We start from the raw sequence: 115,343 nt of genomic DNA, 5'->3' as shown, positions 1-115,343 counted from the left end.
AGGACCAGCACTTCACCGACTATCACGATGCCGTCGCTGCGGGCGTGGGCATTGTGTTTCAGGAATTCAGCCTGATTCCCTATCTGAACGCCGCGGAGAACATCTTCCTTGGTCGGGAGTGGCGTAACGGGCTGGGCATGCTCAAGCGCACGCAAATGCGGCACGCAGCGGCGGAGATCTTTGCACGTCTTGGCGTGTCGATCGATCTGTCGGTGCAGATCCGTGAACTGTCGGTAGCGCAGCAACAGTTTGTGGAAATCGGCAAGGCGCTGTCGCTCAACGCGCGAATCCTGATCCTCGATGAGCCGACCGCAACGCTCACGCCTGCCGAAGCGGAGCATCTGTTCAACGTGATGCGGGACCTCAAGCGTCAGGGCGTGACGATGATCTTTATCTCGCACCACCTTGAAGAGATCTTTGAAGTCTGTGACCGCATCACGGTGCTGCGCGATGGTCAGCATGTTGGCGTGACGAATGTGGCCGACACGGATGTGGGGCAGCTTGTCGAAATGATGGTCGGCCGCCGCATCGAAAGCAGTTTTCCGCCGAAGCCAACGCTGCCCGCCGACGCCAAAACGGTGCTCGACGTGGATGCGCTGCAGCTGAAAAAGGACGGCCCGGTGAACCGCTTCTCGTTGCGCGAAGGCGAGATTCTCGGTTTTGCCGGTCTGGTCGGATCAGGTCGGACGGAAACGGCGTTGGCGGTGATTGGCGCCGATCCGGCTCACGTCAAGGACATTCGCATTCACGGCGCGGGCGCGAAGTTGTCCGATCCGGCAGATGCCTTGAAAGCAGGGATCGGCATTCTTCCCGAGAGTCGCAAGACCGAAGGCCTGATCACCGATTTCTCGATCAAGCAGAACATTTCGATCAACAACCTCGGCAAATACCGCTCGTGGCGCGTGTTGATCGATCAACGCCACGAAGCGCGCACGACCGCGGAAATCATGAAGCGTGTCGGTGTGAAGGCGCCGAGCATGCACACCGAGGTCGCGACGCTGTCTGGCGGCAATCAGCAAAAGGTCGTGATTGCGCGCTGGCTCAATCATCACACACGAATCTTGATCTTCGACGAGCCGACACGCGGTATCGATGTCGGTGCGAAAGCGGAAATCTATCTGTTAATGCGTGAACTCACTACACGTGGCTATTCAATCATCATGATTTCATCGGAACTGCCGGAGATTGTCGGCATGTGTGACCGCGTGGCCGTGTTTCGTCAGGGACGCATTGAAGCGATTCTTGAAGGCGATGCTATCGACGCGAATGCAGTGATGACGTATGCCACCGCAGGGTCGGCGCATGGAGTCGCTCATGAACATGCCTAATCCTTCTTCACCCCGGACGTCGACGGCGGATGCAGCCGGCACCGATGCGCAGTTCCGTCTGTCGTGGGCCAGTATCAAGCGCTCGACGGTGTTCTATCCGTTGATCGGCTTGCTCGCGGTGTGCATCGTGATGGTGTTTGCGAGCAATAGCTTCCTCTCGGCGAATAACATCGAGAACGTGCTGCGCCAGGTGTCGATCAACGCGATCATTGCCGTGGGCATGACGTGTGTGATCCTGACTGGCGGCATCGATCTGTCGGTGGGTTCCGTGATGGCGCTGTCGGGAACGATTGCAGCGGGCCTGATGGTCGCCGGACTGAACGCCGTGGCGGCGCTGGTGGTCGGCATTGCGATCGGACTCGGTTTCGGTGCGGCCAACGGCTTCTTTGTCGCTTATGCGCAGATGCCGCCGATTATCGTCACGCTGGCGACGATGGGCATCGCACGCGGGCTGGCTTTGATTTATACGGGTGGCTATCCGATCGACGGCCTGCCGGATTGGGTCGGCTTCTTCGGGCGGGGCAAAGTGCTGGGCATTCAAGCCCCAGTGCTCATCATGCTGGTTATTTACGCCATCGCGTGGGTGATGCTCGAGCGCATGCCGTTTGGACGTTACGTCTACGCGATCGGTGGCAATGAACAGGCCACGCGGCTATCCGGTGTGCGGGTTGCGCGAATTAAGCTCATTGTCTATGTGGTCAGCGGCCTGACCTCAGCCTTTGCGTCCATCGTGCTGACCGCGCGCCTGATGAGCGGGCAGCCGAATGTGGGCATTGGTTTCGAGCTCGATGCGATTGCGGCGGTGGTGATGGGTGGTACCTCCATTTCCGGCGGACGCGGATCGGTCATTGGCACGCTCATTGGTGCTTTGCTGCTCGGTGTACTGAACAATGGGCTGAATATGGTCGGGGTGAACCCTTACGTCCAGAACGTGATCAAGGGCGGAATCATCCTGCTCGCGATCTATATCAGCCGCGATCGCAAGAGGTGATGTGCCAATTCGGTCAAGCGCTTCTATCTCTCCTTTCTCCTCTTTCTCTCTTATTTGCAGGACGATGCAATGACGACTCAAGATAAAGCCCAGCAGATGACGGCCATCGTTTGCCACGCGCCCGAAGACTATCGCGTCGAGCAAGTTGCCAGGCCGCAAGCGCGCGCGAATGAACTGGTGATCAGCATCTCCGCGTGCGGCATTTGTGCGAGCGACTGCAAGTGCTACTCGGGCGCGAAGATGTTCTGGGGCGGTCCGAGTCCCTGGGTCAAGGCGCCGGTTATTCCGGGGCACGAGTTTTTTGGCGTCGTCGAAGAGCTGGGTGCGGGTGCGGCCGAGCACTTCGAGGTGAAGGTCGGCGACCGTGTCATTGCGGAGCAGATCGTGCCTTGCGGTAAATGCCGGTATTGCAAATCAGGTCAGTATTGGATGTGCGAAGTCCATAACATCTTCGGGTTCCAGCGCGAAGTGGCCGACGGCGGCATGGCCGAGTACATGCGTATTCCGCCGACGGCGATCGTCCACAAGATTCCGGAAGGTATTTCGCTTGAGGATGCGGCGATCATCGAACCGATGGCATGCGCGATCCACACCGTGAATCGTGGCGATATCCAGCTCGACGATGTCGTGGTCATTGCAGGAGCAGGGCCGCTCGGCCTGATGATGACTCAGGTCGCGCACCTCAAAACGCCGAAGAAGCTCGTGGTGATCGATCTCGTCGAGGAGCGGCTGGCGCTCGCGCGCGAATACGGCGCCGACGTCACGATCAATCCGAAGCAGGACGATGCGCTTGCGATCATTCAGTCGTTGACCGGCGGCTACGGTTGCGATGTCTACATTGAAACCACGGGTGTGCCGGCTGGCGTAACGCAGGGCATGGATCTGATCCGCAAGCTCGGGCGTTTTGTCGAGTTCTCGGTGTTTGGCGCCGAGACGTCGGTGGACTGGTCGATCATCGGCGACCGCAAGGAACTCGATGTGCGTGGCGCGCATCTTGGACCGTACTGCTACCCGATCGCCATCGATCTGCTCGCGCGCGGTCTGGTGACGTCCAAGGGCATCGTGACGCACGGCTTTTCGCTTGAAGAATGGGACGACGCGATCCAGATTGCAAAGTCGCTCGATTCGATTAAGGTGCTGTTGAAGCCGCGCGCATCGGCTTGAGTGGCTTGCGTGGCTTGAGTGATCACCCAACGTCTTTGATCTCAACCAGGTGCCGGCACCACGCCGGCAGCGACAGGCATGACGACAAACTTTGATTTTTCCGGGCGCTCGGTGCTTGTCACCGGCGCGTCGAGCGGGATTGGCCGCTCGACGGTGGAGCTGTTGCGCGCGAGCGGTGCGCGCGTGGTGGCGGCAGCGCGACGGGTGGACGAACTGGCACGTCTCGCTGAAGAGACGGGTTGCGAGCCACTTGAACTCGATGTTGGCGATCCGGCGGCGATTGCGGCCGCATTGGACCCATGTGAAGTGTTCGACGGGCTGGTCAATTGTGCCGGGACCACGGTGCTCGAGCGTGCAGTCGATACGAAGGCAGAGAGCTTTGACTACGTGATGGCGGTCAATGCGCGGGGTGCCGCGCTGGTCACGCGCTATGTCGCACGCGCGATGATTGAGGCGAAGCGGGCCGGCAGCATCGTCAACGTGTCCAGCCAGGCGGGACTCGTGGCGCTTGAGGACCACTTGAGCTATTCCGCATCGAAAGCGGCGATGGACTCGATTACACGGACCTTGTGCATCGAGCTGGGCGGCTACGGCATACGCGTCAATAGCGTGAACCCCACGGTCACCCTGACTCCGATGGCGGTCAAAGCGTGGAGCGATCCCGCGAAAAGCGGCCCGGCGCTGCAGGCGATTCCTCTCAAGCGCTTTGCGCAGCCTCGCGAGGTGGCTGAGCCGATCCTGTTTCTTCTGAGTGACGCTTCGTCAATGATCAGTGGTGTGATGTTGCCGATCGACGGGGGGTATACGGCGCGCTAAACCGCTCAAGCTGGCGCAAGACCTGCCGATAACCATAGACGGTGTATCAACATCGGGGATGCCGTTTGCTACCCGGTTGAGTACCGTAAAACGGTGTCGGAAGGTGAGGCTATGTCCGGTTTGCCCAATAGAGCCCAGGAATACACAGATGGCTCGACGATCAGCGTGGCGGTCGTCGGGCGCGATGCGCATGGCGAACTCGTCATCAGTGCCGGCAACGATCAGTTCTTCCGGATAACGGGTGGGGCGCGTCAGGATTTACACGCTTTTCCCGTTTCGTTCGATGTGCTCGGTTCGAATCAGGCGCGGCTCGAGTTGCGTGAAAGACTCGAAGCCTGCTTCGAGTCCGGCGAAGCGCAGGACTTCGTTCAGGATTTCTGGTTCGACGAGCGCATGCAGCGCTGGCGCCTGTCGCTCAAGCCGCTTCTCCATGCGAGCAGCGGCGCGGCAGTCCATGAAATTCTCGTGACGGGATTCGATATCGCGCCGAACATGCAGCTCACGCATGAGCTGGAAGTGAGCGCGTCGCGTTTTCGTGCGGTGGTCGACTCGGCGTATGACGCCATCGTGACGATCGATGCGCAACACCGTATCGTGTTCTTCAATCGTGCCGCCGAAAATATGTTCGGCTACAAAGCGGCCGAGGTACTCGGGCAACGGATCGAGATCTTATTGCCGGAGCAATTCCGCGCGAATCATTCGAGAAACGTTCAGCAGTTTGCGGCGTCGGTCAAGACCAGCCTGAGGTCGATGACGCCGCCGCGTATGGATGAGACGAACAGCGTGTACGGTCGTCACCGGGATGGCACGATCATTCCGGTCGAAATCTCGATTTCCAAAATGGTCGTGGACGGCGTGATCGAGTTCACCGCCGTCATTCGCGACATCACCGAACGTGCCGAGCTGATCAGTCTGCTGAAGAAGCAGGCTGTGACCGACGCGCTGACGGGGCTGCCGAATCGCCGGGAATTTCTCGAGTTCGTCGAGAGGGTGCTCGACACCGACGACGTGCTGTCTGTATTCATCCTCGATATCGATCACTTCAAGAGAATCAACGACAGCTACGGCCACGACATCGGCGATGAAGTGCTGCGTGTATTGGCAAGCGTCGGCATGTCGATTCCACACGAAGCGAAGCTGTTTGCGCGTTGGGGCGGTGAGGAATTCGTCGCCGCACTGCCGGGCGCAGATACGCGTGTTGCGCAATGTATTGCTGACACCCTACGGCAACGCTTCGAGGATCAGGATTTCGAACACACGTGGCGCGTGAAGCCGATTCCCTTCACGGTCAGCATCGGCGTCGTGACGCGCGAGTCTGACGAGCGCGATGTCGACGCATTGATGAAACGCGCGGACCGTGCGCTTTATCAAGCGAAAGAATCGGGCCGTAACCGCGTCGAATACGGCTAGCCGCGCGCGAATCGCCAATCGAAGCCTGACCGTGCGATAAGATCGCTGCTTCGCTTCGCCTCGTTAAAGAAGGGCTTCCATGCAAGTGTGGGTTGATGCCGACGCGTGTCCGGCTGTCGTCAAGGAGATGTTGTTTCGCGCTGCGCGCCGTGTCGAAGTTTGCGTGACGCTTGTCGCCAATCAGTATCTGCGCACGCCACCGTCACCGTTTATCAAATCCATTCAGGTGCCAAGCGGCTTTGACGTCGCGGATGCGCGCATTGTCGAGCTGACCGAAGCGGGTGACCTTGTGATCACCGCGGACATTCCGCTCGCTGCCGCCGTGCTCGACAAAGGCGCGCATGCGCTGGATCCGCGTGGAAACTGGTTCAGCCGCGAGAATATTGCGGAGCGCCTGACCATGCGCGACGTCATGGACCAACTGCGTAGCACGGGCATTGAAACAGGCGGCCCTTCGCCGTATAGCTCACGCGACAGTAATACTTTTGCAGGGCAACTGGATCGCTTCCTTGCGCGTCACCGCAAGGCGTAAGCCGCCTTAGCGTTTGATTCAATCCGAAATCACCGCCGCAATTTCCAGTTCGATCAGAAACTCCGGGTTCGCCAGAGCCGTGACGCCGATCAAGGTGCTTGGCGACGGGTGATTCGCGTCCCAGGGCAACGGAAAGGTCTTGTCGCGCACGCAATGCTCGACAAAGGCGGGTACGTCGACGGCATAGGCGCGCCGGAACACGACATCGTCCCAGGTGGCGCCGGCGGCCTTGAGCTGCACGGTCAACGCGTGCAGCACCGCGATGAATTGCGAGCGGATATCGCCCGCGTGAACGGGCTTGCCGTTGTCGTCGCTGGGCACCTGGCCCGCGATATAGATCAGCGTGGACGGCTCGGTCACGCTTAGCACGCGTGTGTAATACGGGTGCTTGGGGAGCCCCGGCGGGTTGATGTACTGCTTGGGCATATTCGATCTCTCTTACGGAAGTGGCGTGAATCTGGTGCTTCGGTGACGGCCATGGCACCGTCCCGGACAAGCCGCCTCAGGCTTCAGGACCGGGCCGTCTCAATTCTTTGTCCGAGGCGTCTGGCGCTTCGTGCGTCTGTCTTATGCGCCTGCCGCGACGTCGATCACCACTTTCACGTTGGCACCGGCTTCGACGGCATCGTGCGCCTCGAGGGCTGTTTCGAGCGTGAAGTGCCGTGGGTCGAGCACGGGGCGGACCTTGCCGGCTTCGGCCAGCCGGGTGACTTCGCGCAGGATGTCGCCGTGATGCGCGTGACGTTCACCGCCAAGCATCGGATACAGGACGAACACGCCCATGACATCGGCGCATCGCAGCGACGAAAGCGCCAGGTTATGCGTCCCGTAGGCCGCGCAGCTCGCAATCCGTCCGTAGTGACGCACGGCGCCGAGCGAGGCTTCGAGCGTGGGGCCGCCGACGGTGTCGTAAATCACGTCGAAGCCTTTGCCGGCGGTGTACTGCTTCACGTACTCATCGACGCTCGTCGTGGTGTAGTCGATCGGCGTCGCACCCAACTCGCGGACGAGATCGAGTTTTTGCGTGGAGGCCGTCGCGTAGACATCCGCGCCGAGCGCCCTGGCAATCTGCACAACGACGTGGCCCACGCCGCCGGCGCCACCCTGCACCAGCACCTTCTGCCCCGCCTGGACGTTGGCGCGGTCGACCAGACCCTCCCACGCCGTCAGTGCGACCAAAGGCAGCGCTGCGGCTTCGCGCATGCTCAGATTGACCGGCTTCCGTGCCATGAACGCCGCGTCGACGGTCATGTATTCGGCGAGCGAGCCCGGCAGGCCACGCACGCCACCGGCCAGGCCGTAGACCTCGTCGCCCACAGAAAACCCGTGCACGCCGGTGCCCACCTCTGTGACGACCCCGGCGACGTCCGTGCCAATCACCGCGGGCAGCGTCGGCATGGCAAAGGCCGCCTGACCCTTGCGGATCTTGTAGTCGATCGGATTCACGCCGCTCGCGTGAACGCGCAGCCGCAATTGGCCGGCCGCAGGAAGGGGAGATTCGGTCTCGGCGACGCGAAAGGTGCCGTGGTCGTAGCTGTCGAGAAGAAGTGCGCGCATGGCGAAGTCCAGATGATTCGTTGACGGATGTTCACTGCGCGCTGTGCGAAACCGGCATGACGCAGTGCTTGAAGTCATTCTGAAAGTGCGCGAGCGTTTCGATAAGATGCTTAATCGTGCACTCGATGCTGAGCCAGAATCATCAATGATCGAAAACAGTGAGCTTTCGGAGCTGGCCGCATTCGCCGCCGTCGCCACCCATCGCAGCTTTCGCAAAGCCGCGCTCGAACGGGGGATCTCGGCGTCGGCGGTCAGTCATGCGATCAGCAACCTCGAGAGCCGGGTGGGTGTCCGGCTCTTTCATCGGACCACGCGCAGCGTGTCACTGACCGATGCCGGGCAGATGCTCTTCGCGCGACTGGGCCCCGCGCTCGTGGATATGCGCGACGCCGTCGACTCGCTGAATTCGTGGCGCGACACGCCATTCGGCACGGTGCGCCTCAACGTGCCCAATACGATTGCGCCCTTTGTGCTCGGCCCCATGATCGAGACCGTGCTCAAGGCCAACCCCGGTCTGAAGCTCGAAATCGTGGCGACGGATCGTCGCGTCGATATCGTCGACGAAGGCTTCGATGCCGGGATCCGTTTCGGCGAGCGCCTGTCGCAAGACGTGATTGCCGTGCGTATTCGATCGGATCTCCGTTTTGCCGTTGTCGGTTCGCCTGCCTATTTCGAATCGCGCGACATACCGCGCACGCCTCACGATCTGCATGCGCATGTCTGCATTCGCTATGCGTTTCCAAGCGGCACGATCCTGCACTGGGAATTCGCGCGGGACGGAGAGTCCGTGCATGTCGAAGTCGACGGGCCACTGATGCTCGACAGTCAGGAGCTGATGGTGGATGCCGCAGTGCGCGGCGTTGGCCTTGCCTACGTATGGGAGCAGCGTGCCGCGCCAGCGGTCAAGGAAGGGCGCTTGCTGCGATGTCTTGAAGAATGGTGTCCACTCGAGGAGGGGCTGTTCCTCTATTTCCCGAGCCGCAAGCATCAGAGTGCTGGTCTGCGCGCAGTCATCGATGCGTTGAAGGCATAAGCCACGCTCGTTATTCGTGGGTTAGTTGGCCGTTGTTCGGCCTCAATTTATTTTCGACTTTTAAGCGCCTTAGGGAAAACGACTACGCTCGGCGTATGGCTCGCGCATTACGTATACTGGCGAGCCGCATCGTCGGCCATGCAACGACACGAATGCAACGGCGCGCTGACTTGCGATCGCGACATCACCCCTTCCTTGACGATGAAAATCTTCGATCAGACTCACCGGCTGGTACGTGGTGGCGAACTCGCGCTGTATCGCAGCTCGAGCGACGCCGACGCACACGTGCTGACCGTGACGACGATCAACGACACGCCGTCCGAAGGGCAGCTCGCGCTGCTGCGTAACGAATGGGCCCTGCGTGATCGCATCGAGCCAGAATGGGGATGTGTGCCGCTCGAGATGACACGCCTCGATCAGCGCGTCGCCCTGGTCCTCTCGGATCCTGGCACCGAGCTGCTGCGCGTCCATACGGGTTCGCCGATGCCGCTTGCGCGCTTCCTGCCGATGGCCATAGCTCTGGCGAACATGCTTCGCCAGGCGCACGCCAAGGGCCTCGTGCATTGTTCCGTGACCCCGGACAATATCTGGGTCGCGCCGGACGCCGCATGTGCATGGCTGACCAGCTTTGGCCGCGCGCATGTCATTGAAGACGGCCCGTCATTTGCCGCGCACCGGCTCGTGCCGTCGCAGCTCGACGTGGCGTATCTGCCGTATATGGCGCCCGAGTTCAGCGGCCGGATGAATCGAAGCGTCGATGCACGTTCGGATCTGTATTCGCTGGGCCTGGTGTTCTACGAGTTGCTCACGGGCACAAGGGCCTTCGGCGGTCATGACGTGGCCGACTGGGTCAACGCCCATGTGACGCAGCGCGCGTCCTTTCCGCAGGATCGAACGCCGGGTCTGCCTGCGCAGGTCGAGCGTATCGTTCTGAAGCTGATCGCGAAGGCGCCCGAAGACCGCTATCAAAGCGCGAGCAGCCTGGCTTCGGATCTTGCGAGATGCAGCGCGTCGTTCGAAGCCTTTGGCCGCGTGGAGCCGTTTCCGCTCGACAGCGCAGACGTCATTGTCGGCCAGGCCACGAGTCGCCGGCTTTATGGTCGCGATGTAGAGATCGAAGCCATCGTGGCGGCGGTGGATCGCGTCGCCGCGAGCGGCCGTTCCGAGTTTCTGTTGATTTCCGGCGAATCGGGCTCTGGCAAATCGTCGCTCGTACGCGCTGCCAACGATCGCCTCGGTCAGCGACGCCGTATGTTTGCGTCGGGCAAGTTCGACGACAGCGTGGCGATTCCGTTCGGTGGCCTGTTGCAGGCTTTGCACGGCCTCACGCATCAGGTGCTGGGCTGCGAGACAGCGGAGTTCGAGCAGTGGAAGATCGTGCTGTCCAAGGCGCTCGGCGCGCATGGCCAGTCCATTGTCGATCTCGTGCCGGATCTCAAACGCATCGTCGGCGAACAGCCGCCGATTCCACACTTGCCGCCCCTGGCCGAACGCAACCGCTTCCTCTTGCTGGCGGCGCGGCTTATCAGCGCGTTCAGCAGTGACGGTGCGCCGTTGATCCTGTTTATGGACGACCTCCAGTGGTGCGATATGGGCACGCTGGAAGTGATCCGGTTCCTTGTCACCGATCCCACCTGCAGAAACCTGCTGCTGATCGGGGCCTATCGCACGAACGAGGTCGCACCGGATCATCCGTTGCGCACCGGCTTCGAAGGCATCGCGATCGAGCATCGATCCATCACGCTGGGTCCGCTCGAATCGGCCGATCTGGTCAGTCTCGTGTCGGATGTCCTGCATTGCTCCTTGCAGGATGCCGAGCCGCTCGCCGAACTCGTCCGCGATAAAACGCGCGGCGATCCGTTCTTTACGATTCAGTTTCTCGAAGCGCTGCTTGCCGAGGGGCTGGTTTCGTTCGATCACTCGGTACAGACGTGGAAGTGGGACATTTCTGGAATTCGCAGCAAGGGCTATTCGAGCAACGTCGTCGACCTGCTGCTCGGACGATTGCATTCACTGTCGGGCGAGACGCGTTCGCTGCTGCAGTGCCTGACGTGCCTCGGGAGTGGTGCAGCGACCCGCACGCTCAGTGTGGCTGCCGCAGTTCCCGCGGACTATCTGCATGCTGCGCTGGCAGAGGCCTGCGCGGCCAATCTCGTTTACCGCGATGGTGACGGATATGCGTTCTGGCACGACCGGATTCGCGAGGCCGCCTACCAGATCGTGCCGCCTGACGAACGTCAGAGCCTGCATTTGAACATCGGGCGACGGCTGCTCGCGATCGCCGAGGAAGCGTCCAACGATGTTGTGTTCGAGACGGTCAATCAAATCAATCTGGGCGTCAATCTTGTCGATACGGCGAGCGAGCGGCGGCGCTTTGCGACACTCAATCTGACGGCGGGCCGTCGAGCCAAAGCCGCAACCGCCTATGTTTCCGCGCTGTCCTATCTGACTGCTGCGGCACAGTTGCTCGCCGCCACCGACGAGCAGGACGAAACGCGTGACGAGATCGAGTTGCATCGCGCCGAATGCGAGTACCTCACGAACGCACTGGAACTTGCCGAAGCACGATTCAAGCGACTGTCGGAGCGTCCGATTTCGTTGACGTTGCGTGCCGACCTGACCCGCCTGCAGGCCGCGTTGTACACGACCATTGGCAAGACCGGGCAAGCATTGAATGTCGGCCTCGATTTTCTGGGGCGTGTCGGCTTCCATATGACGGCGCGCCCCTCGGATGAGGATGTCGATCGAGAGTACCGGTATGCGATGGCGTTGCTTGGCGGGCGCCCCGTCGAAGCCATGCGCGATCTGCCGATCATGCAGGACACGACGATGCGCGGCACGATGTCGGTTCTGGCCGACATGGTGCCGGCGGCATTGTTCACCGATGCGAATCTGCACGACCTGTTGCGGCTTCGCATGCTGAGCCTGAGTCTCGAGTACGGACATTGCGACGCGTCGGCCTATGGTTATGTCTGCCCGATCATCGGCTTCCGCTATGGCGACTACGATTCCGCGAGCAAGCTCGGCGAGCTGTCGCGCTATTTGATTCGCGAGAAGGGCTTGTCGCGCTATCAGATTCGCTCGGAAATGTCGTACGCGACGCTGGTCTTGCCTTGGGCGCGCTCGGTGCGCGAAGGCCAGATCATCATGCGTCACGCCATGCTGGGCGCAGCGGAAAGCGGCGACATCACGTTCGAGATTTATTCGCGCCGCAACTTGCTAAGCAACCTGATCTTCGCGGGTTCCACGCTCGACGAGATGGAGCGCGAGGCCGAGATCGGCATGGCATTTTCGGCCGAGAAGAAATTCGCGCTCGTTGTCGATGCCCATCTTGCGCAGATCGTGATGTTCAGAAAGCTGCGCGGCAAGCCGAACGACGAGCAGACACTGTTGAGCGAGGGCTTCGACAAGGACTGGGTGTTGCGCTATGCGCAGCGCGGCGAGTCGTCGCGAGCCATTGCGGCCTTCTCTCAATTGGCCCACGAACAGTGCGCGTGCATGGTGTTTGCCGATGTCCGTGGCGCCATTGAAGCGGAAGAGCGTGCGAAGGCGTTCTATTGGGGATCGCGCGGCTTCCTTGAAACCGCTGAGCACCATTTTTACGGAGCATTGGCACGAGCGGGCATCTTGCGCACGTGCGAGCCCGATGAGCGCGAAGCACATCGCGCGGCACTGACCGCGCATATGGCTCTGCTTCGGACCTGGGACAGTCACTGCCCCGACAATTTCGGCTGCCGCCTTGCACTCGCAGAGGCCGAGGTCGCGCATACGGAAGGCCGGATGCTCGATGCCGAACGCGACTATGAGGTCGCGATCCGGCGCGCGAGAAGCCATGGCTTCCTGCAGGTCGAAGCCATTGCGAACGACCTGGCTGCGGCGTTTTATTTAAGCCGCGGCCTCGAGACGATCGCCTTCGTTTATCTGCGCAGCGCCCGCAATGCCTATCGATATTGGGGCGCCGATGCCAAGGTAGCCGAGATCGATGCCCGATATGCGCAGGACATGACAGCGCAGATCATCTACGCGGGCATTGACGCGGACGGTCCGACAATCGAGACGATTCTCGATGTGCGGGCGGTTGTCGAAGCGTCGCATGCATTGTCGAGCGAGATCATTCAGGACCGGCTGCTGCGCAGCTTGCTGAGCATTGCGCTCGAGCATGCGGGCGCGCGCCGGTGCCTGCTTGCGCTGATACGCGATGGCGAGCTGAGGATCGAAGCCCGCGCCGAGGTCGATGAAACGGAAATTCGTTTCAATCTGACAGCGGTGCCGCTTGCCGAAGCGGACTGTGCGAGATCGTTGTTGCTGACTTGCGCACGCCTGCAGTCGGCGATCGTGCTCGACGATGCCGATGTGTCCGCGGCGTATCAGCATGACACCTATATCCGCGCCGTTCGGCCGCGTTCGGTGCTCTGCGTGCCGCTCGTCAAGCAGGGTGAGCTGGTCGGCGTGCTGTATATGGAAAACAATCTTGCGCCGGGGGTGTTCACGCCCGAGCGGACGGCCGTGCTCGATGTGATCGCGTCGCAAGCCGCAATTTCGCTCGAGAACGCGCGGCTCTACGACAATCTGCTGGCGGAGAATCGTCAGCGCGCCGAAGTCGAACAAGAGCTTCGCATCTTCCGGCACGAGATGGCACGGGTCGCAAGACTGACGACCATGGGCCAGCTCGTGGCGTCGATCGTGCATGAAGTCAGTCAGCCCATGACGGCTATCGGAACCGCAGCCAATGTGGCGCTTCGCTGGCTAGGACGTGCGACGCCAGACATCGGTGAAGCGCAGACCATGCTCGAACGCATCGTGATGGACAGCGCGCGCGCCAGCGATGTGATTCGCGGCTTGCGGTCGCTTGCCAAAAAAGCCGACCCTGAGCGTGTTGAGTTCGACATCAACAAGAGTATTTCGGAAGTGCTCGCGCTGGTGCGCTCCGAGCTCGATCACGGTCGTGTAAATCTGAACACGGTCGGCCTGCGCGAGATCGTGTTGATCAACGGCGATCGTGTGCAGATCCAGCAGGTCGTACTCAATCTCGTGATGAATGCGATCGAGGCCATGTCGATGAGCGAGCGTACGCCGCGCGTCTTGTCCATCTCATCGACGACGGATAGTGAAGGGCGCATCAGGGTGTCGGTCGAAGACTCCGGCGACGGCATCGACGAGTCGATCGCCGAACACGTGTTTGATCCGTTCGTGACATCCAAGCCCACTGGCATGGGCATGGGTCTGTCGATCTGCCGCTCCATTGTCGATGCGCATGGCGGCGCGCTGACGATCGGTCAAAGTGACCTGGGCGGCGCACAATTTACCTTCGCGCTGGCCATATCTGAGTCGGCCCGGTAAAACACCTTTCCTCCAATACGCTTTCGCTGTTTAGCGAGAGCACATGTTGCGTCGGTGCGTGCGGCGCAAAGCCTATCCTCGAATTAGTTAATTATCCTGATCGTGTTTAGCTTTAAGAAGTGAAGCGCGCAAGCCGTTAAAGGAAGAGTCTGAATTCCCTTTAACACGCTCGTGTGACATGCCGACAGAAAAGTATTCCAGGTCCACGGCGACTCGCAGCAATTTGATTTTGGTGGTTGGCTTCGCGGTTTTCGCATTGATAGCGGCTAAGGCGAATGCGGCGAGCGATGAGACAAATTCGTCTGCCGATCTTGCGACGCTGCCGCTTGAATCGCTGATGACGATGACGGTGAGCAGCGCATCGCGCGTCTCCCAGTCGATCAGCAGCGCACCGGCGACAGTCGTGGTGTTGACGGCACAGGACATTCGCGACTTCGGCTGGCGCACGCTCTCCGATGCGCTTGCCACCATTCCCGGTCTCTACACATCGACGGATCGCACCTACGACTATCTCGGTGCGCGCGGGTTTCAGCGACCCGGGGACTACAACAGTCGCTTCCTGTTGTTGATCGACGGTATGCGCGTCAACGACTCGGTCTACGATCAGGCTCCTATCGGCGCGGACTTTCCGCTCGATATGGATCTCGTCAAGCGCATTGAATTTGTGGCCGGTCCAGGGTCGGCCGTGTACGGTTCGAACGCGCTGTTCGGGGTCATCAACGTCATTACCAAAGACGGTAAGGATATCGACGGCGCCCAGGCCGCAGTGGCGGCGGGTAGCTATGGAGAGAAGCGAGGCCGGGGCACATACGGCTGGCATGGCAGCAACGGCGCGGACCTCGTCGTGTCTGCCAGTGCATACGAGCGCAACGGCCAGAACCTCTACTACCCGGAGTTCGACACGCCGGACCAAAACAACGGCGTCGCGGTGGGGCTCGACTATGAACGCTCGCAGCAACTGTTTGCGAAGTTCGCGTTCGACGATTTCCGCTTGTCGATCGGTTATGGCAATCGGTCCAAGGGCGTGCCGGATGCACCTTACGGCGCTGTGTTCAATGCGCCGTTCAATCTGAACGACACGCATGCGTTCGTCGATGCGACGTATCACCAGGCGATTCGCGATACCGTGTCGCTCGACTACGAGGTGTACTGGGGCCGCTATGACTACCTGGCCCGGCAACAGCAAATGCCGTTGCCGCCCGTGACGAATGACGACGCAGATCGCGCGATCTGGTACGGCGCGGATATCCACGTGACGAGCACGGCGTGGTCGCATCAACGCATCGTGGCTGGCATCGATTTCACGCGTGACGCCGACAGCGATCAGGTCAACTACAACGTTAACCCCTATCAGTCGATTCTCGACGACCATCGTGAGAGTTCAAAGGCCGGCGCTTACGTCGACGACGAGATCGATGTGACGCACGGCCTGACGCTCGACGTCGGTGCGCGCTACGACGTCGAAACCCGTCAGGAAGGGGCGTTCAACCCGCGTGTGGCGCTGATCTACAAACCGACTGAAGCGAATGTGTTCAAGGCGATTTACGGCATGGCCTATCGCACCCCGAACGCGTACGAGATGTACTACGCGTACCCGGGCCAAGGTGGTCAGGAGGGCAACGCGTCGCTGGGTGCAGAACACATCACCACGGAAGAGTTCGTCTACGAACACACGTTCACCGATACCGGACGCCTGACTGTCAGCGTGTTCCGCTATGCGATGAGCGATCTGATCAGCGAAACGACTGATCCGTCGACAGGCTTGTTCGTATTTGAAAACGCCGAGCACACGCAAGCCAAGGGGGCGGAGATCGCGTATGAGCAACGTTGGAGCAGCGGGGCCAGCGTACGCGCGAGCTACTCGTACCAGCACAGCACGGCGGACGATGCCGACACGGCCGGAGAAGTCTTGCCGCACCATATGGGCAAACTCAATGCCGTCGTGCCGGTGTTTCATGGGGTGGCGCGTGCCGCGGCCGAACTCCGCTGCAATTCGGCGCGTGCGGCCGACGCCGCGTATTCGGGCGGATATTGCGTCGCCAACCTGTCGCTCGGCACCAGCAAGCTGATCCCGCACACGGATCTGATTGGCTACGTCTACAACGTCGCGAATCATCGCTATGCCGAGCCTTCCGGGCCCGGCTTCGTGCAGGAGACCATCGATCAGCAGAGCCGTACGTTCATGATCAAGGCGGTGGTGGGGTTCTGACCAATGCCAGCGATTGAACGTATCCGCCCCTGGTCTTTCATGCTGATCGGCACGCTGATCGTGTCGACGCACGCGTGCGCGCAGCCCGATCTTTACGCGCTCGAGGCGGCCTATGTCTTCAATTTTGCAGAGTTCACGCAGTGGCCGGCCGACGGCGCGCGCAGTGGCGGGCTCCGGGTCTGCGCTCGCGCGCAGAGCCCTCTACGCGATGCATTGGCTGCGCTTGACGGGCGATCGATCGGTACGTCGACGTGGCGCTTCAAGCCTGTCGTCGACAAGTTCGACGCCTCGGAGTGCGACGTATTGATTCTCGACGCACAAACGGGCTCGCGCTTCGGGCTCGACCCGGTTATCAATACCGACAGGGCCATCCTGATCGTGGGCGCCGACGATGCCGTAGCGTCCGACGGCAGTGGTGCCGTCATTCAGATCGTTCATGCGGATGAGCACTTGCAGTTCGAAATCAATAATACGGAGGCGGCGCGCCGCCATCTGGTGCTGAGCTCGAAACTGCTTCGACTTGCGCGGAAGGTGCGATGAATATCCCCTATTTCAACCGTGAATCGCGTGCCTCCAGCCGACGGAAGAGCTGGGTACCGAAGGGCAATGCCACCAGTGCGACGTCGCTGACGCTGCGCGCGAACCTCGTCAGCGTCGCCGCTGCGCTGTTCATGATGGCGACGGGGCTGCTTCTTTATCAGGCCATGACGTTGCGTGCGACATTGACCGACAACGCCACGCTGCAGGCGTCAATCATTGCGGAGAATGTGTCGGCTGCGGTGATGTTCGCCGACGAACGCGGTACCGACGACGTGCTGCGCCCGCTCGCGCGCGTTCCCTATGTTGAAAGCGTCAGCGTCTATTTGCCTGACGGTGCGCTCTTTGCTCGTTACAGCCGGCCCGGTCTCAGCCAATCCGAGCGTGAGGAGGGCACCTTGCGCTCGGTGCTCGGACACAAGCGGCTCTCGCTCAACGACGTGTTTGTCGGTGCGACGATCCGGCACGACGGCAAGGAGCTCGGACATATCGTGCTCGTCGCCACGACCGGACAGATGAGTGGCGAGCTGGTGCGCTATGCCTGCTTCATCACGCTGGCGTGCCTCTGTGCGATCTGGACCTCGACGGTGATCATGAGCCGGCTTCGGCGGCGCGTCATGCGAGCCGAGCGCGAACTCGAGTATCTCGCATGGACGGACCCGCTGACCGAGCTTTGCAACCGGCGCGCCTTCCACGATACGTTGCACCGTCTGTTGCAGACGGCGAAAGATTTCAATCGGCGCGTCGGGCTTGTCCTTGTCGATCTCGACGACTTCAAGTCGATCAACGATACCCTGGGGCATGCGACCGGGGATGCACTGCTACAACAGGTCGCGGAGTTGCTGACACGCGCAACGCGGCATCGCGGGACGGTGAGCCGCTTGGGTGGCGATGAGTTCGCGGTGACTGTCGATGGCGATCCGGACGCGGCGGTGATTCAGGATCTCGCGGACGAAATCTCGGAGGCGTTGAACACGCCGATCGAGTGTGGCGGACGCATCGTGTTTCCGGCGGCGAGTATCGGTTTCAGTACCTACCCCGAAGGCGGAAAGGACGCGGTCGAGCTGGTCAGCAGCGCCGATGTGGCGCTTTACGAAGCCAAGGCACGCGGTAAGAACTGCGTGGTCGGCTTCTCCAACGACATGACCGACGCGGTCAAGCGACGTGCCACGCTCGAATTCGATCTGCGCAACGCGATCAACAACAACGCGCTGGACCTCGTCTATCAGCCTCAGTTCGACTGCCATACCGGGGTGCTCGTCGGTGCCGAGGCATTGTCACGCTGGACTCACTCTGCACAAGGGCCGATCTCACCGTCGGAATTCATTCCGATCGCCGAAGGCAGCGATCTGATCGTTGTGCTCGGACGATGGGTGCTCAATCAGGCGTGCAAGGCGGCGGCCATGCTCAATGCCAACGGCGCACGCGAGCTTCGAGTGGCGGTGAACATTTCTGCGCGGCAGCTCAGGCACCCGCATTTCCTCAGCGATGTGCGGCACGCGCTCGAGGTTGCCCAATTGCGCCCGGGCCTGCTCGAGATCGAATTGACCGAGAGCCACCTGATTTCAAATGTGACGGCGGCGATGGAGATCATGACCGCGTTACGCGCGCTGGGCGTGAGCCTTTCGCTCGACGACTTTGGGACCGGCTACTCGTCGCTGTCGTACCTTCACGATTTTCCAATCGATACGCTGAAGATCGATCGCACTTTTATCAAAGGGCTTCCCGATGAGGGTGAATCGATCGTAACCGCGATCCTGTCGATGGCGCACAGCTTCGGCATTGATGTGGTCGCCGAAGGCGTAGAGGACAAGGCGCAACTCGAGTGGCTTGCGCATGCCGGTTGCGATACGGTGCAGGGATTTCTCACCGGACGTCCCATGCCGCTGGAGTCGTTGCGCGCACTGGTCTGCGGAGAAGGGGCACAGATGGGTGGCGTGACGCACGGACCGCAACGCATGGGACCACGCCTGGTGCACCCGAGGTCGCGTCCGCATCCGCACAGTCCCTCACCGACTTAAGCAGCAGCGCGCGGCTGCATGGCGCTTTGCAACGCCACGTACTGAAGCAGCATGATGGTCTTGCCGTCGACGATGTCGCCGCTCTCGATGCGTTCAAGAGCGGTTTGCAAGGGGATCTCGATGACTTCGAGATCTTCGCCTTCGTCTTCGACACCGCCTCCATCGGAGACGCGTAACGAGGTGTCGTAGTCGCCGAGATAGAAATGCAGTTTCTCGGTGACCGAACCCGGGCTCATATACGCCTCGAAGATCTTGCGCACGTTGCGCACGCGATAGCCGGTTTCTTCTTCGACCTCGACGCGGATACGCTCGTCGGGCGTTGCGTTATCGAGCAGGCCCGCTGCGGCCTCGACGAGCATGCCGTCATGACCATTGACGAACACAGGCATGCGAAATTGCCGTGTGAGCACGACATTGCCGGTGTCGGGATTGCAGAGCAGCATGGCGGCGCCGTTGCCGCGATCGTATGTCTCGCGGCTCTGACGCTGCCATGTTCCGTCGCGACGCAAAAAGTCGAACGTCACTTTCTTGAGCACGAACCAGTTATCGGACAGCACTTCGGTTTGGACGATGCGCACGCGATCTTTCGTTGCAGTCATGGCGACCACCGTTCGACAAAGAATGAGCGGCCATGATATCGTGCAAATTCGTGCAGTATCAAGAATATTCGTGCATTGGCTTTCGCGCCGTGCCCGTTTTACCCACACGACCCGCCGCGCTCCATGCTGACCAGCCAACGCAAGAAAGCCATCCTCGATGCCCTCAAACGCAACGGACAAGTGCTCGCCAATGAGCTCAGCGTCGCGTTCAACGTGTCTGAAGACACCGTCCGTCGCGACTTAAGGGAGCTTGCCGCAGAGGGGCTCCTGCAGCGCGTGCACGGCGGTGCGTTGCCCGCGTCGCCTGCGGTCGCGCCGTTTGCGCAGCGGCAGAACATGGAGTCGGAGGCCAAGCGCCGGATCGCGCAGCGCGCGGTGCAGATGATTGCGCCGGGGCAGGTTGTTATCGTCGACGGTGGCACGACGTCCGCATTGCTCGTTCAGAACCTTCCCGACGATCTGTCGGCAACGATCGTCACGCATAGCCCCAGCGTAGCGGTGGCACTGGCCGAGCATCCATCGATCGAGGTGATTCTGATTGGCGGGCGGCTCTACAAACACTCGATCGTGTCCGTGGGCGCGGCGGCCGTCGAAGCCATTTCTCACATCCAGGCGGACCTTTATTTCATGGGCGTCACGGGCGTGCACGCAACGGTCGGGCTGAGCACGGGCGACTTTGAAGAGGCGTTTATCAAGCGCGCATTGGCCGCGCGTGCCGCGGAGACGGTCGTGCTGGCCTCGTCGGCCAAACTCAATGCGGCATCGCCGTACCGGATCGGCGACATCACGCTCGCGCAATCGATCATCGTCGAGCAGGCGACCGAGCCGGATCGCATCGCGCCCATCGAAGCTGCGGGCGTCAACGTCGTGCGCGCGTGAGCGTCGTCCTGAGTACGGTCGTAAGGCTTTCTGCGTATAAACGAAAGATAAAAGAAAGAAATGTCATTCGAATGTAATGGTTCGACCTTAGCCTCCACGGGACTCAGGGGAAGTCCACTTTGGAGCGACAACGATGAAAAAGATGTCCGGCTGGACAATGATGCTGGTGGGCAGCATCGCTTTGTTCGGTTGCGGTAGCGACGATCACGGTACGGCTTCGACGCCGACGCCCGCGTCGCAGGCAACGCGTACGATCATCATGGTGTGGGACGGCCTGCGTCCCGATTCGGTCAACGCGACCGACACGCCGAATCTCTATGCACTGCGTCAGGCGGGTGTGAATTTCGCCGACAACCACTCGACCTATCCGACGTTCACGATGATGAACGGCTCGTCGTTTGCGACGGGGTCGTTCCCGAAGACGAGCGGCTTCTACGGCAATACGTTCTGGACGCCGCCGCAAGGCGCGAGCAATACGATTCCGTCGGGCAACGGCGCATCGGGTAGTTCGCAGGACTATATCGATCCGGTCTTCACGGAGGACTATCAGGTCCTCACGACGCTCAACAACTACTACGGCGGCCAGCTGCTGCTCGTCAAAACGCTGTTCGCGACTGCGCAGGCATCGGGCATGACGACGGCGACGATCGGCAAGTCGGGCGCTGCCTATATCCAGGATCTGGGGCGAGGCGGCTACTTCCTCGACGAAAACACGGTGATGCCGCGCAGCCTCGTGTCGGAACTTCAGGCGGCCAATATCGCGTTGCCGAAGAACACGACGTTCGGGTATTCGGGCACCGACGCGGTGACGCTCGCCACGAGCAACGGCGATCCGACGGCGCGTGCCGGCTACATCACGTTCAATACGACGGCTTACGACAACGCGGGCGCGACGCTGACGGTGGCGGCGCGCGACAGCGGCGATACGACGCAAAACGCGCCGGAAGATGCGGCGAACAAGTACATGCTGTCGGTCTACACGCAGTACATCCTGCCGAAGAAGCTGCCGATGTTGTCGCTGATCTGGTTCCGCACGCCGGATAACGTCGAGCACGGCTATGGCCCGGGCTCGCACAATGCGCTGGCGGGCCTGCATTCGCAAGATCAGCGTCTGGGCGAGCTGATCGACGCGCTTAAGGCACAGAACCTCTACTCGACGACCAATATCGTGGTGGTCTCGGATCACGGGCACTCGAGCGTGTCGGGGCCGCTCGCGATGTATCCGTTGCGCGCGATCACGGCTTCGTCGACGGCACCGACCGGTACGCCAGTCAACGGTGCGACGTCGGGTACTGATGCCGCGTCGATTGGCGCTGTGAATGCTGCTGGCTATTCGTTCTCGGGAGATGTGCGTTCGGCTGACCTGCTGACCTATCGCGGTTTCAACGCTTATGACGGCGCCGGATGCTCGACGTCGGCGATGTATGGTCTCGATGCATCCGGCACGCCGACGATTCCGGTCAAGCAAGCTGCGGCGGGCACGCTGTGTGGCGCATCGGCGGCGAACTATCAGGCCATCAGCGCAACACTGACTGCGCCGTCGACGCCCGTTGCCAGCTTCAAGGTGCCCAACCCGGGCAGCCTGCCGACAAACAGCATCGTGATCGCGGCCAACGGCGGCTCGGATTATTTCTACGTGCCGGGGCATGACACGACGACGATCCAGAATCTCGTCAAGTTCCTGCAGCAGCGCGAGGAATATGGTGCGATCTTTGTCGACAGCCGTTACGGCAGTGTGCCGGGCACGCTTCCGATGTCGATGGTCAATCTCGAGAATGCGACGCGTCAGAACAACGGCCAGCCGGATGTCGTGGCGAGCTTCACGTGGGACGATCAGGTTTCGATTCAGGGCATGCCCGGTATCGAATTCGAAAGCGTCGGTGGACAGCGCGGCATGCATGGCAGCTTCGGCATTAACGACGTGCACAACACGCTGATCGCAGGCGGCCCGTCGTTCCGTACGACCACGGTGGTCAGCAATCCGACCGGCAATGTCGACGTCGCACCGACGGTCGCTTATCTGCTTGGCCTGTCGATGCCGCAAGCCGATGGCCGCGTGATCAACGAAGCACTGCTCAAGCCGGCGAGTTCGTCTTCGCCGAGCGTGACGGCTTCGGTGGTCAATCCGACCGCGAGCGCGACCGGCCTCCAGTTCGAGTTGCCGACCGATCCGACGGGCGTCATCAAGGACACGTCGCTGACGCAGGGCAGCTACACGATCAATCTGGCCGTGAAGGACCTCAAGGTCGACAACAAGACTTATCGCTACTTCGACTATGCCAAAGCTGTTCGTCAGTAAGCCGGCTGCGCATGCCGTATATGCCGTGCGTGCCGTTCATCGGGCGGTGATCAACAAGCAGGTCGACGCGCACGCACGCTTGCCCATGGGGATGGGTCGCGTTGCGTGTGCGGTGCTCGCGACGTCGGCGCTGTGGCTCGGCGTCGCGCAGGCGGCGACTTCGAGCGTCGACAGAAGCGATGCGTCTGCGGGGGCTGGCGGGACTATCCAGTCCGCTGCGCACGGTGCCGGTCCGGTTAAGGTTGCGGGCAAAGTCGCGACCCAAGCCTCGGGCAAGTCGCCCTTTGATCGGGCGTTCCCGTTCGAAGGCGAACCGCCCGCGCTTCACTATCGCGTGTCGTACGTCGGCGCCGATGGTCCGCATACGCTCGAAGTCTGGCGCGACGGGCAATCGCGCTTGCGTCGCCGCACCGACGATGCGCTCGACTCCTACGTGGTACGCGACGATCAGGATCCGGGCGAGTATCAGATGGTCGTCGTCGACTACCGCAAGCGCATCACGACGCGTATCGACCGCAATAACCTGATCCGGCTCGGGCACTTCAGTGGTTGGTTCGATCTTGCGCATGGCTTGCGTCATCCGGTCGGGGACTACCGGTTGAACGCGAGCCATGCGCCCGAGGGGGCGCCGGCGCCGATCGGTGCGTGCCATTGGTACGCACTCGCGCAAAGTGCCGACACCCATCGCATCTGCTGGAGCGACCACGATCGTTTGCCGTTGATGATCTGGTCGGAACACACGGGGCTGGTGTGGCGCGTCACGGCCGTCGATCGCGGCCCGATCCCGCACGATACGTTCGAGATGCACGATGCGGGGTTTGTGCGCAACGATGCCAACTCGGATATGGAAGGCGATTGAGCGCGAAGCAACGTCGCAGCGGGGTTGCGTCGAGGAGACCAGGCGAGGGCGAAGAGGCTGCGGCGATGTTGCCACGATGATGAGTCGGAGCCGACCGTGCGAACGCGACGAGGCCGAGACGACTAAGCCAAGGCGACCGGGCCGCGGCGACGAGGCCTGACCGAGTTTGAAGAAGGGAGGAGGGCAATGCCGGGGGAGCGTCCCCCGGGCCCTTTCCTGCTGCTACGTTCTCGCGGCGCGCGCGCGCTTTGGCGCGCTTGTCTTGTCTTCGATTGCATCCCGCGTTGAGGTGACATGGGGCCCATCGGACGCGCGAATGATCAGTTCCGGTGCCCATACTTCCTGCAACGCTTTTCCCGGCCGGCCGTTGATCCGCTCGAGCAGCATCTCCGACATGCGCTTGCCCGCGCGATGCGTTTCGGCGCTGAACGTCGTGAGCGCAGGTTGCACGTAGCGTCCGATCGGATGGTTGTCGCCGCCGATCACGCCGATATCGCGGCCGGGCACACGGCCTGTCTCTGCGATGCCGCGAAGTACCCCCATTGCAAGCAGATCGTGTCCGCAGACGATCGCGGTCGGCGGTTCGGGCAGCTCGAGCAACCGTCGGGCCGCTTCGGCTCCGCCCTCTTCGGAAATCGCGGTCTCGACACACAAGGTCTTGTCGAAGGGAATGCCCGCGGCGCGCAATGCCTCTTTGTAGCCCTGGCGTTCGAGATGACTGAACATCAGGAACTCGGGCGCGTGTACGAGCGCGATGCGCCGATGCCCCAATGAACTAAAGCGTGCGCACCCCGCACGTCCGACGATCTGGTGGTCGATATCGACGTACGCGAATTCGCTCGAGGTCTCGCTTCGGCCGAAGGCGACGAAGGGAATGTCACGTTCAAGCAAGTATTCGATCCGTTCATCCTGCCGGCGAGTCCTGCCGAACAGCAGTGCATCGACGCGCTGTCGCTCGATTAATCGCTTGAACACGTCGATTTCCGATTCGACGCTTCGCGCGGAAGCCACGATGACAGACAGCCCGCTGTTGTCCATCGCTTCGTTGATCCCCATCAGCATGTCGAGGAAAAACGGGTGGGCGAATGAGGTCTGCGGCGCCGATACGACGAACGCAACCGTATCGGCGGACTGGCGGCGCAAGCGACGCGCGGCCGGGTCGGGCGAAAAACTGAGGCGTTCAGCAGCCTCGACCACACGCTGGCGTGTTTCAGCGCTGACGTCTTCCCTGCCGTTCAGCGCTTTCGAAACCGTGCTCACGGAAAGCTTGAGCGTGGCGGCGAGTTCTTGAATGTTCATGGTGGCATGTCTCCTGAGAGCGAATGCGTTCGAGGAGAGATCGAAAACGATTTTTTCGCATTCTACGACGCTCCGACTGACGCGAGACTACTCCGGTTCAATGATTTGAAAAACGTTTTCGGAGTAGGGTCTTTGAGCCCGGGAGTCATGTTTTTCTTGGGTGTTTACCCTGAGGCACGACACACCCGACATGCGTATCCAATACGTTTCGTGTGTCCGACAAGACGCCGCCAGCAATCGCTTCGGGGTGGGTGCGGTGTGTTCTCATTCGGTCGTAAAACGATTTCGATACCGCGTCTGCGTCGCTTGTCATCCGTGATTTCGGCTGCTATCTTGCATTCGAAATCGATTTCGAACGAGGGAATTCTCGTTCAACCACGTCAATCCATGGTGAACACCTTGATAGACCACATCGAAACGTCGAAGGCTCCACTGCCAAGGGGCCACTACAGTCAGGCGACCAAGGCCAACGGCTTTGTTTTCGTATCCGGGCAACTGCCGTTGACGACCGAGGGCGGTACCGCGATTCCGGAAGGGATCGACGCACAGGTCAACCAGGCGCTTTCCAACGTGCGCGAAATTCTGCTCGCCGCGGGCAGCGACGTCGACAAGCTGGTGAGCGTGCAGGTCTATGTATCGGACATCGGTCTGTGGCCGCGGGTCAACGAGCTCTACCAGGCTTTTGTCGGAAGCCCGGCCCCTGCGCGAACCGTCGTGCCCTGTGCGCAGCTTCACTACGGTGCGCTGGTCGAGATCAGCGCGATTGCGCTTTGCAACGATTCGACACCCGGGCGAAGCACCGCCGTTTAGCGTGTTGTTGGGTTCGGTCGACGAGTTCAGGCATCGGAGGAACGCATATGACATGCGCGTATGAAGAAAACGACATCAAGGAACGACGCGCGGGCACCGGATCGGACGTCGATACGCGCGGCGTCGATGGATCGGTCACGTTTTACGATCCGGCCGTGGGGCACGGTTTGCCGCACGATCCATTCAAGGCGATCGTCGCGCCGCGCCTGATCGGCTGGATTTCGACGCGCGCGCCGAGCGGTGCCTTGAACCTCGCGCCGTATAGCTTTTTCGGCGCATTTGCGTCGATGCCTCCGGTGATCGGCTTTTGTAGCGAGGGACGCAAGGACAGCCTCAGCAATATTGAGCAAACGGGGGAGTTCGTCTGGAACCTGGCGTCACGCTCGCTGGCCGAGCCCATGAACCTGACTTCCGCGCGCGTTGCGCCCGAGGTCGACGAGTTCGCGCTGGCGGGGCTGACACCCGTGGCGGGGAGAAAAGTGTCGGTGCCTCGAGTCGGCGAATCGCCGGCAGCCTTTGAATGCAAGCTATTGCAGGTCACCCAGCTGACGAATCTCGATGGCGCGTTGACTGACAACTGGCTCGTGCTCGGGCAGGTCGTCGGCGTGCACATCCGGAACGTCTTCCTCAAGGACGGCCTGTTCGACACACGCGCGGCACAGCCGATCCTGCGAGCGGGCTACCGCGGCGACTACGTCGAAGTCGGCGAGATGTTCGAGATGTTGCGTCCCACGGTCTGAGTGCGGGCCACGCGAGATTTCAGGTCCGGCCTGCGACTTTTTACGAAAACGATTTAGACCATTTCACAAACAAGGTTGACAGCCTTGTTCAGCGGTGCAATTATTTATTCACGAAATCGATTTCGAACACGGTGAGAGCAATGACCCAAATCGATAACGAAGTGTCCATGATTCGCGAAACGGCGCGCCGGTTCGTGCGTACGCGGCTTGTGCCGCTCGAGCAGCAGATCGAAACCGACGACGATGTCAGTCTCGATCTCCTCGCGCAATTGCGCGCCGAGGTCGCGGCGCTCGGCCTGTATGGGTTCAATCTGCCTGAAAGCGTTGGCGGACCGGGCCTTTCGGCGGCGGCGAAGCTGGCCATACTCGAAGAGCTCACCTACACGTCGGTGCCGCTCAGCGAAGTGTTTGGTCATCTGCCGCTGCAGTTGACGCAGATGGACGAGCGCCAGCGCGCCGACTTGCTGCCGGGCATTCTGGCCGGGCAGCAGACGGTGACGTATGCATTGACGGAGCCGAATGCAGGCTCGGACCTCAGTGGTCTGCGCACGCGTGCCGAGAAAGTCGAAGGCGGCTGGCTGCTGAACGGCAGCAAGCACTTCATCTCCCATGCTGAAACAGCGGACTACATCATCGTGCTGGCGGTGACCGATCCGACGGCGTCGCTCAAGAGCAAGCTCACGACGTTTATCGTTCATCGCAACAGCCCGGGCCTTGTCGGCATGACGCGCTATCGCAAGATGGGTTGGCGCGGTTACCACCTGAACGGCTTTACGCTCGAGAACTGCTTCGTGCCGGATGAAGATGTGCTCGGTGCGCCGCACGCGGGCTTCCTCGGCATGATGCGCTCGATCAATCACGATCGTCTGCTCTCTGCGAGCCGCTCGCTCGGGTTGTCTTCGCGAGCGCAAACCATGGCCTGCGAGTACGCGCTCGAACGCAAGGCCTTTGGTGCGAACCTCGCTCAGCATCAGGCCGTGCAGTTCATGGTGGCTGACAACGATGTCGAAATCGAAGCGGCGCGCGAGCTGATTCGCGTGGCAGCGGAAATGATCGAGCGAGACGATTCGCAGGCCCACGTCGCGGCCTGCCGGGCCAAGCTTTACGCGAGCGAGATGGGATGCCGTGTCACCGATCGCGTGCTGCAGATATTTGGCGGCATGGGGTATATGACCGAGCTTCCGGTCGAGCGCTTTTACCGCGACGCCCGTGCGTTTCGTATCGGCGAAGGCACCTCGGAAATGCAGCGCATCCAGATTGCACGCGCCGCGCTCGCTCAGGCGGGAGGCCGTCATGGCGTTTGACCTGCTCGAATCAGGCGACGCCGGGTCGGTCGCGCTCTACCACGGCGAGCGCGACTTCACGCGCGGGGAACTCGCGCTCGCGGGCCGGCGCGCGGCGACCTTCCTGCGCAGCCTCGGTATTCGGCGTGGCGACGCATTCGCCGTGTGGCTGCCGGACGGCCCGGTATGGATGCAGCTGTTCTTTGCAGCGTCGCAACTGGGCGCGCTGATGATTCCCGTCAGTACGCGTTTCAGGCTTCAGGAGGCACTGCACGTCGTCAAGACCGCCAGGACAAGCGTCTTGATTACGCCGCACAGCTTCCTCGACTTCGACTATGCGGCGGCAGCGCATGAGATCAAGGCCAGCGTCGACGTATTGCAGCATGTGGTCGAAGTGCCGGACTTCGATCGTTTCGAGTGGTCGTCACTTGAACCGTATCCGGTTTGGGACGGACGCGAGACCGACCTGCTCTGCACGTTCATGACGTCGGGCACGACAGGCCAGCCGAAGCTTGCTGCTCACACCGCTGGCGGTATCGCGCGTCATGCACGCAATGTCGCACGCATCAATGACATGCAAGCCGGAAACATCGTGCTGTGCGCATTGCCGCTCTATGGCGTGCTGGGGTTTGTGCAGGCGATCGCAGGGCTCGCTGCGAATGCATCGTGCGTGCTGATGCCGGTGTTCAAGGCGGATGCCGCGGCGGCCGCGATCGAGCGGCATGGCGTCACGCATTTCTTTGGACCGGACGCGATGATGGACAGGGTGCTTAACGCCAGTTCTCACTCGTTGGCCACGTGGCGCCGCGGCGCATTTCCCGAATATGCGGGATTGGGCCAGCGAGTGATCGACAAGGCTTGGACCGCATGGGGCGTGCGCCTCGCCGCCTTGTACGGCATGTCGGAATGCTTTGCGATGGCGGCGATGCGTGACGCCAACGACAGCGTTGACCAGCGCGGCATCCCCGGCGGAACGCCGATCTCGAGCGAGATGGCATTCCGGATCGTGGATCCACAAACCGACGTCGTATTGCCTGATCGGCAACAGGGTGAATTGCAGTTGCGCGGCTATAACGTCATGGCCGGCTACCTCAACAACCCCGAGGCGACGGCCAAGGCATTTACTTCGGATGGATGGTTCAAGACGGGCGATCTGGCGTACGCCGATGGCGGCGCGTTCTGCTATGTCGGTCGCATTCGCGACAGCCTGCGGTTACGCGGCTATCTCGTCGATCCTGCCGAAATTGAAACGTTTTTAGCGCGGCATTCGGGCGTGCTTGGCGCACAAGTCGTCGGCGTTCATGTCGAGGGCGAGGGCGATGTCGCCGTGGCCTTTATTCGCCATTCGACGACCCCGGCAACGGAAAGCGAACTTCTCGCCTACTGCAAAGAAGGCATCGCGGGCTTCAAGGTGCCGCGGCGCATCGTGCCAATCGATGCGTTTCCGGAGCGTGACGGTCCGAACGGCGTCAAGGTTCTGCGGAATGTCTTGCGTGAGATGGCTTCGCAGTATCTGGGTCTTGTTCCGACTGCATCTGAAACCGCATCTGCATCTGCAACACGGGAAATCAATCATGAAGCACGTTGAAATTCGCTCGGATATCGCATGGGCAACGCCGACACAGGTTGTCGTGCATGGCCTGGACTTGTGCGAAGAAATCGTCGGCAAGATTGACTTTGGCCAGATGGCGTTTCTGCAATGGTTCGGCCGTCTGCCGGAAGAACGCGAGCTGCGCATGTTCAACGCGATGATGGTGATTCTCGTCGAGCATGGCATCACACCCTCATCGCTGGCGACGCGCATGACCTACGCGGGCGCGCCTGAAGCCGTGCAGGCGGGTGTCGCCGCGGGACTGCTTGGGCTGGGTTCCGTATTTGTAGGCTCGCTCGACAACGCGGCACGGCTGCTGCAGGCATCGTTGCCTGACCCGAAAAACGTGCCGGATATCGACACACTTGCGACAGAGATCGTCGCCGACTACCGGGCACGCAAGGAGATCCTGCCGGGCATTGGCCATCCGTTTCACAAGCCGATCGATCCACGCGCCCCGGCCTTGTTCAAGGTCGCGCAAGAGACGGGTTACGACGGCCCCTATATCCGGCTCATGACGGCGATCGGGCGTGAAGCCGAGGCCACGCTTAAACGCGCGTTGCCTGTGAATGTCACGGGTGCGATGGCCGCTGTGGCCTCCGAGATGGGCATCCCATGGCAGATCTGCCGCGGGCTGGCGGTGGCTGCGCGTTCCGTGGGCCTGGTTGGTCACATTCTCGAAGAGATGCGGCAGCCCATCGCGACCGCGCTTTATCTGCGAACTGAGCACGAGGCCACCGCGCATCTGATACCCGATGCACAGCGGCAGGACGTGTGAGCGTACGCATGACACGTTGACGCCAAGGAGATGTTGGGATGAATGCGAACGCAGTGCTGTATGAGCGGCGTGGGCACGTTGCGCTCCTCACGCTTAATGAACCGGATCGTCGCAATGCGCTCTCGCGAGCGATCGTGCGCGGGCTGTCGAATGGGCTGGACAAGGCATTGAGCGACGGCACGCGGGCGGTGGTCATCGCGGCGGCAGGTTCTGCCTTTTGCGCGGGCGCCAATATCGACGACCTTCGCGACGGATGGATGGACGGCCCGGATGCGCAAGATGATCCCGCGGTCCTGTTCAGGCGTATCGCCGAGTTTGGGCGACCGGTGATCGCGGCCGTGCAGGGCGTGGCGGTCGGAGGCGGCATGGAACTGTCGCTCGCTTGCGATCTCGTGATCGCCGCGGAGACGGCGTGGTTCGCCCTTCCGGAACTTGGGCACGGTGTCATTCCGAACACGGGCATCGCGTTGCTGTCTCGTGTCATCGGCATCCGGCGAGCCTATGAGCTCGTCCTTACCCGTCGACGCGTGCCGGCGCAGGAGGCCTTGCCGCTTGGACTGGTGAATCGCGTGGTGCCTGTGGAAGCGGTCGTGAACGAAGCTCTGGCGCTTGCCGGAGAAATCGTCCAGGCGGTGCCTCCGGGCGCGTTACGCGCCGCCAAGCGTCATCTTCATGCGCATGCGTCGATTGACTGGGAGCGTGTGATGCGCTCGCCGCTCGATGTGCCGAAAGCCGAGTGGCAAGAGGGCCTCGCTGCATTTACCGAAAAGCGCGCTGCGGACTACACACGTTTCTGGAGTGCGGCGGACGAGACCGTTGGCGAGCGGCCTCTTCAGCCAACGCTTGAAGCGTGGCGTTGAGCCGGTGCTGCGAAATAGCGAGGAACGCATCGTGAACTCAGTCGACATTTTTCGCTTGCAGGGCCGGGCCATCGCCAACACGGAAGACGCGACCTTGTGGCGATGGTTCTCGATGTTGTTGCAGGACTCGCGCATCCGCTGGCGGCTCGCGCACGACACGTGGCTGGTGTCGATCGATCACCGGCACGTCGCCACCGAAGCGACGTTTGACGATGCGATGCGCGCGGCCAAAGCCGCGTTTGAGGGTCCCAATGGGAGGCAGCACTGAATCGCACCGGATAACGAATCAAAGCGCCAAAGGAAAGGGCGCAGTGGGTCACTCGGGAACAGAGTGGACTCAATCGGGCCTGAAGCTTCGGCCCGATGGCACCAGGGGAAGGATTTGAAGGAGTGAATGAATTCACGCGAGCTTCATGACTCGGGGAATTCAAGGGTTTCAAAGCATGTGAAAGAAGTTGAGTCACGAGGTAATCGACGCTCGACGGAGCCGTTGCCTTGTTCTTGAAAGGTCAAACTTAAGGAGTCGACCATGAGTTTTCGTACCGTCAACCCGGCGACCGGGGAACTCGTCAAGGAATTCCCGTTGCAATCGGATGAAGAGATTTTTGCCGCACTGGCGGCAGCAGATCAACGCTATCGTGAAGACTGGCGGCGCCGGCCCGTGGCCGAGCGCGCAGAAATTCTGGCCCGGGCGGCAAGCATTCTGCGCGCGAAGCGCGATGAGTATGCGACCTACCCGACACTGGAAATGGGCAAGGTCGTCTGGCAAAGCTATGCCGAGGTCGATCTTGTCGCGGATATTCTCGATTACTACGCAAAGAACGGAGAAGCGTTTCTCAAAGATCAGGCGCTGCCGGGCGAACCGGGGGCGAAGATCGTCGCCGAACCGATTGGCGTCATTCTGGCGATCGAGCCCTGGAATTTCCCGTACTACCAGCTCGCCCGCGTCGCGGCGACACAGCTGATTTCCGGCAACGTCGTCATGATCAAGCACGCGGAGAATGTGCCGCAGTGTGCCTTGGCGTTTGCTCGATTGCTTGAGGAAGCCGGTGTGCCGAAGGGCGCCTACACGAATCTGTTTTGCAGCGTCGAGCAGATTGCCAAGCTGATTGACGATTTCCGTGTACGCGGCGTGGCAGTGACCGGCAGCGAGCGTGCCGGCATGGCCGTCGCGGAACGTGCGGGCCGCAATCTGAAGAAGGTCATTCTCGAACTCGGCGGCAGCGATCCTGCAATCGTTCTTGAAGGTGCGCCGCTTGAACATGCGATCGAACAGATCGTGATGGGCCGCACGTTCAACTCGGGGCAAGGCTGCGTCAACATCAAGCGCGTTATCGTAGTCGGCAAGCAGCGCGGCAAGCAGGTCCTCGACGCCTTGAAGGCGCGATTCGCTGCCATCAAGGTCGGCGATCCGACTGACGAGGCGACGGTACTGGGTCCGCTCGTCAGCGAGCGCGCACTCGAAGTGCTGCTCAAGCAGATCGACGACGCAAAGGCCGGAGGCGCGACGATCATTCACGGCGGCAAGCGTGTGAATCGTCCGGGCTATTTCCTTGAGCCGACGCTCATCACCGATATCGCACCGAGCAACCCGTTGTACCAGCAAGAGGCGTTCGGGCCGGTGCTGTCCTTCTACGTGGTCGATAGCGAAGAAGAGGCCATTGCGTTGGCGAACGCAACGAAGTTTGGTTTGAGCGGCTATGTGTTCGATGCCGATGTCGCCCATGCCGAGCAAGTCGCATCGCGCATCGAGTCGGGCATGGTCTACATCAACTCGTGCTTTGCCGATTCACCGGGGTTGCCGTTTGGCGGCGTCAAGAACTCGGGCTTTGGACGCGAGCTGTCGGAGCTGGGCGTTGGTGAGTTCATCAATCGCAAGCTGATCCGTATTGCCGGCGCGGCATGAATTTGACGAGCCCTCTGCGTTGTACGAACGCACGCATTCAGTGATATTTGCTAAGAGAAGTCATCATGGTCAAGAGAGAAGGCGGTTGCCTGTGCCGGGCAGTCCGTTATGTATTGAAGAGCGAGCCGCAGGCAACGGCGGTATGTCATTGCACGCATTGCCAGCGGCAAAGCGGGAGCCTGTTTTCGTTTAACTTGTTTGTCGACGAAGCGGACTACGAGCAGCACGGCGAGACGCTTTTCTTCGAGGATATTGGCGACAGCGGTCACCCGTCGTACCGGCATTTCTGCGGCAAGTGCGGTTCGCCGATCATCACGAAGGTCTCGCAAATGCCTGGGAAAGTTATCGTCAAAGCGGGCACGCTCGACACGATGGACGGACTGGAACCGCAAATCGAGATCTACACCGACCGCGCGGCGAAGTGGCTCGCCCGCGCACCGGGGACGCAGCGTTTTGCGCTGAGTCCTTGAGCGAGTAGGGGTCGTCCGCAGCTTGGCGAAAGCGCGCTGCTGCGGGCGGCATATACTCTGCGCATCCCGCATCCCGCATCCCGCATCCCGCATCCCGCATCCCGCATCCCGCATCCCGCATCCCTCGGTGTTTCGCGAGACGGGCCTATACTTGCCAGCGGTAATGTCATAGACCGCGGTATCTGAGCAGAGAGGCCCCCCGTGCACTCGCATTCCGTCACCACGTTGGAGCAATTGGAGTCGATTTACGGCCAGCCGAATGAGCGTTCGGTCTGGAAAGAGATCGATCATCTCAACGAGGACTACCAGAAGTTCGTGCGCGCCGCGCCGTTTGTCGTGCTCGCTTCGGTTGGCGAAGGAGGCACCGATTGCTCACCGAAGGGAGACCCTGCGGGGTTCGTCGAGATCATCGACGACAAGACGCTCGCGATTCCCGATCGTCCCGGCAATAACCGTATCGACAATCTGCGCAACATCATTGTCGACCCACGCGTGTCGCTGCTATTTCTTGTGCCGGGTGTTGGCGAGACGCTCAGAGTGAACGGTACGGCATCGATTTCCGTCGATCCGGAGTTGCTGGCCCGGTTCGAGATTCGCGGCAAGCAGCCGCGGACCGTGATTCTGGTCAGCGTCACCTCTGTCTATTTTCATTGCTCCAAGGCGATCGTCCGATCGGGGCTTTGGGACGCGGATAAACAGATCGACCCAAAGAGCCTGCCGACCCCGGGAGCGATACTTGCGCGCTTGAGTCACGGCAAGATCGATGCGCAAGCTTACGATCGCGAGCTGCCGGAAAGAGTGAACGCGACGTTGTACTGACTCACCTGATATCCGCAGGCTTTGCCACTCGCGCGAGTTGCCCGAGTCTGCGCATCGCATCATCAAGATCGCGATCAAACGGCTTTGGGCAGCTCAGCCGAATAAACGACCCGAACCGATCTGAGTTCGAAAAGATGGTTCCGGGTGCGATGCGAATGCCATCGGCTAAAGCAGCCTGATAGAGCGATTCGGACGGTGTGCCTTCGGGCAATTCAACCCACAGTAACAAGCCGCCGCTTGGCGGACTCATGCGAGTGCCGGAAGGGAAATACCGCGCAATCGCATCGCATGTCGCTTCGCGCTGATCGCTTAAGCGTGCGCGTAGCCGGTGCAGATGGCGGTCGAAGTCTCCTGACGATATGAATTCGGCGGCGACGAGTTGCGGCAGCGTTTCGTTATGCCGGCTCTGTGCGAATTTCAGCATCTTGATGCGCGCTTGCCATCGTCCGCCCGCAATCCAGCCGAGCCGCATCCCCGGTGCCAACACCTTGTTCAGCGATGCGCAATAAATCACGTTGCCATCGCGATCCCATGCTTTGACGGGTTTGGGGCGCTCAGGGCCTTCAACCAGATCGAGGTACGGATCGTCTTCGATAACCGCGACGCCATGCTGTTTGCAAAGCGCCACAAGCTGCGCCTTGCGATCGTCGGGCATCACGCAGCCCAACGGGTTTTGCAGATTCGGTACGACGACTAGCGCCTTGACGTTCTCGTATGCATTGAGCGCGATGTCGAGTGCTTCGACCGACAAGCCTGTCGTCGGACTGGTGGGTATTTCGAGTGCGCGTAGCCCGAGGCTTTCGAGAATCTGAAGCAAGCCGAAGAAAGCGGGCGATTCGATGGCGATCGTATCCCCGCGTTGTGCGACCGCGCGGAGTGCCAGGTTGACGCCTTCCACGCCACCGGTCGTAGAGATGATCTCGTCCGGCGAGACGGTGACGCCGTTGGACAGCGCGCGCCGGGCAACGGCCTGCCGAAATTCGGAGGCGCCGGTATCGACGCCGATTTCAGTCAGCAGAGTGGGTCGAAGCCGGAGGCGTTTGCGCATCAGCGCTTGCAACGGGTCTGCCGGATAGAGTTCCGCTGCTGCTGTCGCGCCGCCGAGATTCAACGCGTCGGGGAACGATTGGGCGTACTCGAGGACGCGGGAAATTCGCTCATGCAAGCCGACGTAGCGTGCCTCGCTCGGGAGCGTGGTGACTTCGGGTTCCGGCACCTTGGCGAGCTTGAGCGCCGAAGGCCGCTGCACGAAGTAACCGGCGCGCGGCTTGGCTGAGAGCCATCCCGTGTCTTCAAGACGTCTGAACGTTTGAATCGCCGTCGAAAGACTGACTCGATGCCGGTCCATCAGTGCGCGCACGGACGGCATGCGATCGCCGGGCAGCAGCGTTCCCGACGCGATGATGCGTCGATAGTGTTCGGCGAGCCGCTCGTACAAGGGCTCGTCGGGCAGGGGCAGGCTGGCGCGGTGTGGGTCGTCAGAGAGCAGCATTACGTGGATCGTGCCTTGGGCACGCTGGGGTCGCCAGATACAGATCAGGGGAAACTCGACCGAAACAAGCGGCGTTCGTGTTCCTCTGTTTCGCAACAGATTCTAGCGCGCTGGGTCTGTATCCCTGATGCCGGGTTCCTTAAAGTTGAATCTCACCGAGGCGCCGCGTCTGCAAGCAACGAGACTGCGCTGCCACGATGGACCCTGAGCCTTAAGGAAGCGTGCGATGAAAGCCAACATGAAAACCACAGAGCAACACGTTGCCCCCGGCGAGTTGCACATGTGCCGTCTGCCACGCGCAAGCCTGATTGTCGCCGTCGACGGACCGCTAAGGATCCAGTATCAGGACGAGTCGCTCACCTGGCTGACGACGTCCATCGTTGGACCCGTGTCGATCTTGCTGGAAGAGGGACAAAGCCACGAAATGCCATACAGCGCGTGGGCGAACATCACCACGCCGGGATGGACGTCCGTCAAGACCTTGCTGATGAGCCCACCGTCGTGGGTGGCACGCCTTATAGGTTGGGTCGGGTTTGGAAGGTTAAGGCGTCCGTTGCCGCCGAGTTTCTCTTAATCGGCCCGAGGCTCATTGCGGAATTTGGATCGCCGGCCGTGACCGGTTAGATCGCCCACGCTGCGTAGGGACGGAGGGCATCCACCATTTGCAACAGGCCTTGATTGCTCATTGTGTCGAGATATTCGGCGGCCGTCTTCGGTGGGCGCCTCATCGATTTTCGATGTCGCGCGATCGCTTCCAAGACCCGTTGCCTATTCAAATCCATCAAGTCGACGATGAAATCGTCGGGGTGTTGGACGCAAACATTGTGCTTGGCGATACGCTCTTTGGGAAAGTCTCGTACGTTCATCGTCACGATGAGTTCCGCGCCAGCATGCATGGCCGCCGCGACTACGTGGCGATCGTCGGGATCCGGCAAGTCGATCACGCCAATCAGATGTTCAAAGTTACTTACTTTTCCATCGCGAATATGCGCGTCCATTAACTCTCTGGTTCGTTGGACGGCTTCTGGCTTGAGGTCGGTCCGTTTGGCAAGAAGGCTTCTTGTCCATTCGTCATGGATCATGTCGGACCAACGCGCGCGATACAGGTCCGTCAACGCCAGGTGCATCAAAAGATCGCGTAGGGGCGCCGGGTAGAGTACGCATGCGTCGTACACGACTGTGAAGTTTGACGACATTCAATCAATAGCCCAATCCGAGGTCCTGCGCCTGTGCGGTGAGTTCAGCCAAAGCATCAAGACGGTCTGCGTCGATCTTGTTCTTATAGCTGATCAGATCCTGATACATCACTCGCCGATGTGTGTTGACCTTCCGGAACGGGATCGCGCCTTGTTCGAGAAGTTGTACGAGGTACGGCCGCGATACGTTCAGCAAGTCGGCGGCCTGTTGCGTCGTCAACTCGGCGTGAATGGGGATGATCGACACGGCGTTGCCGTTTCCGATCTGATGAAGAATTTCGTCAAGTAGCTTCAAAGCTGATGTCGGGAGCGTAACCGTGTGGGTCTCGCCCTTGTCGTCCGTGAATTCGAGTCGCTGAGTTTCCGTTTGACTGTTGATCAGCGCTATCAAATTCCGACGCGATTCGCGTGCAAGCTCAGCTTCCTGTTCCGACGGCAGGGCTGCCGGAGTGGCTTCGTAGGTCATGGAATCTCTCGATGGGGGAGGCCAAGGATTCCATGGTAATTCGAAATATTCGAAACGGCAAATTCGAAATAAACGAAATAATCGGGCGCTCGCTTGAGCGAGATCCAACGCGCGTGCACGAATGCTTACGTCGCTTTGCCGCGTCACGCCCACCGAAACGCCATGCGGGCGGTGGCGATGCCGATGAGGGCGGGGATGCCCATGCCGATCGAGTACCAGACGGCCCAGAAGGTCACGCTCATTTCGGGGCATTTCAGCGTGTAGGCGAGGGTGCCGATGGCGCCGGCAAGCAGGCCGACTGCGGCGCCGGTCTGTCGCGGGCGTGTGGGGGCGAGGCCCCGCATGGCCCATGAAAATGCAATGAAACTCGGTATCGACACCGCCGCGATACGAAGCGAACACGAATGCCACGTGTGTCCGAGCAACAGATCAACGCGCTCGCCCGGCGCAGCAGCCGCGACGACGGCGAAGACGATGATCCACAACACGACGTTGACTGCGATCAGCGCCTTCCAGGCGCGCTTCGCGCTGGCGCCCGGAATGGCGAGGCGGGCCGCGATCCAGAGGGTCGATGCGATCATCGCGCCGGGAAAGATCAGCTTGGCGCCGAATATCGGGGTGGGCGCGACCGCCGCCAGATCCGGTCGAATGCCCCAGATCGAGACGACGCCCAAGGCAGCCAAAATCAGGCCCACGAACAGGGCGGTGCGAAATCGGCGCTCCAGCGCCTGCACGTCGGGCAAGCGAAAGTCGTTCGCGAGCTGTGCGATCAGAACTTGGGTTTTCAATCTGATTGACCTCGAATCATGCGCGTCAGCGCTTTGATACCTCGATGAATACCGACCTTGACGGCGGACTCGGATAAGCCCGTCGCCTTCGCCGTTTCGGCCACGCTCATTCCGTTGAGCTTGACCATGACGATCGGCGCGCTTTGTTTCTCGGGCAACGTCTTCAGCAGTCGTTCGATATCCCGGCTCGCCTCGACCGACTCGGCCTCGGAGGCGACAAAGAGATCCGTGTTCTCGTCGTCGAACGGCTCGTGCAGCGCATCTCGCAGGGCGTGACCCCGATAGTGGTCGGCGATCTTGTGACGCGCGATCGCGGCAATCCAGGCGGTCAGCGGCACCTGCTGCCGGTAGGTGTGAAGCCCTTTGTGCAAGGCGATCAGGATTTCCTGAAGCACGTCTTCGATGTCGGATTCGCACGATCGCAAACGCCGTCTGAGCGTGCCGCGCAGATATCCCGAGACGCCGTCGAGAAATCGTTCGTATGCGCGAGCATCACCGTCGAGCGCGCGCAGCAGCAGGTCCTTGAATGCCTCCTCTGTGCGGCTTGTATCGATACGACGGTTTCTGCTGGGTGGCACGAACGCCTTCTCCGGAAGCTGACGCTCGCCCTACAGGCGGGAGCCTGCGCCGCTCGGAAGAAGCGGCGCTCTTCTTTCTATGTCGTTCCGAATCCGCAAGTGGTTACACCCGGAACAAACTTTTTTGGCCCCCGCGAGCGCGGAGGCCGCTTTTGCGGCCGTGATTCAAGGCACCGAAATAATCAACGCCTTCTGTAACCCGTTGCATCTGCGTCGCGACTTATCGGACAGGGAGACGTGATGTACCCGCCGGATGCGAGGTACGCCGAATTTCCGCGTATTTCATTCGATACCTTCAGGGACGCAGAGTATGAAAGACCAAAGTGGGCTGCTTCGCTTGTTCGACCCCGACACGCTGTCAGCCGCCTTGTCACGCTGGACGCCGATTCCACTACGGCTGATCGCCGGTTACGGCTTTGTGGCTCACGGCGTCGCCAAGATCGCCAAAAACCCCGATCATTTCGCGGCGATCCTCCACGCGCTGGGCGTACCCGCGCCCCATCTGATGGCATGGGCAACGATCGTCGTCGAGCTGTTGGGCGGAGCGCTGATTCTGGCCGGCGCCTTTGTGCCGATCACCGTGATCCCGATGACGGTTGTGTTGCTGGTCGCCATCTTTACGGTGCACCTGCCGTTCGGATTCACGTCGATCAAACTGATGGATGTGACCGCCGCAGGGCCGCAATTCGGCCGCCCCGGCTACGAAACCGATCTGCTGTATATCGCTTGCCTTGCCGCGCTTGTGTTCGGCGGCTCAGGACCGTTGTCGGTCGACCGGCTTCTCGCGCGACGCAATCTCGGTCACGGCGCGTCACGATGATGTTCCCAACGTATCGAAAGCCCTTCGTCGGCGGCGATACCCACCGCCGCGGCACTGCCACCGTGGTCGCTGACCTCCCGGCGTACAGGATTCTCGTGGTCGGGCGCGAATCCATGCTGGCTCGAGTCCTGGTGCATGAGTCGGCGGCGCAACCGTGGACCGCGCACCTCGCCGATTCCGCTACCGAGGGCATCATCGATGCTCTGGACTCGGGCTACGACGCCATCGTATTCGGCGAGCATGCTCCGGGGCACGATGCGCTCGACTTATTGCGCGAAGCCTCGGATTCCGGCGTCACGATCCCGATCATCATTGTTGGCGGCCCGTGCTCGAGCGAACACCGCGTCGAAGTGCTTCGCGCCGGGGCGGACGACTTTCTGGCCGAGTCTGTCCCGGTCGAGGAGATGTTCGCGCGAATCGAGGCCGTATTGCGACGACGGAAGCCGATCGCAAGCGCAAGGCAGCACACGCTTCGAGTCGGCACGCTCGAACTCGACCTGGTCGAGCGCCGCGCGTCGTACGCCGGGCTCGACGTGTTGCTGACCTCCACGGAGTGCCGCTTGCTGGCGCTCATGATGCGCAATCCGGGTGTCGTGATGACCCGGACGATCATCTTCGAGCGGGTATGGGGCTATCGATTTGACCCCGGCTCGAACCGGGTGGATGTGTATATCGGGCATCTACGCAAACGCCTCGGGGCGATCGGCGCGGCGAAAAACTGGCTCAAAACCGTCCGCGGCGCCGGTTATGCCCTCGGGGGCTGAGACCCGGCCTGCCCGATGTCGACCTTGATTCGAAGCGCTATACTCGCCGCTCGCTACGCTATCGCACGCAGGTCAATCGATCTTGGCCTGAACCGTGCTCCTCGATATGGCCGACCTGGCTCTACACCCTCCGATCAGCGTGAATCACACCCACACTCTCCCAGCCCAGACTCCCGCCCTCGGGTTCAACAGCGACAACATCGCCGGCGCCGCTCCTGAAGTCATGCAGGCGCTGATGGCGTGCATGGCCGGTCAGGCCAGCCCTTACGGCAATGACGATCTGACCGCGCGTGTCGAGCGCAAGCTCGGCGACATTTTCGAGCGCGACGTCGCCGTGCTGCTGGTTCCGACCGGCACAGCGGCCAATTCGCTCTGTCTGGCGGCCATGGCGCCGCCGTGGGGCAATATCTATTGCCACCCCGACAGCCACATCAACAACGACGAATGCGGTGCGCCGGAGTTTTTTTCTGGCGGCGCCAAGCTCGTGAAGGTCGACGGCCCGGCGGCGAAGATCGACGTCGATCAGCTGCGTGCTTTGGCCCGCGCCAAAGTCGGCGACGTGCATTCGACGCAGCCGGCCTGCGTCAGCATCACGCAAGCGACCGAAGTCGGCAGCGCCTACACGGTCGCTGAGATCGCCGCGATCGCCGAGGTCTGCAAAGCCTCGTCGATGAAACTCCATATGGATGGTTCGCGCTTTGCGAACGCGCTCGTCACACTCGGCTGCTCGCCCGCCGAACTGACCTGGAAGGCCGGCGTCGATGCGCTCTCGTTGGGCGCCACGAAAAACGGCGTCCCCGCCGCCGAGGCGATCGTGTTGTTCGATACCTCGCTCAAGACGGAAATGGCTTATCGCCGCAAGCGCGCGGGCCATCTGTTCTCGAAGATGCGCTTCCTGTCGGCGCAGATCGACGCTTATCTGACGGATGACCTTTGGCTGCGCAACGCCGGGCAAGCCAACGCCATGGCCCGACGCATGAACGATGGCTTTGCGCAAATCGACGGCGTCGAAGTGTTCGGCACGCCTGAGGCCAACATCCTGTTTTGCCGCTTCTCGGACACGTTGATTGCCGGTTTGCGCAAAGAAGGCTTCGGCTTCTATGGCGATCGCTGGGGCCCGGGCGTGGTCCGGTTTGTGACGTCTTTCCAGACGACCGCGAACGACGTCGACCACCTTCTTGCATCGATGAAGCGCATCGCTGCTTAAAACCCCTATAAAGATTCTTCAGGCGGCGCCGATAAGGCAGGCGTGTGAACAGTGAGCACACGCGTCCGAGCGCCGCCGGGAGCGGGAAAGCATTCAGAGCGTCCCCCCGAGCGAGCCGCCGTCGCGAACTTTGGGATTTGGGGGAAGGCTATGGGACCGATCTACAACGCACAGATCGTCGGGCCGATGTACGGTGTTGCGGGCTGGCTGATCGGCACGTTTGTATTTGTCTACTTCGCGCTCGGCGCGCAGGGCATGACGATCGAGACGCGCGAGCGGCTGCCGCGTCTGCTGCTGAATCGCAATATCTGTCTGGGCGTCGCGGGTGTCTGCTCGCTGCTCGCCGGCATCAAGTATGTAGGCTGGATGTAAGTTTCAGATCACCCGGGCGACACCTCAGGTCGCCCGAGACTCGCGCGGCATACGTCGACCGTATTCGCTGCGTGCTGCGGCGTCCCTTTTCGAACAAGCGCTATTACACCGAGTCAACAATCCGGAACGGATTCAACGACGCGGTGCGCTTAATCCCTGATCCTTAAGCCATTCGACGCGCTTTTCGCGCGGGCAGCTTCACGTGCCTGCGAAGTGTGGCCCCCCATTTGTTCCTCCGACTCAATTCTCTTTGACCATGCCGGGTCTACGAAGCCGCGGTCGACGCGCCTACATTTGCACTCAGTCGGCGCCGCTTTGCTCCGATCGGCAAACAGCCCAAATCACTTTGAATCGAGGTATCAAATGAGCCAATCCCAGAAAGTCGTTATCGTCACGGGTGCATCGCAAGGTATCGGTGCAGAAATCGTCAAGGCATTCCGCGCTCGCGGTGACTATGTCGTCGCAACAGCGCGTTCGATCAAGCCGTCGGATGATCCGGGTGTGGCGACGGTTGCCGGCGATATCGGCAATCGCGAAGTGGCCCGCCGCGTCGTTGCCGCAGCCCTCGAAAAGTTCGGCCGCGTCGATACGCTCGTCAACAACGCCGGCATCTTTATCGCCAAGCCGTTCACGCAATACACGGAAGACGATTACGCAGCCGTGATCAACGTCAACGTCGACGGCTTCTTCCACATTACGCAGCTCGCGATTGAGCAGATGGAAAAGAACAAGAGCGGCCACCTGGTGCAGATTACGACCTCGCTCGTCGATCACGCCGTCAACGGTGTCCCGTCGGTTCTCGCGTCGCTGACCAAGGGTGGTCTGAATTCGGCCACGAAGTCGCTGGCCATCGAATACGCGAAGGCAGGTATTCGTGCGAACGCGGTTTCGCCCGGCATCATCAAGTCGCCGATGCACGCACCGGAAACGCACGAAGCACTCGGCGCGCTGCATCCGGTCGGCCGCATGGGTGAAATGAGCGATATCGCCAACGCCGTTCTGTATCTGGATTCGGCACCGTTCATCACGGGCGAAATCCTGCACGTCGACGGCGGTCAAAGCGCAGGTCACTAAGCACGTGAGGTTGGCGGAGCTCGGCCGACCTTAAGAAAAACGGCGTGGCAGATATGTGCCACGCCGTTTTTATTTGCATTGGACCGTCTGTGTCTCGTGAGCGCGCCGAACACGGCAGTTCAACTACGGCGCTGTCAGCGAGCCGGTCCGTTCAATTTGAGGTCATCGGCTACAGCACGGTTCGCACGTGCCACAGCTCCGGAAACAACACGACGTCGAGCATCTTGCGCAAGTAATTTACGCCGCTCGTGCCGCCGGTTCCGGTCTTGAAGCCAATGATGCGCTCGACAGTCGTCACATGCCGGAAGCGCCATTGCCGGAACGCGTCCTCGAGATCGACCAGTTCCTCGGCAAGCTCATACAGCTCCCAATACTTTTCCGGATCACGATAGACCTCGACCCACGCGGCTTCGACAGTCGTGTCATGCACGGTCGGCAAGGTCCAGTCGCGTTCGAGACGTTCTCGCGCGATAGGAAAGCCCCTGCGCGAGAGCAGGAACACCACCTCGTCGTAAAACGAAGGCGCCTTGAGCGCCGCTTCGACATCGGCCTGAATATCGCTGCGATGCTCGTGAGGTTTGAGCATCTGGGCGTTCTTGTTGCCCAGCATGAATTCGATCTTGCGATACTGAAACGACTGGAATCCCGACGACGACCCGAGGTGCGGGCGCATCGCCGAATACTCGGTCGGCGTCAGCGTCGCGAGAACGCTCCATGCCTGTACGAGCTGCTCCATGATGCGCGACACGCGAGCGAGCATCTTGAACGCAGGCGCGAGCCGATCCGCCTGCACAGCCGTTCGCGCGTTGCCGAGCTCATGGAGCGCCAGCTTCATCCAGAGCTCGCTCGTCTGATGCTGAATGATGAACAGCAATTCGTTCGGATCGTCGGAGCGTGGATGCTGTGCCGACAGGATCGGATCAAGCGAGAGATAGTCGCCATAGCTCATCGACTTCGAGAAGTCGAGCTGAGCGCTATGCCAGCCGTCCGAAGCCTCATTTGACGTCGCATTTGAAGCCGGATTCGAAGCCGGACCGTCTGCATTGGCCGACTTCGGAGAGGCGCCGTCGTTCGTAAGTTGCGCGCCATAGCCCATCGGGCAGCCTTCTGTGGATTGGGTCATCAGATACCTCAGGTCACCGCGCTGCGCTCGGCATATTCAGGGGCACGCCAGGCCTCGGTCGCGAGCACGTCGCGTAGCGTCTCGACCGCATCCCAGACGTCGACAAAGCGCAGATAAAGCGGCGTAAATCCAAAGCGCAGGATTCTCGGCTCACGATAGTCACCGATGACGCCCCGCGCGATCAGCGCCTGCATCACTTCGTAGCCATGCGGATGGTCAAAGCTGACTTGCGATCCGCGCTGCGCGTGATCACGCGGCGTGACGAGTTCGAGCGGGAACTCCTTGCACCGCGATTCCACAAGTTCGATAAACAGGTCGGACATCGCAAGCGACTTGCGTCGCAACGTCTGCATATCGGTCTGCAGGAAGACGTCGAGGCCGCATTCGACGAGCGCCAGCGACACGATCGGCTGCGTGCCGCATAAAAAGCGGCCGATCCCGTGCGCGGGACGAAACGTGGGGTTCATGGCGAACGGCGCTTCGTGGCCCCACCATCCCGACAACGGCTGATGCACGTGCAGCTGATGACGCTTCGCGACCCAGACGAAACCTGGCGCGCCGGGCCCCGCGTTCAAATATTTGTACGTGCATCCGACGGCGAAGTCCGCATCGACGCTGGTCAGATCGACGGGCACCGCGCCCGTCGAATGCGCGAGATCCCAGACGGCCAGCGCACCGACGTGATGAATATGTCGCGTGAGCGCGGCCATGTCGTGCATATAGCCGGTTCGATAGTTCACGTGCGTGATCATCGCAATCGCGGTGTCATGCCCGATCGCCGCATGGAGTTCCTCGGGCGTGTCGACAAGGCGCAGCGTATAGCCATGATCGAGCAAGGCGATCAGGCCTTGTGCGATATACAGATCGCTTGGGAAATTCGAGCGCTCCGATACGATCACGCGTCGCGAGGGATCACGCTTTTCGATAAGCTTGAGCGCTGCCGACAGCACCTTGAACAGGTTGCTCGAAATCGTGTCGGTGACGACGACTTCATTGGGCTTGGCGCCGATCAGTGTCGCGAGTTTGTTGCCGAGTCTCCCGGGCAAGGCGTGCCATCCCGCGGTGTTCCAGCTCCGCACGAGACCCACGGCCCATTCATCGTTGATGACTTGTGCGGCGCGTGACGCGGCCGCTGACGGGGCCACGCCCAGTGAGTTGCCATCGAGATAAATGACGCCTTCCGGCAACGTGAATTGCTCGCGCAGCGGCGCAAGCGGATCGTCGCGATCGAGCGCGGCGACGCTCTCACGGTCTTTCATGGGTGGGCTCCTTCGGTCTGTCTTGTCTGTTGTGTGTGTCGTGCGTGTCGTGCGTGTCGTGTCTGTCGCGTCTGTCGTGTTCGTCTTGCGTGCGAGTGGATGCGAGCCGGCGCAATACGGCACGCACGGGGCTCGCATCGAGTTCGGTCAGCTTGAGCGGCAGTGCGATCAGCTCGTAGTCGCCGGGGACGACCTCGTCGAGCACGAGCCCTTCGAGTATGGCCATGCGATGCGCCCGGATGCGCTTGTGCGAGTCCATGGACTTCGAGTCCTGCGGGTCGAGCGACGGCGTGTCGATGCCAAGCAGGCGGACCCCTCGTGAGGCGAGCAGGTCGACCGTCTCGGGTGACACCGCGCAGAACGCGCTGTCCCAGACGTCGAGCGGCGCGCGTGCATACGTGCGGAGTAAAACGCGCGGCGGCACATTGTCCAGCGCGTGTGCGATATGCGCGGGCTCGACGAGCGGCGCCACGCCCACGCAATGCACGACACGGCAAGGTCCGAGATAGGTGTCGAGCGGCACGTCGCCAATCGCCGCACCGTGCGCATCGTAGTGCAGTGGGGCGTCGGCATGCGCGCCCGTATGCGGCGACAGCGTCAGGCGACCGACGTTGACCGGCGAGCCGGCTTCCATGCGCCAGACCCGCTCGAGGCCGACCGGCGTATCGCCGGGCCACACGGGCGTCGCACGGTGTACGGGCGGGGAAATGTCCCAGAGTGTCGGCATGTTTTTTGAGTGCTCCTCAGGCGGCGTCCCATGCTACGCGGCGCGAGGCGGGCCGTCAAAGCCCGGAAACGACCGGCTTGCTACAGCTCCGGATCGAGCACCCAGATCACGCGATCGATGGCTTTTTCGCGCCACGAACGATGGCGCCACGATTCAAGTGTGATGCGCTTCGAGCGTTCGATGTCCTTCTCGAAGATCGCCGTTTGCTGTCGCGCGAAGTCGCGATCGAAGATGTTCAGGTTGGCCTCGTCGTTGAGCTTGAACGAGCGGCTGTCGAAATTCGTCGAGCCCACCGACACCATGTACTCATCGACGACGAGCACCTTGCAATGGAACATCGTCGGCTGATATTCGTACATCTCGATGCCGGCTTCGAGCAGGCGCCCCCAGCACGCACGCGACGCTTCGCGTACGGTATGCGTATCGATGCGCTGCCCGGGCGTGATGATGCGGATGCGTACGCCACGCTTAGCGGCTTCGACGAGCGCATTGATCGCAAGCTTATCCGGCACGAAGTAGGCGCTGGCCAGATGAATCGACTCCGTTGCCGCGGTGATTGCCATCAGGTACATCAGCTGCATGTCGTCGGCGCCGTTCGTCGGCGAGCTGCTGAACATATGCGCGACACCCTGGCCCATGTGCTCGATGGCCGGAAAATATCTCGGCCCATGCAGCACGTCGCCGCTGGCCTTGATCCAGTTGTCCATAAAGACCGACTGCATATGGCCGACGACGGGGCCTTCGACTTTGAAGTGTGTGTCGCGCCAATGCTTCGCGTCCTGCGCGTGACCCGTCCATTCCTCGGCGATGCCGACGCCACCCGTAAAACCCAGTGCGCCGTCGACGACCAGCAACTTGCGGTGCGTGCGATTGTTCATGCGCCCGAGGCCGCTCCAGTGCGGCTTGTGATAAAGCAGGACCTGCGCACCGGCTTGTTCGAGTTCGCGGATATAGCCTCGATCCATCTTGTCGCTGCCGACCCAGTCGAGCAGCACGTGCACGGCGACGCCATCGCGTGCCTTGTCGGAGAGTGCTTTCGCAAACTTCGCGCCGATCTCGCCAGACCAATAGATGAATGTTTCGAACGTGATCGTGTAGCGAGCCGAGGCGATCGCGTCGAGCATCGCGGGGAAGATCTCATCGCCGTTGACGAGCACGGCGAATCGATTTCCGCTTTCGACGGGCGGCCCGAGCAACTGGCTCATCGAGCGGATGAATTGCGGATCGTCGCTGCCATACAGGCGCTGGATGTTGTGCCCGACCTTTTTCTCGCCGCTCGACAGGTTGGCGAACACGAGCACGACGATCAGGGTCGCGACGACGGTAACGATGACAATGGCAAGGACAGGCATGCGTGACGTGAAGGACCGAGGCGCCGTGCGCGACGACGTCGCTCTGTCTCATGAAGTGCGCGTGCCGGTGGCGTCGCACGTTTCATACCTGTGTTTGAACAGCAGGACGAAATAAACGGTAATGGAAGGCGTATCCCCAGCGACATGAGGCCTGGTCGCTTTCAGCGGAACGTGCGGTCGAGAAGGTGCGGGTTCGCGAGTTCTATACCGGTCTGTACTGCCCGAATGGGACGGATGAAACGCGGGTCACTTGTGATCGTCGATCGTCATCGTGCGAAACACGTCGCGCACGAAATCCTCGAGATGGTCCTCGAAGTCCGGGAGATCGATATCGATCTCCGACAACGTCAGCTTGCCTTTCGCGCGGCGAACCACATCGACGTAGGCCTCGATGATGTCCATCGAGGCGCGCTCGTCGGTGTTGTCCGGGGGTGAATCGTGTTCCGGGAACTCCACTGTGTCTCCTGTCTGATGCTCGTCACGAATGCGCTTAGTGAAGGTGCTTAGTGAATGTGGGCACGCTACCCGAGTTGGCGTTTGGAAGATAGGCGAGTATTCGAGCAGTGACTCAAATTGGCTTGGCACTACGACACACGCCTTGATCCACGTGCTTGTGCATCACACGCGGACACATTGACCGCGTCCAAATAACGACATTTTTCTCCAAGTACCCTGCAACGAACGTGACGTCGGACTATCCCTGATTCAGACCCGCTGAACGAAGTCCTCCACATCTCACGTTTTGGAGAACTGAACCCTGGCGATTACATATCGAATCGACGGATCAAAACTTGTCCTCCCATTCAGGAAAATCACTCGGTGCCGTTAGAGAGATGAACGCGCTTTCGACGCGATACGCGACCGTGATTTCATGTCGGTAAAGCTTGCCGACGTCGCATGCTGCACGACGACTTTCTCGCATGGCCCACAAACACTCGACCATTCATTCAAAGCTCACTGCGTGCTTCGCGGCATTTGTGATCGTCATTGTCGCGATGAGCGCGCTCGCCGTCGGCGCGTTACTCGCCGTGGATGGCCGCGCGAATGAACTCAGCACGCGTTGGCTTGGTGGTACGCGTCTGCTTGGCGAGTTGGGCGACACGCTGACCGAGTTTCGTCTCGACGAGGCAAACCTCGCGCATGAGCGCGACGATGGGGTGCGTCTGCAACTGCTCGAATCGGCGCGGCGCCGCGCGGTGATGATCGACTCGGAAGTGGCCGACTATCGCGGCATGGCGGATGCGGACGCGCAGTCGGCACTCACTGACTTCGAACGCAAATGGCGCGCGTTTCATGCGGCACACGGCAGCTGGATCACACAGCCGACGCACGATGTGCCTGCGGATCGATCGGATGCGACGCTGGGTTCGCTCTATGCCGATGCCGATCACGCCGCCGACCAGGTCATTGCCGCCAATACGGATGCGGCCACGCGCGAGTCAAAAGCCATCTCGGGCGTGACGCATTTCGCCGTGGTCTGTGTGGTGGCCATGGCCATGGGTGCGCTGTTTCTGGTTGTCGTCATGTTTATCCTCGTGCGACGAAACATCACGACCCCGCTGCGCGAAATGACCGCGGCACTCAATCGTCTCGCGCGGGGTGAGCGCGATTTCGAAATACTGGGAACGAAGCGCACGGACGAGATTGGCGATATGGCTGCGGCGTTCAACGCGTTTCTCGAGACTACGCACGCGCTCGACCGCGCACATGAAGCCACGCGCATCGCGCAAAGCGAAGCCCAGCATCTGGCCAAGAGCGATCCGTTGACGGGTCTGCCCAACCGGATCGCACTGGCGACCGGGCTCGATGCCGAGATCGCGCGTGTGCCACGTTCGCCGTCGACGATCCTCGTGACCGTGATCAACGTTCGGCGCCTCAAGCGGATCAATGAACTCTACGGTCACTCGATCGGCGACCGCGTGCTCTGTGAGATCACATCGCGCCTGAGCCACATGGTGGGATGGAACGACGTGGTCGCGCGTCTTGCCGGCGATGAATTCGCACTGGTGACACGTGTGCATTCTGAAACCTATGCGATGGCGGCCAGCCGTTTTGCCGAGCGCGTGCTCGACGAACTGTCGACGCCGATCGCCTATGCCGGCATGGCGCTCGAAATCGGCGCGAGCCTCGGCATTGCCGCGTACCCCGGCGACGGCGATAGCGCGGAGCGTCTGCTGCGCGCCGCCGATATCGCCATGCATCGGGCCAAGGGCGATACCGAGCTCGGTTACCGTCTGTTCGAGCCCGCGATGGACGACGCGCTGCGCGAGCAGGCAACGCTCGAATCGGATCTGCGCTTTGCGCTGATGACCGAGATGATCCATCCGCACTATCAACCCCTCGTCGATCTGACGACGGGTGAGGTGTACGGCTTCGAGATCCTCGCGCGCTGGACCGATGCCGAGCGAGGACCCGTCAGCCCCGATATCTTCGTGCCCGTGGCGGAACGGCTCGGCGTGGTGTCGGACCTGACGTTCTCGATGCTCCGTCAAGCGTGCCGCGATGCAGCGCAATGGCCGACAACGACGCGGCTTTCGCTCAACGTGTCGGCCCGCATGCTGACCGATCGCGGCCTCGTCAATGCGTTGTGCGATGTGCTCGCGCGCGCACGGATGGAGCCGGACAGGCTCGAGATCGAGGTGACCGAAACGGCCTTGCTGGCGGATATCGACGGGGCGAAGGTGGCGATCGCTGAGTTCCAGCGTCGCGGCATCCGCGTATCGCTCGACGACTTCGGCACAGGCTTCTCAAGCTTGTCGCACTTGCGCGAGCTCAAGGTCGACAAGGTCAAGATCGACAAATCGTTCGTGATGTCGATGCGCACCAGCGCCGAGAGCGAAAAGATCGTGACCGCGATCCTCGGTCTCGCGGCCAATCTCGAGATTCCGACCGTGGCCGAAGGCATCGAAGACGCCGAGACGGCACGTTTCCTGGCCATCCATGGCTGCGAATACGGGCAGGGCTTCCTCTATGGCCGGGCCATGAACCCTGCCGACGCCGGGCGCTTTCTGCGCGTTCACAGCGACGGGCTGCCGGTTGCCCTGGCCTGAGCCGTCGCCCTGAAGCCCCGGGTACGCAGACAACGTACCTAAGGCAGGGTGACTGAGTCGGGTTAGCCAGGGTGGGGCTCTGACCTTGCTGCCCAAATGCGGTTGCCTCAATGCGGTTGCGAATGCTTCGCAACCGCATCAGGTGTGCGCCCGTACGGGGGCTTTCCCTACAAAATCCAAACTTAAGCTGGAGTTAAGCTTCGCTCCGCGATCATGAGCGATCACCCTTGCGCCGGGGTACACGACCATGAACGCAACACCCACCGAATTGAATCACCACATGCATGAACAGGGCGCCGATACGAGTCTTTACCGTCTTCTGCTCGTTGCAGACCGCCTGATGCGCACCGAGACCGCCCAGTGTCTCGCACGCGAATCCCTGAATGAAGAGCAGTACCGGATCCTGACGTCCTTCGATGGCACGCGCTCACACACCTTCAAGGAACTCCGTGACCGCGCATTGACCAATGTCGCGACCCTTGCCCTCAATGTCGACCGCCTCGACCAGCGCAAGCTCGTGCGCAAGATGCCCGACCCTGCCCACAAGCGCCGCGCCTATGCGGCCATCACTGAAGCCGGATCGGACGTCGTCGAGCGCGTGCGCCAGGAAGTCGAGCGGGCCCACGCGCAGATCGAATCGTCGTTCGGCGAAAACAACACCGCGACGCTCAAGACGTTGCTGTCTGAATTCCTGCGCTCACGCGGGCTGAACGCCTAGATGAATGGTCGGCTCGCACTCGATCGGGAAATTGACCGAGTTCGCGATATAGCACCGTGCGTGAGCGGCGTGATGCAACTCGTGAGCGAGCATCGCATTGTCGCCCGCACGGATCGTCACATGAGGCCGCAGCACGATCTGCGTGAACCGGCCTAGCTGCGGGCTGTCGACCATCGTGCCGACCGCCTCGTCTTCGTAAGCCAGTACGGCTATTCCCGCATCGGCGCACAGGTGCAGATACCACAGCTTGTGGCATGCCGACGCCGATGCCACCAGCAGGTCTTCGGGGTTCCAGCGCGATGCGTCGCCAAGAAAGGCCGCATCCGACGAGCCGGCGATATCCGGCTTGGTCCCCGAACGAATCGTATGGTCGCGGCCATAGGCCCGATAGGCCGACGTACCCGTGCCCTTGTTGCCTGTCCATTCGATGTTGACCTGATAGGTGTGCTCGTGCTGCGCCATTGCCACTCTCCTGTCATCGGCATGCCTGATTGCATCCCGACCGTTAGAATACCGTCCACCTGGGATCGGGCTGCGCACTGGGCGTCCGCAGCCCTACACTCCGCACTGTCCCCCAGTGGGTTCGTCATTCATGAATTTATCGGGCGTTGCCCTTTCACTGATCCGGTCGGCCGAAACGTCCGTGTTTCGTGGCCAGTCGCCAAGCGGCGAACCGATTCTGCTCGTCGCGCAGAACGCGGTACGGCCCGAACCTGACGGCACGCGCCGCCTGACACGCGAGTATGCGCTGCGCGCGCATTTGCGCGCCGATTGGTCGGCGCTGCCGCTCGAGCTCACGTCGTTCCGGAACCTGACGGCGCTGGTGCTTTCCGATCCGGGCGGCACGTGTCTAGAGGATCTCCTCGAGACTCAGGCAGACCTGCATACGCGGCTGCGGATCGCGATCGCGCTCGCGGGGGCCGTTGACCGGTTGCATGGCGATGGCGTGATCCATGGCGATCTGCGTCCGGCGAATGTTCTGGTCGACCTGTCATCGGATCGGGCGTGGCTGATCGGCTTCGGGGCGGCGGTTCACGCGATGACGCACGGTGATGCCGCGGGCCTGGGCGACTTCGATCCGGAAGGGGCGGCCATCCGTGGGCCGGCGATCCCGGGCCTCACGGGCCACGGTGGCGATGCCGGCAATGCCCGCACTACCGCCGATAGCTTCGACAACGCCGATGCGCCGCCCCCTTTTCCGGGCAGCATGCCGTACCTCGCACCGGAGCAAGCCGGCGGGGTGGACCGCGGGCTCGACTGGCGCAGCGACCTCTATGGGCTCGGTGTCACGCTCTATCGCCTTTTTACGGGTGAATTACCGTTTCGCGCGAACACGCCGCTCGAATGGGCGCATTGCCATATCACGCGCACGCCGGTGCCCGCGCACGAAGCTGTGCCTTCACTACCTGCCGCAGTCGGCGGGATCATTGCGCGCCTGCTCGCGAAGTCGCCCAATGAACGCTATCAGTCCGCCGCGAACGTGCGCGCGGACCTCGGTCGATGTCTCGTCCGGCTCGAACTCGACCAGTCGTTGAATTCCTCGCGGCGCTTCGCTCCGGTATGGCGCGGACCGTCGCGGCTCTACGGGCGTGAGGCGGAACTCGAAACGCTGCTGCACGAATTCGATGCGGTGCGCGCCTCGGGCGAACTGCGCTTCGTGATGATCGCCGGGCACGCAGGGGTGGGCAAATCGGCGCTGTATGGCGCACTGCTGCAACGCCGGTCCGCCTCGGGGCTCTTTTTGTCGGGCAAGTTCGACCAGTATCGGCGCGATGTGCCGTATCAGACGATCGTCTTCGCCTTGCAGGGCCTGATTCGCCAGATGCTGTCGCTGGGCGACGACCAACGCGCCGCATGCCGCGATGCGATTCAGCAGGCTGTCGGTCCGAATGGACAACTGCTGGTCGATCTCATCCCCGAGCTCGCCGCGTTGATCGGTGAACAAGCACCGGCGGGAGACGTGCCCCCGGATGCCGCGAAGTTCCGCATGTACACGACCTTCGCGCAGGCGATCGCCGCCATTGCGAGACTGCGCGGGCCGATGGTGCTTTTTGTCGACGATCTTCAGTGGATCGACTCGGGCACGGCCGGACTGCTCCAGTTCCTCGTTGCGCGTCGCGCCGTGCCGCAGACCCTGCTGATCGGTGCCTATCGCGACAATGAAGTGGATGCTGTGCATCCGTGGTCCGAGGCGATGTCGGCGATCCATGCGAGCGAGGTGCCGGTGCAGGAGATTCGCCTGCAGCCGCTCCAGGAGGCGGACGTCGAGCAGTTGCTCGGCGACGTGCTGCCGGAAGAGGCATCGGGCTTGCACGAGCTGACGGCCTTGATCCGGGCTCGCACGGCGGGCAATCCGTTCTACACGATTCAGATGGTGCGTCAGCTCGCCGAGGACAGCGTGGTCGGCAAGCAGGTCAACGCGCAATGGGACTGGCAGCCGTTACAGATCGATGCGGCGAACGCGCCTGAGGCGCGCGACGGCACCGCGACCGGAGCGGCCATGGTGGACTTTGTCGGGTATCGTCTGCGCCGGCTCGGCGAGCAAGCGCAGACGGTGATCCGGCCGCTCGCGTGCCTTGGCCACGAAGCATCGGCCGACAAGCTCGCCATGGTCGCGCAGCTGTCGGGCGAGCAGATTGCGCAGCGCACCGCTGAAGCGATTGCAGCAGGCCTGATCCTGCGCGACGAAAACGTCTACCGATTCGTGCACGACAGCGTGCGTGAGGCCGCGTACCGGGCGATCGAGCCTGGTGCGCGCACGCGTGAGCACCTCGCCATCGCACGCATGCTGTCTTCGCGTCTGTCGAATCTGCGCACGGCAGACGATTTGTTCGAGCTGGTGAATCACTTCAATATCGCCGGTTCGCTGATCTCCGATCCCGACGAGCGCATTCGTATTGCGTTGCTCAATCTCGATGCGGGGCTCTATGCCAAGGCGTCGACGGCGTATGCGTCAGCGCTCGCGTATCTCGAATCGGGCATCCGGTTCCTGGGCGAAGATGCCTGGACGGCGCAGCCGCGCGTACGCGCACGACTGGGTGCCGCCATGGCCGAATCGTTGCTGGTTCAGGGACGGCTCGAGGAAGCGTCTTCGCATATCGACGAGATGCTCGCGCAGTGCAGCGAGATCGAGGAGCTGGCTCAGGCCTGCGTGCTTGAAATGACCCTGCACAGCGTGCAGTCGCGCAATGCCGATGCGGTGGCAAGTGCGATCGCATTTCTGGCGCGCACGGGCATTCACATCAACGCGCAGCCCACGCGAGAAGAAGTCGACTCGGCGTTCGCGGCCGTGCTTGCCGGGCTTGGCGATCGCCCGGTCGAAGCGCTCGCGAGCTTGCCGCCTGTCGAAGACCCGGTGGTGAAGGCGCGCCTCGATGTGCTGTCGTCGGTCATGGTGCCGGCTTACTTCACCGACAAGTATCTGCCCCTGCGCATTCTCTGCGAGATCGTCAATCTGTCGATCGAGCACGGCATCGCGGGCGCATCGGCCGAAGGCATCGCGTTGCTCGGCAGCATGACGGGCGATGCGTTCGGAGACTATGAGCTTGGCTATCGCTTTGCGCGTGTAGGGTGCGATATCGCCGAGCGGCGCAACTACACCGTGCGCAAAGCGAAGTCGCTGTTCTCGTTCGAGCTCGCGTGCTACTGGACGCAGCCGATTTCGGTCGCGCTCGAGGCCATTCGCGCCGCGTTTGCGGCCGGCGTGCGCTCGGGCGACATCACGATGGCGTGCTTCTCGAGCAACCATATCGTCACCGACCTGCTGATGCACGGCGATGCGCTCGACAGCGTCTGGAACGAATCGTGTACGGCACTGGACTTCGTGCGCGGGACGTCATTCGTCGATGCGGCAAAGATCATCGTCGCGCAGCAACGCTTTATCGAGGCGATGCGGGGCAATACGCGCGACGTCGCGAGTTTCGACGGCGTCGAATTCGACGAGCGCGCTTTCGAGGCCGACTTCACGCCGACCAGCATGTCGACCATGGTGTTCTGGTATTGGGTCATCAAGGGCAAGGTGCGTTGCCTGGGCGGGCGCTTTGACGAAGCGTTGAGCGCATTCGAAGAAGCCGCCAAGTTCGAATGGTCCTCGCTCGGGCATATTCAGTTGCTCGACTTCCATTTCTTTCGCGCGCTGGCGGCGGCTTCGATCAAGCCATCGAGGGATCCGATGGACCTTGCCTCGCAGCGCACGTCCGAGATCTTGCGCGACGCCATTGCGCGTATCGAGCGCTGGGCGCAGTCGTGCGCGGCGACGTTTGCCGACAAGCTCTGCATGCTTCAGGCCGAACTCGCGCGGCTGGAAAACCGGCCGATGGACGCGATCGACGCGTATCAGCGTGCCGCGGTACTGGCTCGCGAGCAGGGCGCCGTGCACTTCGAGGCGCTCGCGTACGAGCGCGCCGCGCTGTTCTTCGACGCACGCGGCTATGCGTCGATGCGCGACGATCATTTGCGCCGCGCGCGCGACGCGTATGTGCGTTGGGGTGCGCACGGCAAGGTGCGTGCGCTTGAGCGCGACTATCCGGATTTCGATCCGCTTGCTGCCGAGAACGCGCGGCTCTGTGATCACTTGAGCGAAGAGAATGCACAGCGCAAGCGCGTGGAAGCGACGCTGCGCGAGAGCGAGGCGTTTCTGACGCATGCCCAACGCATCAGCCAGACCGGCAGCTGGTGGTGGGACGTGACGGCCAACGAAGGCCGTTGCTCGGATCAGCTGATGCGCATGTTCGAGATCGAAGGCACCTGGGGCGATCGCGTGTTCCAGCATCTGCTTGAAGCGATTCATCCCGACGACCGGGCGCGGGTGGAGTACGAGCTGTCGAGTGCATTTCGCGTGGGTGCGTCGTTTCGCACGGAATATCGTGTGTCGCTGCCAAGCGGCGCGCTGCGCCACTATCAGTCGGTCGGCGAGCCGGACAACAGCGTCGAAGGGCGCTGCACGTATATCGGCACCGTGATCGACCTGACCGAACGCAAGCGCGGCGAAAACGCGCTGCGTGCCGCGCATGCCGAGCTGGCGCACGTCACACGGGTCGCCACGCTGAACCAGCTGACGTCGTCGATCGCGCACGAGGTCAGCCAGCCGCTGGCGTCGATCGTGACCAACGGTTATGCGGCGCTGCGCTGGCTGGGGCGCGAGACGCCTGACATGAACGAGGTTCGCGCGGCGCTCGATCGCGTGATCAGCGACGGCAACCGGGCGACCGAGGTGATCCAGCGTATCCGCGACCTGTCGCGGCGGCGTGCATCGACACGCGTGTCGCTCGACATGAATGAGATGATTGCGGAGACCCTCGAGCTGGTTCGCCGCGAAACGGAACACAACGACGTCGTAGTCGCGTTCGATCCCGCACCCGGATTACCTGCGGTCGTGGCGGACCGTGTGCAGCTTCAGCAGGTCATGATCAATCTGGTTGTCAACGCGAATCAGGCACTCGGTGGTGTGCTCGGGCATGCGCGGGAAATTCGCGTGAGCACGGCGCCCGGACACGAAGGGCGCGTTGTCGTTGCGGTCAAGGACAATGGCCCTGGGATCTCGCCCGGCGATGCGGCGAATGTGTTCGAGCCGTTCTATACGACGAAGCAGGACGGGCTCGGGATGGGGCTGTCGATCTGCCGCTCGATCATCGAGGCGCATGGCGGACGGCTTTGGCTTGATGCGGCCCCTGGCTCGGGCGCGACGTTTGCGTTTGCCTTGCCGAAGGGGCCTGCGTCAGCGGCGGCGCAGTAGCCCTCCGTCCTGCGAAACCCCGCTTCCGGGCATGCGTGCGCAAGCATCAATCCGCGATGATCAGCGTCATGCCCGCCGCATCGGCGGCTTCGCGTGCAGTGTCGGGCAGGTCTTCATCGCTGACCCAGACAGGGATGTCGTTGAACGGCACGATCGGTGCGAAGCCGCGTTGTCCCCACTTGGCGCTGTCCGCGATTGCACAGACCTGTCGGCTCTGTGCAATCGCCGCGTGCTTGAGCTGGGTTTCGAGCTGGTTCGAGTTCGTCCAGCCGACGGTCGCATCGATGCCGCGCGCACCCATGAAGAACAGATCGAAATGCAGCTGCGCGATCTGCGTCAGCGCGACGGGTCCGACGGTACTGAGGCCGTTGTGATAAAGCTCGCCGCCGATCAGATGCACGCCATAGGTCGTGTGGCCCGACAACTCGATGGCGATGTTGATCCCGTGGGTGACGATCGACAGCTCGCTGACGCCGGGCAACCCTTCCTTGATCACGAGCGCCAGTTCCATGGCTGTCGTGCCGGAGTCGAGGTAAATCGCCATGCCGTTGCGGATCAACCCTGCCGCACAGCGGCCGATCCGGTGCTTCTGCGACTGGCCCTCGCGCGCGCGGATCGGATACTCGATATCCGGATTCACGAGCACGGCGCCGCCATGCACGCGGCGCAGCAGTCCCTGTGCTTCGAGCACCTGAAGATCGCGTCGTACCGTCATCTCCGATAACGAGAAGCGTTTGGCAAGATCACTGACCCGGCACTGACCGCCTTCAGCCAGTGTTTCGAGGATCAGTTCGCGTCGATGGTCGGCCAACGCGCCGTCGGGCGCACTTTTCAATTCCATGGAAAATTCAATGAGTCGCTGACGCTGTGTTGCCCGATCGGGCATGGCCGGCACGGTCATCAGCATCGGAAAACCGCCTGACCGTGGGGCCTATTGTAAACCGCGCTGCGTGCAAGACCATATGGGCTGATCGAGCTCAACGCTTCGCGTCAGGATTGTCCGTAGTATGCGTCGACGCCATGCTTTCGAAGATAGTGCTTGCGGATCAAAGTGTCCTTGAGCGGCGGCGCGGCCGGATTGATCGTTTCGGTCAGGTAGGCCATGTGTGCGATCTCTTCGAGCACGCGACTGTTGTAGACCGCCTTGTGCGCGGTGCCGCCCCATGTGAACGGACCATGACAGGCGACGACGATCATTTCCACCTCATGATGGTCGAGGCCACGCATGCGCTCGACGATCTGGCGGCCCGTCTCGATCTCGTAGTTGCGTTCGATCGCTTCGTCGCTCATCGGTCGCGTGACCGGCACGGGTGCGGTCAGGTGATCGGCGTGCGTCGTGCCGAGAATCGGAATCTCCCGGCAGGCCTGCGCCCATGCCACCGCATACATCGAGTGAGAATGGCAAATACCGCCGATATCGCCGAATGCACGGTAGAGCACCGCGTGCGTAGCCGTGTCCGAAGAAGGGCGGCCTCGGCCTTCGACCGTGCGCCCGTCGACATCGACGACGATCATGGCATCAGGTGTCAGTCGATCGTAGGGCACGCCGCTCGGCTTGATCGCGAACACACCGCGCGCCGCGTCGAAGGCGCTCACGTTGCCGAACGTGTAGATGGCGAGCCCCTGTCTGGGGATCTCGAGGTTCGCCTCGTAGGCTTCGCGTTTCAGTTCGGTGAACACAGTGCGGCTCCTTCGGTCAGGCGCTCGATCAGGGCGCCATATTCCCGGTATTGCTGGTAGATCAGGTTGTACGTCGCGACGGCATCAGCGCGCGGACGATAGGTCGTCTCGAAGCCTGAGCCCATCTGTCGTTGCGCGGCCTCGATGCTGTCGTGCAGACCGGCGGCGACAGCCGCAAACATCGCCGCGCCGAGTGCGACGGCCTGATCCGCCTTGGCGACGCGAACATCGAGACCGAAGACGTCGGCGACGATCTGCATATTGAGCGGCGATTTCCTCGCAACGCCGCCGACCGCGATGACTTCGTCGATACGGATCCCTTCTTCGCGAAAGCGCTCGACAATGGCGCGGGCGCCGAACGCAGTGGCTTCGATCAGCGAGCGGTAGATCTTCGGCGCGCTGCTGCCCAGCGAAAGACCGAACAGCGCGCCGCGCAACGTTTGATCGGCGAACGGCGTGCGGCGGCCATTGAGCCAGTCGATTGCGACCAGACCCGTTTCGCGAGGATGTTCACGCGCGGCTTCGCGCTCGAGTTCGGGCAGGATGCGCAGCATGATTTCATCGCGGGTACGCTGCCCGTCGAGGCTGTCGCCGAGCATCGACAATGGCCAGGCCAGCAATTGTCGGAACCACGCGTACACATCGCCGAATGCCGATTGACCCGCTTCCATGCCCGTCATGCCGTCGATGACCGATCCTTCGACCTGTCCGCAGATGCCTCGCACGAGCCGCCCGTCGATCTCGGCACTCGGTGCCATCACGATGTCGCACGTCGACGTGCCCATAACCTTGACGAGCGCATACGGACGAATGCCGGCGCCGACCGCACCCATATGCGCGTCGAAGGCGCCGACGCCGACCACGACGCGCGTCGAGAGCCCGAGTGCCTCCGCCCATTCGGGCGTCAGTGCGCCGGCGGGCGTGTCTGCGGTATAGGTGTCGCGATAGAGCCGCTCGCGCATGCCGGCAAGCAGCGGGTCGAGGCGTACGAGGAATTCTTCGGCGGGCAGGCCGTCATACGACGCGTGCCACATCGCCTTGTGACCGGCTGCACACCGGCTGCGTTTGATTGCACGCGGATGGGTCGTGCCCGTCAGCAGCGCGGGCATCCAGTCGCAGTGCTCGACCCAGCTATAGGTGTGCGCGCGCACCGCTTCATCTTCGCGCAGCACGTGAAGCATGTTGGCCCAGAACCACTCGGCCGAATACGTGCCGCCGACGTATTGCGTGTAGTCGATACCGCCCCAGGTCCGCGCAAGGCGATTGATCTCGTCGGCCTCCTGAACGGACGTGTGATCCTTCCAGAGCACGAACATCGCGTTGGGGTTGTCGCGAAACGGCTCGAGCAGCGCAAGGGGCGTACCGTGCTCGTCGACGGCGACCGAGGTTGAGCCGGTCGTGTCGATGGCAAGCGCACGGACGTCATCGCGTACGGTATCGGGGACTTGCTCGAGGGCGCGGCACACCGCTTCCCTGAGTGCGTCGATATAGTCCTGCGGATGCTGGCGAAACAGATTGCGCGCGGGGTCGCAGTAGCGGCCCTCGCGCCAGCGCGGATAGTAGGCGACGGCGCTCGACACCTGCTCGCCCGTCTGAACGTCGACGATCAGGCTGCGGCACGAGTCGGTGCCGAAGTCGATGCCGATCACGAACGGGCCGCGTGCAGCCGAAGAAAAGTGCGGGGCATTCATATCAGTTCGCCGATCCCTTTTGACGCCACTTGTCGAGAATGACGGCGAGCACGATGACCGCGCCCTTCGCGACGTATTGCCAGAACGACGACAGACCGAGAATCGTGAGCCCGTTATTCATCACGCCGATGATCAGCGCGCCGACAACCGTGCCCCAGATCGTGCCGACACCGCCCATCAGGCTCGTGCCGCCGAGCACGACCGCGGCGATCGCATCGAGTTCGTAGCCGGTACCCCAGTTGCCGTTCGCACCGTAGAGGCGGCTTGCCGACATCGCGCCGGCGAGCCCGGAGAACAGGCCGCTGATCGCGTACACGAACAACAGCACGAAGCCCACGCGGATCCCCGTGAGGCGCGCGGCCTGAAGATTGCCGCCGACCGAATAGATGTGAAGGCCGAGCACGGTCTTGCGCAGGATAATCCATGACACGACCACGACGGCGACCGCGATCCAGATCAGCCACGGCACATGAAGGAAATCGCCGTTGCCGATCCACTCGAAGCTCGGAATATCGTTATTGAGCACGGTGGTGCCGTTGGCCAGCAGATAGGCCGCCCCTCGAAACGCCGTCATCGTGCCGAGCGTCACGACAAATGCATTGATATTGAGGAAGGCGACCATCGCGCCGTTGATCATGCCCATCACGAGGCCCGACACCACGAACATCGGGATCGACCAGCCCGCCGCATGCCCGATCGAGACTTGCATGCCGAGCACGGCCGACACCGCAAGCACCGACCCGACCGACAGATCGATGCCGGCGGTCAGGATCACGAAGGTCATGCCGGCCGCGAGCACCAGGTTGATCGCGACCTGGCGCAGGATGTTCATGGTGTTGTCGGACGTCGCGAAGTTCGACGTGCCGTCTGCGCTGAAATACACCGTCAGCGCGTAGAAGATCAGATACAACACGATCAGCACCGGCAGCATGCCGAGCCGTTGCAACGTCCACTCCGCGATACGGTGAGGCTTGCGCGCCGTGCGACGCGCTTCAAGGTCTGTATTTGCCTGCATTTTGGATTCAGCCATGATGAATGTGCCCTCTGATGCGTGCTAGGCGCCGGACGCGGCGAGCGCGGCAGCGTGCTCCGGCGCAACGTGTTCCGTATCGGTCGCGAGACGCATGATGTTTTCCTGGGTCAGTGCGGCGCCCGCGAGTTCGCCGGTGATCGCACCTTCGCGCATCACGAGCACGCGATCGCACACGCCGATGACTTCGGGCAGCTCGCTCGAAATCACGATGACCGCGACACCCGCCTCGGCGAGCTTGTGGATGATCTGGTAGATCTCGCTTTTTGCACCGATATCGACGCCACGGGTCGGTTCGTCGAGGATCAATACCTTCGGCTTGATCTCGAGCCAGCGCGCAAGCAGCACCTTCTGCTGGTTGCCGCCCGAGAGCTTGCCGACGATCACGTCGGGGCGGCTGACTTTGACGTTGAGCTGTTTGACCGACTCGTTTGCAAGGCGTCGCAGCACACGATCGTTGACGATGCCGAAGCGGCTGTGCCGTCCGGCGACGTTCATCGTCGCGTTGGTGAGCACCGGCATCTGAAGAAAGAGCCCGAGGCCCTTGCGGTCTTCGGGCACATACGCGATACCCAGTCGCATCGCGGCGCGTGGATTGGGCGTGGCGACAGTGCGATTTTCAAGGCGGATTTCGCCCGATGCCTTGGGGTCGGCGCCGAACAACAGTCGCGCCAGCTCGGTACGTCCTGCGCCGACAAGTCCGGCAAAGCCGAGAATCTCACCGCGCCGGATCGAGAACGAGGCGGGGTGGATCTTGCCGCCCGAGAGGTCGCGGACCTCGAGAATCGTCGGGCGTTGTGCGGCTTCGGCCTCCGACAGCCGCTCGTGCTGATAGAAATCGTGGAGCGAGCGCCCGACCATCATCTGCACGATGCGGTTGGAGTCGAGCGAGCCTTGCGACAGCTCGCCGACGTAGCTTCCGTCGCGCAGCACCGTCACGCGATCGGCAAGCGCATAGACTTCAGCCATCCGGTGGCTGATATAGATGATCGCGAGCCCTTCGTCGCGAAGGCGACGCACGACGCTGAACAAATGTTCGGTTTCGCGATCGGACAACGCCGCCGTGGGCTCGTCCATGATCAGGATGCGGCCGCGATGGATCAGCGCGCGGGCGATTTCGACCTGCTGCTGCTCGGCGATCGACAGACGGCCTGCGCGGTCCGTGGCACGAAAACTCGCACCGAGTTGTGCGAGGACTTCTTGGGTGCGGCGGCGCATTTCGACGTGATCGACCAAGCCGAATCGCGTGCGGGGCTCGCTGCCCATAAAGACGTTTTCGGCGACGCTGAGATTGGGCGCGACAGCCAGTTCCTGGTAAATCAGGTTGATGCCCGCGGCGCGGCTCGCTGCGGTGTCGCGCAGCCGCACGGGCTTGCCGTCGATCAGGATCTCGCCGCGATCGGGTGCATAAACGCCGGAGAGCACCTTCATCAAGGTGCTCTTGCCGGCGCCGTTCTCGCCCATGAGCGCATGGATCTCACCCGGATGGACCGTGAGGCGCATATCGGACAAGGCGCGGGTGGCACCGAACGCCTTGTCGATGCCGACCATCTGGAGGATTGGACTTTTCATCGTAAGGGGACGCAGGGGGGAGACGTTCATGACGCGCGGGCCATGAACGCCCGATGCTGCGCGAAGCAGCACGTTGCAGGCGAAGGAGCCCGCAACACGCGCTATCGGCAGCCCTCACATCACGACATCAGTTGCGTACCCAGCCTTGATACGAATCGACGTTCGCGCGCGTGACCGGCGGCGTCGGCAGCAGCTTGACCTTCTCCGCGGGGGCCTTGCCGTTCATCAGGCCATAGCCGACATCGACGCTCTCGACCGCCATGCGATGCGGGTCTTGCGCCGGGGACACGGCGAACAGCGACTTCGGATCCTTGAGCGCGCGCTCGCCATCCGGGGCGCCGTCGACGCCGCCAATCAGCTTGACGTCCGTGCGCTTGGCCTGGCGGATCGCGAGTTCGGCACCGATCGCGGTCGGATCGTTGATGCCGAACACGGCGTCGATCTTGGGGAAAGCCGTCAGCAGGTTCGACATGCTCGACAGACCGCCGTCTCGGCTCCCGCCGGCGTTCTGGTTGTCCGACAGCACCTTGATGCCCGGCGTCTTGGCGAACTCGGCCTTGCAGCCCGACACGCGGTCCATGATCGACGAGACCGGCGGGCCGTTGACGATGACGACATTGCCCTGGCCATGCAATTGTTCGGCGATGAACTTGCATGACTCGGCACCGGCCATCGTGTTGTCGGACATGACGGTCGCGTCGGCGCCCTCGGCGGCAACGTCGACTGCGACGACCACAATGCCGGCCTTCTCAGCCTTCTTGACGGCGGGTGCGATGCCCTTCGAGTCGGCGGCGCCGAGCACGATCAGGTCGACCTTGTTGGCGATGAAGTTTTCGATCTGTCCGACCTGCGTGTTCAGGTCGTACTTGGCCGAGACGACCGTGACCTGGGCGTTCGGATTGATCTTGTGCGCCTCTTCCGTCGCGCCCTGGCCGATCGCGACAAAGAAGGGGTTCGCAAGATCGCCGACTGTCACACCGACCGACTTCAGCGGGCGGTCGCCCGCATGGGCGGCCGAAGCCAGGGCGAGCAGGGAGCAGGCGGCGACGGACGCGAGTGTTCTCTTGAGCATGTCTCTCTCCAATGATTCCAATTGTTTGATTTTGAATTGCTACCGAACAAAACGAACAACAACAACCAATAACGAACAATAGTAAACATTTTGGAACGGGACACAAGCCCTTTTTGATGCTGCAGTGCGCGATGACGTTCGAATGCGTGTGATCGCGGTTGTGCCTTTCCGGACTGGAGCCGAGACGGCGTGCGAAGGCCGCATGGCGTTGGCTCGCGCCAATCTTGGCCAAGAGGAGTCGCCGGGCCGCGAATGCCTTCAGCGCCATCGGGTCGTCGACTCTGGATAGAATGGGCGGCTCTTCTACCGACTCCGACACGGGAACCCGCATGCTGCAGATACTCGGCAAGACGCCTTCGATCAATGTGCGCAAGGTGCTGTGGACCTGCGCCGAACTCAACGTGCCGTTCGAGCGCGAAGACTGGGGTTCCGGATTCCGCTCGACGGATGTGCCCGAGTTTCTGGCGTTGAATCCCAATGCGCAGGTGCCGGTGATTCGTGACGGCGAGTTCGCGATGTGGGAATCGAATGCGATCGTCCGGTATCTGGCGAACCGTTACAACGGCGAGCACCTTTATCCCGTGAACCCCGAATCGCGCGCGCGTGTCGATCAATGGCTCGACTGGCAGGCGACGGATCTCAATCGCTCGTGGGTCTATGCATTCCTTGGGCTGGTTCGTCAGTCGCCGGCGCACCAGGACAAGGATCAGATCGCGCTGTCGATTCGCAACTGGACGCGCTGCATGTCGATTCTCGACACACACCTCGCCGGCACCCAAGGGTTCGTGACTGGCGACCAGTTCACCATCGCTGACGTCGCGATCGGCCTGTCGGTCAATCGCTGGTTCGGCACGCCGTTCGATCATCCCGACCTGCCTGCGGTCTCGGACTACTACAAGCGCCTTGCCGGGCGCCCCGCGTTTGCGCTGTATGGAGGCGCCGGCAACGTGTGACGGGCCAGCGTCGGGCGGGCGCGCATTTGTCTAAAGATTTGCGAATTCGTGGCGATATTCAGTAAGAGACATTGCCCGGACTCATACGCATGCGCAGCACGCCCGCTCTTTCGTCGTTCACCCGTCTGCTGATGGTGTTGTGTTGTGTCGCCGGCGTGATGTCGAACCCGGCTCGCGCGCAGTCGCAGGCTCAGTCACATCGCGACGCGGCGCCGGCGCTCGATCTGAAAGTCGATGCGCTTCGAGCGCCGGACAAGATCGCCGGCCATGTTTCCGATCAGGAGCAGCATTCCTATCAGCAGGTGCTCGACGCGTATGCGCAAGCACAGCTCGCCAACCCGAAGGACAGTGCGCTCGCGCTGGCGCATTGCCGGTTTATCGAGCATTTCACGTATCTCGAGGATCTGAGCTGGGGCGACGCCGCGGGCAAGGATCTCGATGCGTGCCGCGCCGCGGTCGACAAGCAGTTCCCCGACGACCCGGAAGTGCGGCTCTTCGTGCTCGAGCATCGTTTTGGCGCGGACGGGATTGCGTACGGGACGTCGTTGATCCCGGCGTCGAAAGCGTGGGCGGTGCCTCAGCGTGCGCGCCTGCATGCCACGCTGTCGCGTCTGTATCAGTTCCAGAAGAACGACGCGAAATCCGGTGAAGAAGCGCTGGCCGCGACCGAACTCGATCCGGGCAGCGAGCGGCTCCCGAAGGCCATGCGCTATCTTGCGGGCCGGCATCGCGAGGCCGACGCCGTGAAACTACTCAAGGCGGCGCCCGTCGATACGAAGACATGGCTCGAAGGTCAACGCATCGGGACGGCCCTCGAAGTCCTGCCGGGCTCGGCTGCGGCCGACGAGCTGCGACGCGCGGAGACGGCCGGCGTCAAGATCGATGCCTTTACGAAGGCGCGTGCGCTGCAGCGTGCGGGAGATTCCGCGGGCGCGAACGCTGCGCTCGCCGCGCAGAAGATCAACCGGTTCGAATCGGAGCAGAACCGCCAATTGCGTCTCGACGTCGCGTTCGATGCCCACGACGCGGCGACCGTCGAAACGACGCTTCGCGAAACCTATCAGCAGAATCAGGCCGTGTATCCGCTCACGTGGGCGTATGCGCATCTGATCCGCCTGAACCCGGCGGCGATTTTCCGCGCCGACCTGTTCCCCGTCGCGCTCGGAATGCTCGGTGTGTTGGTGGCCTATGCCGCGATGCCGGGGCTGGTGCTGTTTCCGGTTCACTACTGGGGGACGGTGCGCCGGCGCGCGGGACGTGTATCGGAGCCGCTGTTCGACCGGGTCGGCCTCCGGCACGCGTGGTACGCACTGGGTGTGTTTTTCGTCGCGCTGTTCGGCATGTCGATGTTTCGCATCGGAGGCGCATCGATTTCGACGACGGGCAGTGGTGTGTCGCGTTCTGACTGGCCGCAAATCTATGCAGTGACCGAGGTGTGGACGCTCGGCATGCAGATCGTGCTGTTGGCCGGCGTCGCATGGCTGTTCGGCTGGCGCGACTGGCTGGGCAAAGGCAAATGGGAGTCCGAGTGGCTGATCATGCCGATCGTCCTGTGCGTGGCATACCCGCTTCGGCAAGAGCTCTTCAGGCTACCGACGGCGGGCTCGCTCGATGTGCACGCGCCCGGCGTGATTCTGACGCAAGGCGCGCTCGCACTCGGCGGTGTCGGATTCGCGGCCGTCCTGACCTGCGTGATCGTTCCGATCGTTGAAGAACTCGTCTACCGTGGCTTCCTGCTGGGCGGACTCACACGGCATCTGAGCTTCGAGTGGTCGAATGTCGTGCAGGCCGCGGTCTTTTCGGCCATGCACAGAGAGATGCGCTACTTCGTGTATCTGTTCGCCCTTGGCGCCGTGTGCGGATGGCTCGCGCGCAAGACGCGCGGGCTGTCGATGTCGATCGCGGTGCACGGCGTGAACAATCTGATTTTCCTGTTCGGCGTGGTTCGCGGGTAGTCGGTCGCGGCGTGCGGCGTGCTGCTTTCGGCGCGCGCCGGCGTCCGTATCTTGCCCGGTCACGTTGGCGACGGCACGCGCTCCGCGCGTCACGTATCCCCTTAGAAGTCGAACGTTGACGTCAGCTCGAGCGTGCGGCCCAGTCCGACGCCGATCTGGCTCGATCCGACCGAACTCCAGTAGCGCTTGTTGCTTGCGTTCTCGAGATTCGCCTGGAACGTCGCGCGCTTGCCCAGGATCTTCGTCGTGTATTGAAGGCCTGCCGTGTAGAGCGTGTAGCCGCCGATCCAGGCCTGGTTCGCGTCATTCACCGCACGCGGGCCGATATAGTAGACGCCACCGTTGACCGAGAGGCCCGGCACGAAGGCGACGCGGTAGTTCGCGAACACGTTCGCCGTGACGTGCGCTGCGTTCTCGGGCACCTTGCCGAGCAACGTCGGGTCGGAGGCTGCAACCTGCTTCGCGTCGAGATACACCACCGAGCCTGTCAACGACAGGTCCTTCGTCACATCGCCCTGCAATGAGAACTCGATGCCGCGATATCGCGCGGTGCCGTCGAGGACGTAGACGTTGTCGTCATTCGTATCGGCCGATGGCTGGCGCAGGTTGAACAGGGCCAGCGAGGCGAGTACCCCACTCGACAACTGTGTGCGAATGCCGATTTCTTCTTGCTTGCTGACCACCGCCGGCAGGATCGCATAGGCGTTTTCTGCGGTCGACGGCGCACTGCCCGCCGACTCGAGTGCTTCGACATAGCTTGCGTAGACGCTCGTATTGGGCGTGATGCGATAAACCAGGCTCGCCGACGGCGTGGTCTTGCTGATATCGGAGTTCGGCGTGCCGGCCTGGGATGTCGAGTATTCGGACTGACGTACGCCGGGAATGAACTGAAGTTGCGGCGTGAGCTCGATCCGGTCGTAAATGTAAGCGCCGCCGTTCTTCACATGCTGCGCGTAGAAAGGCTTCGAGGTTCCGCTTGGCTTGAGCGTTTCAATGTCGACGGGGTTGTAGAGGTTCTGCGCCGCGGTATAGGTATAGGACGTGAAATTCGGCTGATACATCCAGTCCTGGGAAACGCCCAAAGTGAGGTCGTGCGAAATCGGCCCCGTCTTGAACACGCCATTGGTTTCAATGCGAACGATTTCGTTCTGATAGCGCTGCCCGTTCTGTTGCGTGGCCTGCACCGTGCCGGCGCCCGTCGTGACGTTGTATTTCTGGAAGACCCAGTTCCAGCGGTCGCGACGCGTGATCGACTCGCCAACGGACGCGTTGACGCTCCAGTTATCGGAGAGTGCATAGTCGAGACGGAAGAGATTCGTATCGGCGCTCGCACGCGTCGGATAGTTCTGGCCTGATAGCAGCTTGCTCGGGTCGGGAATCGCCGGCAGGACGATCACCCCGTTTTTATTGGCGGCAAGCGGCGTCAGGCCGGCCTGCTCGACGATGCTCGTCTCGATGTGCTCCATGTCGTACTGGAGCTTCAGGCGAGAATTGACTCGCCAGTCGAACGCAGCACTGATGAACTTGCGATAGCCATGATCGTTGTCGATCGGCGTTTCGACATGCTCATCCATCGCATTCACGCGGAGGCCGAACTGATTGTCCGCGCCGAAGCGGCGGCCGATATCCACGGCAGCACCGTACGAACCATTCGAATCGCCGAGCAGCGAGAGGCTGGTGACCGGATCGGGGCCAGCCTGCTTGGTCACCATATTCACGATTCCGGCGGGCGCGGCGAAGCCGTAGTACAGCGCGGAGGCAGCTTTGAGCACTTCGACGCGCTCCTTGTCCTCCATCGGCATCCAGATGTTGTTGTCGATCGGCAGCACGCCGTTGAAGTAATAGCTCGCACGATTGTCTAGCGGGATGCCGCGGATCGCGAGGTTGTCGTAGGCGAGGCCGCTGAGCTGCTGGCGCGTGACGCCGGCGACATTGCGTAGCGCGTCGTAAAGCCCTGTATCGCCTTGGGCGTCCATCAGGCTGCGCGTGACGACATTCACGGTGGCGGGCACGTCGAGCGGATCGAGTCCTTTATAGGGGCCGGTTTCGACAGTGGCGGGCGCGAAGCCGTTGGTCTTTTGACCGGTGACGGTCACCTCCGGCAGTTGTTGAACGTTTGCGTCAGCAGCCGATTTTGGCGCGGCATCCGTGTTGACGCCGGAGTTCGCGGGCTGTGCCGTGCTCGTCTGTGCTGCTGCCTCGGGTGTTGTGGCGTCTTGCGTCGTTGCTTGTTGTGTTGCTGTTCGGGTTGCACTTTGCGCAAAGGACACGCGGGCGCCCAGGCCGATGAGGCTCACGGCGAGCAGTGTGTGGACAACGAGCGCCTTTCTGGCAAACGGCGTGCGTAAGCAGCCGTGGGTCGTGGTCGTGCGATGCATGTGCAATCCCCGGAGTGTGCGTGAGAGCGACGACGGCTCTGACGCTTCCTACGGTTCCGCAGGCAACACAATCGCCGATCTCTTTGTTAGATGAGAATGGTTCGCATTTATAGAGGATTACGGCCCGAAAGAAAATGATGGCCTTGCGCTGTGTAAGGTTGCTTGCATAGCGTCATGTAACTGAAATAAAGGGTGATGCCTGCGCGGCGCGTGCCTTCTATGTCGGCGCGAGGGCATAGCCTGGCGCGCAGCTTCTGCGTTTTCCGTCGAAACCTAGCGTTTGCGCGTTGGGCTCGCTTTTCGAGGCTTTGAATTTTTGTGGCTGTGCGAAGATCAGCGCTCGATTAACGGGGAATCGAATCCGGCATCATGGCGCGCCTGTTTCTGAACAATAAAAACGGTCTGAACCGCTCCAAGCAGCGCGTGCTGAGCGGCTTTGCTTTGGCATCCATGCTCTTGCTTGCGCAGGCGGTGTACGCGCAGGACAGCGACTGCCAGCAAGACGCGGCAGGCGCCGACTCCGCTTCGTGCGCCCGTAGCGCATTCGTCGATGCCGACGCCAAACTCAATGACGCCTATCGTTCAGCATTGAACCTGTTAAGTACCGACGACAAGCACGCGCAGGCGAAATCGGCGCTGATCGCGTCGCAGCGCGCATGGCTCAAGTTCCGTGACGCGGATTGCAAGGTGCAGAACACCCTCTTCGAACAGGGCCCGTCGCGCGAAGCGATGACTGAGTCCTGCATGACCGATCTGACGGAAGAGCGCACGGACGAGTTGCAGCAGATCTGGTTACCTTAGCCGGGATGCGTGTCGGAGCTAGAATGCGCCGACATTCGAAGCCGCGCATGATGCGCACTTTCCCCGGAGCGAACCATGGACCGCTTTGCCGCCATGCAGACCTATGTGACCGTTGTCGAGGCCGGGTCGTTTTCGCGCGCGGCGCGCACCTTGCAGCTCGGCCAGCCAGCGGTGTCGAAATCCGTCGCGCAATTGGAGGAGCGGCTTGGCACGCGCTTGCTGTTGCGCTCGCCGCGCGGTCTGACGCCGACCGACGCAGGGCAACGCTTTTACGAGCACGCGAAGCGCGCGCTCGATGAGGCCGACGAAGCCGACCTCGCAGCCCGTTCAACGTCATCGGGTCTGACCGGCCGCCTCAGAGTTACCGCTGCCGTCACATTTGCACGCCTGCATGTGATGCCGTCATTGAAGGCGTTCATGGATGCGCACCCCGAACTCGACATCGACGTCGAACTCGACGACCGGGATATCGATCTGCTCGAGGAGGGCATGGACGTCGCGCTTCGGATGGGCGATCTCGCCGATTCGAACATGACTGCCCGGCGCATTGCGCAAGGATCGCGGATCGTCGTCGGCACGCGCGCTTATTTCGAAGCGGCCGGCATTCCGCGTACGCCGGCTGACTTGAGCCGCCACGAAGCGATCCTGTATTCGCGAAGAGGCAACGGACCCACGTGGTCGTTCACCCGCAATAGCAAGGAAGTGTCCGTGACCCTGTCGGGGCGTGTACGGGTCGGCGCCGCCGAAGGTATTCGTTCCGCCGTGCTTGCTGATATGGGTCTTGCTGTTGTGTCGACATGGATGTTCTCGCCCGAGCTGGCCTCGGGCGAGATCGTGCCCGTACTGACGGACTGGGCCTTGCCGCCGATCGATCTGTGGGCCGTGTTTCCCGCAGGACGCCTTGTTACATCGAAGGCACGTGCTTTTGTCGATTTCGTGGAGCGCACGCTCGTCGAGCATGCGCCGTAGAATGTCTGCTTCGTGTCGACCCGGCTGGTGGCGTCTATGTCAGTGCAAGGACTCAATCATTACAACCTTCGCGCGAGCCGTCAAACGCTCGACACCTTGCGCGATTTCTACGTCGAAGTTGTCGGCCTGAAAGCGGGTCATCGGCCGCCTTTCGGAAGCTACGGATACTGGCTCTATGCCGGACAACAGGCCGTGCTTCATCTTTCCGAGGCGTCCGTCGGCGAAGTGCGACCGCCTAACGTGACGAATACTTTCGATCACGTTGCATTCTCGTGTGTCGACTACGCAGGCACGGTCGACCGTCTAGAACAATTCAACGTGCGGTATTCGGTTGACGACGTACCGCTGACCTCGCAACGACAGATCTTCTTTGTCGACCCGGCAGGCAATGGCATTGAGCTCAATTTCATTTTGGACGGGCGCTGATGATCTGGCTTGACGCCTGATTCGGAACGCTCGATTCGGAACGTTTGCTTCAGGACGTTTGACTCAGCCTCGCCCCGAAAGGAGGTGTGGATGGAAGCCGTCGAAACAGACGTATTGCATATCGGCTACACAGTAAGCGGACCGAAGGACGGACCGCCCGTGTTGCTCCTGCATGGCTGGCCAGACTCGGCGCGGGCGTGGGTGCCGGTGGCGAGTCGGCTCAACGAAGCAGGGTTCAGGACACTGATACCGTGGCTGCGCGGTTTTGGGCCCACGCGATTCCTGTCTGCTGAGACGGTGCGTGACGGATCGGGCGTGGCGCTTGCACACGACGGGCTTGATCTGATGCAGCGGCTTGGCATTGACGGCTTTGATGTGGTCGGCCACGACTGGGGCGGTCGGACGGCTTACACGATGGCTGTCTTGTTTCCCGAGCACGTTCGCCGAATCGTGTCACTTGCGCTAGCGTTTCAGCCGCGCGGCACTTTTGCTTTGCCAGCCTTCTCGCAAGCGCGCAAGCACTGGTATCAGTGGTTTATGTCGCTAGATGGCGGGCCCGAGGCAATCCGCTCCGATCCCAAGGGCTTCGCGCGTATTCAGTGGGATACGTGGGCGCCACCGGGATGGTTCGACGACGCCGAATTCGATCGGACCGCCGTTGATTTCGACAATCCGGACTGGGTCGCGATTACGTTGAATGCATATCGCCGGCGCTGGCGTTCCGATGAGCCCTCGGATTCGCGCTATGAAGCGTCGCGCGCAAAGATCGCGGCCACCGATACGGTCGATGTTCCGACGCTCATGATTCAGGGCCGCGAAGACACGTGCGACGAGCCGGCCTCATCGGAGGGGCTCGATGCGCACTTCACGCGGGGCTATCGTCGCCTCGTTATCGACGGCGTTGGACATTTCCCGCCACGAGAAGCACCCGATGTTGTGGCTCGGGCGATCATCGAGCACCTGAGTGTGAAATAAGGGCATCTTGACGCGACGGCCTGGCAGTCGGGCCGTCAGCCCGTCAGGCAGTATGACGGCGTCGACCGGAACTCTTGATGTCTCAGACGCTTCCAGTTCCGCCGTTCGGCAATTCGGTTAGTACATCCCCAGATTGCGCTGCAGTGCTGCCGTAAAGTGCGCCTGAACGGCCGCTTCGGCGGCATCGGGGTCGCGTGCGCGACAGGCGTCGAGAATCGCAAGGTGCTCCTTGAGCGTGCGCAAGACGAGCGGAGCGGTCAACTTGCGTTCAAGCCGCAGCAGCTTCAGATAATTGTGCATGCGCCGGTAACTGTTCTCGACGAGCGGATTGCCGAGTGACGTAATCACGGCATGGTGCAGCGAGGTTTCGAGCGCTTCGACATCCGCAAGGTGCTGCGCGTTGAGTCCCTGCTTCTCGATCGCGGTCACCAAAGCAAGGTGTCGCTTTTCAAGCGACCGAATCGATTCTTCATCCGCGGTTTCGGCGAACACACGGATCGCCGCGCGCTCGATGATGCTGCGAAACTGATATGTCGCACGCGTGAGTTCGAGCCCCGGCTTGATGAACTGAATGCCCGAGCGCGGGTGAATCGTCAGCACGCCTTCGGCTTCGAGCACGCGCAACGCATCGCGCAGCGGCGCTACGGGTATACCCAGAAGCTGAACGAGTTCGTTCTGCGAAACGAATGCACCCGCAGGCAGCTTGCGCTCAAATAATCCCTCGAGAATCCGCTCATACGCAATATCGCTCAGGCGCGCGCCGCCTCCCGCGGTCTCGGTTGCCGTCGAATTTTCTGCAGGCGTTTCCGCGGCCGCCTTTGCAACCGTCGCGTCGGCAATCGCATCTTTTCTCGTTCTACCCACTTGTGATCTCCGATCTTAACGACTAGCATGATATATCACAAATCGCATCTGATCTATCAGTGCCCGACATCATGCGTATCGTTGACTTCCGTATTACGCGTTTCCAGTTTGCCCGAGATCGGGTCATCGGCGATAGCCAGGTCCGGGCCGACGACGCCCACGTCGTGGCGCTTGAGCTGATTGGCGAGAAGGGCGCTTCAGGGCTGGGTTTTGCCCAGTCGCTGTTTGTGCCGATGCCCGCCGAGGCCGAGATCGAGCGCATTTTCCGCTTCGAAATCTGGCCTTCGCTCGAAGGTGAGCAACCGCTTGCACTCGTGCACCGGGTCACACGACCGCGCGGGGGCAATCAGCGTGCGTGGACGTTGCCGTTTCATGAGGCCATCCAGGTGGCGCTATGGGATCTCGCCGCGAAACAGGCGGGGATGCCGCTCTGGCAAATGCTCGGTGCGCGCCGTAACCGGATCAAGGCTTATGCGAGCGGCCTCGACTTTCATTTGAGCGACGCGGACTTTGTCGAACTCTTTGGTCATGCGGACGCGCTCGGCTATACCGCGTTCAAGATCAAGGTCGGACACAAGGACTTCGAGCGCGATCTTCATCGGCTCGATTTGCTCCAGAAAGTCGTGCGGCACGATGCGCAAGTCATGGTCGATGCGAACGAAGCGTGGTCGCCCAAAGAAACCGTGATGAAACTTACGCGCATTCGCGAAGCCGGACACACCTTGCTGTGGGTTGAGGATCCGATCCTGCGCAATGATTTCGAGGGGCTGCGGCAAATCCGGCAAGCCGCTTCGTGGGTTGCCCTGAACACCGGTGAATACCTCGATGCGAGCGGCAAGCGGGCTCTGATGGATGCCGACGCTGTCGATATTCTCAACGTGCACGGCCAGATCACCGATGTCATGCGCGTAGGTTGGCTCGCAGCGGATCGCGGTGTACCCGTGAGCCTCGGCAACACATTTCTGGAAGTGGGCGTGCACTGCGCGTGCGCACTGCCCGACACCGAGTGGCTTGAATACTCGTTCCAGAACTTCGATGCGCTCGTCGAAGAGCCGATCGCGATTCGCGACGGTATCGCGATCGCTCCTGATCGCCCGGGGCACGGGCTCGAGTTGAGCGAGTACGCGCGTCGCGAGCTTCATCGGCCCGATGTGCTCGCGGCGAGCGAGCTCGGTGCACCACCGATCTCGAAGCCGGCACCGGTGTCGACAGCCGGCTAGGCCTGCATTCCAAACACAAAACCATTGGAGACAGCTGTGCAAAGCCCATTCATTTCACGCATCGCGGTATGCCTCGCCGGATTGGCGATTTCGGCTGCCGCGGCGGCGCAGAGCCTGACGGTCTGGGACTGGAAGTCGAGCGACCCGGTTACGGCGACCTATTTCCAGAAAGTCAAAAAGGATTTTGAAGCCGCGCACCCGGGCGTGACGGTCAAGTTCGTCGGTCAGCCGATCGAGCAGTACTACACGATTCTGGGTACGTCGCTGTCGGCCAACGCTGGACCCGACGTGTTTCTAATGAATGGCGGCGCACAGGCGCGTGCACGCATGTCGGACCTCGTCGATCTCACCGGGCTCGATAAAGGCATGCTCGGCGTGAAGGAGTTTCAGGACGCCAGTGGGAAGACGTATGCGTTGCCGCTGACGCTGCAAGGCTTCGTGGTGTATTACAACAAGGCGCTCTACACGCAAGTCGGTCTCGATCCGAACAAGCCGCCGAAAAACTGGGACGACCTCAAGCGCATCTGTGCGGCATTCAAGGCCAAGGGCGGCAAGATCCCGTGCTTTGCGCTGGGCAACAAGGAAGGCTACGGCGCGGAGTTCTTCTTCTCCTCGCTCGCCGCCACATCGATGACGCCCGACGAACAGGCGCAATTCGCGGCGGGCAAGCTCAAGTGGTCGAGCCCGCAGGTCAAGGAAATTCTGCAAGCGTGGGTGGATACGCAAAAGGACGGCTGGTATCCGAAGGGTGCGAACTCGACGACGAAGTTCATGGACGAGTACGAACAGTTCATGCGTGGCGATGCGGGCAATACGATCGGCCTGATTTCGGATGTCGCGCACTGGAAGCAGTTCGAGAACTTCCTCACGCCGGAAAAGCTTGGCGTGTACAAGATGCCATCTCCGACGGTCGCGGCAGGCAATCCCCCGGATAATCCGCGCATGCCCGTGTCGGGTGGGATCGGCTACGGCGTGAACAAGGCGTCGAAGAACGTGGCGCTCGCCAAGCAGCTTGTGCAGGAGCTCGCGAGCCCGGCGGCACTTCAGGTCTTTGCAAACGATGCGGGCGCGTTGCCCGCGACCAGCAGTGTCGATCTCGCCTCGTTCAAGGGCCCGACGGTCAAGGTCATCCTCGGATGGCTCAAGGATTCGGCGGTCACCACGACGCTGCTCGGTGCGTCGGCGGCTGAAATGGAAGAGTGGCATCGTCAGAGCCAGTTGCTGCTCAATGGCGATACGACCGTCGACAAGGCGGCGGCACGCATGGATGAAGTGCAGGCGTCGGCGAAGCGATGAAGCCCGTTGATGCATGCTCGATGAGCGCCAGACGTTCAAAGCCATCGAAGCTGTCGGCGCCGGCAAGGCGGTCAAGGCTGTCGAGGCATTCAAAGCGCCAAGAGCCTGGAAAGCACGTTGAGAAATGACCCGAACATGTCGAAATCTTCTGCATCTGTGACAACCGGCGCGGCGCCTGCAACGAAGGCCACACCGGTCGCGGCCAAAACGGGGGGCGACCGTGCCGAGCAGCGCATGGCCTTCATGCTGTTGCTGCCCGCTTTGCTGCTCGTCATCGTCTTCCGGATTTTTCCGCTTGGATGGGGGGCGGTGCTGTCGTTTCTCGGCACGACGCCGTCGGGTGCAACGGGCTTTGTCGGTTTGCAAAACTACGTGTCACTTGCGCATGACCCGTCGTTCCGTGACTCGATGGTCAACACGCTGATCCTGCTGGCCACGCTGCCGATCTGGGTCATGCTGCCGATGGTGCTCGCGATCCTGATTCACCAGGGTGTGCCGGGCGGCAAAGTGTTTCGCGCCGTGTATTTCTTCCCTGCCGTGCTGTCGAGCGTGATCATCGGCTCGATCTTCAACGTCGTGCTGCGCTATGACGGCAATCTCAATGCGATGCTCGATACCTTCGGCATCGATGCAGTCGACTGGCTCGGTAATGGCTCGACCGCATTGATGAGTCTGATCGGCGTGCAAATGTGGTCGACGTTTGGCATGGGCGTCCTGATCTTTATGGCGGGCCTGTCGACCGTACCCGACGAAATGATCGAGGCTGCACGGCTCGATGGCGCAAATATCTGGCAAACATGGATCTACATCATCATTCCGACGCTGCGCCCGATCATCGAGTTTGTGGCAGTCGTCACGACGGTCGGCGTGCTGACGTCGATGTTCGGCTTGATCTACGTGCTGACCGATGGTGGCCCAGGGACTTCGACGACCTTGCCCGAATTTCTCATCTGGATCGAACAAGGCAAGATGAATCGCCCGTCGTACGCGGCGGCGATCTCGGTCGTGCTGTTTGCGCTGATGGGCGGCATCGCCTGGTTGCAGATCCGGATCATGACTCGCAACGCGAATCTCTGAGGCTGACGTTATGGCGATTACCGTAAAGCAAGACCGGCGCGTGCTCTGGACGTTGTCCGTCCCGATGGCGGTGCTGGCCGTGTCCTGCGTTTATCCGCTTGCGTTCGCACTGAACAACGCATTCAAATCGACGCGCGACTACATCCTCGATCGCTTTGGCATTGCAGGTCATCCCACGTTTGAGAATTTCATTCAGGCGTGCGTGCAAGCCAATCTCGGCGAGTACTACATCAACTCGATTCTCGTGACGGTGGGCGCCGTCGCGTGTTTGCTGTTCGTGTCGTCGCTGGCGGGCTTCACGTTCGCATTCCTGCGTTTTCCGTACCGCAAGCTGATCTTTGTGGTTATTCTCGCGTCGCTGATGATTCCGGTGCAGGTCGTGCTTGTGCCGTTCTATCAGACGATCATTGCGCTCGGGCTGTTGAACACCCGTGTCGGTCTCATCATCTCGTACACGGCCTTTTTTCTGCCGTTCAGCGTGTATCTGATGACCGCGTTTTATTCGAGCTTGCCGCGCGATCTGCTCGAAGCGGCGCGCATCGATGGCGCGAGCATCCTTCAGGCGTGGTGGTATGTGATGTTGCCGATGGGGAAGCCTGCGCTCATCACGCTGGGGATTCTGAATACGCTGTACTGCTGGAACGATGTGCTGATTTCACTGCTCGTGTTGCAGGACAAGCGCACGCTGATGGTCGGCATTGCCGCGCTACGCGGCGAGTACACCACGAACGTGCCGTTGCTGTGCGCGGGTCTTGTGCTCGCGGCTGCGCCGATCGTCGTGCTCTATGTGGTGTTCCAGCGGCGCATCGTATCGGGGATCGCCGTGGGCGCGGTGAAGGGCTGAGAGGGTAGCGCGGTGAAAACAAAGCGCCTCATGCATAGGGAAATCGAGCATGAGGCGCTTTTTCGCTGGCTGCCGAGTGATACGTCCCGACGGCGCATGCTATCGACGTCGCAGAACGGTTGGCCTGCCGTCTTAGGACATATACCATCCGCCGTCGACTGCCAGCGTCTGACCCGTGATAAACCCACTTTGCTCGGATGCGAAGAAGCGCAGCGCGTTCGCGATATCGAGCGCGTTCCCGCGATGCTTGATCGACTGACGCTCGATGACTGTCGCGTTATATCCCTCTGGGTCGGGATGGATCGCTTCTGCTGCTGTCGGAAAGGCACCCGGGCTCACGCAATTGACGGTGATGCCAAATTGGCCCAGTTCGCGCGCGAGCGCACGCGTCGTACCGACCAGCGCGCCCTTCGATGCGACATAGGGCAACAGCCCACCCCATCCGCCGTAGAACGTGATGCTCGAGATATTGATGATGCGTCCCCAGCCGTTCTTTTGCATATGCGGCACAAGGTGTTGGGCGAGGATCAGAGGTGCGTGTGTGTTCACGACATGGACCCCAAGCAGTTCCGCTTCGCGATAGTCGAGAAACGGCTTGCTGGGATAAATCGCGGCGTTGTTGATGAGCACGTCGAAGCCGCCGTTGCGCTGCATTTCCGCGTCGATCGTTTCGCCGAGCGCTTGCGTGTCGGCGAGATCGGCGGCGAGGCCGCGCACCGTACCGGTACCCGCAGCCTTACCAGCACCCGCACCAGCACCAGCAACGGAACCGGAACCGGAACCCGTGTTCGTAATCGTGTTCGGTACCTGGACGCTCGTCGTTGTCAGCTCGGCATAGGTATCGCGCGCTGCAGCGATGCGCGCGTCGAGATCGTCGACGTGGTCAAGCGCGACCACATCAGCGCCATCGGCCGCGAACGCCCAGCATGCAACGCCGCCGAGGCCGCCCGCGCCGCCCGTAATCAGAATGCGTTTGCCTTTCATCGCGGAGCGTCCTGTTTAGCGACCGGAGCCGATCGGCTCCCAGTTCGATGTCGTCGACACGTATTCGTCTTCGGGCTGCACGGCGATCGCATGAATGCGTTCGCGCTGCGCGTCGATCGCCGCGTTGTCGGGCAGCACGGACAAGCGCGTGTGGTAATGGCGCGATTCGCCGTGCTCGAGCCAGTTGGCCTCGCCGCGCTCTTGCGCGAAGGGCTTGCCGAGCACGTGGTGAGTCGATGGTTCGATCCCGAGCGCGTAATGGCCTTCCTGCAGGTTCTGCCATTCGAACATGCATGGAAACTCCGCTTTGCGTGTCTCGACAAGAAAGCCGAGGCCACGGCCGTGTTCGAACCATGGATTGCACAGCATCACGGGGACGATGCCCGCGTCGTCTGCACGCATCGTGTGCTCGTAGACTTGCTCGTGAAAATCGTGGCGCGGGGCCGGTTGCGTGCGATAGCCGACACCTTGAGCGCGTACCTGCGCTTCGTGCGCGGCCCACGGCGTTTCGACGATTGGCGCCACGTATTCGCTGCCTTCGTCGAGTACGGGGTATCCGACGTTGATGTGGTACAGAAACATATGCGGCGTGCGGTAGAAGCCGTGATTGATGACCTCGTCGTGCAACGCGATGGTGTTGGATCCAACCGCGACTTCGATGCGTCGGACCAGATGCAGGTCCTCACCAAAGACGGTCGCTTGCTGAATGACACCTTCTGCCCACAGCACACATTCATCGCCATCCCAGCGCTCACCGTAGCCGGTCAGACGCGCGGGAATCGTACCGATACGTCCGTGCAGCGAACTCGCGACCTGCTTGCGCGGTGTGTAGTGATAGTGATCGGCGGCCTGGGCATCCATAAACAAGGTGTGGTCGAGACCGCCGGTGACGATCAGACCGGACAGCGAGCGCAGCCAGCTGAGGCCGGACTCGCCTTCGTATTCATGCAGGCCCGGATGCCGGAACCCGGTTGGCGAATGCCAGCCAATGGCGGCGCCGCGATATTCGCAGCGGGCAATATCCATGGCGCGATCGACGAGCACCGTGAAGATGAGTCCGGTGCCCGTTCGAAACTCAAGGCATCGCACGCCCCGCTCGACGCCGTCGCCAAGCGTATAGAGCTGCACGCCGGCGACCTGGGACAACATGCCCACGCGCGCACTCAGCGCCCGGCGGCTCAACGCTTCTTCGTAGAGTTGCATGGTGCCTCGCGTCGGTGGATGGCGATGAAACCGAGGATAGGGCGCGCGCAGCGTGAAGCAAAACGCAGAACGGATTGATGGGTTTTGATGGGTTGAGAAAAAAGGGTTGCGCCAGACATGGTCGCCTGCGTGGAATCGTGGTGGCATCGAGTGGAAACGATGGCGACACGTCACATGCGAGGCAAGTCCGGTCGAGATTCTGTTACATCAACGCCGTGATGCAATCACATCATTTTTCACGTCTTTTGACGCTTCGTGATGAGGCGTCTAGGTTTCGGCTAGCGCCGGATGATTCCATGCGTACTGGAGGCGATCGATCGCGATGACCCCGTCTACTCCAATGAACGGACGCTCGATGCAGGGCCGCGCGACGATCGTCGATATCGCGCGCGAGGCCGAGGTGTCGACCGCCACCGTGGATCGTGTGCTCAACGGACGTCAGGGCGTTCGCGCGTTGACGGTCGAGAAGGTGCTGCGCGCCGCGCGGCGGCTCGACTACATCGCGGCTGAGCCCATGCTGCATCCGCAACAGATCCGGTCGACCGATCATCCGGCTGCAGGGCCGCGCATCTACGACTTCATCCTTCCGGCGGGCAGCAATACGTTTATGAAGGAATTGGCCGAGCGTATCGAAGGGTTGCACGAGGAGCTCGCGCCTCTACCGATTTCGGGGCGAGTGCATCTGATCGAAGGATTCGATCCGGAAGTCCTTGCCAACGCGCTCGTCAAGATCGGACGCGACTCGATGGGCGTGGCGTTCGTCGCACTCGAGCATCCGTTCGTGCGCGAAGCGGTGCGCTCTCTGGTCGAACGGGGCGTCAGCGTCGTCACGCTGGTATCGGACCTGTCGAGCTCGAAACGCGCCGGATACGTCGGGATCGACAACCGCGCGGCGGGACGTACGGCGGGTATGTTGCTCGGACGCTTTATCGGTCAGCGTGCGGGGAAGATTGCGTTGATTGCCGGAAGCCTCGCGTATCGCGGTCATGAGGAGCGCGAGATGGGCTTTTTGCACATTATTTCCGAGGCCTATCCCGATCTCGACATCGTTGGTCTGCGCGAGGGGCATGACGAGTCAGACCGCAATTACACGCAAACGCTGGGCTTGCTCGAACAGCATCCCGACCTCATGGGCATCTACAACATCGGTGCGGGCTCGGCCGGCGTCGGCGCGGCACTACGTGAGTCAGGGCGCGCGGGCGAGATTTGCTTTATCGGTCATGAACTCACCAGCGATACGCGTGGGCTCGTGATTGATGGCGTGATGGATGCGGCCATTGCGCAGAACCCGCGACGCGAAGCGGTCGATGCGTGCCGGATGCTGCTGAACGTTCAGGCTGGGCGTGACGCGGGGGCGGGCATCGTGTCGCCGCGAATCGATATCTATGTGAGAGAGAACTTGCCGTGAATATTCTGGATGGATACCGCGTTCTGGATTGTTCGATCGCGATGGCGGGTCCGTTTGCCGCGCAGCGGCTTGGCGATCTCGGCGCCGATGTGATCAAGATCGAGCCGATCTCGGGCGAGTGGCAACGTCACAAGCCTGCGGGCAATGCGAAGGGCCATCGTATCAATGTGTCGTTTCTATCGCTGAACCGGAACAAGCGCAGCCTCGCGATCGATCTCAAGTCGGCGCAAGGCAAGGCCGTGCTGCTTGATCTCGTGCGATCTGCCGACGTGTTTTTGCAGAACTATCGGCCAGGTGTCGCGGCACGGCTTGGGGTCGATTACGACACACTCAAGGCGATCAACCCGAAACTGATTTACGTGTCGATGTCGGGCTATGGCGAGTCAGGTCCTTATGCGACACGACCCGGGCAGGACTTGCTTCTGCAGGCAATGAGCGGCGCCATGCTGAGCGTCGGACGCAACGGCGAGCCACCTAGTCCGGCCGGGCAGTATCTTGTCGATGCCGTGACTGCCTATACGGCGTTCGAAGGCGTGCTTGCCGCGCTGCTGCATCGAGAACGCACGGGGGTTGCGCAGCGCGTCGACATCAATATGCTCGACGCCATCGTCGCGATGCAGATGCAGGAGATATCGGTTCACACCGTCGGCGGGATTCCGCAAACGCGGCTGAATGAACCGCATGCGCATCCCTATATTCGCGCACCGTATGGGGTGTTCAAGACAAAGGACAGCTTTATGGCCCTGTCTTCGCCCCCGCTTGGCGTGCTGGCGCAGATCATCGATGCGCCTGAACTCGCGCATATCGACGAGGAAACCGGCGTCTGGAATCGCCGCGACGAGATCTTCGCTATCACGCAAGCGCGATTGCATTTGAAAACGACGCAAGAGTGGCTTGCGGCGTTTCAGGCCGTCGACGTCTGGTGCGGGCCTGTCTACGGATACGCGGATGTAGCGGCCGATCCGCAGATCGAACATAACGGCACGATGGTCGAATACGACCATCCGACCGAAGGGCGAGTACGAACGCCGGGCTTTCCGATCAAGTTCGATCAGACCCCTTCGACCGTGCGGCGCGGTGCGCCTCTTACGGGCGAACACAGTCGCGAGATCCTCAAGGAACTCGGTTACGACGACCAGAAGATCGAAGGGCTTTTCGGCTCGGGCAGTGTCGGGGAAGAGCGGTTATAGAAGAGGGATGAGATAACGATCGCCGCCGTGCCGCCGTCGGCACGCTATAGACCAAAGGAGTTTGCATGGAATCCGTCGATCTCGACATTCGTGACTGGGTCGCCACGATCACGCTCAATCGTCCGGCCAAGCACAATGCGATGACCCCGGAGATGTCCGCTCAACTTGTTTCGCATGTTCTTGCGTGCAACGACTCTGCCGAGGTTCGCGTGGTCGTGTTGACGGGAGCCGGCGAGCGCGCGTTTTGCGTCGGCAGCGACGTCAAGGATCTGGATCGATATCCGGAGCCCTGGTCGTTCAGGAATCGGACTGACTATGTTGACGCGCTGCGCCTGCTGCGCAAGCCTTTGATCGCAGCTGTGAATGGCATGGCCTTTGGCGGCGGTCTTGAGATGACGCTCGCCGCTGACATTCGGCTTGCGTCGACAACCTCGAGTTTTGCCGCACCGGAAATCAAGCTCGGCTGGGTCGGTGGCGGGGGCGTGGCGCACGCACTGAGTCATTCAATCGGCGCGAGCAACGCTGCCATCATGATCATGACCGGCGATGCCGTCACGGCGCAGCAAGCATCGCAATGGGGACTGGTCAGCGAACTGTTCGCGCCGGATCACCTATTGCCAGGCGCGCTCGTGCTGGCGCGAACCATCGCATCACGCGCGCCCATTGCCGCCGAGACCGCCAAGCTCAACCTGCGTGCCGCCTTCAACATGACCCGCGACATGGCCTTCGCATACGAACGCGAGCTACAGACGATCTGCTTCGCAACACACGATGCAGCTGAAGGACGAGCAGCATTCAAGGAAAAGCGGGCAGCGAAGTTCGAGGGACGTTGATTTCGCCCCACCTCTAAGCCCCTTAGTTTCGAAACAGACCACCACTAACTATCACCATTCGTAATCGCTGCAATCAAATCGTTTCAATTGCTTGATGCATGCGGGGTGACTAAGCTGATCCGATAACCAGGCTGGACCATAAATCGGAGGAGGCAATGCACGTACGCGGCTTGATACACGCACGTCGGTTGAGAGACGTTCAGACACGTCTTGAGGATAGTCATCAACAGGGTTCACGGCACCGGCGCATCGGCCTGCCATTCGCGGCCGTTTCGTTCTCCGCTGCGTTGATCGCTGTTACGACGATGTCGGGCTGTGCCCAACCCGGGGCACAGAGTGCGGGTGCATCACCACTGACGGGTTCGCTATCGCTGGCCAAGGCTTGCGGTATGCAGAGCCTGACGGCACTCAAGTTGAATGAAGCCACGGTGACGTCTGCGGACCTGATGCCCGCCGGCGCGTACACGCCGGCCGAAGGGAAGCCTGCGCTCACGAACCTTCCGTCGTTTTGCCGCATTACCGCGCAAGCGACACCAACCTCCGATTCTTTGATTCGTTTTGAACTCTGGGTGCCGGCCACCGGATGGAACGGCAAACTTGTCGCCACCGGAAATGGCGGCTACAGCCCCGAGCTCAACTACGGCGATATGGCCTATGCGATGCGCGAAGGCTATGCGGTGCTCGGCGGCGACTCCGGCCACCAGTCCAAGGACCCGAACGACATGATGTTCGCGGTCGGCCATCCGCAGAAAATCATTGACTGGGGCACGCGCTCGGTCCACGCGATCACGGTACCGGGCAAGCAGATTCTCACCGACCTCATGGCGCGCCCGGCGAGCCAGTCTTACTACTACGGATGCTCAACCGGCGGACATCAGGCGTACGCCGAAGTGCAACGCTATCCCGACGATTTCGACGGTGTGGTCGCCGGCGACCCCGGCAACAATCGCGTCGCACTTAACGCGGAATTCCTTTGGCGCTTCCTGTCGAACCACGCCCCCAACGACAATGTGCACCCGATTCTCACGCCCGAGAAAGTTGCATTGGTAACCAAGGCCGCCGTCGCGGCGTGCGACTCGCTCGACGGTGTGGTGGATGGTGTGATTGCCGATCCGCGCATGTGTACGCGCGACAAGTTCAATGTCGACACCCTGCGATGCAAGGCGGGTGATGCGGCGAATTGCCTGACCGATGCACAGGTCAACGCGGTCAAGAAGATCTACCAAGGGCCGGTTGACCCCGTCACGCACGCGGTAATTTACCCGGGACCGGTCGTCGGTTCCGAGTCGACATGGGGCTCGTACTGGGGCAAAACCGAACCCGTGCGCGCGGACTTCTGGCGTTACTGGGCATTGAACGATCCGTCATGGAACTGGTGGGCGTTCAACTATCACAGCGACTATCAGACGGCGCTCGCGAAACTAGGTCCGCTCATGGACCAGAACAACCCCGACATCTCGGAGTTCAAATCACACGGCGGCAAGCTCATCACGTATCAAGGATGGGCCGACCCGGTCGTCAACCCGCTCGACACGATCGCGTACTACGACAAGGTCAAGGCGCTGCAAGGCTCTCAGGCAGAGACCGATACGTTTTTCAAACTCTATATGGTGCCCGGCATGGCCCACTGCATGGGCGGAGTCGGTCAGACGAGCTTTGGCAATCAAAGCGCACCCGCGCCCGTCATCGACGCGTCACACGACATCCTGAGTGCGCTCGATCGTTGGGTGACTCAAGGCGCGGCGCCCGACCAGATCATCGCGTCGGAGGTCAGAAACGGAGCGGTGGCAAGCACACGCCCGCTGTGCCCCTATCCCGAGCACGCTGTCTACGATGGTCACGGCGATACGCACGTCGCCGCGAGTTTTGCGTGTAGCGAGTGAACTGACGACAACGCCATTTGATCGGATCTGAACAAGCCCACTAAGAGCGATGGCTTGCGCCTACGCGATAACGCATCGAGGAGAATTTATGCAGCACTCGTCAACGAGTCGGAGCCTCGTCGCTTCGCGGCGATGGAGCGCGATTTGCGCCGCGGCAATGATGAGTTTCAGCGGTTCCGTATTGGCTCACGCGCTTCAGACCGAGGCGTCGGGCGGCGCCGAGTCCGCGGCAATCGGCGGTCCGACGAAAATCGAAGACCCGGCACAAGCCTGTGCCGCGCTCGCGCACACATCGATCGCGGATACAAAGATCGCCTCGGCCGAGATTTTGCCTGCCAACAGCACACTCAAAGATCCCGACGGCAAACCCGTCGTCACGTCGGCCGCCGTGTGCCGCGTCGTGGCAACGGTGAGCACAAAGCCTGATGAACACGTCGGCATTGAAGTCTGGCTTCCGACGGATGCCTGGAATGGCCGTTTGCTTGGCCTCGGATCGGGTGGCTTCGGCGGCGCGATCCTCTATAGCGCACTCGCGCCAGCGACGGCACGTGGGTTCGTGGCCGTCAATACGGACACGGGCCACCAGGGCGGCGCGCAAGGTGCGATTGGACAGCGTCTCGAGTGGGCGCTGAATCCGGCGCAGCTTCGCGATTGGGGCCATTCGTCCGTGCACCTGATGACGGTCGCGGCCAAGTCGATCACGACGCGCTTCTACGGGCATGCTGCGTCGCGTGCCTACTACTCCGGTTGCTCGACAGGCGGCGCCGAAGCGATGGAGGAGGTCGAGTACTACCCCGATGACTACGACGGCGTGCATGCGGGTTCGCCCGGGATGGACTACAGCCACCTGATGGAAAGCTTCCTCTGGAGCGCGAAGCTGCCAGCGCAACAGCCCGAGGCCAAGCTGTCGCCCGAAGCACTTGGCGTGTTGAGTCGCGCCGTGTTGCAGAGTTGCGAAGGGGCGGATGCGGTGCGCGACGGGTTTCTTGAGCGCCCGACGCAATGTCATTTCGATCCGTCGACGGTGCAGTGCAAAGCGGGCGACGATCCTTCGAGCTGTCTGAGCGAGGCGCAGGTCCATGAGGCCGAGCGTCTCTATTCGCCCGTGCTGGATTCACGTACGGGAAAGGAACTGTATCCGGGCTTCGTACGCGGCAGCGAAAACCAATGGGCCTTGATCCAGGGTGCGCTGGTGCCGAACTACGCACAGCCTTTGGTGGCCAATGTCGTGTTCAATGATCCGAACTGGGATTGGACGACGTTTGACTTCGGCAAGGACGGCGACCGTCTCGACGCGAAGCTCGCGCCGTCGAGCGATGCGATGCAAACGGATCTGTCGCGATTCAAGGCGCATGGCGGCAAGCTCATCATGACCCAGGGCTGGTCTGACTCGTTCAATGCACAGACGTTGCCGATCGAATACTTCGACGATGTGGCGAAGCGCCAGGGCGGTGTCGGTAACACGCAGCGCTTCTTCCGGCTGGTCATGATCCCGGGCATGAGCCATTGCGGCGGCGGTACGGGGCCGACGTCGGTCGGCGGGAATACGCCACCGGTGCGATTCACTCCGGATCGCGACGTGGTGACCGCACTCGAGGCGTGGGTCGAGCACGGCAAGGCGCCGGGTACTTTTATCTCGACGAAGTATGTCGACGACAAGCCGGGCTCAGGCGTGCAATTCGAGCGACCCGTATGCACATATCCAGCGGAACTCGAATACGCCGGGCATGGCGACCGGAAGGCAGCGTCGAGCTACCGGTGTGTGGTGCCCAGACAAACGATGACGAATCAGTGATCAGGACGTGGCAGCATTAAGCGAACGACAGCGCAGGTGGCGTTCCCGGTACCTCTGACGGGCCACGCGAGTCATGTCGAGCTCGGGGGGGCGTCTTCGAGGAGCCGGCACAAACGCTGACCTTCTACTTGCGCTCAGGCATCGCCAGCACCATCGCATTGACGAACTCCTCGGTCACGCGCGGCAGCGTTCTGCCGCGCTTCTTGACCAGGGCAATGGGGCGCACAAATGAAGGGTCGTCGATCGGCCGGGTGACGAGACCCGGTTCGGCGCGCACTTCTCGTGCGGTCGCAGGCAGCACGGACACACCGAGGCCGCTTCGCACCATGGCAACCGCGGTCATCATGTACATCGGTTCGCATGCGATATCGGGCGTGCATCTCGCCGCTGCAAGCGCTGCGTCGACGACCGCACGCACGCTCGTACCCGATGCGGTCAACACCAGCGGCATTCCGTCGAGATCAGAGACCTTGATGCTGCGCTTCTTCGCGAGCGCATGCGTCTTCGGGCAGACCACCACCAGCCGATCCTCGCTCATATGCAAGACGTCGAGCGTCGCGTCGACCGTGTTGCCGCCCGTGACGCCGATATCGGCTTCCTCATTGCGAACCAGTGTATTGACCATGCTCGCCACGACATCGCGGATCTGGAACCGGGCTTGCGGCACGCGCTTTCGGAACGCCTGGATCAGTTCGGGCAAGGCGCTCGATGCAAACGTGGGCAGACAGGCGAGCCGTACCGTTCCGCTGGCCCCCTCGCCAAACGCACGTGCATCGCGCAGCGCCTGCTCCATGTCGTTGAGCGAGCGCTGCAGCAGGGGCAGCAGCTCGCGCCCCGTCTGCGTGAGCGCGACGCTACGGCTATTGCGGTCGAACAGCCTTGCACCGACGGTCTCCTCGAGGCGCCGGATCTGCACGGTCAACGCAGGTTGCGACAAATGCAGGCGCGTGGCGGCACGCGTGAAGTTGCCCGCTTGCGCCACGGTCACAAAAGCCCGGATATCGCGAAGATTCAGATCCATAACAGTCCGTGATAACTGCGATCAAATCATTTCAATTGCTTTATCGCACCAGCGAACTTACGCTGGCTCGCACTAAAAGACAAGATTGGAGACAACCATGCTGGCTCTATTGGGGATCGTCACGATTGCGGTCCTGCTTGCGGCGATTCTGTCGAAGCGGCTCTCGCCGCTCGTCGCCCTGATCATCGTCCCGGTCGCCGCGTCGCTGATCGGCGGTTTCGGCTTGCAGACGAGCAAGTTCGTGATCGACGGGCTCAAGAGTCTGGCCCCCGTGGTCGGCATGTTTGTCTTTGCGATCCTGTACTTCGGCACGATCACCGATGCGGGCACGCTCGATCCGATCATCGACCGCATCCTGCGTGCCGTGGGCACGCGTCCGACACGCATCGTCGTCGGCACGACCTTGCTCGCGTTGCTGATCCATCTCGACGGCTCGGGTGCGGTCTGCTTTCTCGTGACCATTCCCGCGATGCTCCCGCTTTACGATCGACTGAATATGGATCGTCGCGTGCTGGCCGCTGCCGCATCGATAGCGGCGGGCATCAACTTCCTGCCGTGGACCGGGCCGATGATCCGCGCATCGGCCTCGCTGCATCTGCCGATCTCGGCGTTGTTCAATCCGCTGATCCCGATCCAGGGGATCGGCCTTGTCTTCGTATTCGGCACAGCATGGTGGCTCGGGCGACGCGAGGAAAAGCGACTCGGCTTGTCGAAGATGGGTGGATCGATCCCGATGCCCACGCGTGAAGTCACCCCCGAACAGCAGGCGTTGCGACGCCCGAAGCTGTTCTGGTTCAACATCGTGCTGACGATCATTGTGCTCGGAACGATGGTCGTGATGGGCGAAAAAGTGCCGCCGGCGCTGATGTTCATGGTGGGCCTGTGCATCGCACTCATCGTCAACTATCCCGACGTCGAGATGCAGCGCAAACGAATCGAGGCCCATGCGCGCGCTGCACTGATGATGGCGGGCATTCTGCTCGCCGCGGGGGCGTTCACCGGGATCATGCAGGGCAGCGGCATGCTCAAGGCGATGGCACAAGCCGCGGTGAGCTTTGTGCCCCAGGGGATGGCGGGCCAGATTCCTGTGGTGCTCGGCCTGGTTTCGATGCCACTGAGTATGCTGTTCGACCCGGATTCGTTTTACTTCGGCGTATTGCCGGTGATCGCGGAGGTCGCGAGTCAGCTTGGCGTGCCCGCAGTACACGTCGGTCAGGCCGCGCTGCTCGGGCAAATGACGACGGGCTTTCCGGTCAGTCCGCTGACGCCGGCGACATTCCTTGTCGTCGGGCTGTGCGGCATCGATCTCGCGGACCATCAGAAATTCACGTTTCCCCTGTTGTTCGGCGCTTCGATCGTGATGACGATCGCCTGCGTCGTGCTCGGCATTTTTCCTCTATAGCGAGAGGCTCTACCGCGCGCGTGCCACTCGCGCCGCGGGGCAGGCCTTGGTTCGGCAGCTTGTTTTCAGCAGGTTGTGTTTCCGCAGCGTGTGTTTCAGCAGCGTGTGTTTCGGTAGATTTTTTCTTCAGTCTCTTTGGAAGTACGTATGGAATCCACGATGGCAACGGCGGGTCAACGCCGGGTCAGGCTCGGCGCCGGCGCGGGCTATTCGGGCGATCGCATCGAACCGGCGCTCGAGCTGGCCGAACATGGCGCGCTCGACTATCTGATCTTTGAATGCCTCGCCGAGCGCACGATCGCGATCGCACAGCAGGCGCGGCGCAAGGATGCTTCGCTCGGATACGATCCGTTGCTCGAAGCGCGCATGCGCGCGGTGCTGCCGACCTCGGCCAGACATCGCGTGCGCATCGTGTCGAACATGGGCGCGGCCAATCCGCAGGGTGCCGCGCGCAAAACGGCCGAAATCGCGCGCGAACTCGGCTGCGGGGATCTCAAGATTGCTGCCGTGACGGGAGACGACGTGCTCGACGTCGTGCTCGCGGGTCACTATCGCTTCGAAGAGTCGGGAGACGATGTGGCCGCCTACCGGGACCGCATCGTCTCGGCCAATGCCTACCTCGGTGCGGAAGCGATTGTCGGTGCATTGAAAGCGGGCGCGGATGTCGTGTTGACGGGACGCGTTGCGGACCCGTCGCTGTTTGTCGCACCGCTGATTCACGAGTTCGGCTGGCGCATGGATGACTGGGAAACGCTCGGGCAAGCCACTGTAGTCGGACACTTGCTCGAGTGCGCAGGACAGATCACCGGGGGCTATTTCGCAGACCCGGGTTTCAAGGACGTGCCAGGCCTCGCCCGTCTGGGCTTTCCGATCGGCATCGTCGATGCGAACGGAAACGTCGACATCACGAAGGTCGGGCACGCGGGTGGATATGTGACCGAAGCCACGTGCAAGGAACAGCTGCTCTACGAGATTCACGACCCGCGCCGCTATCTGCAGCCTGATGTGGTGGCCGACTTTAGTAGCGTGCGCGTCGAGCAGCAGGCGCACGATCGTGTACGCGTGTCGGGCGGAACCGGCACGCAGCGCACCGATACGCTCAAGGTATCGGTCGCGTATATCGACGGATACATCGGCGAAGGACAGATCTCATACGGCGGCCCCGGCGCGCGCGAACGCGCAAAGCTGGCGCTCGATATCGTGCGCGATCGCCTTGCGATGACCGGTGTGGCGACCAGCGAGTTGCGCTTCGACCTGATCGGTATCGACTCGCTGTACGGCGATACGGCGCAGGCCGAGCGAGGAGAGCCCTACGAAGTGCGTTTGCGCGTCGCGGGTCGCACCGCGTCGATCGAGCAGGCGATGCGTGTCGGTAACGAGGTTGAAACGCTTTACACGAACGGTCCCGCGGGCGGTGGCGGTGCGACAAAGGCCACGCGCGAAGTGATCGCCGTGCAATCGATACTCCTGCCGCGCACGCTCGTGAATCCGACATTCGAGTTCGTGGAGGCCGGTCATGAATATGCATGAGGTGAAGCTGCGTGAGCTCGCTCACTCGCGCACGGGCGACAAGGGCAACACGCTCAATGTCTCGGTCATCTGCCATGACCCGAAGCACTTCGATCACTTGCGCCGTGTGCTGACTCCCGAGGCCGTCAAGACATGGCTCGCCGACGTCGTGCAAGGCGAAGTCGTCCGCTATGAGCTGCCGAATCTCGCCGCGTTCAACTTCGTGCTGCGCGACGCGCTCGGCGGCGGCGTCACGCGCTCGCTTGCGCTCGATGCGCATGGCAAGAGCGTGAGTTCGGCGTTGCTTGGCATGACGATTGAGTCGCCTTGACGCGCGAGTGATCAGCCCTTGGATCTGACGGCCGGCATCCGAAACGTATCGAGCACCGTCGCCGCTTCAAATGGCTTCTCCGCCGTACGCGCGCTTTTCATCAGTGCGGCAATGCGTTCGGCGGTGTCGGTCGACGGCGATGGCGTATAGACCATGATGCGCATACCCGGCGCATCGGGCACTTCGAGCGAAAGCGCATCAAGCTCGAGCACACCCGCGACCGGGTGCTCGATGACCTTGCGCCAGTCGCTGCGCTTGAGCACTTCGTGCTCGGCCCACCAGCGGCAGAAGTCTGCATCGGTATCGCAGAGTTCTTCGACGAGATCGCGCAGGAACACTTCTCCCGACGGCCGCAGGATGTAGTCGCCACGGAACTGGGCGAGCACGCACTTCGCATAAGCGTCCCAGCCGCGAAACAGTTTGCGAGCGCCTTCTTCCTGAAACGTGAACCAAAGCAGGTTGCACCGGCCTGCCGGCAGCTTGCGGAAGTCGGTGAATACCCTGACGGCCGCATCGTTCCACGTGACGTAGTTCCAGTTTCCGTCGACCACATACGCCGGCATATTGCCGAGCTGATCGAGCATGCGACGCACCGTATCGGTCACGTTCTGCGCAATCGGGTAGGGTCCCGGCGGCACGTATTGATTCGCAAGTTCGAAGAGATGGGTGCGTTCGTGAGGCGACAGGTTGAGCGCGTTGGCCAGACTCTCGACGGTCCGGAACGACACGTTGACCTCGCGTCCCTGTTCGAGCCATGCGTACCACGTCACGCTGATGCCAGCGCGTTCGGCGACTTCCTCACGGCGTAAACCCGGAGTCTTGCGGCGCGGTCCGCAGGGAAAGTCGACATCCTCCGGACGCAGACGCGCACGCCGCGTGCGCAGGAAGTCCGCGAGTTCATTGAGCCGCTGCTGCTTCTCCATCGCCGTGTCTCCTTACTTCTCCGATGCTTCCCTGTTACTGCCATTACTAGTAATGGCAATTGCTAGATGGCCCGTTTCAATCATGTCACGCTGCGTTCGTCGTTGATCAGGATCTTCCTGCAAGCGTAACGGGCCGACGACGGACTGATTATAGGTCGTGGTCCGAAGCAACGTGAAGCGTCGATATGCGTCATTCAGCAATGAGTATCCGACGCCCGCCGCCTCATTCACGTGGACGCCTTGCATCGGGATTCGTCGAGATGTCTACACATCGCGGCATTGCGGCGACGCACATAAAACACTATGGAGACACGCAAACATGCGTCACTTTTCCCGTCTGCTTCGCATCGGCGCGTCAACGCTGGCCGCCGCGATGATGCTTCCTTCCATGTCCGCTCATGCCGACTACACGGGTGCGCCTCGCACCTTCCTGTTCAATCCGGCGGTCCAGATTCCGTTCTCGGATACGGCGAAGTTCAAGAAGAAGCCGCCGTACGTCATCGGCTTTTCGAATGCGGGCCTGGGCGATAGCTGGCGCGTTGTGATGCAACACTCGTTGATGAAGGCGGCCTCCGAGCATCCGGACCTGATCAAGCAGATCATCATCACGAACGGCAATATGGACGACGCGAAGCAGGCCGCGGACATCCAGGATTTGAGCTCGCGCGGCGTCGATCTGATGATCGTGAGCGCCAACACGCAAAAGGCGCTCGACCCGGTCGTCACGCGCGTGATGAAGCAGGGCATCCCCGTCGTGATGGTCGACCGCCGCATCGCCTCCGACAACTTCGTCTCGTTCGTGACGGGTTCCGACGCGATGATGGGCCGCCTCTGGGCTCAGTGGATCGTCGAGAAGCTGCATGGCAAGGGCAATGTGATCATGCTCGCGGGCCAGGCAGGGTCGAGCGTGAGCGCCGATCGCGAGACGGCGGCGAAGCAGGTGTTCTCGCAATACCCCGATATCAAGGTGCTCGACACGGTCTATTCGGACTGGAGCCCGGTCAAGGCCAAGCAGCAGATGCAGGCCATGATCTCGAAGTACGGTCACACGATCAATGCGGTGTGGTGTGCGCATGGACTGCCTGTCGCCGGCTCGATCGATGCGTTCGTCGCGGCGGGCTTCAAGGCCGGCGAAATTCCTCCGCACACGACGGCCGATCTGAACGGGCCGTTGCAACTCGCGCTCAAGTACAAGATCCCGATGCTCGAGATCGGCTACCCGCCGTCGATGGGCGGGACATCGATCGATGTCGCGCTCAAGGTGCTTGCGGGTCAGCCGCTGCCGAAGATCTATGAGATCAGCCCGCAAATCGCGGTGACACGTGGAGACGAAACGGCCTCCGTGCCGCATCCCGATCAATACATCGACGAGATCGTCGACAAGAACGGACCGCCTGACGAGCTGATCGATGGCGGCATGGGACCGGGGTACAACCCGGCAACGTTCAAGGTCAAGCTGCCGGGTGAGAAATGAGCACGCCCTCGGCAATCGATGTCATCGAAGTCCGCAACGTGAGCAAGTCATTCCCGGGCGTGAAGAGCCTCGACGCGGTGTCGTTCGGCGTACGCGCCGGCGAGATTCACGCGCTCGTCGGCGAGAACGGTGCGGGCAAGTCGACGTTGACGAAGGTGATGGCCGGCGTCTATGTCCCCGATGAGGGGGACGTGATGGTCGATGGCAAGCCCGTGCGCTGGAAGACGGCGTCGGAAGCGAAGGAGCACGGGATCCATGTGATTCACCAGGAACTGGTGCTGTTTCCGCAATCGACCGTCGCGGCCAACATTTTCGCTGGCGTCGAACCGCGCACGCGTCTTGGCCTTGTCGACCATCGCAAGATGGAATCCGACGCGCGCGTTTTGCTCGGGGACCTTGGCGTGGCACTCGATTGCCGGGAGCGGGTGGGCAACCTGTCGGTCGCTGACCAGCAGATGGTCGAGATCGCGCGGGCGATGGCGAGCGACACACGTGTGCTCGTCCTCGACGAGCCGACGGCCGTGATTGCGGGCAAAGAGGTCGAGCTGTTGTTTACGCGGCTTCGAGCATTGCGCGATCGCGGTGTCGCGATCATTTATATCTCGCACCGGCTCGATGAAATCTTCGCGCTCTGCGATCGCGTCACCGTGATGAAGGACGGGCGCAAGGTGTCGACGCAGGCCGTGTCTGATACGACGCGAGAGGCATTGGTCCGCGCGATGGTGGGGCGCGAAATGAAGGAAATCTATCCGGCCAGGCCGGGCGTCGCGGCCGATGCGCGCGTGTTGCTCGACGTCCGTGGTCTCGATGTCGGCCAGCGCGTATTCGATGCGTCGCTCACCGTGCGTGCTGGTGAGATCGTCGGGATCGCAGGCATGGTGGGCTCAGGCCGTACCGAGCTGGCGTCGGGCATCTTTGGTGCGCTGCCCACACGCGGCGGCACGATCAGCGTATGCGGCCAGACCCGTTCGAAGATGACACCGCGCGAAGCGATCCGGCTCGGTCTCGGCTTCGTGACAGAGGACCGCAAATCCCAAGGGCTGCTGATGCTGCTCGATGTCGCGCGCAACGTGACGGCGACGACGCTCGAACGTGTGTCGAAACTCGCGATGCTCGATGCCCAGGCCGAGCGCGAGGCAGGCGCGGAAGCCATTCGGGACTATCGGATCGCGGGTGCGCGGCCAACGGGGAGCGTCGCGACGCTTTCGGGAGGGAATCAGCAGAAAGTGCTGATTGCACGCTGGATTCGCGTGTGCAAGCACGTGCTGATCCTCGATGAGCCGACGCGCGGGGTCGATGTCGGCGCCAAAGCGGAGATCTATCGCGTGATGCGCGAATTGACCTCGCGCGGCCTCGGCATCCTGATGATCAGCTCGGAATTGCAGGAAGTCATCGGCATGTCCGATCGCGTGCTTGTGATGCGCGAAGGGCGCATCAATGGCGAGGTCAGCGGCACGCGGATGACGGAGCACGACATCATGCGCCTCGCCACTGCCGAGGCGGATCCGTCAACAGACCTGCGAGGAGGCGAGCATGAATACGCTGATGAAGCCGCTCAATAAGTCGACGCCTGCGTTCGACGATCGTCGGCTGGTGTTGCGTCGTCATATCGCGCATCACGGTGCGGTCTATGCGGTGCTCGGTCTGATCATCGTCTTGATCGTAGGAGGCGCATGGGCAAGCGACCGGTTCGCGACGTTCAACAATATGCTGAATGTGCACCAGCAGGCGACCGGCCTTGCGCTTGTCGCACTGGGACAGACGCTGACCATACTCACGGGTGGCATCGATCTCTCCGTGGGATCATTGATCAGTGTGGCGGCAACCTTGACTTCGGGGCTATCCGATAACCCGAGCGTCGGATGGACGATGGCGCTGCTGATAGTCATCGCGCTGTCGCTGGCTGTCGGCCTGATCAACGGCGGGCTCGTGCTCTGGCTCCGCGTCCACCCGCTGATCGTGACGCTTGGCATGGGCGCGGTGCTTCAGGGCGCGATCCTGTACTACTCCCTGGGTCCCGCTGGCAATGTCCCGGACGGTTTCGATGCACTCGCATACGGCCGGTACGGCGTCGTGCCCATCACGGCGACGATTGTTTTCGTGTTGTATCTCGCCGTGTCGTTCGCGATGCGTCATACGCGCCTCGGCCGCTACGTCTATATGGTCGGCGATGACGAATACGCGGCATCGCTGAACGGGATTCCGCGGGCGCGCGTCGTGCTCTGCGTCTACGCCTTCTCTTCATTGTGCGCGGGACTGACGGGGATCTATCTCGCTGCGCAATTCGGATCAGGGCAGCCCTATCTCGGCGCGAACTACACGCTCGCCTCGATTACGCCTGTCGTGGTCGGCGGCACCGTGCTGACGGGTGGACGTGGCGGCGTGATGGGCACATTGGCCGCGGTCTATTTGTTGAGCTTGCTCAACAACCTGATCAACTTTATCGGCATCCCGTCGCACTACCAGCTCATCGTGCAGGGCGCCGCGATCATTCTCGCGGTGTGTCTGAACACGCAACGCAAGCGGGTGACGTCATGAGCCTCTTGATCCATAAATCTCACTCGCCCATGCGTGCTCTTTCTCTCGACGTCGTGCGTCGCTACGGCATCGTTGTGTTTTTCGTCGCACTGGTCGCGGTGTCCGGCCTCGTGTCCCCGGCGTTCCTGCACGGCGACAACGTGATCAACATGCTCGTGCAGTTTGCCCCGCTGGGCATCGTCGTCACGGGGCAGGTGTTCGTCATCCTGGTCGGCGGACTCGACTTGTCGGTGGCGTCGGTGATGGCTACGGCTGCCGTGATCGCGACGGGTTTCGACGGCACCAACGCTTCAGCGCCCGAGATCTTTGCGGTCACGCTGCTCGTGTGCGCGTGCACCGGGGTCGTCAACGGTGTACTCGTGACACAGCGCCAGGTGTCGCCGTTTTTGGCGACGTTCGCAACCGCCGTGGTGCTCGAAGGGCTGCGGTTCGCCTACACACAAGGTGCTCCATCGGGCAACGTGCCGCCGCTGTTTCATGAAATGGGCACGGGATTCGTGCGGGGCGTGCCGGTCAACGTCGTGATGCTCGGGGTGTGCGCGGTGCTGTTTGGCATTGTGCTCCACCGATCGACGTTCGGGCGGCGCGTCTTCATGACAGGAGGCAACACGGAGTCGGCGCGGCTCGTCGGGGTCAATCCCGATCGGGTGCGCATCGCGTGCTACGTCATCAGTTCGATGCTCGCGGGTCTCGCGGGACTGGTGCTGTCGGGTTATGTCGGCATCGTCGACAACTGGGTCGGACGCGGATTCGAACTCGATTCGATCGTGGCCGCGGTCATGGGCGGCGTCGCGCTGTCGGGCGGTCGCGGCTCGCTGCTTGGCGGCCTCACGGGCGCCGCGATTCTTGTCATCGTCTTCAACATCGTGTTGCTCGTCGGTATGCCGGTGCAGGCACAAACCATCGTCAAGGGGCTGATCATCGTTGTCGCATCGGCGTGCTACGTCGTGCGGCGTCGTCGATAGGGCATTCAAAGCAGTCTGTATGAGAGGAGCAAGGCAATGAGAGCAGTCCGGTTTCACTGTGCGCATGACATCCGCGTTGAGAACGTGCCCGATCCGAGCACGATGGGTGCGACGCAGATGATCGTCAAGCCGCTCTGGTGCGGCATCTGCGGCACAGATCTTCACGAATATCAGGCGGGCCCGATCGTCGTGCCGACTGAGCCGCATCCGCTCACGGGCGCCAAGGCGCCGCAAATTCTCGGTCACGAATTCAGTGCGGAAGTCGTCGAGGTCGGGCGTGACGTCAAGAACGTCCAGGCCGGCGACCGCATCTCGGTGATGCCGCTGGCTTCGTGCGGTCAATGCTATTACTGCGTACGCGGGCAACGCCATCTGTGCACGAAGATGGGCTGCGTGGGCCTGAGCTGGGATGGCGGCGGCATGGCAGAGTACACGGTGATCAACGACTACCACGCGAACAAGCTGCCCGATACGGTCAGCGACAAGCAGGGTGCGCTGATCGAGCCGGCCGCGGTGGCGCTGTATGCGGTCGATCGTGGCGGCGTGACGGCGGGGTCGTCGGTGCTCATCACGGGTGCGGGTCCGATTGGCGTGTTGTCGGCATTGGCCTGCTATGCCGCTGGCGCCAGCAAGATCTTTATCAGCGAACCGAATCCGCGCCGCGCGGCGAAGATGGCGGAATTCGGTGTTGCAACGCAGATCTTCGATCCGTCGGACGGCGAGCTCGCCGCGAAGATCCGCGATCTGACCGATGGCGTCGGTGTCGACGTCGCGATCGAATGCGTCGGCAATCAGCATGCGTTGAACGCGTGTGTCGACGCCGTGCGTTCGCAAGGTGCGGTCGTGCAGGCCGGACTGCATGTCGGCACTGCCACGGTCGAGCCCATGAAATGGGCGCTCAAGGACATCCGGATCGAAGGCACCTGGTGCTATCCGGTCACGATGTGGCCACGGATCATCAGCATGATCGGCAGCGGGAAATTCCCGGTCGAAAAGCTGATTCACGATCTGATCGATGCCGACGACGTCGTGGCCAAGGGCTTCGATGCGCTGAGCGACAAGACGGGCGACAAGATGAAGATTCTCATCAATCCGCAAATCACGCGCTAATACCGACTTATGACGACATCACTCAATGGGGTACGTCCCACCATCGGCTGGATCGGACTCGGCAAGATGGGCACACCGATCGTGCGCAACTTGCTCAAAGCAGGGTTCGACGTCACTGTGTTCGACGTGGATACGCAGCGCATCGCCGAGCTTGGGGCCGAAGGGGCCAAACCCGCGACATCGGTTGCCGGGCTTTGCGCGTCGGCGTCGATCATCGTATCGATCATTCCCGACGATGCGGTTCTGCTGAAGATCGCGCTGGGTGACGGCGGTATCGTTGCGCACGCTGCCGTCGGCGCGATCTACGTCGATATGAGCACGGTGTCGCCCGCGGCATCCGTGCGAGTGCGCGACGCGGCGCGCGAACGTGGCATGGCCTATATCGGCGCCCCCGTCTCGGGCAGCACGGTGCTTGCCGAAAAAGGGCAACTGACGGTGTTCGCATCGGGGCCGCATGACGCGTACGAGCGCGTGCGTCCGATGTTCGAAGCGTTGTCGGCCAAGCAGTATTACGTGGGCGACGATCAGCAGGCGCGCTATCTGAAGCTCGCGATCAATCACCTTGTGGGGTCCACCGCCGTGCTGCTCGGTGAAGCGCTGACGCTCGGCCGTAAAGGCGGACTCGACTGGGTGCAGATGCTCGATGTGATCGGCGATAGCGTCGTGGCATCGCCGCTCGTCAAATACAAGCTCGATCCGCTGCGCCAGCGCAATTTCGCGCCGGCCTTCTCGTCGCGCCAGATGCTCAAGGACATGTCGCTGGTGGTCGACGCGGGTGAGCATGCGGGTGTGCCTATGGCTGCCGCTGCCCTTGTGCGCGACCAGTTCAGTGTTTATGCGAGCGGCGATGGTGCCGAACTCGATTTCTTTTCGATTGTCCGTGCCGTCGAAGCGGCCGCTCACCTTCAAGGTGTCGGCCATGACAGTGACGCACAGACATCGCGGTGATCGCCAAGGTCATTGCGACCGGGTGAGATCGCCTCAATGCAGCTTTATTTATGGAGCCTGGAATGCATTACACCGTGTATTGCCTCGACCACGACGGCATGGTCGACCGCCGCCTCGCGAACTACGACGCCCACAAGGCCTATCTCGGCACGTCGCCTGCGAAGATGGTGATCTCGGGCCCGCTGCTCGCGGCCGATGAGCAAACGATGATCGGGAGCTTCTTCCTGTTCGAAGCCGACGATATCGAAGTGATTCAGCGCTTCAATGCCAATGACCCGTTCAACGCGGCCGGGATCTGGAAGAGCGTCGATATTCGCCCGTTCAACAAGCGTGTCGACAATCGCTGACCCGGCCCGCCGACGAGACTTCGAATCATGCGGAATCTGGATGAAACGACGATCACCGACGCCGTGCTTGCTCGTCATGAGGGGCAGAAGAGCACGCGGCTCGGTACGATCATGACCAGCCTGGTGCGTCATCTTCATGCGTTCGCGCGTGAAGTCGAACTGACCGAGGCTGAGTGGGAAGCGGGCATCCGCTTTCTGACCGAAGCGGGGAATATCACGGACGACAAGCGGCAGGAGTTCATTCTTCTGTCGGACACGCTGGGCCTGTCGATGCTGGTGACGGCGATGGCAAGTCGCAAACCGCAAGGCTGCACCGAGGCGACGGTGTTCGGGCCGTTCTTCGTGTCGGACGCTCCCGCGTACGAGAACGGCGCTGACGTGGCCAATGGCGCGCCGGGCAAGCCATGTTTTGTGTCAGGCCGCATTGTGGGGCTCGATGGGCAGCCGGTGGCCAACGCGCAGATCGAAGTCTGGCAAGCAGACGAAGATGGCTTCTACGATGTCCAGTACCGCGACCTGGCATCGCATCGGGCGCGCGGCGTACTGTGCAGCCTGTCCGACGGAAGATATTTCTTCAGGACCATCGTCGCCGAGCCATATCCGATCCCGCACGACGGACCGGTCGGTAAGATGCTCGCTGCACTTGATCGTCATCCATGGCGGCCTGCGCACCTGCATTTCATGATTACGGCGCCGGGTTATGAGCGCCTCGTCACGCATGTGTTCCGCGAGGGTGACCGCTATCTCGACTCCGATGCGGTGTTCGGCGTGCGTTCGTCATTGATCGCAGACTGGATCGAGCATCCGGCCGGCGTTGCGCCCGACGGCACGACGCTCGACGAGCCGTTCTGCACGCTCGCGTTCGACTTCGTCCTGAACCCTGCGCCATGACGATTGCCTTTTCGACACCGTTCACCTATACGAGTCGCGCGAGTCGCATTGTGTTCGGAGCGGGCACGCTGGCCCGGCTCGATGCGGAGCTTGACGAGCTTTGCATTCGGCGCGCGCTCATCTTGTCGACACCCGAGCAACGTGCGCTCGCGGAGCGCGTGCATGACCTGGCGCCGGATCGATGCGCCGGCATCTTTGATCGCGCGGTGATGCACGTGCCCGTCGAGACTGCGGAAGCAGGGGTCAAGGCCGCCCGCGATATCCACGCGGACGGTCTGATTGCAGCTGGCGGCGGCTCGACGATCGGCCTTGCAAAGGCCATTGCGCTCGACACGTGCTTGCCCATCGTTGCGATTCCGACCACGTATGCGGGATCGGAAGTCACGCCGATCTACGGCCTGACGGACAGGGGCGAGAAGCGCACGGGCAAGAGCGCGCGCGTGTTGCCCCGCACGGTCCTCTATGACGCGAGCCTGACGCTCACGCTGCCCGCTGCGGCCAGCGCGGCCAGTGGGCTCAACGCGATTGCACACGCGGCGGAAGGACTGTATGCGCAGGACAGCAACCCCGTCATGTCGATTTTTGCCGAGGAGGGCATACGCAGTCTTGTCGAAGGGCTGCCTGCCGTGTGTCGCGATACGCAGGATATGAACGCGCGCGAGCTGACTCAGTATGGATCGTGGCTGTGCGGGACGGTACTCGGCAGCGTCGGCATGGCGCTGCATCACAAGCTGTGCCATACGTTGGGCGGTTTGTTCAATCTGCCGCATGCGGAGATGCATTCGGCGATTCTGCCGTATGCGCTCGCATTCAACTTGCCTGCTGTGCCGCAGGCGCTGCTTCGGATGGAGCGCGCGCTCGGCACCGACGACCCCGTCAGTGCATTGCACGCGTTTGCACACCGGATCGGTCTGAACGTCACGCTCGCTTCGCTTGGCGTGACACCGGCCGATCTCGATCGCGCGGCCGAGGCAGCGATGCGTTCGCCTTATTTCAATCCACGCCCGCTGTCCGAGCGTGCGATACGGCATCTGCTCGAACTCGCATGGACGGGCGAGGCGCCGACGCGCGCCTCGTTCGCGGGCTTCGACATGTCCGCGTCGAGCGTCGCTTAGCGTCGATCAACGTCGACTCGCGACGCGCCACGGCGTGGTGGTCATTCAATCAATCGGGGAATCTGATGAAAAAACATGCTCTGGTGGTGGGAGCCAGTGGCGTCACGGGCAGTACGCTTGCGCGGCATCTGCTGGAGAACGGCTGGCGCGTCAGCGGCCTCTCTCGTGGTGCACATGCTGAAGTCGAGGGCGTCGAGTCGATTGCCGTCGATCTGACGTCGGCTGATGCATTGCGCACGGCACTGAAGGGGCTGCAACCGAGTCACGTGTTCTTTACGGTCTGGTCACGCCAAGCCAACGAGCGCGAGAATATCCGCGTCAATGGTGCGATTGTCAGTAACGTATTCGATGCATTGGGCGAGGCGATGGACAGCGTTGAACACGTCGCGCTCGTGACGGGCCTCAAGCACTATCTCGGACCGTTCGAAGCCTATGCCACGGGTGCCGTGCCCGAAACACCGTTTCGCGAGGAGCAGGGTCGTCAGCGCGTCGACAATTTCTACTACGAGCAGGAAGATCGCGTCTTTGCCGCTGCTGAACGGCATGGGTTTGGCTGGAGTGTGCACCGTCCCCATACAGTCATCGGTTTCGCGGTCGGCAATGCAATGAATATGGGCACTACGCTCGCCGTGTACGCGACGCTGTGCCGCCACACGGGCATGCCGTTCATCTTCCCGGGCTCGGCGATGCAATGGCACGGCGTGACAGACATGACCGACGCAGCCTTGCTCGCGCGACAACTCGAGTGGGCTGCGACACACGCGGAGGGACGCAATCAGGCCTTCAATATCGTGAACGGCGATGTGTTTCGTTGGAAGTGGATGTGGTCGCGCATTGCCGGCTACTTCGGCATCGAGCCTGTGCCGTTCGATGGCACGGTGCGCCCGCTTGAAGCCCGCATGGCGGACGCTGCGCCTGCATGGCGCGAAATCGCCGGGAAATTCGATCTTGCCGAACCCGACATCGCCAAGCTTGCCTCGTGGTGGCACACCGATGCCGATCTGGGGCGCCCGATGGAAGTCATCACCGATATGGGCAAGAGTCGCAAGGCCGGGTTTGCGGACTTTGAGGCCACGGACGAGGCGTTCTTCCGACTGTTTGATCGCCTCAAGGAGGCGCGGCTGATTCCGGATTGACCGGGCCTGGCGCGCCGTCGGCGTCGCTATGAATCGGATGCCCCGCGAAATCGCGCAAGGACTTCCGCCATCGTCCTCGGCATTCGGCGGTCGTATTCAGCCCACGGCCGACGCGATATAGAGACGCACGAGCTTGCGCGTCTCCGTCAGGATCAACGCCCGCGCCGCGGGCGTTTCCTGTTCGGTGGCCGACACCACCTTCAGCGAATGCAGGATCACGATCGCCATCGTCTTTGCCCGGCTGGCGTCAAGATCGGGAATGGACTTCCTGAGGATCCGGGCGATGCGCTGGCGCATGAACTCCCTGAACTCCATCCGCCTGGATTCCCGGCCCCCTCGCTCTTCGAGCAGCGCGGCGGCAAAGTTGCGCTGTGCACGCAGCGATTCGCTGAAATCGATCAGCGCGTTTGCAAGTTCGTCGGGCGCCATGCCCGATACTTTCTTCTCAAGCTCCGTCAGCTCTGATGTGACGAGTGTCGTGAACTGCAGTAGCAACGCGTCAGCGAGCGCGTCTTTTGACGGAAAGAAACGATAGAGCGATCCGATCGCCGTGCCGGATCGCGCGGCGATCTCCGTCATCGTCACCGCATCGAACCCCTTCTCCTTAAACAACTCGACGCTCGCCTCGATGATCGCGGCGACGCGCAGACGGCCACGTTGTCGTTTGGGCTCCTGCGCGACCAAAGGGCGGGGCGATGACATAGGCGTATCAGGCAATCGAAATGGAATGAGAAGATTTGAGAGCAAATCCTCTCATAACTTTGAGATTTTGACGATGGCGTGACCACAAAGAGCGCCGAAACGCTGGAGTTTGGAGATTTAGATATGTGAGGGTTGCTTCTAGTATCCGACTTATGAGAGGATTCCCTCGCATAACGGACTTACCTTCACTCTGATCGTCGACACATGAATACGTCATTGACGGCCTCGCGAGGCTGGCTTCATCCATTCGGCAAGCCCGCTCAATGGATTGTGCTGATCGCGCTCTCCGCCGTGGCGAGCGGTGTGCTGTTTGCACTGGGTATCCCCGCGGCTTTGCTGCTGGGTCCGATGATCGCAGGCATCGTGGTTGCGTCGGCCGATGGCTCGATCGAACCACCGCGATGGGTTTTCGGACCCGTTCAGGGATTGCTCGGCTGCATGATCGCCAGGATGCTGCCGTGGTCGATGGCCACCGAGATCACGACGCATTGGCTCGTGTTTTTGGCCGGTGTGCTGTCGGTCATTGCAATGTGCGCGGCGCTCGGCTGGGTTATGACGAAGATGCGCATGCTCCCTGGCACGACGGCGATGTGGGGACTCAGCCCCGGTGCGGCGACCGTGATGACGCTGATGGCGCAAGCCTACGGCGCCGATGCGCAGCTGGTCGGCACCATGCAATATCTGCGGGTCATTTTCGTCGCGGCGATTGCGTCGGTCCTGATGCGCGCGCTCGGTGCACACGCCACGCATGCGATGAGCGCGGCAGACTGGTTTCCGGCGATCGCGTGGATGCCGTTCGTCTGCACGCTGGCCATCGCTGTGCTGGGACCCGTCGTCGGGGCACGTCTGCGCGTTCCGGGTGGCGCATTGCTCCTTCCGCTCGTGGTGAGCGCGGTGCTCGCGCGTCAAGGCTGGTTGCATATCGAACTGCCGCGCTGGCTGCTGGTGCTGGCATACGCGATGGTCGGCTGGCGCATCGGCCTGCGTTTTACGCGGCCTTTGCTGAGGTACGCAGTCCGCGCCCTGCCGCGCATGGCCGCCGGTATTGCGATGCTGATCGTGCTGTGCGGTGTGCTCGCGTTGGGCCTGGTCGTATTCGCCGGTATCGATCCGTTGACGGCCTATCTTGCGATGAGCCCCGGCGGCGCGGACTCTGTCGCGATCATTGCGGCGACGAGTCATGTCGATGTGCCGTTTGTTATGTCCATGCAGATGGCGCGCTTCGTCACCGTGTTGCTCGTCGGTCCGGCACTGGGCCGATGGATGGCGACCGCCACCGCACCTGTCGACCGGCCGCAAATGCAGGATGCGAACGAGGACGCCTGAAAGTCCGAGCCTCTGAAACTCAATCCCTTTCTTTTCTGGAGTTACGTCGATGGACGTTATCGCAATGTTTTTTACAGGCGCGCTGCTTTGCAACGCCATCCCGCATCTGGCAAGCGGCCTGCGAGGCGAGGCCTTTCCTACGCCTTTTGCCACGCCGCGCGGAATCGGTCGCTCTTCGGCGCTCATCAATTTCGTGTGGGGCGTGGTGAATCTTCTTATCGCCGGTTGGCTTGCGGGACGACACGGCGTGCCGACGGTTACTGCGTCCGCATGGCTTGCGGCTGCGACGGGCTTTGTCGCGATGGGTCTCTTTGCTTCGATTCACTTTGCGAAGGCCCGCAAGACGTGGGAGTGAGGTTGGGCGATGGCACGGCGCTTAGGGGAAGCGTGTGGACGAGTTGCGGTCCCGGCGCATCAGCGTAGCCGCAGGTGTTGAACAAGTCGTTCACGTCATACAGCACCGCCGGTGCACAGGCCGCGCTAGAACGGATTGAGCGGCGGAATTTCGTCCTTGCGCTGCTTCTGCGCGCGATTGACGTGACGCCGGTAATGGAGCAGGACCCGACGTAGCGTCGTTGCATCGATAGGCACGGGCGATTTTGGCTTCGCATCAGGTCTCGACGACGGGGAAACGGCTGGATCATCAGGCGCGCTCAATGTTGTGTTCGGCAATGAGTTGCCTACGTCACCCGCGTTCGGTGCATAGCGCGCCATCACAGCGTTGACAACAGACTGCGCCTCGGCATCCCCCGGCACGGCCAGGTCAGCGAGCGATGCCGGTCGGGCGCGGTGGGCATCAGCGTCGCGGTCGAGCCATCGGTAGAGGACCGGAACGATCAGGGTCATTCGGCCGCTACGCGCAACGCGTCGCAACGCGAACCACTTCCTGAGGTCGCTATCGGCCCATCGTTGTCGTTGAGTTCGCAGATGGCGGATGAACCCGCGGGCGTATGCCGCGACGCGAGGCCAAACCCAGACCAATGCAAACAGCGCCACGACCATCACGGCCCCGACAACGAGCTGCGTGCGATCGATCACGAGGATGCGATGCCTGACGTCTCCCGTCAGCGTGTCGACAGGAATATCGAATACGGGCCGTTCATGTGCGGCGGCGACCGATATGGATACGGCCGGCAATTCGATGACTTCGCGACGATGGGTGGTCGCATTCCACCATTCGACCTTGATCGCTGGCAGCGTGTAATGACCCGCGCGTTGGGCGATATAGCTCACGCTGTCCGTGCGTAAGCCGGCGACCAGCCCGGCGCGGTCATCCGTGACGTCGTGCGTCGACGCCGGGCCGGCGGTGCGCTGCAACCCCTCGACGTCGGTGAACACGACGGGCGGTACAAGCATCGCCTGCGTGCCCGTCGCGCGTTGCGTGATCGTGCGCGTGATGGCCTCGCCGACCTGTGCGTCCTTCTTCGCCGGCGCGATCTGTTGTGTCGCTGTCAACGCCGTGGTCGCGAAGAATGTCTTCATGCCTTCGGCACCTTCCGGCAAGGTCGCAATGAGCTTGAGCGCGGGCGTCGTGACTTTGACCGGCGTGTCGATTCCACCCGGATGCAGGGTGATCACGAACGGTGCGATATCGAAGGTCTTCGCAGCCTGAGGCGCGATACGGTATGCGCGGCTCACTCCGAACCATCGGACACCGTCGATCGTTTCCGAAAGATTGGTCGCTTGTTCGTCGGGCAGGCTGACCACTGCATCGGCCAGGTTGAACAACGGCCAGTCCGGCGCGTCGGTGAAATAGGTCGTTGTCAGCAGATCGACGACAAGCTTGACCTCCGTGCCGGCTACGACGGGGCCAGCGGGGTCGAGGTGCACGCGAACGCGTGTTTGCGGCGCGCTGCCAGGGTCGGCGTCGGCGTATGCATGGGCGGACGCGCAGACAAGCACGGCCATGCAGGCTACGAAGCACGCAACCCGGATGGCGGTGCACCGCGCAACGTGACGGAAGATGCGGGCCGCGATCATTGCGACTCCACAGCGAATCGCTGCCGCAGGAACAGCGCAGGCGATGTGTTGAGATTGCGCAGCCACACTTCCTCGGTCGGACGAGGCGCGCCTTCACTGATGGCTTTCGTTCCCTGACCCTTGCGCTTGTCCTTGACGACCTGGTCAGGCTTGTCGTTTTCCGGGTCGTACTCCGAGCGTTTGTCCTCCGCGATCAGGTGTCGCATCAGATCGATATTCGCCTCGGCGGCTTTGAGATGAGGATCGATCTTCAGCGCGTTCTCATACGCTTGCGTGGCACCGGCATAATCGTCGAGATGGGCGAGGGTGTTGCCCAGATAGAAGTAGGCGTCGGCCGTCTTCAGGCGCGAGAACGATTCGAGTGCACCCGTAAAATCGCCGGCAAGATATTGTGAACGGCCCTTCCACATCGGGTCGTCGAATCGCTGAGCCGCGGTCTTGAAGTCGTGATGCTCGAAATACCAGCGGCCCTGTTGATCGTGCGTCGCGAACGCGTCGATCCATTGCCAGGAGCCCGCATGGGCTGTATGCGGCATCAGTATCGCGCTCAAGCCGAGCACGACCGCGGGCAGCCATTTCACGGTCCATCCCTTGCGAAACGACCAGAGCGCCAACGCGATCAGCGGAAAGACCAGCCAATATCCGGCCTCTTTCCAGCGTGGGGCGACGTGCGACTGTTCGACCTGTGCCAGCCAGGCCTGTGCGCGGTGGCGGACCCACGCGATGTCGTCATCGTCGGCACGCAGGCTCGCGAGTGGCACGCCCGCATCGTGCGCCACCGAGCGAATGGCGTCGACGTTGAACGAGCCCCGAAGGGGATGACCTGCTGCGTCCATGGCGATCGTGCCATCGTCGGCGCGAATCGGGGCTCCGTCTTCCGATCCGACTGCCAGCCACAACAGCTGATGGCGAACGCCTTTGGCCGCAGCCAGAAATTCGCTCGCCCGGCCTTCATCGAAGCCGTCGCTGATAAAGACGATGGTTCCCGCTGCCGGATCCCGATCGAGCAGGCGCTCGGCCTCGCGCAACCCGGCTGCGGCGTTCTTGCCGTCGGCGGGCATCAACGAAGGAGACAGCGCCGGCACGTAAAGTTCGAGCATCGAGGCATCGTCGGTAGGTGGCACCACCAGATGTGCAGACGCGGCGAAGACAATGAGTCCGGTGCGTGCGCCCCGTCGGGCATGGGCCAGGGCAAGTATTTTCTGCTTCGCGCGTTCCAGACGGGTGGGCGAAATGTCGGTCGCGTCCATCGAATGCGCGAGTTCGAGGACGACGACAAGCGGCGCCTGATCCTGGCCGAAGGGTGGGCGCTCCCTCTGCCACGTCGGACCTGCGGCGCTGACTGCGCCCAGGCCGATCAACAGGCCCAATATGTGCACGGGACGAATACGTTTTTGACGGTTTTCGCCCACGATCAGGTGTTCAAGCAAAGCCGGTTCGATGATGTTGCGCCAGCGATGTCGCACGTCGTTGCGGCGGAACCAGAACCAGGGTAAAGCGAACGCCGGAACCAACAGCCATAGCCATGCCGGCCGGATGAAGTGAAACACGCTGAGATCAATTTCCATCGCTGACCTCGTTCACTGAAGCGCGCGCTACGTGCGTCTGCGTCTGTGCTGTGTCACGCGGTGAATGTGTTGCCGCAGGAACAGGGCGGATCTCTTGTGTTGAAGACATCGAAGACATTGGAGGCACGCGCATCGCATGCAACCCTGCCAGCAGGAGCGCTACGGCGTGATAGAGCGTGAGCAGCACCACCGCGGCGGCGAGCGGGATCCAGTAAAAGTCACGCTGAGGACGATAGATTTCGCGTTGAACCTTGATCGGAGTGATCCGGTCCAGGGTGGCATAGACGTCTGCGAGTTCCTGCTGCGCGCCAAGCGCACGGAACGCTCGCCCTCCTGTTGCGGAGGCAATACGCGAAAGCGCTTCGAGGTCGACACGATCTTCGCCCGTCGTGTCGGGGTTGCCGATCCCGATGGTATGGATGACAAGGTGGTGATCGCGCGCGATGTCGGCCGCGCGATCAGGGGGAATGGCGCTGCTCGTGTCGTTGCCGTCAGTCAGCAGGATCATCACGCGCTCCTGCGCGTGCGACGTGTCCATCAGCTTGACGGTGAGGCCAATGGCGTCGCCGATCGCCGTGCGGGGCCCGGCCATGCCCACCTGCATTTGATCGATCAGCGTCGTGACAGCTTGATGATCCAGTGTGAACGGAGCCTGCGGATAGGCGGCGTCGCCAAACACGATCAGCCCGATGCGGTCGGTTTTCCGCGCGGCGACGAAGTCGGTGACGACGTGTTTGACCGCCGTGAGGCGGTCGATAGGGCTGCCGGTGGCGTCGATGAAATCGCGTGCGGCCATTGATCCCGACAGGTCGATGGCCAGCATCATGTCGCGCGTGGGCATCGCCTCGGTGATCGGCGGTTCGACATAGACAGGGCGTGCCGCTGCCGACACAAGCAGTATCCACATCAGCGGCAGCAGGACCTTGAGCATCGCGTTGCGGCGTAGCCGCACACCGCCGCGTGCGGGTCGTTCTCGCGCTGCGTGGGCCATTTCGTGGAAAAACGGCACGCGTATGGCGGGCGCCTCAGTCCGGTAGGCGGGAACCAGCCACCACACGATGAGCGGCAGGGGTAGCAGCGCGAACATCCAGAGGTCGTCAAATTTCCACACGTTCGGGAGCGCGATGATGGCGGATCCAGTCGCGCGCATGCGTGACCAGCAACGCGACGCGCTCAGGCGGCACTGCGGCGATGACATCGGGCGGTGCGTAGCTGGCGAGAGAAAGAAGCGGCGCAGAGCGTGCGTCGAATCGACCGCGTGTCTGCCGCAGGAAAGCGATCCAGCGTTCGTCGCTCAATGCTGCGACGCGATCGCGCGGCACGATACTCATCGCTGTGCGTTTGAGCAGAAGCGCCACGTCGCCGAGCGCTGAGACGCGAGTCGACGCATCGTCGAGTCGGCGTTCGATGCGTTGCAACTCGAGGAGTGCGCTGCGACGGTATCGCTGCGCTCGATACCGCCGCAGCAGGCGCCACGCCAAAAAGCCCGCACACAGGCAGATGATGCATGCCACCACGATCCAGCCCGCTGTTTGCGGCGCATACGACGGCGGTTCCGGCAGCGTGAGTTCCTCGAGTCGCTTCAACGTCTGCGGCGTGCCGGCGGGCGACAGCTGCGGTGACGTGGGCGGCGTCATGAGTGGTGAGGCGGGCAGTAAAGCGGGTTGTAAAGCGGGCTGTGAAGCGTTCATAGTCCAGCTCCCTGCGACAAGCGCGCCCGTTTGCCGAACATGCGTCGAACCTGATCGACCACCGGATCCTCGGTCGAGATCGCCATCAAGGGCACGCCGCTCGTTCGCAACAACTCGGCGACCTCGGCCGCGCGTCCTTCGAAGAGACTGGTCAGCGGCAACCGGACGCGCTCCTGCTCGATGCGAAGTTCGACCTGAAGCTGGCCCTCGCTGACAACCAGCGCACGATGCTCGGGCACGCGCTGCCAGAGCGGATCGAAGATCATCGCAGCGACGACATCGTTGTGGGCGGAAAGCGCGCGCAAGAGCGTTCGCGTGCGCGGCGTCGCTCCGGCGAAGTCGCTGATGACGCAAACCAGGCAGTCGTGTCCGGCGATCTGCAGCACGCCCTGAAGCGCTGCATCCAGCTGGTCGTAGTTCGTGCGCGTGTCCGTGTCCGCCCGAAGCTGCTGATTCATGTCGACGATGGTCGCGAACAGGGTCTTGATACGGCTACGGCTGCGAAGCGCCCGCACGCGTACGACGCGTTCGTCGTTGAACACCACGCCGCCCACGCGATCTCCCGCCGCGAATCCCATCCAGATGGCGAAGGCCGCGACTTCGGCGGCGACCACGGATTTGAATGCACGACGCGAGCCGAAGAACAGACTCATCCGCTGGTCGACGATCACGAGCAGCGGCCGGTCACGCTCCTCGGTGTAGCTGCGAATCTGCGCTTTGCCGAGTCGCAGCGAGACTTTCCAGTCGATATGGCGGATATCGTCACCGGGCAGATAGTTGCGGATCTCTTCGAAATGAAGTCCTCGCCCGCGCAAACGCGAAGCATGGTTGCCGGACAGCACGCTCGTCAGCGGCGCGGGCGGAATGAAGCTAAGCCCGTGCGCCTGGAGTTCAAGACGTGCGAGGTGTGCCGCGTCGACGTAGATGCGGCCGATATCCGAAGATGCAGGCACGGTGGCGAGGGTCGGCGGGGCATGAGAGCGGGTCATGGTGCGGTGCCGTGCGGTCGTCGAAGTGGCTCGTTCAGGCGGGCACGGCGACCTTGTCGATCAGCCGGTCAATGACCTGATCGGCCTCGATCTGATCGGCGCTCGCTTCGTACGACAGGATCAACCGGTGTCTGAGTACGGGATGGACGACCGCGCGAACGTCGTCGGGCGTCACGAAGTCGCGGCTTTCAAGCCAGGCCTGGACACGGCTGGCCCGGTCGAGCCCGATCGCCCCGCGCGGGCTCGCGCCAACGTCGATCCATTTACGAAGGTCATCATCGAGTGCTTCGCCGTGACGCGTGGCGTTGACGATCGACACTATGTAGTCGTCGATCGCGGGCGCGACATGAATGCGTGCAATGTCGCGACGGATGTCGAAGATCGTCTGCGGGTCCAGCGCCTGCATGGCGGGCGCCGCTCCCTGCGCTTCGCCGCGCAGCATGGCGAGCATCGCACGTTCGTTTTCCGGCGACGGATACCGGATCAATATCTTGAGGAGAAATCGGTCCATCTGCGCCTCGGGCAGCGGATAGGTGCCTTCCTGTTCAATCGGGTTCTGCGTCGCCATCACCAGAAAGAGATCGGCCATGCGATGCGTCTGGCCCGCGACGGAAACCTGTCGCTCTTCCATGGCTTCCAACAGTGCCGACTGTACTTTTGCGGGCGCGCGATTGATTTCGTCGGCAAGAATCAGATTGCCGAAGAGCGGCCCAGGCTGGAAGTGCAGCGTGCGCTCGGTGCCCGATTGAAGCAGTGTTTCGGCGCCGGTGATATCGGAGGGCAACAGATCCGGTGTGAACTGGATCCGGCTCATCGTCGCGGCCAGTCGTGCCGCAATAGCCTTGACGGTTCGCGTCTTGGCGAGTCCCGGCAAACTTTCGAGCAGGACGTGACCGTCTGCAAGCAACGCAATCAGGATCTGACGCACCACCGTCTGCTGGCCGATGACGGCGCGGTTCACGCTCGCTTCGAATTCGAGAATCGACTCGCGCATGGCGCATCTGCACAGATGAAGGGATCGGGCATTCATCATCGTTGCTTCTGCGGCGCATGTGCCGGAGCGGCGAGGGCAATATCGATCGATCCGTTAGCGCGGTCGCGAGTTTTTCATGCGCGCTATGCAGAACGTCTTTGACGCTACGAAATTCTCTTATCGCGACAGGAAACTCGCGAATATATTTGAATTGTGTGGCTGTGCGATACATATGTCTCAATAGAATGCAGATGCCGCAAGCCGTCCCGAGTGCAATGGCATGCATTGGCTCGGGTCGATGTTTTTTGCGTGCGAAAGACCTCGGTCGTACGCATTTCTCTCGAGAGTGTGATTCGATGAGCAAACGCAAACACGTGCTGCATCTGACAGGAACCACCGGCTCCACTGGAGCCGCTGGAACCGTGGCGGCCCCTCACGGCATCTCGCCCGCCCGGAGTCAACGACGGCGATGGGCGGCAGTGATCGCGTTTGCGCACGGCCACGGCGCGCGGCGCTGGCTGTGGGCTGTACTCGTCGTGCTCGTCCCGGCTCTGGTCGGAGGCGGCATCGGCTGGCTGATGCATACGCGTGCGCAAGCACAGCCCCATGCCGTGCTCGGCGATGGCGTGCGCGGTCCGGCCGGCATGGCCTGGATTCCCGGCGGCGAGTTTCTGATGGGCAGCGACGCGAAGATGGCGCAGGCCAATGAGCGCCCGGCGCACAAGGTCCGTATTCACGGGTACTGGATGGACCAGCATGATGTCACGAACGCCGAGTTTCGCAAGTTCGTCGAAGCGACCGGCTATGTGACCACCGCCGAAAAACCGCCGGACTGGGAAACGCTCAAAGTGCAACTGCCGCCCGGTACCCCGCGACCGGCCGATAGCGCGCTCGTTCCAGGCGCGATGGTGTTTGTCGGCACCGATCAGGCCGTTCCGCTTGACGACTATTCGGCATGGTGGCGTTACGTGCCCGGTGCGAACTGGCGGCATCCGACGGGGCCCGACAGCTCGATCGACGGCAAGGACTTGCATCCGGTCGTTCAGGTGTCGTACGAAGACGCGCAGGCGTATGCGAAGTGGGCCGGCAAGCGCCTGCCGACCGAAGCCGAATGGGAGTTCGCCGCTCGGGGTGGCCTGGAGCAGGCCGACTATGCGTGGGGCAATGAATTTGCGCCCGGTGGCAAGCAGATGGCGAATGTCTGGCAAGGACAGCAATCGCAGCCTTTCCCAGTGTTGAGTCCCAAAGGCGCCGGTGCGATCGGGACGAGTCCTGTCGGCACGTTTCCCCCCAATGCCTATGGTCTCGTTGATATGACGGGCAATGCGTGGCAGTGGGTCGCGGACTGGTATCGCGCCGACGAGTTCAGGCAGGAGGCCGCGAATGGCGGAGCGATCGACAACCCGCACGGACCTGCGACGTCATGGGATCCCGCCGATCCAGGCGTGCCGGTGGATGCGCCCAAACGCGTGACGCGCGGCGGATCGTTTCTCTGTAACGAGGACTACTGCCTGAGCTACCGGCCCAGCGCGCGACGCGGCACCGATCCCTACAACAGCATGTCGCATCTGGGCTTTCGTCTCGTGATGGATCAGCAGGCATGGGAGCGCGTGCACGCCGAACGCGAGCGCGGCGGTGTGCAGACAGATATCAGGGCCGACACGGTGAGAGCGGGATCTGGCAAGGCAGGCAACGTCTATTGAACGGAGCGACACGATGAGCACGCGCTTGAAGAGCACGCATGCGTTAGTCGGGTGGGTCAGTACCGTCTTGATTGCGGTCGTGGTGGTGAGTTTTGTGCCGCGTGCCGCGCATGCGCAGTCGCAGGGCACCGTGAAGCCTGCGACTTCGCAACCGGCTCAGGCGGCCAAGCCTGCCCAGAATGGCGACAAATCGTCGAAGCCGAATATTCTTGTGATTTTCGGCGACGATATTGGCCAATCCAATATCAGCGCTTATACGCGCGGCCTGGTGGGTTATACGACGCCCAATATCGATCGAATCGCAAACGAAGGCCTTCTGTTCACGGACTACTACGCTGAGAACAGCTGCACGGCAGGTCGCTCTTCGTTCATCACCGGGCAGACGCCGTTACGCACAGGTTTGTCGAAAGTCGGCGTGCCGGGGGCGCCGGTCGGCATACAAAAGGGCGATATCACGATTGCGCAGGCACTCAAGCCGCTTGGGTACGCGACGGCACAGTTCGGCAAAAACCATCTCGGCGATCGCAACGAGTATCTGCCGACGAACCACGGTTTCGACGAGTTTTACGGCAACCTCTATCACCTGAACGCCGAAGAGGAACCCGAACGGCCCTATTGGCCTCAGGACAAGAACGATCCGTATGTGAAGAACTTCTCGCCGCGCGGCGTATTGCATAGCACCTCGGACGGCAAGGTCGAAGACACAGGGCCGTTGACGACCAAACGCATGGAGACGATCGACGACGAGACCGAGCAGCATGCGATGGACTACATCCGCAAGGAGGTCAACGCGAAGACACCGTTTTTTGTCTGGATGAATTTCACGCGCATGCATATCTTCACGCACGTGCGGCCGGAATATCGTGGTAAGAGCGGCATGCCGGGCAATGAATATGCAGACGGCATGTGGGAACACGATCAGGACGTCGGCAAGCTGCTCAAGCTGCTCGACGATCTCAAGATCACCGACAACACGATCGTCGTGTACACGACGGACAACGGGCCCAATATGTTCACCTGGCCTGACGCAGCGATGACGCCGTTTCGAAGCGAAAAGGACTCGAATTGGGAGGGCGCGTTCCGGGTGCCGGCGATGGTGCGCTGGCCAGGCCATATCAAACCAGGCAGCGTGTCGAACCAGATGTTCTCCGGGCTCGACTGGTTTCCGACGCTGCTCGCCGCGGCGGGGGACGCCAACGTCAAGGACAGACTGCTTAAGGGATGGGCGCCCAAGGCAGGCGCCACCTCATTCAAGGTGCACCTCGATGGCTACAATCAGTTGCCTTTCCTGACCGGCCAGACCACCAAGGACCCGCGCACGGAGTTCTATTACTTCAACGACGATGGCGAGCTCGTTGCGATGCGCTACGACCAGGACGGTATGGCCTGGAAAGAGGTGTTCTGCGAGCAGCGCGCACCAGGCAATCTGAACATCTGGATGGAGCCGTTCGTCTGCCTGCGGTTTCCGAAGGTGTACAACCTGCGGATGGACCCCTACGAGCGGGCGGACATTACGTCGGACCAATATATGGATTGGCTGGCGAAGAATGCGTACCTTGCGGCGATCGGCACGATGAAGGCGGCTGCGTTCCTTCAAACCTTCGTCGACTATCCGCCGAGCCAGCGGCCGGCGTCGTTCAGCATCGACCAGGTGCGCAAGGACGTCGACGAGAAAATCAACGAGCAGCGTAAGAAAGTTGCGCCAGCCAAGTAGCCGGCCGCTTGCACGGTCGTCTGTGCAGCGGCATTCGT

The 115,343-nt window shown here is 61.7% G+C and carries 99 protein-coding genes and 1 pseudogene (1 of these 100 running past the window's edge); 65 read left to right on the top strand and 35 right to left on the bottom strand.

The window, feature by feature from the left end; translation table 11 throughout:
* The 6 genes from ACMFWR_RS24245 to ACMFWR_RS24220 all read left to right on the top strand — a co-directional run.
* Positions 1–1,328: the 3' portion of a sugar ABC transporter ATP-binding protein gene (locus tag ACMFWR_RS24245; protein ID WP_413197235.1), read on the top strand. Its footprint begins 196 nt before the window's first position; 1,328 of the gene's 1,524 nt are visible here — the last part of the coding sequence; its start codon lies beyond the left edge, outside the window; its stop codon occupies positions 1,326–1,328.
* Complete coding sequence (locus ACMFWR_RS24240; RefSeq protein WP_413197234.1) at positions 1,315–2,319, top strand: ABC transporter permease; 1,005 nt, start codon at positions 1,315–1,317, stop codon at positions 2,317–2,319. The genes ACMFWR_RS24245 and ACMFWR_RS24240 overlap by 14 nt, the downstream gene beginning before the upstream one ends.
* A 69-nt stretch (positions 2,320–2,388) precedes the next feature.
* Complete coding sequence (locus ACMFWR_RS24235) at positions 2,389–3,483, top strand: alcohol dehydrogenase catalytic domain-containing protein (protein ID WP_413197233.1); 1,095 nt, start codon at positions 2,389–2,391, stop codon at positions 3,481–3,483.
* 78 nt (positions 3,484–3,561) lie between these two features.
* Complete coding sequence (locus tag ACMFWR_RS24230) at positions 3,562–4,299, top strand: SDR family oxidoreductase (RefSeq protein ID WP_413197232.1); 738 nt, start codon at positions 3,562–3,564, stop codon at positions 4,297–4,299.
* Between the two features lie 111 nt (positions 4,300–4,410).
* The gene (locus ACMFWR_RS24225) at positions 4,411–5,709 is read left to right on the top strand and encodes a diguanylate cyclase (RefSeq protein WP_413197231.1); all 1,299 of its coding nucleotides are present in this window, start codon (positions 4,411–4,413) and stop codon (positions 5,707–5,709) included.
* A 79-nt stretch (positions 5,710–5,788) separates the two neighbouring features.
* Entirely contained in the window at positions 5,789–6,241 is a 453-nt protein-coding gene (locus ACMFWR_RS24220; protein ID WP_413197230.1) for a YaiI/YqxD family protein, read from the top strand.
* 18 nt (positions 6,242–6,259) lie between these two features.
* Here ACMFWR_RS24220 and ACMFWR_RS24215 read toward each other — a convergent pair whose 3' ends face one another.
* Together ACMFWR_RS24215 and ACMFWR_RS24210 are read right to left on the bottom strand one after the other, a co-directional pair.
* Positions 6,260–6,667 carry a RidA family protein gene (locus ACMFWR_RS24215; RefSeq protein ID WP_413197229.1) on the bottom strand — a complete coding sequence of 136 codons (408 nt, stop codon included), beginning with the start codon at positions 6,665–6,667 and terminating at the stop codon, positions 6,260–6,262.
* A 141-nt stretch (positions 6,668–6,808) separates the two neighbouring features.
* Entirely contained in the window at positions 6,809–7,810 is a 1,002-nt protein-coding gene (locus ACMFWR_RS24210; RefSeq protein WP_413197336.1) for a zinc-dependent alcohol dehydrogenase family protein, read from the bottom strand.
* A gap of 133 nt (positions 7,811–7,943) precedes the next feature.
* Here ACMFWR_RS24210 and ACMFWR_RS24205 point away from each other — a divergent pair, with 133 nt between their 5' ends.
* Positions 7,944–8,831, top strand: a complete 888-nt coding sequence (locus tag ACMFWR_RS24205; RefSeq protein ID WP_413197228.1) for a LysR family transcriptional regulator — start codon at positions 7,944–7,946, stop codon at positions 8,829–8,831.
* Positions 8,832–8,969: 138 nt separating this feature from the next.
* Positions 8,970–14,171, top strand: coding sequence for an AAA family ATPase (locus tag ACMFWR_RS24200; RefSeq protein ID WP_413197227.1), 5,202 nt, complete (start codon positions 8,970–8,972; stop codon positions 14,169–14,171).
* A gap of 87 nt (positions 14,172–14,258) precedes the next feature.
* Here ACMFWR_RS24200 and ACMFWR_RS24195 read toward each other — a convergent pair whose 3' ends face one another.
* Positions 14,259–14,597, bottom strand: coding sequence for a hypothetical protein (locus ACMFWR_RS24195; RefSeq protein ID WP_413197226.1), 339 nt, complete (start codon positions 14,595–14,597; stop codon positions 14,259–14,261).
* On the opposite strand from ACMFWR_RS24195, the gene ACMFWR_RS24190 reads away from it, so the two are divergent.
* From ACMFWR_RS24190 to ACMFWR_RS24180, 3 genes are read left to right on the top strand one after another with little or no spacing between them, the layout of a single operon-like run.
* Positions 14,575–16,380 carry a TonB-dependent receptor plug domain-containing protein gene (locus ACMFWR_RS24190; protein ID WP_413197225.1) on the top strand — a complete coding sequence of 602 codons (1,806 nt, stop codon included), beginning with the start codon at positions 14,575–14,577 and terminating at the stop codon, positions 16,378–16,380. The two genes, ACMFWR_RS24195 and ACMFWR_RS24190, sit on opposite strands and share 23 nt — an antisense overlap.
* Before the next feature lie 3 nt (positions 16,381–16,383).
* Positions 16,384–16,920: a YfiR family protein gene (locus ACMFWR_RS24185; protein ID WP_413197224.1), complete on the top strand. Its 537-nt coding sequence runs from the start codon at positions 16,384–16,386 to the stop codon at positions 16,918–16,920.
* The gene (locus ACMFWR_RS24180; protein WP_413197223.1) at positions 16,917–18,938 is read left to right on the top strand and encodes a putative bifunctional diguanylate cyclase/phosphodiesterase; all 2,022 of its coding nucleotides are present in this window, start codon (positions 16,917–16,919) and stop codon (positions 18,936–18,938) included. The genes ACMFWR_RS24185 and ACMFWR_RS24180 overlap by 4 nt, the downstream gene beginning before the upstream one ends.
* Here ACMFWR_RS24180 and ACMFWR_RS24175 read toward each other — a convergent pair.
* Complete coding sequence (locus ACMFWR_RS24175; RefSeq protein WP_413197222.1) at positions 18,935–19,537, bottom strand: NUDIX domain-containing protein; 603 nt, start codon at positions 19,535–19,537, stop codon at positions 18,935–18,937. The genes ACMFWR_RS24180 and ACMFWR_RS24175 overlap by 4 nt on opposite strands.
* A gap of 123 nt (positions 19,538–19,660) precedes the next feature.
* On the opposite strand from ACMFWR_RS24175, the gene ACMFWR_RS24170 reads away from it, so the two are divergent.
* The 3 genes from ACMFWR_RS24170 (at position 19,661) to ACMFWR_RS24160 (ending at position 23,574) form a co-directional block, all read left to right on the top strand.
* Complete coding sequence (locus ACMFWR_RS24170) at positions 19,661–20,416, top strand: DeoR/GlpR family DNA-binding transcription regulator (protein ID WP_413197221.1); 756 nt, start codon at positions 19,661–19,663, stop codon at positions 20,414–20,416.
* Positions 20,417–20,549: 133 nt separating this feature from the next.
* Complete coding sequence (locus tag ACMFWR_RS24165) at positions 20,550–22,715, top strand: alkaline phosphatase family protein (RefSeq protein WP_413197220.1); 2,166 nt, start codon at positions 20,550–20,552, stop codon at positions 22,713–22,715.
* A complete protein-coding gene (locus tag ACMFWR_RS24160) occupies positions 22,693–23,574 on the top strand; it encodes a hypothetical protein (protein WP_413197219.1) in 882 nt (293 codons plus the stop codon). The genes ACMFWR_RS24165 and ACMFWR_RS24160 overlap by 23 nt, the downstream gene beginning before the upstream one ends.
* A gap of 222 nt (positions 23,575–23,796) precedes the next feature.
* Here the strand turns inward: ACMFWR_RS24160 and ACMFWR_RS24155 are convergent, their stop codons facing one another.
* Positions 23,797–24,873 (bottom strand): LacI family DNA-binding transcriptional regulator, encoded by a 1,077-nt coding sequence (locus ACMFWR_RS24155; RefSeq protein WP_413197218.1) that lies wholly within the window; start codon positions 24,871–24,873, stop codon positions 23,797–23,799.
* Positions 24,874–25,260: 387 nt separating this feature from the next.
* On the opposite strand from ACMFWR_RS24155, the gene ACMFWR_RS24150 reads away from it, so the two are divergent.
* The 10 genes from ACMFWR_RS24150 (at position 25,261) to ACMFWR_RS24105 (ending at position 34,130) form a co-directional block, all read left to right on the top strand.
* Positions 25,261–25,683, top strand: a complete 423-nt coding sequence (locus ACMFWR_RS24150; RefSeq protein WP_413197217.1) for a RidA family protein — start codon at positions 25,261–25,263, stop codon at positions 25,681–25,683.
* Between the two features lie 47 nt (positions 25,684–25,730).
* On the top strand, positions 25,731–26,423 hold the full coding sequence (locus ACMFWR_RS24145; protein WP_413197216.1) for a flavin reductase family protein: 693 nt from the start codon (positions 25,731–25,733) through the stop codon (positions 26,421–26,423).
* A 140-nt stretch (positions 26,424–26,563) separates the two neighbouring features.
* A complete protein-coding gene (locus ACMFWR_RS24140; protein WP_413197215.1) occupies positions 26,564–27,727 on the top strand; it encodes an acyl-CoA dehydrogenase family protein in 1,164 nt (387 codons plus the stop codon).
* Positions 27,717–29,294 (top strand): AMP-binding protein, encoded by a 1,578-nt coding sequence (locus tag ACMFWR_RS24135; protein ID WP_413197214.1) that lies wholly within the window; start codon positions 27,717–27,719, stop codon positions 29,292–29,294. The genes ACMFWR_RS24140 and ACMFWR_RS24135 overlap by 11 nt, the downstream gene beginning before the upstream one ends.
* Complete coding sequence (locus ACMFWR_RS24130; protein WP_413197213.1) at positions 29,281–30,075, top strand: citryl-CoA lyase; 795 nt, start codon at positions 29,281–29,283, stop codon at positions 30,073–30,075. The genes ACMFWR_RS24135 and ACMFWR_RS24130 overlap by 14 nt, the downstream gene beginning before the upstream one ends.
* 38 nt (positions 30,076–30,113) lie before the next feature.
* On the top strand, positions 30,114–30,935 hold the full coding sequence (locus ACMFWR_RS24125) for an enoyl-CoA hydratase/isomerase family protein (protein ID WP_413197212.1): 822 nt from the start codon (positions 30,114–30,116) through the stop codon (positions 30,933–30,935).
* Positions 30,936–30,966: 31 nt separating this feature from the next.
* Complete coding sequence (locus tag ACMFWR_RS24120) at positions 30,967–31,203, top strand: hypothetical protein (RefSeq protein WP_413197211.1); 237 nt, start codon at positions 30,967–30,969, stop codon at positions 31,201–31,203.
* Between the two features lie 261 nt (positions 31,204–31,464).
* Positions 31,465–32,841 carry an NAD-dependent succinate-semialdehyde dehydrogenase gene (locus ACMFWR_RS24115; protein WP_413197210.1) on the top strand — a complete coding sequence of 459 codons (1,377 nt, stop codon included), beginning with the start codon at positions 31,465–31,467 and terminating at the stop codon, positions 32,839–32,841.
* A gap of 65 nt (positions 32,842–32,906) precedes the next feature.
* Positions 32,907–33,311, top strand: coding sequence for a GFA family protein (locus tag ACMFWR_RS24110; protein WP_413197209.1), 405 nt, complete (start codon positions 32,907–32,909; stop codon positions 33,309–33,311).
* A 201-nt stretch (positions 33,312–33,512) separates the two neighbouring features.
* Complete coding sequence (locus tag ACMFWR_RS24105) at positions 33,513–34,130, top strand: pyridoxamine 5'-phosphate oxidase family protein (protein ID WP_413197208.1); 618 nt, start codon at positions 33,513–33,515, stop codon at positions 34,128–34,130.
* A gap of 1 nt (position 34,131) precedes the next feature.
* On the opposite strand, the gene ACMFWR_RS24100 is transcribed toward ACMFWR_RS24105, so the two are convergent.
* Positions 34,132–35,622: a PLP-dependent aminotransferase family protein gene (locus ACMFWR_RS24100; protein ID WP_413197207.1), complete on the bottom strand. Its 1,491-nt coding sequence runs from the start codon at positions 35,620–35,622 to the stop codon at positions 34,132–34,134.
* A gap of 238 nt (positions 35,623–35,860) precedes the next feature.
* Between ACMFWR_RS24100 and ACMFWR_RS24095 the strand changes: the two genes are divergently transcribed.
* Positions 35,861–36,196: a hypothetical protein gene (locus tag ACMFWR_RS24095; RefSeq protein ID WP_413197206.1), complete on the top strand. Its 336-nt coding sequence runs from the start codon at positions 35,861–35,863 to the stop codon at positions 36,194–36,196.
* 46 nt (positions 36,197–36,242) lie between these two features.
* Here ACMFWR_RS24095 and ACMFWR_RS24090 read toward each other — a convergent pair whose 3' ends face one another.
* The 4 genes from ACMFWR_RS24090 to ACMFWR_RS24075 form a co-directional block, all read right to left on the bottom strand.
* A complete protein-coding gene (locus tag ACMFWR_RS24090; RefSeq protein WP_413197205.1) occupies positions 36,243–36,818 on the bottom strand; it encodes a PIN domain-containing protein in 576 nt (191 codons plus the stop codon).
* 4 nt (positions 36,819–36,822) lie between these two features.
* Positions 36,823–37,284, bottom strand: a complete 462-nt coding sequence (locus ACMFWR_RS24085) for an excisionase family DNA-binding protein (protein WP_413197204.1) — start codon at positions 37,282–37,284, stop codon at positions 36,823–36,825.
* A gap of 143 nt (positions 37,285–37,427) precedes the next feature.
* Positions 37,428–38,072, bottom strand: coding sequence for a DUF1109 domain-containing protein (locus ACMFWR_RS24080; RefSeq protein WP_413197203.1), 645 nt, complete (start codon positions 38,070–38,072; stop codon positions 37,428–37,430).
* Positions 38,069–38,650 (bottom strand): sigma-70 family RNA polymerase sigma factor, encoded by a 582-nt coding sequence (locus ACMFWR_RS24075; RefSeq protein ID WP_413197202.1) that lies wholly within the window; start codon positions 38,648–38,650, stop codon positions 38,069–38,071. The genes ACMFWR_RS24080 and ACMFWR_RS24075 overlap by 4 nt, the downstream gene beginning before the upstream one ends.
* A 310-nt stretch (positions 38,651–38,960) precedes the next feature.
* Between ACMFWR_RS24075 and ACMFWR_RS24070 the strand changes: the two genes are divergently transcribed.
* The 5 genes from ACMFWR_RS24070 (at position 38,961) to ACMFWR_RS24050 (ending at position 42,887) form a co-directional block, all read left to right on the top strand.
* Entirely contained in the window at positions 38,961–39,470 is a 510-nt protein-coding gene (locus tag ACMFWR_RS24070) for a DoxX family protein (RefSeq protein ID WP_413197201.1), read from the top strand.
* Positions 39,467–40,234: a response regulator transcription factor gene (locus ACMFWR_RS24065; protein ID WP_413197200.1), complete on the top strand. Its 768-nt coding sequence runs from the start codon at positions 39,467–39,469 to the stop codon at positions 40,232–40,234. The genes ACMFWR_RS24070 and ACMFWR_RS24065 overlap by 4 nt, the downstream gene beginning before the upstream one ends.
* A 139-nt stretch (positions 40,235–40,373) precedes the next feature.
* On the top strand, positions 40,374–41,441 hold the full coding sequence (locus ACMFWR_RS24060) for a threonine aldolase family protein (protein WP_413197199.1): 1,068 nt from the start codon (positions 40,374–40,376) through the stop codon (positions 41,439–41,441).
* Between the two features lie 150 nt (positions 41,442–41,591).
* Positions 41,592–41,813, top strand: coding sequence for a hypothetical protein (locus ACMFWR_RS24055; protein ID WP_413197198.1), 222 nt, complete (start codon positions 41,592–41,594; stop codon positions 41,811–41,813).
* 363 nt (positions 41,814–42,176) lie between these two features.
* On the top strand, positions 42,177–42,887 hold the full coding sequence (locus tag ACMFWR_RS24050; protein ID WP_413197197.1) for an SDR family NAD(P)-dependent oxidoreductase: 711 nt from the start codon (positions 42,177–42,179) through the stop codon (positions 42,885–42,887).
* A 169-nt stretch (positions 42,888–43,056) separates the two neighbouring features.
* Here the strand turns inward: ACMFWR_RS24050 and kynA are convergent, their stop codons facing one another.
* The 5 genes and pseudogenes from kynA to ACMFWR_RS24025 all read right to left on the bottom strand — a co-directional run bounded on the left by kynA (position 43,057) and on the right by ACMFWR_RS24025 (position 47,804).
* The gene (kynA, locus tag ACMFWR_RS24045) at positions 43,057–44,010 is read right to left on the bottom strand and encodes a tryptophan 2,3-dioxygenase (protein WP_413197196.1); all 954 of its coding nucleotides are present in this window, start codon (positions 44,008–44,010) and stop codon (positions 43,057–43,059) included.
* Positions 44,011–44,018: 8 nt separating this feature from the next.
* The gene (gene kynU / locus ACMFWR_RS24040; protein ID WP_413197195.1) at positions 44,019–45,269 is read right to left on the bottom strand and encodes a kynureninase; all 1,251 of its coding nucleotides are present in this window, start codon (positions 45,267–45,269) and stop codon (positions 44,019–44,021) included.
* A 103-nt stretch (positions 45,270–45,372) separates the two neighbouring features.
* A pseudogene (gene kynB / locus ACMFWR_RS24035) lies at positions 45,373–45,996 on the bottom strand (arylformamidase); the annotation flags it as partial.
* A gap of 80 nt (positions 45,997–46,076) precedes the next feature.
* A complete protein-coding gene (locus ACMFWR_RS24030; RefSeq protein ID WP_413197194.1) occupies positions 46,077–47,348 on the bottom strand; it encodes a phospholipase D-like domain-containing protein in 1,272 nt (423 codons plus the stop codon).
* A 246-nt stretch (positions 47,349–47,594) separates the two neighbouring features.
* Entirely contained in the window at positions 47,595–47,804 is a 210-nt protein-coding gene (locus ACMFWR_RS24025; RefSeq protein ID WP_413197193.1) for a hypothetical protein, read from the bottom strand.
* A 464-nt stretch (positions 47,805–48,268) separates the two neighbouring features.
* On the opposite strand from ACMFWR_RS24025, the gene ACMFWR_RS24020 reads away from it, so the two are divergent.
* Together ACMFWR_RS24020 and ACMFWR_RS24015 are read left to right on the top strand one after the other, a co-directional pair.
* The gene (locus tag ACMFWR_RS24020; RefSeq protein ID WP_413197192.1) at positions 48,269–50,398 is read left to right on the top strand and encodes a putative bifunctional diguanylate cyclase/phosphodiesterase; all 2,130 of its coding nucleotides are present in this window, start codon (positions 48,269–48,271) and stop codon (positions 50,396–50,398) included.
* A 247-nt stretch (positions 50,399–50,645) separates the two neighbouring features.
* Complete coding sequence (locus ACMFWR_RS24015) at positions 50,646–51,116, top strand: MarR family winged helix-turn-helix transcriptional regulator (protein ID WP_413197191.1); 471 nt, start codon at positions 50,646–50,648, stop codon at positions 51,114–51,116.
* Here ACMFWR_RS24015 and ACMFWR_RS24010 read toward each other — a convergent pair.
* Entirely contained in the window at positions 51,096–51,578 is a 483-nt protein-coding gene (locus ACMFWR_RS24010; protein WP_413197190.1) for an OsmC family protein, read from the bottom strand. The two genes, ACMFWR_RS24015 and ACMFWR_RS24010, sit on opposite strands and share 21 nt — an antisense overlap.
* A 130-nt stretch (positions 51,579–51,708) precedes the next feature.
* Here ACMFWR_RS24010 and ACMFWR_RS24005 point away from each other — a divergent pair, with 130 nt between their 5' ends.
* Positions 51,709–56,850, top strand: a complete 5,142-nt coding sequence (locus tag ACMFWR_RS24005; RefSeq protein ID WP_413197189.1) for an AAA family ATPase — start codon at positions 51,709–51,711, stop codon at positions 56,848–56,850.
* A 46-nt stretch (positions 56,851–56,896) separates the two neighbouring features.
* Here the strand turns inward: ACMFWR_RS24005 and ACMFWR_RS24000 are convergent, their stop codons facing one another.
* The 6 genes from ACMFWR_RS24000 to ACMFWR_RS23975 all read right to left on the bottom strand — a co-directional run bounded on the left by ACMFWR_RS24000 (position 56,897) and on the right by ACMFWR_RS23975 (position 63,895).
* Entirely contained in the window at positions 56,897–57,691 is a 795-nt protein-coding gene (locus ACMFWR_RS24000; RefSeq protein WP_413197188.1) for a DeoR/GlpR family DNA-binding transcription regulator, read from the bottom strand.
* A 149-nt stretch (positions 57,692–57,840) separates the two neighbouring features.
* Positions 57,841–58,530: an L-ribulose-5-phosphate 4-epimerase AraD gene (gene araD / locus ACMFWR_RS23995; RefSeq protein WP_413197187.1), complete on the bottom strand. Its 690-nt coding sequence runs from the start codon at positions 58,528–58,530 to the stop codon at positions 57,841–57,843.
* The gene (locus ACMFWR_RS23990) at positions 58,515–60,221 is read right to left on the bottom strand and encodes a ribulokinase (RefSeq protein WP_413197186.1); all 1,707 of its coding nucleotides are present in this window, start codon (positions 60,219–60,221) and stop codon (positions 58,515–58,517) included. The genes araD and ACMFWR_RS23990 overlap by 16 nt, the downstream gene beginning before the upstream one ends.
* 1 nt (position 60,222) lies before the next feature.
* Positions 60,223–61,251: an ABC transporter permease subunit gene (locus ACMFWR_RS23985; protein ID WP_413197185.1), complete on the bottom strand. Its 1,029-nt coding sequence runs from the start codon at positions 61,249–61,251 to the stop codon at positions 60,223–60,225.
* Positions 61,252–61,275: 24 nt separating this feature from the next.
* Positions 61,276–62,823: a sugar ABC transporter ATP-binding protein gene (locus tag ACMFWR_RS23980; RefSeq protein WP_413197184.1), complete on the bottom strand. Its 1,548-nt coding sequence runs from the start codon at positions 62,821–62,823 to the stop codon at positions 61,276–61,278.
* A 127-nt stretch (positions 62,824–62,950) separates the two neighbouring features.
* On the bottom strand, positions 62,951–63,895 hold the full coding sequence (locus ACMFWR_RS23975; protein WP_413197183.1) for an ABC transporter substrate-binding protein: 945 nt from the start codon (positions 63,893–63,895) through the stop codon (positions 62,951–62,953).
* Positions 63,896–64,224: 329 nt separating this feature from the next.
* Here ACMFWR_RS23975 and ACMFWR_RS23970 point away from each other — a divergent pair, with 329 nt between their 5' ends.
* Positions 64,225–64,848: a glutathione S-transferase family protein gene (locus ACMFWR_RS23970; protein WP_413197182.1), complete on the top strand. Its 624-nt coding sequence runs from the start codon at positions 64,225–64,227 to the stop codon at positions 64,846–64,848.
* Positions 64,849–64,937: 89 nt separating this feature from the next.
* Complete coding sequence (locus ACMFWR_RS23965; RefSeq protein WP_413197181.1) at positions 64,938–66,803, top strand: CPBP family intramembrane glutamic endopeptidase; 1,866 nt, start codon at positions 64,938–64,940, stop codon at positions 66,801–66,803.
* A gap of 101 nt (positions 66,804–66,904) precedes the next feature.
* On the opposite strand, the gene ACMFWR_RS23960 is transcribed toward ACMFWR_RS23965, so the two are convergent.
* On the bottom strand, positions 66,905–69,181 hold the full coding sequence (locus tag ACMFWR_RS23960; RefSeq protein WP_413197180.1) for a TonB-dependent siderophore receptor: 2,277 nt from the start codon (positions 69,179–69,181) through the stop codon (positions 66,905–66,907).
* Positions 69,182–69,550: 369 nt separating this feature from the next.
* Here ACMFWR_RS23960 and ACMFWR_RS23955 point away from each other — a divergent pair, with 369 nt between their 5' ends.
* From ACMFWR_RS23955 to ACMFWR_RS23940, 4 genes are all read left to right on the top strand, one after another.
* On the top strand, positions 69,551–69,982 hold the full coding sequence (locus ACMFWR_RS23955; protein ID WP_413197179.1) for a lysozyme inhibitor LprI family protein: 432 nt from the start codon (positions 69,551–69,553) through the stop codon (positions 69,980–69,982).
* Between the two features lie 75 nt (positions 69,983–70,057).
* Positions 70,058–70,951, top strand: a complete 894-nt coding sequence (locus tag ACMFWR_RS23950; RefSeq protein ID WP_413197178.1) for a LysR family transcriptional regulator — start codon at positions 70,058–70,060, stop codon at positions 70,949–70,951.
* Positions 70,952–70,987: 36 nt separating this feature from the next.
* Positions 70,988–71,377 (top strand): VOC family protein, encoded by a 390-nt coding sequence (locus ACMFWR_RS23945; RefSeq protein WP_413197177.1) that lies wholly within the window; start codon positions 70,988–70,990, stop codon positions 71,375–71,377.
* A 90-nt stretch (positions 71,378–71,467) separates the two neighbouring features.
* Positions 71,468–72,352: an alpha/beta fold hydrolase gene (locus ACMFWR_RS23940; RefSeq protein WP_413197176.1), complete on the top strand. Its 885-nt coding sequence runs from the start codon at positions 71,468–71,470 to the stop codon at positions 72,350–72,352.
* Positions 72,353–72,469: 117 nt separating this feature from the next.
* Here the strand turns inward: ACMFWR_RS23940 and ACMFWR_RS23935 are convergent, their stop codons facing one another.
* Complete coding sequence (locus tag ACMFWR_RS23935; protein WP_413197175.1) at positions 72,470–73,216, bottom strand: GntR family transcriptional regulator; 747 nt, start codon at positions 73,214–73,216, stop codon at positions 72,470–72,472.
* A 71-nt stretch (positions 73,217–73,287) separates the two neighbouring features.
* Here ACMFWR_RS23935 and ACMFWR_RS23930 point away from each other — a divergent pair, with 71 nt between their 5' ends.
* The 4 genes from ACMFWR_RS23930 (at position 73,288) to ACMFWR_RS23915 (ending at position 77,653) form a co-directional block, all read left to right on the top strand.
* The gene (locus ACMFWR_RS23930; RefSeq protein WP_413197174.1) at positions 73,288–74,436 is read left to right on the top strand and encodes a mandelate racemase/muconate lactonizing enzyme family protein; all 1,149 of its coding nucleotides are present in this window, start codon (positions 73,288–73,290) and stop codon (positions 74,434–74,436) included.
* A 36-nt stretch (positions 74,437–74,472) separates the two neighbouring features.
* On the top strand, positions 74,473–75,732 hold the full coding sequence (locus tag ACMFWR_RS23925) for an ABC transporter substrate-binding protein (protein WP_413197173.1): 1,260 nt from the start codon (positions 74,473–74,475) through the stop codon (positions 75,730–75,732).
* A gap of 135 nt (positions 75,733–75,867) precedes the next feature.
* Positions 75,868–76,809 carry a carbohydrate ABC transporter permease gene (locus tag ACMFWR_RS23920; protein WP_413197172.1) on the top strand — a complete coding sequence of 314 codons (942 nt, stop codon included), beginning with the start codon at positions 75,868–75,870 and terminating at the stop codon, positions 76,807–76,809.
* A gap of 10 nt (positions 76,810–76,819) precedes the next feature.
* Positions 76,820–77,653, top strand: coding sequence for a carbohydrate ABC transporter permease (locus tag ACMFWR_RS23915; protein ID WP_413197171.1), 834 nt, complete (start codon positions 76,820–76,822; stop codon positions 77,651–77,653).
* A 132-nt stretch (positions 77,654–77,785) separates the two neighbouring features.
* Here the strand turns inward: ACMFWR_RS23915 and ACMFWR_RS23910 are convergent, their stop codons facing one another.
* Together ACMFWR_RS23910 and ACMFWR_RS23905 are read right to left on the bottom strand one after the other, a co-directional pair.
* A complete protein-coding gene (locus tag ACMFWR_RS23910) occupies positions 77,786–78,637 on the bottom strand; it encodes an SDR family NAD(P)-dependent oxidoreductase (RefSeq protein ID WP_413197170.1) in 852 nt (283 codons plus the stop codon).
* 15 nt (positions 78,638–78,652) lie between these two features.
* Positions 78,653–79,840 carry an aldose 1-epimerase family protein gene (locus tag ACMFWR_RS23905; protein WP_413197169.1) on the bottom strand — a complete coding sequence of 396 codons (1,188 nt, stop codon included), beginning with the start codon at positions 79,838–79,840 and terminating at the stop codon, positions 78,653–78,655.
* A 322-nt stretch (positions 79,841–80,162) separates the two neighbouring features.
* Between ACMFWR_RS23905 and ACMFWR_RS23900 the strand changes: the two genes are divergently transcribed.
* The 5 genes from ACMFWR_RS23900 (at position 80,163) to ACMFWR_RS23880 (ending at position 86,949) form a co-directional block, all read left to right on the top strand.
* A complete protein-coding gene (locus ACMFWR_RS23900) occupies positions 80,163–81,248 on the top strand; it encodes a LacI family DNA-binding transcriptional regulator (RefSeq protein WP_413197168.1) in 1,086 nt (361 codons plus the stop codon).
* Complete coding sequence (locus ACMFWR_RS23895) at positions 81,245–82,438, top strand: CaiB/BaiF CoA transferase family protein (RefSeq protein ID WP_413197167.1); 1,194 nt, start codon at positions 81,245–81,247, stop codon at positions 82,436–82,438. The genes ACMFWR_RS23900 and ACMFWR_RS23895 overlap by 4 nt, the downstream gene beginning before the upstream one ends.
* 65 nt (positions 82,439–82,503) lie before the next feature.
* Positions 82,504–83,271: an enoyl-CoA hydratase/isomerase family protein gene (locus ACMFWR_RS23890; RefSeq protein WP_413197166.1), complete on the top strand. Its 768-nt coding sequence runs from the start codon at positions 82,504–82,506 to the stop codon at positions 83,269–83,271.
* 389 nt (positions 83,272–83,660) lie between these two features.
* Positions 83,661–85,154, top strand: coding sequence for a tannase/feruloyl esterase family alpha/beta hydrolase (locus tag ACMFWR_RS23885; protein ID WP_413197165.1), 1,494 nt, complete (start codon positions 83,661–83,663; stop codon positions 85,152–85,154).
* An 88-nt stretch (positions 85,155–85,242) separates the two neighbouring features.
* Entirely contained in the window at positions 85,243–86,949 is a 1,707-nt protein-coding gene (locus tag ACMFWR_RS23880; protein WP_413197164.1) for a tannase/feruloyl esterase family alpha/beta hydrolase, read from the top strand.
* 124 nt (positions 86,950–87,073) lie between these two features.
* On the opposite strand, the gene ACMFWR_RS23875 is transcribed toward ACMFWR_RS23880, so the two are convergent.
* Positions 87,074–87,970 (bottom strand): LysR family transcriptional regulator, encoded by an 897-nt coding sequence (locus ACMFWR_RS23875; RefSeq protein ID WP_413197163.1) that lies wholly within the window; start codon positions 87,968–87,970, stop codon positions 87,074–87,076.
* A gap of 97 nt (positions 87,971–88,067) precedes the next feature.
* Here ACMFWR_RS23875 and ACMFWR_RS23870 point away from each other — a divergent pair, with 97 nt between their 5' ends.
* From ACMFWR_RS23870 to ACMFWR_RS23860, 3 genes are all read left to right on the top strand, one after another.
* The gene (locus ACMFWR_RS23870) at positions 88,068–89,372 is read left to right on the top strand and encodes a CitMHS family transporter (protein WP_413197162.1); all 1,305 of its coding nucleotides are present in this window, start codon (positions 88,068–88,070) and stop codon (positions 89,370–89,372) included.
* Positions 89,373–89,519: 147 nt separating this feature from the next.
* Positions 89,520–90,902, top strand: a complete 1,383-nt coding sequence (locus ACMFWR_RS23865) for an acyclic terpene utilization AtuA family protein (RefSeq protein WP_413197161.1) — start codon at positions 89,520–89,522, stop codon at positions 90,900–90,902.
* A 1-nt stretch (position 90,903) separates the two neighbouring features.
* Positions 90,904–91,212 (top strand): hypothetical protein, encoded by a 309-nt coding sequence (locus ACMFWR_RS23860; protein WP_413197335.1) that lies wholly within the window; start codon positions 90,904–90,906, stop codon positions 91,210–91,212.
* 11 nt (positions 91,213–91,223) lie between these two features.
* On the opposite strand, the gene ACMFWR_RS23855 is transcribed toward ACMFWR_RS23860, so the two are convergent.
* Entirely contained in the window at positions 91,224–92,135 is a 912-nt protein-coding gene (locus tag ACMFWR_RS23855; RefSeq protein ID WP_413197160.1) for a helix-turn-helix transcriptional regulator, read from the bottom strand.
* 319 nt (positions 92,136–92,454) lie between these two features.
* Between ACMFWR_RS23855 and ACMFWR_RS23850 the strand changes: the two genes are divergently transcribed.
* The 10 genes from ACMFWR_RS23850 to ACMFWR_RS23805 all read left to right on the top strand — a co-directional run bounded on the left by ACMFWR_RS23850 (position 92,455) and on the right by ACMFWR_RS23805 (position 102,659).
* On the top strand, positions 92,455–93,609 hold the full coding sequence (locus ACMFWR_RS23850; RefSeq protein WP_413197159.1) for an ABC transporter substrate-binding protein: 1,155 nt from the start codon (positions 92,455–92,457) through the stop codon (positions 93,607–93,609).
* Positions 93,606–95,171 (top strand): sugar ABC transporter ATP-binding protein, encoded by a 1,566-nt coding sequence (locus ACMFWR_RS23845; protein WP_413197158.1) that lies wholly within the window; start codon positions 93,606–93,608, stop codon positions 95,169–95,171. The genes ACMFWR_RS23850 and ACMFWR_RS23845 overlap by 4 nt, the downstream gene beginning before the upstream one ends.
* On the top strand, positions 95,143–96,147 hold the full coding sequence (locus ACMFWR_RS23840) for an ABC transporter permease (protein WP_413197157.1): 1,005 nt from the start codon (positions 95,143–95,145) through the stop codon (positions 96,145–96,147). Before ACMFWR_RS23845 ends, ACMFWR_RS23840 begins: the two co-directional genes overlap by 29 nt.
* A 29-nt stretch (positions 96,148–96,176) precedes the next feature.
* A complete protein-coding gene (locus tag ACMFWR_RS23835; RefSeq protein ID WP_413197156.1) occupies positions 96,177–97,112 on the top strand; it encodes an ABC transporter permease in 936 nt (311 codons plus the stop codon).
* A gap of 36 nt (positions 97,113–97,148) precedes the next feature.
* Positions 97,149–98,222 carry a 2,3-butanediol dehydrogenase gene (locus ACMFWR_RS23830; RefSeq protein ID WP_413197155.1) on the top strand — a complete coding sequence of 358 codons (1,074 nt, stop codon included), beginning with the start codon at positions 97,149–97,151 and terminating at the stop codon, positions 98,220–98,222.
* A 9-nt stretch (positions 98,223–98,231) separates the two neighbouring features.
* The gene (locus tag ACMFWR_RS23825) at positions 98,232–99,170 is read left to right on the top strand and encodes an NAD(P)-dependent oxidoreductase (RefSeq protein ID WP_413197154.1); all 939 of its coding nucleotides are present in this window, start codon (positions 98,232–98,234) and stop codon (positions 99,168–99,170) included.
* Positions 99,171–99,232: 62 nt separating this feature from the next.
* Positions 99,233–99,517: a YciI family protein gene (locus ACMFWR_RS23820; RefSeq protein WP_413197153.1), complete on the top strand. Its 285-nt coding sequence runs from the start codon at positions 99,233–99,235 to the stop codon at positions 99,515–99,517.
* Positions 99,518–99,544: 27 nt separating this feature from the next.
* Complete coding sequence (locus ACMFWR_RS23815; protein ID WP_413197152.1) at positions 99,545–100,408, top strand: intradiol ring-cleavage dioxygenase; 864 nt, start codon at positions 99,545–99,547, stop codon at positions 100,406–100,408.
* The gene (locus ACMFWR_RS23810; RefSeq protein ID WP_413197151.1) at positions 100,405–101,523 is read left to right on the top strand and encodes a maleylacetate reductase; all 1,119 of its coding nucleotides are present in this window, start codon (positions 100,405–100,407) and stop codon (positions 101,521–101,523) included. Before ACMFWR_RS23815 ends, ACMFWR_RS23810 begins: the two co-directional genes overlap by 4 nt.
* A 65-nt stretch (positions 101,524–101,588) precedes the next feature.
* Positions 101,589–102,659, top strand: a complete 1,071-nt coding sequence (locus ACMFWR_RS23805) for an SDR family oxidoreductase (protein WP_413197150.1) — start codon at positions 101,589–101,591, stop codon at positions 102,657–102,659.
* A 96-nt stretch (positions 102,660–102,755) separates the two neighbouring features.
* On the opposite strand, the gene ACMFWR_RS23800 is transcribed toward ACMFWR_RS23805, so the two are convergent.
* Positions 102,756–103,361 carry a TetR/AcrR family transcriptional regulator gene (locus tag ACMFWR_RS23800; RefSeq protein ID WP_413197149.1) on the bottom strand — a complete coding sequence of 202 codons (606 nt, stop codon included), beginning with the start codon at positions 103,359–103,361 and terminating at the stop codon, positions 102,756–102,758.
* Positions 103,362–103,565: 204 nt separating this feature from the next.
* Between ACMFWR_RS23800 and ACMFWR_RS23795 the strand changes: the two genes are divergently transcribed.
* A complete protein-coding gene (locus ACMFWR_RS23795; RefSeq protein WP_413197148.1) occupies positions 103,566–104,687 on the top strand; it encodes an AbrB family transcriptional regulator in 1,122 nt (373 codons plus the stop codon).
* Between the two features lie 49 nt (positions 104,688–104,736).
* On the top strand, positions 104,737–105,042 hold the full coding sequence (locus tag ACMFWR_RS23790; protein WP_413197147.1) for a hypothetical protein: 306 nt from the start codon (positions 104,737–104,739) through the stop codon (positions 105,040–105,042).
* Positions 105,043–105,167: 125 nt separating this feature from the next.
* Here ACMFWR_RS23790 and ACMFWR_RS23785 read toward each other — a convergent pair whose 3' ends face one another.
* The 6 genes from ACMFWR_RS23785 to ACMFWR_RS23760 are packed head-to-tail and all read right to left on the bottom strand — an operon-like array spanning position 105,168 to position 111,909.
* Positions 105,168–106,667 carry a hypothetical protein gene (locus tag ACMFWR_RS23785; protein WP_413197146.1) on the bottom strand — a complete coding sequence of 500 codons (1,500 nt, stop codon included), beginning with the start codon at positions 106,665–106,667 and terminating at the stop codon, positions 105,168–105,170.
* Positions 106,664–108,235 carry a vWA domain-containing protein gene (locus ACMFWR_RS23780; protein WP_413197145.1) on the bottom strand — a complete coding sequence of 524 codons (1,572 nt, stop codon included), beginning with the start codon at positions 108,233–108,235 and terminating at the stop codon, positions 106,664–106,666. Before ACMFWR_RS23780 ends, ACMFWR_RS23785 begins: the two co-directional genes overlap by 4 nt.
* A complete protein-coding gene (locus ACMFWR_RS23775) occupies positions 108,225–109,346 on the bottom strand; it encodes a vWA domain-containing protein (protein ID WP_413197144.1) in 1,122 nt (373 codons plus the stop codon). Before ACMFWR_RS23775 ends, ACMFWR_RS23780 begins: the two co-directional genes overlap by 11 nt.
* Positions 109,333–109,926, bottom strand: coding sequence for a DUF4381 domain-containing protein (locus ACMFWR_RS23770; RefSeq protein ID WP_413197143.1), 594 nt, complete (start codon positions 109,924–109,926; stop codon positions 109,333–109,335). Before ACMFWR_RS23770 ends, ACMFWR_RS23775 begins: the two co-directional genes overlap by 14 nt.
* The gene (locus ACMFWR_RS23765) at positions 109,923–110,915 is read right to left on the bottom strand and encodes a DUF58 domain-containing protein (RefSeq protein ID WP_413197142.1); all 993 of its coding nucleotides are present in this window, start codon (positions 110,913–110,915) and stop codon (positions 109,923–109,925) included. Before ACMFWR_RS23765 ends, ACMFWR_RS23770 begins: the two co-directional genes overlap by 4 nt.
* Positions 110,916–110,949: 34 nt before the next feature.
* Complete coding sequence (locus ACMFWR_RS23760; protein WP_413197141.1) at positions 110,950–111,909, bottom strand: AAA family ATPase; 960 nt, start codon at positions 111,907–111,909, stop codon at positions 110,950–110,952.
* A 557-nt stretch (positions 111,910–112,466) separates the two neighbouring features.
* On the opposite strand from ACMFWR_RS23760, the gene ACMFWR_RS23755 reads away from it, so the two are divergent.
* Positions 112,467–113,591, top strand: a complete 1,125-nt coding sequence (locus ACMFWR_RS23755) for a formylglycine-generating enzyme family protein (RefSeq protein WP_413197334.1) — start codon at positions 112,467–112,469, stop codon at positions 113,589–113,591.
* A gap of 13 nt (positions 113,592–113,604) precedes the next feature.
* Positions 113,605–115,305, top strand: coding sequence for an arylsulfatase (locus tag ACMFWR_RS23750; RefSeq protein WP_413197140.1), 1,701 nt, complete (start codon positions 113,605–113,607; stop codon positions 115,303–115,305).
* Positions 115,306–115,343: the final 38 nt, after the last annotated feature.

It is taken from the genome of Pararobbsia alpina (genome assembly GCF_965118125.1).
Lineage (GTDB): Bacteria > Pseudomonadota > Gammaproteobacteria > Burkholderiales > Burkholderiaceae > Pararobbsia > Pararobbsia alpina_A.
This window is presented reverse-complemented; position numbering and strand designations above follow the sequence as displayed.

Bases quoted from the DNA above. Each gene is read 5' to 3' on its own strand.
- ACMFWR_RS23840 (WP_413197157.1), top strand. From the start codon at position 95,143: ATGAATACGCTGATGAAGCCGCTCAATAAGTCGACGCCTGCGTTCGAC.
- ACMFWR_RS24130 (WP_413197213.1), top strand. From the start codon at position 29,281: ATGAAGCACGTTGAAATTCGCTCGGATATCGCATGGGCAACGCCGACA.
- ACMFWR_RS24085 (WP_413197204.1), bottom strand. From the start codon at position 37,284: ATGACCTACGAAGCCACTCCGGCAGCCCTGCCGTCGGAACAGGAAGCT.
- ACMFWR_RS24200 (WP_413197227.1), top strand. From the start codon at position 8,970: ATGCAACGACACGAATGCAACGGCGCGCTGACTTGCGATCGCGACATC.
- ACMFWR_RS24180 (WP_413197223.1), top strand. From the start codon at position 16,917: ATGAATATCCCCTATTTCAACCGTGAATCGCGTGCCTCCAGCCGACGG.
- ACMFWR_RS23890 (WP_413197166.1), top strand. From the start codon at position 82,504: ATGGAATCCGTCGATCTCGACATTCGTGACTGGGTCGCCACGATCACG.
- ACMFWR_RS23950 (WP_413197178.1), top strand. From the start codon at position 70,058: ATGGACCGCTTTGCCGCCATGCAGACCTATGTGACCGTTGTCGAGGCC.
- ACMFWR_RS23905 (WP_413197169.1), bottom strand. From the start codon at position 79,840: ATGCAACTCTACGAAGAAGCGTTGAGCCGCCGGGCGCTGAGTGCGCGC.
- ACMFWR_RS24175 (WP_413197222.1), bottom strand. From the start codon at position 19,537: ATGACTGCAACGAAAGATCGCGTGCGCATCGTCCAAACCGAAGTGCTG.
- ACMFWR_RS23780 (WP_413197145.1), bottom strand. From the start codon at position 108,235: ATGGAAATTGATCTCAGCGTGTTTCACTTCATCCGGCCGGCATGGCTA.
- ACMFWR_RS23960 (WP_413197180.1), bottom strand. From the start codon at position 69,181: ATGCATCGCACGACCACGACCCACGGCTGCTTACGCACGCCGTTTGCC.
- ACMFWR_RS24005 (WP_413197189.1), top strand. From the start codon at position 51,709: ATGAATTTATCGGGCGTTGCCCTTTCACTGATCCGGTCGGCCGAAACG.
- ACMFWR_RS23855 (WP_413197160.1), bottom strand. From the start codon at position 92,135: ATGGAGAAGCAGCAGCGGCTCAATGAACTCGCGGACTTCCTGCGCACG.
- ACMFWR_RS24185 (WP_413197224.1), top strand. From the start codon at position 16,384: ATGCCAGCGATTGAACGTATCCGCCCCTGGTCTTTCATGCTGATCGGC.
- ACMFWR_RS24010 (WP_413197190.1), bottom strand. From the start codon at position 51,578: ATGGCGCAGCACGAGCACACCTATCAGGTCAACATCGAATGGACAGGC.
- ACMFWR_RS23790 (WP_413197147.1), top strand. From the start codon at position 104,737: ATGGACGTTATCGCAATGTTTTTTACAGGCGCGCTGCTTTGCAACGCC.
- ACMFWR_RS24220 (WP_413197230.1), top strand. From the start codon at position 5,789: ATGCAAGTGTGGGTTGATGCCGACGCGTGTCCGGCTGTCGTCAAGGAG.
- ACMFWR_RS24100 (WP_413197207.1), bottom strand. From the start codon at position 35,622: ATGCTGCTCTCTGACGACCCACACCGCGCCAGCCTGCCCCTGCCCGAC.
- ACMFWR_RS23945 (WP_413197177.1), top strand. From the start codon at position 70,988: ATGTCAGTGCAAGGACTCAATCATTACAACCTTCGCGCGAGCCGTCAA.
- ACMFWR_RS24015 (WP_413197191.1), top strand. From the start codon at position 50,646: ATGAACGCAACACCCACCGAATTGAATCACCACATGCATGAACAGGGC.
- ACMFWR_RS23975 (WP_413197183.1), bottom strand. From the start codon at position 63,895: ATGCTCAAGAGAACACTCGCGTCCGTCGCCGCCTGCTCCCTGCTCGCC.
- ACMFWR_RS24145 (WP_413197216.1), top strand. From the start codon at position 25,731: ATGACATGCGCGTATGAAGAAAACGACATCAAGGAACGACGCGCGGGC.
- ACMFWR_RS24030 (WP_413197194.1), bottom strand. From the start codon at position 47,348: ATGCCTGTCCTTGCCATTGTCATCGTTACCGTCGTCGCGACCCTGATC.
- ACMFWR_RS24240 (WP_413197234.1), top strand. From the start codon at position 1,315: ATGAACATGCCTAATCCTTCTTCACCCCGGACGTCGACGGCGGATGCA.
- ACMFWR_RS24050 (WP_413197197.1), top strand. From the start codon at position 42,177: ATGAGCCAATCCCAGAAAGTCGTTATCGTCACGGGTGCATCGCAAGGT.
- ACMFWR_RS24230 (WP_413197232.1), top strand. From the start codon at position 3,562: ATGACGACAAACTTTGATTTTTCCGGGCGCTCGGTGCTTGTCACCGGC.
- ACMFWR_RS24150 (WP_413197217.1), top strand. From the start codon at position 25,261: ATGGTGAACACCTTGATAGACCACATCGAAACGTCGAAGGCTCCACTG.
- ACMFWR_RS23755 (WP_413197334.1), top strand. From the start codon at position 112,467: ATGCATACGCGTGCGCAAGCACAGCCCCATGCCGTGCTCGGCGATGGC.
- ACMFWR_RS23990 (WP_413197186.1), bottom strand. From the start codon at position 60,221: ATGAATGCCCCGCACTTTTCTTCGGCTGCACGCGGCCCGTTCGTGATC.
- ACMFWR_RS23885 (WP_413197165.1), top strand. From the start codon at position 83,661: ATGCAGAGCCTGACGGCACTCAAGTTGAATGAAGCCACGGTGACGTCT.
- ACMFWR_RS24000 (WP_413197188.1), bottom strand. From the start codon at position 57,691: ATGGAATTGAAAAGTGCGCCCGACGGCGCGTTGGCCGACCATCGACGC.
- ACMFWR_RS23765 (WP_413197142.1), bottom strand. From the start codon at position 110,915: ATGACCCGCTCTCATGCCCCGCCGACCCTCGCCACCGTGCCTGCATCT.
- ACMFWR_RS23970 (WP_413197182.1), top strand. From the start codon at position 64,225: ATGCTGCAGATACTCGGCAAGACGCCTTCGATCAATGTGCGCAAGGTG.
- ACMFWR_RS24115 (WP_413197210.1), top strand. From the start codon at position 31,465: ATGAGTTTTCGTACCGTCAACCCGGCGACCGGGGAACTCGTCAAGGAA.
- ACMFWR_RS23965 (WP_413197181.1), top strand. From the start codon at position 64,938: ATGCGCAGCACGCCCGCTCTTTCGTCGTTCACCCGTCTGCTGATGGTG.
- ACMFWR_RS24055 (WP_413197198.1), top strand. From the start codon at position 41,592: ATGGGACCGATCTACAACGCACAGATCGTCGGGCCGATGTACGGTGTT.
- ACMFWR_RS23770 (WP_413197143.1), bottom strand. From the start codon at position 109,926: ATGAACGCTTCACAGCCCGCTTTACAACCCGCTTTACTGCCCGCCTCA.
- kynA (WP_413197196.1), bottom strand. From the start codon at position 44,010: ATGACCCAATCCACAGAAGGCTGCCCGATGGGCTATGGCGCGCAACTT.
- ACMFWR_RS24170 (WP_413197221.1), top strand. From the start codon at position 19,661: ATGCTGACCAGCCAACGCAAGAAAGCCATCCTCGATGCCCTCAAACGC.
- ACMFWR_RS24110 (WP_413197209.1), top strand. From the start codon at position 32,907: ATGGTCAAGAGAGAAGGCGGTTGCCTGTGCCGGGCAGTCCGTTATGTA.
- ACMFWR_RS23835 (WP_413197156.1), top strand. From the start codon at position 96,177: ATGCGTGCTCTTTCTCTCGACGTCGTGCGTCGCTACGGCATCGTTGTG.
- ACMFWR_RS24065 (WP_413197200.1), top strand. From the start codon at position 39,467: ATGATGTTCCCAACGTATCGAAAGCCCTTCGTCGGCGGCGATACCCAC.
- ACMFWR_RS24205 (WP_413197228.1), top strand. From the start codon at position 7,944: ATGATCGAAAACAGTGAGCTTTCGGAGCTGGCCGCATTCGCCGCCGTC.
- ACMFWR_RS23870 (WP_413197162.1), top strand. From the start codon at position 88,068: ATGCTGGCTCTATTGGGGATCGTCACGATTGCGGTCCTGCTTGCGGCG.
- ACMFWR_RS24095 (WP_413197206.1), top strand. From the start codon at position 35,861: ATGAAAACCACAGAGCAACACGTTGCCCCCGGCGAGTTGCACATGTGC.
- ACMFWR_RS23850 (WP_413197159.1), top strand. From the start codon at position 92,455: ATGCGTCACTTTTCCCGTCTGCTTCGCATCGGCGCGTCAACGCTGGCC.
- ACMFWR_RS23875 (WP_413197163.1), bottom strand. From the start codon at position 87,970: ATGGATCTGAATCTTCGCGATATCCGGGCTTTTGTGACCGTGGCGCAA.
- ACMFWR_RS23825 (WP_413197154.1), top strand. From the start codon at position 98,232: ATGACGACATCACTCAATGGGGTACGTCCCACCATCGGCTGGATCGGA.
- ACMFWR_RS24125 (WP_413197212.1), top strand. From the start codon at position 30,114: ATGAATGCGAACGCAGTGCTGTATGAGCGGCGTGGGCACGTTGCGCTC.
- ACMFWR_RS23830 (WP_413197155.1), top strand. From the start codon at position 97,149: ATGAGAGCAGTCCGGTTTCACTGTGCGCATGACATCCGCGTTGAGAAC.
- ACMFWR_RS23845 (WP_413197158.1), top strand. From the start codon at position 93,606: ATGAGCACGCCCTCGGCAATCGATGTCATCGAAGTCCGCAACGTGAGC.
- ACMFWR_RS24155 (WP_413197218.1), bottom strand. From the start codon at position 24,873: ATGAACATTCAAGAACTCGCCGCCACGCTCAAGCTTTCCGTGAGCACG.
- ACMFWR_RS23930 (WP_413197174.1), top strand. From the start codon at position 73,288: ATGCGTATCGTTGACTTCCGTATTACGCGTTTCCAGTTTGCCCGAGAT.
- ACMFWR_RS24215 (WP_413197229.1), bottom strand. From the start codon at position 6,667: ATGCCCAAGCAGTACATCAACCCGCCGGGGCTCCCCAAGCACCCGTAT.
- ACMFWR_RS23815 (WP_413197152.1), top strand. From the start codon at position 99,545: ATGCGGAATCTGGATGAAACGACGATCACCGACGCCGTGCTTGCTCGT.
- ACMFWR_RS23800 (WP_413197149.1), bottom strand. From the start codon at position 103,361: ATGTCATCGCCCCGCCCTTTGGTCGCGCAGGAGCCCAAACGACAACGT.
- ACMFWR_RS24140 (WP_413197215.1), top strand. From the start codon at position 26,564: ATGACCCAAATCGATAACGAAGTGTCCATGATTCGCGAAACGGCGCGC.
- ACMFWR_RS24165 (WP_413197220.1), top strand. From the start codon at position 20,550: ATGAAAAAGATGTCCGGCTGGACAATGATGCTGGTGGGCAGCATCGCT.
- kynU (WP_413197195.1), bottom strand. From the start codon at position 45,269: ATGAAAGACCGTGAGAGCGTCGCCGCGCTCGATCGCGACGATCCGCTT.
- ACMFWR_RS23920 (WP_413197172.1), top strand. From the start codon at position 75,868: ATGTCGAAATCTTCTGCATCTGTGACAACCGGCGCGGCGCCTGCAACG.
- ACMFWR_RS23985 (WP_413197185.1), bottom strand. From the start codon at position 61,251: ATGGCTGAATCCAAAATGCAGGCAAATACAGACCTTGAAGCGCGTCGC.
- ACMFWR_RS24020 (WP_413197192.1), top strand. From the start codon at position 48,269: ATGGCCCACAAACACTCGACCATTCATTCAAAGCTCACTGCGTGCTTC.
- ACMFWR_RS23980 (WP_413197184.1), bottom strand. From the start codon at position 62,823: ATGAAAAGTCCAATCCTCCAGATGGTCGGCATCGACAAGGCGTTCGGT.
- ACMFWR_RS24090 (WP_413197205.1), bottom strand. From the start codon at position 36,818: ATGTCGTCAAACTTCACAGTCGTGTACGACGCATGCGTACTCTACCCG.
- ACMFWR_RS23940 (WP_413197176.1), top strand. From the start codon at position 71,468: ATGGAAGCCGTCGAAACAGACGTATTGCATATCGGCTACACAGTAAGC.
- ACMFWR_RS24160 (WP_413197219.1), top strand. From the start codon at position 22,693: ATGCCAAAGCTGTTCGTCAGTAAGCCGGCTGCGCATGCCGTATATGCC.
- ACMFWR_RS23955 (WP_413197179.1), top strand. From the start codon at position 69,551: ATGGCGCGCCTGTTTCTGAACAATAAAAACGGTCTGAACCGCTCCAAG.
- ACMFWR_RS23910 (WP_413197170.1), bottom strand. From the start codon at position 78,637: ATGAAAGGCAAACGCATTCTGATTACGGGCGGCGCGGGCGGCCTCGGC.
- ACMFWR_RS23900 (WP_413197168.1), top strand. From the start codon at position 80,163: ATGACCCCGTCTACTCCAATGAACGGACGCTCGATGCAGGGCCGCGCG.
- ACMFWR_RS23795 (WP_413197148.1), top strand. From the start codon at position 103,566: ATGAATACGTCATTGACGGCCTCGCGAGGCTGGCTTCATCCATTCGGC.
- ACMFWR_RS23820 (WP_413197153.1), top strand. From the start codon at position 99,233: ATGCATTACACCGTGTATTGCCTCGACCACGACGGCATGGTCGACCGC.
- ACMFWR_RS24225 (WP_413197231.1), top strand. From the start codon at position 4,411: ATGTCCGGTTTGCCCAATAGAGCCCAGGAATACACAGATGGCTCGACG.
- ACMFWR_RS24070 (WP_413197201.1), top strand. From the start codon at position 38,961: ATGAAAGACCAAAGTGGGCTGCTTCGCTTGTTCGACCCCGACACGCTG.
- ACMFWR_RS24195 (WP_413197226.1), bottom strand. From the start codon at position 14,597: ATGTCCTGTGCCGTCAACACCACGACTGTCGCCGGTGCGCTGCTGATC.
- ACMFWR_RS23760 (WP_413197141.1), bottom strand. From the start codon at position 111,909: ATGCGCGAGTCGATTCTCGAATTCGAAGCGAGCGTGAACCGCGCCGTC.
- ACMFWR_RS24135 (WP_413197214.1), top strand. From the start codon at position 27,717: ATGGCGTTTGACCTGCTCGAATCAGGCGACGCCGGGTCGGTCGCGCTC.
- ACMFWR_RS23915 (WP_413197171.1), top strand. From the start codon at position 76,820: ATGGCGATTACCGTAAAGCAAGACCGGCGCGTGCTCTGGACGTTGTCC.
- ACMFWR_RS23750 (WP_413197140.1), top strand. From the start codon at position 113,605: ATGAGCACGCGCTTGAAGAGCACGCATGCGTTAGTCGGGTGGGTCAGT.
- ACMFWR_RS23805 (WP_413197150.1), top strand. From the start codon at position 101,589: ATGAAAAAACATGCTCTGGTGGTGGGAGCCAGTGGCGTCACGGGCAGT.
- ACMFWR_RS23880 (WP_413197164.1), top strand. From the start codon at position 85,243: ATGCAGCACTCGTCAACGAGTCGGAGCCTCGTCGCTTCGCGGCGATGG.
- ACMFWR_RS23865 (WP_413197161.1), top strand. From the start codon at position 89,520: ATGGAATCCACGATGGCAACGGCGGGTCAACGCCGGGTCAGGCTCGGC.
- ACMFWR_RS24235 (WP_413197233.1), top strand. From the start codon at position 2,389: ATGACGACTCAAGATAAAGCCCAGCAGATGACGGCCATCGTTTGCCAC.
- ACMFWR_RS23785 (WP_413197146.1), bottom strand. From the start codon at position 106,667: ATGATCGCGGCCCGCATCTTCCGTCACGTTGCGCGGTGCACCGCCATC.
- ACMFWR_RS23810 (WP_413197151.1), top strand. From the start codon at position 100,405: ATGACGATTGCCTTTTCGACACCGTTCACCTATACGAGTCGCGCGAGT.